Source organism: Bacillus massiliigorillae (genome assembly GCF_000380245.2).
GTDB classification, from domain to species: Bacteria; Bacillota; Bacilli; order Bacillales; family DSM-1321; genus Bacillus_AD; species Bacillus_AD massiliigorillae.
In genome coordinates this window covers 274984-376871 of sequence record NZ_HG428741.1, presented here as the reverse complement: position 1 = coordinate 376871, position 101888 = coordinate 274984, and the positions used below count along the sequence as shown (strand labels likewise).

Here is a 101888-nt window from a genome sequence, read left to right as displayed (position 1 = left end):
GTTGCGGCATTAAAGGTGCTTTTTTCCCTCCTTTACCTTCACTTGCTTGAATTTGATCACACCCACAATCCTCTTCTTCTAACATCATATTAGGCTGATTATACATCATAAATTGCCCATGTTGTACATTCTCTCCTTGCGACATCATCATTGGAGAATGATGGTGGTGGTGGTGATGACTCGATGATTCATAATGATGGCTCGACGATTCTTGATGATGTAACCCACCCATGCCAAAATGCGAAGATGATTCTATGTGATGATGCAATCCATGAGCTGATACTTCAGGTACCGGTGACACATAACCTTGATATGCAGGAGCATTATATACTGGGTGCATAGGCATTGATTGATGAGCTACAGGCATAAATTGTTGATGCATATGTGAATGAGATTCGTACAAACTACTTTCTTCTCCACATAATGGCTGAAGCATCTGACCATATATAGGCTCACAGAATTGGTGATACATCGGAAACATAGGAGGACAAAATCCCGTTCCCGGCATTAGTGGTGTTATAGCAACACATTGTGCTTGCTCAACTGGCTTTTGCTGCTGTGGCAGCGGCATCGGTTTTGCTTTTGGTTGTGGCTTTGGTTTCGGCTGTAGAACAACTGGTTTCGGTTTCTGTTTCGGTTGAGGTTTTGGTTGTTCAACGGGCTTTTGTACATTCATATTAGCCATATTAACCATATAATAATTATTAATATCGATTTCTGGTATGACTGGTTGTGGCACAACTGGAACTGGCTTCGGTTTCTTCTTTACAACTGGTGCTTGAGGCATTGGCATTGGTTTTGGCTTAGGTACCTCTTTTACTATTGGTTTTGTTACATTTGGTTTGGGTGCTTCTTTCACAATAGGCTTTGTCACATTTGGCTGTGGTGCTTCTTTTGCTATTGGTTTTGTTACATTTGGTTTGGGTGCTTCTTTTGCTATTGGTTTTGTAATATTTGGTTTGGGTGCTTCTTTTACTATTGGTTTTGTTACATTTGGCAGCGGCGCTTCTTTTACTATTGGTTTTGTTACATTTGGCTGTGGTGCTTCTTTTACAATCGGTTTTGTTACATTCGGCTGCGGTGCTTCATTCGCAGCTGGCTTTGTTACATTAGGTAGAGGTGCTTCTTTAATAATTGGTTTTAAAATTCCTGATTTGACCGTTTCTTTTTTAGAGTGGACATTTATTTTCGTGTTTGAATGAGAAGCAGGATTTTTGGTAGTGTCTACACCTGGAATTTTTATTTTCATACCTGGCATGATCATGTCAGGATTGCTAAGCTGGGAATTTAACTTTTTCAGCTCTTCGAATGGCACGCCGTACTTTTTTGCCAACTTCCAGAGTGTGTCTCCTTTTTGGACAATGTGTATCTTCACGCTGTTTCCCTCCTATGCAAATGTCCTTATATACTATGAAAAAATAGGCAATGTGCTAATGTTTTTCAAGAAAACTTATGCAGGGCAGAATCTAAATATGAATATAAGAAGCGAGAAAGCAAATATCCTATAACCTAACCAAAAACAAAAAAGCAGTCCGAAAAAGAAGTGTAAATCCCTTTTCAAACTGCCTCATCCATTTAAACTCACATAATTTGTTCTTTTGAAGTTACTTTTCTTTTACTTGCAATAATTTTTTTAGCAACAATATATATGATAATAATTGCTACAATCATACCCGCAATTGGAAAAGCATACTTATCGAAAATCTCGCCGGCTTGATTCCAGTTCTCACCAAGCTTGTACCCTAAATATAAATAAAAATATGTAATAGGATACATCGCAATAAATGTATATAAACTAAATTTTACAAGACTCATTTTTGTCATCCCACAAGGAATAGAAATGGCTGTTCGAACGACTGGTAAAAATCTTGCAAAAAAAGCCACACTAGGACCATACTTTTCAAAGAAACGATCCGAAGCTTTAATTTGTTTTTCATTGATTAGAAAAAACTTTCCGTATTTCTCTACAAGTGGTCTGCCGCCATATCGGCCTAAAGCATACAAAGTGATTGGACCAATCGTGCCTCCCAGCGTACCAGCTAGTGCTAATAAGTGAATATTAAATTCTCCTTGCGACACCCAGTAACCAGCCATCGGTAAAACTATTTCAGCAGGAACGAATTCAAAACATAAAGCTAGTAATACTCCAAAATAAGAAAACTGCTGGAAAAACTCTATAAACATCAAAATATAATCTGACATATTTCCACCCCTAAATGTTCTACAGTTCCTTATTATAGTTATTATTCGAAAAAATTAAAACCGTTTAGCCAGTTTTAATCAAATCTTAACAATTGAAACGAAAAACCGGCACCGGTCTTTTTTGATTTAGAATTTACTTCTTGTTTGATCCTCTAATCAAAAAGGAGACACACGGCAGGCATAAGACGAGCCATTCTTGAAAACCCTCCTTTGGTTTTCAAAATGGATTGGCTTATGGCCGAGTGCGGCAGGTGTAAGGTTAGACATTGAAAAACCGGCACCGGTCTTTTTAGATTGGCTTCATATTACCCTTCACAGTAAAACTCATTATGGTACAAGCTTTTCTAAACGATCAGTCAATTTTTTCTGCCAATCTCCTGCTAATTCAAGGACTTCTAATATTTGTTTTATCCCTTCAACATTCTTCGTTTCATGAAAATAAACTTCATTTGTATATAGAACCGATATTTGGTTAGGATGCTTCTCTAATAATGTAATTTTTGAATCATGTCTTACACTACCTTCTTCTAATACTCGACATAAATAACCTGTGTAACCTGTCTCCACAATTCTTTTCAAAAGCAAAGGCAAACCTAATCGCTTAGTTATCGTGCTACATGGTACTCTTGCTTGCGTTATTTGGATAACTGCATCCCCAAGGCGATAAATATCACCTATACAAACTTGACCTTCTTGCATATTTGAAACTGTAATATTTTCTCCGAAAGCGGAAAGAGGTAATACTTGATTAAACTCTTGTTCCCAAAGTCCATAATGCTCATACGGATAAACACATACTGCTCGATCAGGACCACCATGATAACGTAAATCGGCCACACCATCACCAATGAATCCGTCCTTCGTTAAAAAAGCTTCCTCAACATTCTCTTTACAAATAGCTGTCGTCATTTCTTTCTCATTATCGTATTTCATTGTTTTCGGTAAACCAATTGAGAAATTTTTCAGTTCAATGATAGGACTATTATCCATATTTTCCCACTCACTCTCATTCTATATATTTTAGTTATACAATAGATAAGCTCTTTTGTTATTCAATTTTCACGAACTTTTAGTCATTTGCAAATAAACTTTCACTTTTCCAAAATTCATAACCAACGTCAACAAATAAAAAGAGCTATGCCAAAGTGATGTATACTTCACTTTTGACACGCTCTTTTTATCCTAAAGATTAAGTGATAATAAAACTACTGAGGTTTTACTTTAAGATCTTTCTAACATTCTATTAATAGCAAGAACAGCCTGTTTCGAAATTTCTTCATCGACGGTAATTACATTGACAGGTGCTCCTTCTAAAATGCTCTCTAAGCTCCATAGTAAATGTTTTGCATCAATACGATTCATCGTTAAACAAGGACACATATACGGATTTAAAGAAATGATTTCTTTATCAGGATGTTGATCAATTAATCGCTTCACTAAATTCATTTCTGTACCTATTGCCCATTTCGAACCAGGCTCTGCTTGTTGAATCATATCAATAATATACTTCGTACTTCCATTATAATCAGATTGTTCAACTACTTCATGTGTACATTCAGGATGAACGAGAATATTCATTCCATGGTGCTGCTCTCTTACTTGCTTGATATTTTCCACTGTGAAATTCTCATGTACGGAGCAATGACCTTTCCACAAAATCATTTTACAATCCGTTAAATCTCCATCATAAATTAATTCATTCTTAATTGGATCCCACACAGCCATCTGATCAAGTGGGATACCTAATTCAAAAGCTGTATTTCTACCTAAATGCTGGTCTGGTAAAAATAAAATTCTTTCTTTTTGCTCAAAAGCCCACTTTAACATACTATGAGCATTTGAAGATGTAACCGTTGCACCTCCATTACGACCTACAAAAGCTTTAATTTCAGCAGTTGAATTTACATAGGTTAATGGAATAATACTATCTCCAAATTGTTGCTGTAATGCTTCCCAAGCATGATCTGTTTGCTGAATATTTGCCATATCCGCCATCGAGCAACCAGCTCTCATATCTGGTAAAAGTACTTTTTGATGACTTTGCGTTAATATATCTGCCGTCTCTGCCATAAAGTGTACCCCACAAAACACTATAAACGAAGCTTCTTTTTGTTGTGCTGAGACTTGTGCTAGCTGAAGGGAGTCACCAGTTGAATCGCAATGTTGAATAACTTCCTCACGCTGATAATGATGTCCAGGTATAAATAACTCTTTTCCTAATTGAGCCTTAACTTGGCGAATTCGCTCATGAATCTCTTCATCTGACATATTATTATATTTCTCGGGTAATAATTGTTTTACTACTATTGTTTCAAGCAAACTCATCACACATTCTCCTTAACAGTGAAATACAATACTTTCGCACTAATATCAAGCGCCTTCACAGAATGCGTTAAGCACCCTAACGATATATAATTCACTCCAGTATCCCGGTAAGTATGTAAATTTTCTAGCGTAATCCCACCAGAAGCTTCAGTTATAATCGATGAGGGCACTAGTTTAACAAGTTCTCGCACCTGTTCAGGCGTGCAATTATCAAACATAATTACATCAGCTCCAGCTTCTACCGCTTCTATTACTTGTTCTTTCGTAGACGTTTCCACTTCTACCTTCATCATATGCCCTGTCTTTGCTTTCGCTAACTGAACAGCCTTTGTGATGCTCCCTAAGAAATCAATATGATTATCCTTAATCATTACACCATCGTATAAGCCATAGCGATGATTGCTCACTCCACCACAATGTACGGCATACTTCTCTAACATGCGTAAACCTGGTGTTGTTTTACGAGTATCACAAGGTTGAGTAACTGTTCCTTCTAAAATCCGTGCAGCTCTTTGCGCTTCAGTTGCAATTGCACTCATACGTTGAACAAGATTTAAAATCACTCGCTCTCCCATTAGTAACGCTGCAATATTTCCTTTTATATCTGCCAGCTTTTCTCCTTCAGTAATTACATCACCATCATGAACATACATAGTAATTTCAACGCTTTCGTCTACCATTTTAAATCCAGTTTCAATAACATCCTGCCCACAGAAAATACCGTTTTGTTTAGCAATGAACATGAATTGCCCCTTCTCAACACCTGTAAACAACGATGATGAAGTAACATCTCTTTCCCCAATATCTTCTATAAAAAAAGCCTGTAGCATTTCTTTAAGCTTTAACTTGTTCATATACGACACTCCCTTCAACATGAGATTGAGTAATTATGATTGATGCATTTTGCCAAGATGCACTTTCATTACAACAATCATTCCGATTATGTGCACCTCTACTCTCTTTTCGAAGTCGCGCACTATTTGCAATACTTATAGCTGTTAATACCATAAATGCCTTTGTCACTTCTTCTTTCGATAAGGACTGAAAGCTTTCTTCTAATAGAGTAGATAAAGAAAACTGTTGTAGCCAGTGTGATAGTGTACGTAAACCTTCATCATTCCTTACAATCCCTGCATATAAAAACATATTTTGTTGCAATTCTTGAATAGTCGGTAATAACGGTCGCTTACATTCATCCTTGTATGCTTCCATATTGATTTGTATATTTTGTAACGGACAATGTTGCAGCATCATCCCAAGCTCTCGACCAAACACTAATCCTTCAAGTAAGGAATTACTAGCTAATCGGTTGGCTCCATGAACTCCTGTACACGCTACCTCACCAACTGCGTATAAACCATTTACATTAGTTCTTCCTTGTTCATCTGTTTCAATGCCACCCATAATAAAATGACTTGCCGGTGCTACAGGTATTTTTCCTTGTCTCCAATCTAAGTCATAACGCTCACATAATGCTGTAATAGCTGGAAATCGTTTATTAAAGTTTTTAATCATACTCGTATCTAAGAAGATTTGTTGCCCTTTCTTCATATGAGAAAAAATCGTTTGCGCTACAATATGACGAGGTGCTAAATCTTGTAATCTATGTATACCTTCCATAATTGGAATGCCATCTTGATTTCTTAATATCGCACCTTCACCTCGAACAGCTTCGGAAACTAATCCTCGTACTTTTCCATTAATATATAATCCTGTTGGATGAAATTGATTAAACTCCATATCTTTTAATCTGGCACCTACTTTTAGTGCAAGTGCAAATCCATCACCAGTTGCATTTTGACTATTCGTACTGTAAGGGTAAAGCATTCCACAGCCTCCAGAAGCAATGACAGTATGCGTTGCATAATACTTTTGAAGAGCATTGTTCCCATCTCTTGTCACAGCCCCAATACACGTACCATCTTTCGCAATTAATAAATCTACAACCATCTCATTCTCTTTTACTACAATACTTGTATGCTGAATTTGATTCAATAGAAATTCGGCTAATTCTTTTCCTGTTGAATCTCCTTTACAATGTAAAATTCTTCGTTCACTATGTGCACCTTCCAAACCATAAACTAGTTGATTGTATTCATTACAATCAAATTTCATCCCTTGCGATAACAGCGTATTAACAGCAGTAATACCCGACGTTACTAAATGAGTCACAGCTTCTCGATTATTATGATATTCGCCCGCTTCCATCGTATCTTGAACATGACTTTCCACATGATCGTTTGGAGCATGCGCTGCCGCTACTCCTCCTTGAGCTAAATAAGTATTACTCGTTCTTACATTTGTCTTCGTTACCATCATTACTTTTTTCGTTTGACTAGCATATAAAGCTGTTTGAAGTGCAGCAATACCACTGCCTATAATCAACACATCACACTTAAATGAACTCATCGTTACCCTCCTGTTTTACAGGTGTCTTGACACATATATTTACATACCCCTTCGATATTAGCAAGCTTTTTGTATATAAAAATTAGAAAAGGGCTGTGTAAAAAGTATTTATCAATCACTTTTTTACACAGCCCTCTAACCCTTTAAAAGTTATCCTTCTAGATGCGTCGTATGTTGCTGCTTATTCATTCTTCTACGAAATAATAAGAGCCATAGTGCATTAAATAATAATAAACAGCAAGATATAATAAAAACATATGGTATACCCAATTTACTCGCTATTAGACCACCAGCTAACGGGCCGGCGACATTACCGATATACTGAGCCGTTTGATTATAACCAAATATTTTCCCAGTTAATGATTGAGGTACAATCTTTTTCAAATACGTATTAATAGCAGGAATTAATCCTCCTAAACCAAAACCTAATAAAAAGCGTAACACTATTAACTGCCATACACTTCCGACAAAAGCATGCATAGCTAACATAATAGCAACCGCAATTAAACTAAACTGCAATACCTTTTGTGGTCCTAATTGATCACTTAACTTACCTAAATAAGGAGCCGCAATCATATTAGAAATGCCAGAAACAGCCGTTACAATACCTGCCAAAAATGCTATAAAACTTGTTTTTCCTGCTATGTCTGAGACGTATAACGTAAGAATCGGCTGAATAGACATAAGAGCTGCTTGCAATACAAAAGTTAGTACAAAAATTCGTAATGCAATCTTCCAGAAAAACGGATTCTTCTCTAAATCAGCAGCTTTTGCTTTTTCCTTCGTTTTTGCAAGGTCTTTCTTTTCTTCCTTAATAAAAAGAACAATGATAAAAGTTAAAACTAAAAAAATACCCGTTACCCAAAATACTTGGCGGAAACCAATAAAATCCGCCAATAATCCACCAAAAACAGGACCAATGAGTGTTCCTGCCACGCCCCCAGTTGATAAAATACCAAGTGCTCTTCCACTCATATTAGAAGGCGTTTGTGTAGCAACTAAAATAATAGCAGCTGCCAAAAATCCCGAAACGATTCCCATCAAAAAGCGGAGCGCAACCAATTGAAATACGTTTTGCACAAAGCCCATTAGCGTTACAACAACCGCCATACCAAGACTAGCACGAATCAACATTGGCTTAACACCATGTTTATCCGCAAGCTTACCCCAAATAGGTGAGAAAATAGCCGCTGTAATAAACGTGCTACAAAACGCAAGGCTAGACCAAATTTCAATTTCCTCATAACCGTGTAATCCAAGCTGCTTAATGAATAGTGGTAAAAAAGGAATGACCAAATTCATACCAGCTACCGTAAAAAAAGAGCCTATCCAACAAATATATAAATTTCTTTTCCAAGTAATCAAAATAAGGCCTTCTTTCTATCATAAAGAAAACATATATATATATTATATTAATATATTTATAGACTTGACTCAAAAAATTCGTTTTATATTGTCTGATTAAGGTAGGTAATCTTAAATAGCTATAAATGAAATGTTTCATCCAATTACGTTAGTTTCCAATATGTTTTTGGTCCATTACTCCTTATGATAGCTCCCCGAGGAACCTGCACCATAATGAGAATAAACATTAATACATCAACAGATGCCCCAATGGCATTTAATAAAATAATAAACTTCAGTATTGGTGTTAAAACTCCCAATAAACCTAGAAAAATAGGCAGTAAAATAGACAAAATAATAAAAGGAGCGACTGAAATCAATAAAAACCTCGCTTTAGAAAGTTCCTCTTCTGTATGTACAAATCCACCAAAAAAAGTAATACCAATCACGGTTTTATTTGATTTCAAAAAGTTAGGAACTAACATTAAATGAATACCTTCATGAACAATCACTAATCCTATAATCCAAACAAGATCAATCAGTCGTATTGTTATTTGAACATTTCCGTCACTGATACCAAAGTCAGCCATTGAGATGATTGAAAATAGTTTGATTACGCCAAGCACTAGCAAGAGATTGAATATCATTAACGGTATGGAAGCAAACATAGCCTTTACAGGACTATTTGGCTCCTTAACCATTTTCCAGCCATGACCTATTAATACATTATGTACAACTTTATTGTCTTTCGGTAATTTATTTACTAATCTAATCCGAATCCCTCCTCCCTAATATATTTATTATATACAAAAAAACTGAAGCTAAAAACAGCTCACACTGCCTTTTACCTCAGTCTTTTCAAGTTGATATTACTTTACAAAATGACTATTTAATTCTTTAAATGCTGCTCTTGAGCGTTCTAATACATCTACATCAACACTAAATGACATTCTGAAGTATCCTGGGCACCCAAAGCCTGTACCTGGAACAACTAAAATATTATAGTTTTCAGCAGCAAACCTACAGAATTCCACATCATCAGCTATTGGGCTTTTTGGGAATACGAAGAAGCCACCCTGTGGTGTAATAAAATCAAATTTAGCTTCTTTTAGTACATCTACTACAAGATTTCTACGCTGTTTGTATTCTTGTTGCTCTGTCACTAAATCTTCCGTCATCGCTAATACACGTTGCATAAATGCTGGTGCATTTACAAAACCTAGTGTTCTATTAGAAAATACTAGTGCTGCCATCAAGACATCATGACCTTCAATGGCATCATCTATCGCAATATAACCTATTCTCTCTCCGGCAATTCCCAAGTCCTTACTAAATGAACTTGCATAAATCACACGATGATATGCATCAAATGGACTATCATTCTCAACACCATCGTAAGTTAATTGTGTATATGGTGCATCATATACAAGATAAATACTAGAACCATATTGTTGCTCTTTATTCTTTAATAGCTTACCTAATGCTCGAATAGATTCGTTAGATAGAATAGTACCTGTTGGATTATGTGGTGTATTAACAATGATAGCTTTTGTTTTTTCAGTAACCTTACTAGCTAATTCTTCAATATTAATTTGAAAATTTTCATCTAAATTGCAGAATACAGGTTTGCCTTGTACATTCTCGATATAATATTTATATTCAACAAAGTACGGAACTAACACAATTACTTCTTCACCTGGATTCACAATACTATTTAAAGCTACATTTAATGCTCCACCGGCACCAACCGTCATTATAATAGAGTTTGCTGAAAAGCTCTTATTATAAAGTGAATGTAAAAACTGTGCTACTTTTTCACGAGCTTCTACTAAACCTTGATTAGATATGTAGCCATGCAGATTAGCCTCTGTACTTTGTGCCAATACTTTTATGTTTTCTCTAAATTCTGTTGGTGGTTCAACAATTGGATTTCCTAAAGAGAAGTCATATACTTTATCATCACCATGAATTTTACGTAATTGATTTCCTTTTTCGAATAAGTCTCGAATCCATGAACCTTGCCCTAAATTAGCTTCTATTGTTTTTGAAATTAGACTCAATTTACATTTTCCTCTCATTAAACAATATTTTCATAAAGACTAATAATGCTTATGTTTTTTCATTTCTCTATAAATTATCAAACTAAATTACCGAATAGTCAAACATCTTCCGTTATAGCTTCTAATTTACTTACAAGATTCATTGCTTCAAAGTCATATAGCTAGAATTTTTACTTTTTAATACTTCTGTTAATGAGGCAGCACCTAAATGTTGCTTTGCTAAAACCTCTAAATCCTCTGAATGTAATAACTCATGATTTGGCAAATTCGTTAAGTATGTAACTAAACCACCATTTTCTAATTTCTCAGTTTCATTCCATGGAAAAGTAATCACCTTATCTTCACTGAAATAATCAACATAATGCTCCCCATAATAGTTACACCAAAACACGCCTGGTAATCTAGTTTCCAATGTTCCAGGAATATGCTGTCTTTCAGCCGGAACTTCATGAGAAATGTATCCGTATATACCATCTACTAATAAAATGGTATCTTTAAAAACCGTCATAATAACCTCTCTATATTGGAGAAAAGTCTCTACCGGAAAGAAAAAAGTCACATAATTCAAATTTATATTCTTAGAGCTTTTCATCCAATCAACGATAAATAAGAAATGTGGATCATTTACTTTCCCAAGTATACCGCCTGCAGTACCAACCATATGATCTATTTCAACATTTTCATAGGTTTCATCTTCTTCTGTCCACATTTTCAAAAAATCATGCTGTGAGTAATTTTTTGTAAGTGGCTCAACCGTTCCAATCTTTTCAGGTGTCAGTCCAGCTTTCGTTAATAAACTACTAAACTTTAATGCTATATCCTCATTCTGTATAGGGTTCAATGTAATGATTTTAGCAATCATTGTCATTTACATATTTCCTCCTTCTCCTATCCATTACCTATATCTTTCATTATTATAGGATTCATTAGTAAGCGGTGGAGAATGAACGTCCTCCACCGCTCAAAGTTTTACTGTATATTACTAGAACGTATCAAATTATATAAAAGCAAATCAAGAGATTTGCAAAAACTTTTGTTTCACAATTGAAAAATCTTTAAATAATTGCTCGTCATCTACGATTAGTTTCTCTAATTTAATTTTTTCTACCATGAGATGTAAAGCTTTCTCATATTGCATAAATAAATAGTGCCTAATCTCTTCAGCAGATTTATCAAGCCACTTATTCTTTGGCATTCCGATTCTAATTGTGACAAACCTTTGATTAACATTTAATAATAAATTTTCACAGCCTTCAAATCCCCAATTTAAACGCTTGCCATCAATCCGTCCTTCAGGAGCAAACTCATCAAGCTGTGGTGAATAACATTTATCACAAATCGTATTTAATAATGTACTTAATGCAATGATATGAGGATCAACAGCATTAGCCGAATGTACATCACCAAATTTTATACTGAATGTAAAATATGTGCGCTTTTTCATCCTACTGCCTCCTCTAATACCTTGATTATTTATAGTTTTTGAATTCATAATAACATAATATATTACATCTATATATTAATAATTGTGATAATTCACATTTTTTTATAACTATGGGGATTTTATGAACTTACTATATATTTTGTTTGTAATTATGAAATTTATTCCTACCTACCTGTCTTGACACCTGTCATCATTGTTTCATAAACTACATATTAAGAAAAGCCAACACTAGACTGAGCACATGCTAAATAGAAAGTTATTTCTCTTCAAATGTAAGAGAACATATACAAGGGAGTTACTAAATATGAAATATTTTGACCATGCAGCAACTACACCAATGTGTAATGAAGCCATTGAAGCTTATTCAGAAGCTGCCAAGCTATGCTTCGGAAATGAAAGTAGCCTTCATGATGAAGGTAATAAAGCAAAGCAATTACTAGAAGCTTCTAGAAAAATTATTGCCTCAAGCCTTGATGAAGCTGATGAGTCTGTAATCTTCACAAGCGGTGGGACAGAAAGTAATCAACTAAGTATTCAAACCTTATTAAAGAATACATCTCCAACTAAAAAACATATTATTTGTTCTTCCTTAGAACATCATTCCATCCACCAAAGTATGCTGCAATTACATGAACTAGGCTATGAAATTGAATTTATGAAACATCATTCTAATGGAATTGTTAATCTAGAAATACTTCAAAAACAAATAAAAGAAACGACTGCAATAATCATTTTACAGCATGTTAATTCTGAAATAGGAATCATTCAGCCTATTGCATCTGTTCATCAGCTTATAAAGGACACAGATATACTACTACATGTCGATTGTGTTCAATCGTATGGCAAACTAAATTGTAAAAGCATTAGTAAATATGCAGATAGTCTAGCTATTTCAAGTCATAAAGTATATGGACCTAAAGGTGTCGGGGCTATTGTTTTCCCCCATATTCATACTTTACATCCTCATCATTCAGCTATTACGCATGAAAAAGGCTATCGATCCGGCACAGTTAATGTTCCTGGTATTTATTCATTTGCGATGGCTGTAAATCAAGTAAAGCAAGATTATCATATCCAAAATATGCGAAACATCATACTGGAAAACCTTCATTTAACTGAGATACCATTTGCTTGTATTGAAGGAACTAATGAACAACAATTACCTCATATCATTTGTTTAGTATTCCCGAAAGTACAGGGTCAATATGTTATGATGGAGTTAAATAAACTAGGCTATTGTGTTTCCTCGGGAAGTGCTTGCCAATCTGGAACAAAAGAACCTTCTAAAGCACTTTTGGCACTTGGTAAAGATAGCGACGAAGCAAAAAGCTCCATTCGAATCTCATTAGGAGCACACAACACTGAAGAACAATGTCATAGTCTAGCTCACGACCTATCACAAATTATAACTATGCTTTAAATGCAATCATAAGGAGAATCAAGATGAAAAATGAAAAAAAGCTACTTGGCGAAGAACGCCGCAACGAGTTGCTTAAAATATTAAAAACAAGTTCTTCTCCAATTACAGGAAGTGAATTAGCGAAAATAGCTAATGTTAGCCGACAAGTTATTGTAGGAGATATTACCCTTTTAAAAGCCAAAAATGAGCCTATTATTGCAACAAGCCAAGGATATATATACTTTCAACAAGATCAACTTGAAAAGCTTTGTGAGCGTACTGTAGCGTGTTTTCATGCGCCAGAGGATACAGAAAGAGAATTATTATTACTTGTTGATACAGGCGTTACAGTGAAAGATGTAAAAGTAGAGCATCCTGTTTACGGGGATTTAGCCTCTTCCATTATGGTAAGTAATCGACGTGAAGTGACTCATTTCTTGCAAAAAATTCAAGAAACAAAGGCAACACTTCTTTCACAGCTGACAAATGGTATTCACTTACATACCTTAGTAGCAACATCGGAACAAATACTAGACGAAGCCGAAGCCGCCTTACAACAAGCTGGATTCTTAGTAACAGAAAATGAATGAATAAATAAGAAAAGCTATACAAAAAAGCTGTACGAAAAAGAGCTCATCATAACTCCCTTTCGCACAGCTTTTTTTATTTTGTATGACTTGTTTGCAATCCTTCGACCGTAAAGCTTTTATAACTTCCAAGCATCGACACTTTACAACCTAATGCTTCAAGCTCTTGAATTGTACCTGGTATTAACACTTCATCCATTGCCATTTCAATATCAACAATAAAAAAATATTTACCCAATGAGATTTTCATTGGACGAGATTCAATTTTAGATAAATCTAAATTTCTCCAAGAAAATGCTGATAACACTTGATGAAGAGCCCCTGGATGATTGTCTGGAAGTTCAATCATTAAAGTCGTTTTTTGACCATTTTCCTTCGCATCTTGAACAGATAATTCAATTTTTTGTTTAGATACCACAATAAATCTCGTTGTATTATGCTTATAGTCATGTACATTATGCTTTACAATAGTTAATCCGTATTCTTCAGCTGCTAGTTCACTAGCAATAGCAGCGACTTTCAACTCGGGATTATTCTTCACATATTCCGCAGCTCCTGCTGTAGAAGCAACACTTTCATACGGTACTGTTTTTAATTCTTTATGAAGAAACTTATGACATTGAGCAATTGCATGAGAATGAGAATACACCTTTTCAACCGATTCCCAATCAACACTATTATCAGGATGCATCATAAAGTGCTGTTGAATCGGTGTATTAATTTCACCTTGTATCGGTAAATTTGCTTCATGTATTAAATAATCCAATGTAATATTAACCGAACCTTCTAATGCATTTTCAATTGGAACAATAGCAACATCTGCCTCATCTTCCATAACAGCATCTAAACATTGTGGTATCGAAATTAATGGCTCTATGTCAGCATTCGGAAATGCTTTTAACGTAGCATAATGTGTAAATGTCGCTTTCGGTCCTAAACATACAACTTTCATTTTTGATAAACCTCCCATTTGCGAAAAAACTATATTGCTTTATGTTAGGGTATTTTTTGAATTTTTACAATCTTTTAATTTCAATAAACCAAAAAACAGTAAGAGAATTGCACTACACATTCACTTACTGTTTTTTATCTAACAATTACTATGCACCTGAACCTAATACTTCTACTTTATCGACAAATTCTAGTTGTTTTAAGTTCGAAAGTAAGCCATCAATGGTTGTTTTCATTGAACTTACATTTAATGATAACGTAACATTTGCTCTTCCTTGAATTGGAATCGTTTGATGAATGGTTAACACGTTACAGCCAGCATCTGCGACAATTCCTAATAGGTTAGAGAGTGTCCCTGAACGATCTTCCAGATGAAAAAACAACGTAATGATTTTTTCCTTAACAACTGTATGAAAAGGAAAGACTGTATCACGGTATTTATAGAAGGCACTTCTACTTAAGTCCACCTTTTGTACAGCATCAAAAACTGACTCAGCTTTCCCACGTTGAATCAGTTCTTTTGCTTCCAACGTTTTTTGCATCGCTTCAGGTAAGACATCTTCTCGAACTAAAAAAAATTTATAATCGCTTTTTTTCAAAGTATTCACCCCAAAAGATTACTCAACAAATTCAAATTCGAATTCACAAATTTTAACCGTATCGCCATCTTTTGCACCACGTTTTCTTAATTCATCATCTACGCCATATGAACGAAGCTGTCTAGCGAAACGAGCAATTGATGCATCACGATTAAAGTCTGTCATAACGAATAGTCTTTCAATCTTATCTCCAGATACAACGAAACGACCATCTGGCTCACGAGTAATTTCAAATTCCAATTCGTCTTTCTCGAACTTGTACAGAACTCGGTGTACACCAGCTTCTTCTTCTTCGTGATCTAGTGGGAATTCTGGTGTTTCTTCTAATTTATCTGCAACAGCATATAATAATTCACGTATACCTTCTTTTGTGAAAGAAGAAATCGGGAAGATTTGTACATCCTCGCCTACTTTTTCTTTGAAAGCTTGTAAATTATCTTCGGAATCTGGCATATCCATTTTGTTCGCTGCAACAATTTGTGGTCTTTCTGTTAAACGTAAGTTATATTCTTTTAACTCATTATTAATGGTTACATAATCTTCATACGGATCTCTACCTTCAAGTCCAGACATATCAATTACATGCACAATAACGCGAGTTCTTTCAATATGACGAAGGAATTGATGCCCAAGACCAACACCTTCAGAAGCACCTTCAATCAGCCCTGGAAGATCAGCCATTACAAAGCTTCGACTATCTTCCGTTGCTACTACACCTAAGTTAGGTGTTATTGTAGTAAAGTGATACTCAGCAATCTTTGGTCTAGCCGCTGAAACAACAGATAATAATGTCGATTTACCTACACTTGGAAAACCAACTAAACCTACATCAGCTAATAATTTCAATTCAAGTACAACAGTACGCTCTTGACCTGGTTCTCCATTTTCAGCGATCTCTGGAGCTGGATTAGATGGTGTTGCGAAACGATTATTTCCACGTCCACCACGTCCTCCTTTTGCGATGACTGCTGTTTGACCATGTTCTATTAAATCAGCAACCACTTCATTTGTTTGCTCATCACGAACAACTGTACCAGGTGGCACTTTAACAACTAAATCCGCAGCATTCTTACCATGCATGCTTTTCGACATACCATGTTCCCCACGGCTTGCTTTAAAGTGCTTTTTAAAGCGAAAATCAACTAGTGTACGAAGACCTTCTTCTACTTGGAATACGACGTTTGCACCTTTACCACCGTCTCCACCAGCTGGTCCACCATTTGGAACATACTTTTCACGACGGAATGCTACCATACCATTACCACCGTCTCCGCCTCTGACAAATATCTTAACTTGATCGACGAACATTCAATCACTTCCTTATATAGTAAATATCTTTAGTTGTCATCTATGTAGCCGTTATAGTGTTTGTAACTCCCATTCCACAACAAACACTAGCTCTTCATCTGTAAATGAATTAACACACATTGTAGCTAATGATGGACACTCTTTTAAAAAAACATCTAAAATACGATTATCCTTTATCTTTCCCACTAAATCAAAGGTAAATCGTAGGCTATTCACACTTTCATCTATTACAATTTTCAGTTCATTTTCTCCAAAAGGATCTAATGTTACATTTAATGTATCCATAAATGCACTTATCCACTTAGAGACGACTTGATCAGGCTTGTGACAGCTATTATTAACTTGAAGCACTTCATACTCAAGAGAAAAAACAAAATCTCTCCAATTGCATGTCATTAGACACTCTGCTGTTTTAGGCATTTGCATATTCGCTAGCTGTGCTTCATTTTTTGCTTCTACGATCACATTGTTAATAATTGCTTTAACGTAATCTAAATTGTTTAGTTCAATATTTCCTTTAATTAACTGCATCTTATTTAACCAATCGTGCCGTGAATAATTTAATAGCTCAATAATTCCCCATTGTTTATCCATATATAAAAAGTCTCCCAATTTGAAATCACTTTTTTCGTGAGATAAAACATACTCCCTGTATTTTTTGCCCGTATATGCTTAGTATAGCAGAAAAGAAATAATTATTAATGAGTAATATAAAAGAGGATTATTTGTAGAAGTTAAAGATGATGAATATAACACTTATTAATCTTTCCCATTCATGATTGATTCCTGTTGTAACTTGCTATAACAACCCTATCATGCCATGCTAGGTCCTTTATACTCTGCAATCTATATAATAGACCACTATATCTATCAACACAAGCCTTATAAAACAAGAAAACTCTAACCAGACAAGGTTAGAGTTTTCTATAAAAGCAATTAAGCTTCTTGTGCAACTGGATATACGCTTACTTTTTTGCGGTCACGACCGAAACGCTCGAAACGAACTTGTCCGTCTACCTTAGCAAATAAAGTATCATCTCCGCCACGGCCTACGTTTTCACCTGGGTAAATCTTTGTACCGCGTTGACGGTAAAGGATTGAACCACCAGATACGAATTCGCCATCTGCAGCTTTAGCGCCTAAACGTTTAGACTGAGAATCACGACCATTCTTTGTAGAACCTACTCCCTTTTTGGAAGCGAAGAACTGAAGATCTAATCTTAACATATGTTCCACCTCCTACTTATTGAGGTTAATTTTTATATATTTACCATAATCTCGTTCGATTGTTTGTAAAGACACAAGCATTCCTTGTAATAGAAGTTGGACCTTCTCTGACTCTTCTGCTGAAATATCAACAGGAATCGCACAGTGAAGATAACCACCTTTACCTTTCGCATCAATAACAGGTTTAACATTTGTTAAACTCATTATACTATTAACAGCTCCAAACGAAACTGCTGATGCTCCGGCACAAACAATATCAGAACCGTGTTTTGCAAAATTAGCATGACCACTCATAGTGAAAGATGAAATCTTATCACCATTGTAATCAAGTTTCACAGTAATCATAGGTCTATAACCTTACGCGTTGATTGCTTCAATAACAACTTTAGTGTATGGTTGACGGTGACCTTGTTTCTTATGATAGTTTTTCTTCGCTTTGTATTTGAAAACAGTGATTTTCTTTTGACGGCCTTGCTTCTCTACTTTACCAGTAACAGTTGCGCCTTCAACTAGTGGGCTACCCACTTTCACATTTTCTCCACCTACGAATAAAACTTTGTCAAAAGTAACAGCTTCGCCTTCAGCAGCGTTTAGTTTTTCAACATATACTACATCGCCTGCAGCTACCTTGATTTGTTTACCACCAGTTTCGATAATTGCGTACATACTTGCACCTCCTCATAATTTGTAAGACTCGCCTAAAACAGGTGATTTACTATAATAGTAAATACTTAAACCTGAATCGTGCGGTTGTAGCTACGGTGCGCTACAAACATAACAAAAGAATATTATCATGAAATTCACTATGATGTCAACTTGTTTTACAGATATACTACTCTAAGTCTCATTTAATTAGAATAGTACGTTTTAATATAGAAATGAGGCTTATCGTTTTCGATAACGGAAAACTCAATTTTTAGCCCCACATCCTGTTCAAGCTTGTCCTTATATATACTATTCTCTCCTAAGAACCACTGAAGAACATCTTTCGTCAATTCAATGACAACACTTGTATAATCACTATTCCGATGCTGAAGTAATTCTCTCTCCATCCTAAAAGCAGCCGCTTGAGCACTTTCTACTCGACCAGTACCACCACAAGAAGGACAAATTTCTGTAGAATAGTTCAAAAGTGAAGGTGATGTAACTTTTCGCGTTAACTGTAGAATACCTAATTCTGTAAATCCAATGATTTGGATCGTTGTCTCATCCTGTTTCATGCTACGCTTAACAATTTGAATGATTTGCTCTTTATTACTCTTCATATTAATGAAATCAATTAAAATCATTCCGCTAAGATTACGAAGCTTAATTTGCCTCATTGCTTCCTTAGCTGCAATCATATTCGTTTTCCCAACCGTATTTTCTTTATTTTGTTTACCTGTAAACTTTCCCGTATTCACATCAATAGTCGTCATCGCTTCCCCTTCTTCAATGACTAAAAAGCTTCCATTATCAAGCCAGACAACACGTTTCTTTAATCGCTCGATTTGATGTTCAACATCCCAGGCTACGAAAATATTCTCTTTTTCACGAAAAAGTACATATTCCCAACTAGACTGCGGTTGCATTTGAAGTTGCTGAAAAACAGAAAAATCATCAACATAAACCGTTCCACTACTGTTTTTCATTTCTGTTGCAATTGCTTCTAAAAGTCGGTCCTGTTGTTTCAAAAGAGCTGGAGCCTTCACATTTGACATTTTCTTCACCAATTGTTGATACGATTCACGACAATTCTGCAATTCTTGTACAAAAGAAGCTTCATCTCTTTCACTCATTTCTGTTCGAATGAGCATACCTTCATCTTCTATTCGATACTCTTCCCCTAGTTGTTTCCAACGCTCTCTAATAGGATGTGGTAATTTTTTCGAAACAGCTATGTATTTTTGATGAGGCATATACACCATACTAGATGTTGCTATTTCAACAAAACCAGTTACTCTCGCACCTTTATGCTCCGTTTCATCTCTTATAACTTGAACAAGTATTTTCTCTCCTTGTTTAACTAGCTGAGAAATGGGAGTTTCCTTACCTTTAGAAGCGACAGCCAATATATCATCTTTATGAAGAAACCCTTTTTTCTCACGACCAAAATGAACAAATGCAGCATCCATTCCAGGCATAATTTTATCTACTCTCGCAACATAAACATTACCAACTAAACTTTCCTCATACTTGTTCATCAAATGAATATGTTGAAGCTGCTCTTTTTCCAAAACAGCGATTCGTTGTTCACGTGAAAGACAATTCACTAATATCGTTTTCATAAAAAAATCCTTTCTCATAGAAAAAACAGCACCGGCTCTTTTCCATTTATGAAGAAAGGATAACATATTTAATATTGATATAATAGGTCACCAATTTTGATTGCTGTTAGCTTATCTGTAAAATAAGCATGTAAAATTTCATTCTCATCCAGTGAACCTCTTTCCTTACCATCTTTCGTTACTATGATTGGATGCTTATAGCCTCTTTGAAATAATTGCAATACATGATTTACTTGTTCATTCTCATCCACAGTAATAGGCTTTAACTTCAGCAAATCTTGATTTTTCCCATAATGTCGTTCAAGCAAAAAGCGCATAAAAACATATTGCCTTTGACGCCATTCGATTGAAATAGAAAACAGAATGAACGCAAGAATGATAACTATATTTAAACTGAACTGTCCGAATGCAATAAAAGCAAGCAACAAAATGATTGATGCTCCCACTGAAACTTGTAAAGCTAATCGATGACTTTGTATGAATGAATAACGTAAAGACAATAATAAAAACAATAACTTACCGCCATCTAATGGCCAAACAGGTAGTAAGTTAAACAAACAAATAGTGCTATTAATATACGTAAATGTCACAAACGTTTCATGCTCAATAACTCCAATCAAAAGTAAAACATATGAAAGTAAAAACATCCATAAGTGCTGCAAAGGACCGAATATCGTTACATGGAGATCTTCCATTAATGTTCGATTTCCGTACTCGTCCGTCTCAAGCACCCCACCAAAAGGCAAAATTTTAATTGATTTTATTCTCCACTTATAATAGACAGCAGCACATGCATGACCCATTTCATGTACAAACACCACGGTAAGCAGCATCAGTAACGCTTGAAAATGAGCAGTAATTACAGCTATACCAACAACAAGCCAAGTAGTTGGATGAACAGTAACTTTGTTTATCAATTTAAAATACTTATTCAAATGAAATCACCTGATTCGGATCAACAAATGCATCTTTCTTCTTAAATGCAAAGAACATCCTGCCTTTAGATGCATCATGACTTGATGATACCATGCCAAGTTTTTCACCCTTACTAACACTGTCCATATAACTAACGCTAATACTTTCAAGCTCCCCATACCATGATTCACTTCCATCACTATGTTGAACTACAACTGTATTACCCGTATTTTCTTTCATACCAACAAAAGTAACTACACCATTTTGAATAGCTCCCACCTTCAAATTCAATGCCGTCTCTAGTAGGACACCTTCACCATTTTCCTTAAAGTTTTGCACAATTTGTCCGTTCACAGGTTCGCTATATTGTGACGACACCGTTTCAACATTTTTACTTTCTTTACCTTGGTCAGATGGTAAAAAAGCAATTGGTTTTCCAAAAGTATCTTCATACCAATCTGTCACAGCAGCAAATTGCATTTCTTTTTCAAAAGTGGATGCAACGAAATCTTTTGCGACTTGAAGCTTCTCCGATGGATACTTATACAAAGCAGCAATAGAAAAAAACAACAAAGCTGATACTAATACTTTCAACAAAAATAGATCTTTTCGAAATAAAGGATGATTTCCTTCATCACCACTATCATATGTCGTAACATTAGATGAGTAAGACCGCTCACGTTCATATGAGGAAAGACGATTCTGATTTTCTTGCATTTTCTTTCGCTTTCTAATTCGGTTTCTTATAGCTCTCCTTCTATCATACATCACCCAATCGTACCCCTTTACAACAAAAATGATACTAACACTATATGATGAACTAGGACAAACTATGCTAACTATGACTTGAATTAGCGCAAAATGAATTTCAATAAAAATCCACATGGATATTTTTCTCATTAAACAAATAAGTGGTGAGGATTACACTCCCCACCACTCAAATTTCCACTCTATTACGTATTAATTTACTTCCATTTGCGTTCATTTTCGATACGCTCAGTAAAACCATCTCTATCAAGCTTTTCTAGAAAAGGAATCATATATTTTCTAGACAATCCCAATATTTCTTTCGCTTCACCAACAGAGAACGTTGATTCTGTACCTTCTTGTAACTTATGTAGAGCCTTTTGAAAGTTTTCTAAATAGAAAAATCTTCGGTCATCTAAAGGAGAAATCAAGTTTTCTTCTATTAAAAATTGAATAATATCCTTAAACAAACGGTCTGGAACACCTTGCCCTTGGAGATAAGTATAAATATCATTTACTTCTAACTGATCATTTTTTATATCTTTAATCACATTATTCACACGGGTTTCCCATTCTTTCGGTATAGAAGGCTGAAATGTCAACGTAAAAACATAAATCCCTTTTCGATTCCACAATTCATTCATACCATCATCCAAACAATATTCAATTAATGTTTTAGGAAACTGCGAAGTTAATTTTTGAAGTAATTCCGCTTTTGGAATTCCTTTTCTCATAGAGAAATTCTTTTCATACTGTAACAAATGATCATATATTTCTTCTTTAATATCTTCAACAGTTCTTTGATGAACAAACATAGTTGGTACAAATTCAATGATGGCATTCGTTTCTAAAGCAAGCTGTTTTATATCTTCTTGGCGTAATTCTGTTAGTTTTTGAATGTCAGCTAAAGATAAACACGGATTTTGTTTTAATGTATGTAAAAACCGCTCCTTTTCTGTGCCTTCTTTTTTATGACTCAACTGTTGGATTGTATCAGTTCCAAAACGATATTTTTTACCGTTCGGATCAATTACCCAACCACCACCAATTGTTTCTGATGGAGTTGGCCTTCTTAATATCAATACATCTCCACGTTTCGTTACAACTTTTTCCTCTAGACGTAACTGACATAATATTTCTTCTGATTCTTCTTTTATTTCATTACGATCAAAGAAAACAACACGCCCTCTTACTTCTGATGTCCCAATATAACAAACAATCGGCATTCTTTGCTTCACCACATACTCCAAATCCTTGACCATGCGGATGGACACATCAATAACATCCGTCACAGAAAAAGCAAAGTCCGAAACCAATACATCTCCACGTTTTACCTCATCCTTAGACACATTCATCAAATTGATAGCTGTTCTCTGTCCAGCAAAAGCTTGTTTTGCTTCTTGATGATGAACCTGAATTTGTCGTGCTTTTGTTTCTTTTTCTTCCGGTAAAATCCATAGCGTTTGCCCTTCTTCTATTGAGCCTTCATTTACGGTTCCTCGAACTACCGTTCCCTGACCTTTAATAGTAAACACGGAATCAACAGGTAATCGGAAGTACCCTTTATAATCGCGTGGAGGAATTTTTTTCACCGCTTCAATCATTGCTTCTTTTAATTCCTGAATCCCTTCACCAGTTAAACTATCTACCATAAAAATAGGACTATCTTTAAAGATTGTTGCTTCTAATTCTTCTTTTATTTCTTCTTTAGCCAGTTCTAATAAATCTTCATCTACTAAATTGATTTTAGTAATGACAACCATACCGCCTTGAATGCCTAAAAAATCTAATATTTCAAGATGCTCTTTTGTTTGTGGCATAACACCTTCATCTGCCGCCACAATTAATAATGCGAAATCAATGCCAGAGACACCAGCAATCATACGTTTAATAAAGCGTTCATGTCCTGGAACATCAATAATGGATATTTGTAATGATTCATTCTGAATAAGAGGTGCAAAGCCCAATTCAATTGTAATTGCACGCTCCTTTTCTTCTTTTAAAATATCTGTGTCAACATTCGTTAAAGCCTTTGTTAGACTTGTTTTTCCATGGTCAATATGACCCGCCAATCCAATAGTAAAGTGTTTTTTCATTTTCTCTCATCTTTCTATAACAATTTTCCTTAAACCGAAAGAAAGAGAAAAACAAATTTCATATCAAGAAATTGTTTTTCTCTTTCTTTGGCGTTCGTATTTTTCTTAATTGAAAATCATCAGATTAATCGATATATAACATTTTAAATCCACTATATCAAAAGAAGGATTTAAAAATAAAGTCAAAATAATGGCGGGATCGTGTGGGAATCGAACCCACCAGAGACGACACGCGCCTCTCAAACAGTTTTGAAGACCGAGGAGCGCACCAGCTACCCATCCAACCCCAAATATCAATGCATTGCTAATTTTGTGATTCTATTAAATTATACAAAATTTAATTTTATTTCACAATAATTTTCAAGACATTGTAACAAATAGTATCTGGCTGACAAATCATATAATACAATACATATTTTCCAAACAAAGATATTTCCGACACAAATTTGTTGAATTATATAAAAATAGTAATAAAAAGAGAATAAATTCAATATTAGTAATAGTTTAAGCAATACTTTCAGCTAACAAAACCAAACTCAAACTAACTAAACCCAACTAAAACAAATTGACGAATACGTCTTCCTCCGTTTTAATAATATTGTGCGCATTCAAAACTATATTAATATAGTGAAGAGGTTTAATTATGAATCATGATTTTTATACAGCTGAAGAAGTAGCAATTTTATTAAAATTATCGAAATACACCATTTATGAAATGGTAAAACGAGGCGAGTTGCCTGCCGTTAAAGTAGGAAGAAAAGTCCGTATTAATAAAACGGATATAGATCGATTATTAGAAGGAGATTCACCTAAAAAGCAAGAATCCACTTCATTACTATCAAATGAACAACCGATTAGGTTTATCGGTAGTCATGACTTACTAGTTGAATTAGCTTTAAATACGTATAACAGCAATAGCCAAGCTCCTCATTGTATCCCTGCTTATGTCGGCAGCATGGAAGGCTTATTGTGCTTGTATTATGACCGAGCTGACTTCGTTGGTTGTCATATTTTTGATGAAGAAACGACTACATATAATATTGAAATTGTAAAAAGACTTTTTCCTGGTGAAGACATGGTACTTTTTCATTTTGCCAAAAGAAATATAGGATGGATTGTTCCTAAAGGAAACCCTAAACAATTAAGTAATTGGCAGGATTTAAAGAGGCCACAACTTACTTTTGTTAATCGACAAAAAGGTTCAGGTACTCGACTTTTACTTGATTGTTTTAGAAAAAGACTTAATTTATCAAAAACATGTATTAAAGGTTATAGCAGTGAAGAACTGACACATTATGGCGCTGCTTCTGTTGTGGCTAGAGGGGATGCTGACTTCGCATTAGGTTCAGAAAGTGCAGCACTTGCACTTGGTCTTGACTTTATCCAACTTCAGCAAGAGCAATATGATTTCATCATGAAACGTTCATTCTACGATAGTCTGCAATGGCAAGAGATTCAAAGCATTATTCAATCCACTAACATCAAAAAGTTAGATGGATATGATACAACACAACTAGGAACTATTCAGGAGGTTTAATTTAGATGAAAATAAGAAATAAAAGTCTTTTCTTTTATTTGATGATTATGGTATTATCTGCTGCCTTATTAGTAGCAGGTTGTTCAAATACGAAGGATGATAAATCAAAAGAAGATAATAAGCAAACTGCCGAAAAAGCATCAGGTGATTTAATTTTGGCTACAACTACAAGCACACAAGATAGTGGATTATTAGATGAATTAATACCAATGTTCGAGGAACAAACGGATGTCAGAGTTAAAACAATTGCTGTTGGTTCTGGTCGAGCATTAGAAATGGCTAAATCAGGAGAAGCTGATGCATTACTTGTACACGCTCCTGCTGATGAAGAAAAACTTGTGGAAAGTAAAGACGTCACTAACCGAAAATTAGTTATGCATAATGACTTTATCATAGTTGGACCAAAAGAAGATCCAGCAGGTATTAAAGGCTTACCTGTCCAAGAAGCATTAAAGAAAATCTATGAATCTAAAAACATTTTCGTCTCACGTGGTGATGATTCAGGTACACACAAAAAAGAACTAGCTCTTTGGAAAGAGATTAACATTGAGCCAAGTGGTCAATATTACCAAGAAACAGGCTCTGGAATGGGAGATACTTTAAAGGTTGCCTTTGAAAAAGGTGGATACACTTTAGCGGATCGCGGAACATATCTTGCATTAAAAAATGATGTTAAGCTAGAAATCCTTGTACAAGGTGATGATAGCTTATTAAACATTTATCACGCTATGCAAGTTAACCCTGAGAAATCAGATAAAATCAACAGTGCGGCAGCTAAAGCATTTGTTGAATTCATGGTAAATAAAGACACGCAAAAAACAATTAAAGAATTCGGTGTAGATAAATACGGCGAGCCACTTTTCTTCCCGGATGCGAAATAAGTAGATAAGGCTGACTTTTGTCAGTCTTTATTATTGATTTTGAGCGTAAACGGTATTCGGAGGGATTAAGATGGATAGTATCATAAACGGAATAGTAGAAGCCTTCCGAATGATTGTAACTGGAGATCCAGAAATATTTGCTATTGTTTGGTTAACATTAAAGGTTTCAGGTACAGCTACATTCATTAGTTTACTCATCGGAGTTCCTTTAGGAGTTGGATTAGCTCATGTTCATTTTCCAGGAAAAAAACTTTTGATGAGTATTATTAATACAGCGATGGGCTTTCCACCTGTTGTCATTGGATTATGGGTATTTTTACTTCTCAGCCGAAACGGCCCACTAGGCTTTATGAATTTGCTTTATACCCCTACTGCAATTCTAATAGCTCAAGCTGTAATCGCAACACCCATTGTCATCGGACTTACATGTGCAGCAATCATGCAGGTTGATGATGCTTTAAAATTACAAATAAAAGCATTAGGCGCAACGAAATGGCAAAGCCTATTCCTGATTATTAGAGAAGCGCGATTTTCTATATTAGCTGCTTGTATTGCTGGATTTGGAGCGGTTGTTTCAGAGGTTGGAGCATCCATGATGGTTGGCGGTAATATTAAAGGGTATTCTCGTGTACTCACAACAGCAACTGTAATGGAAGTGAATAAGGGGAATAGTGATGTTGCCTTAGGTATATCTGTTATTTTATTATTGCTAGCATTCGCAGTAACGGTTGGCTTAACGTATTTACAACAAAAAGAACGAAAAGGATGAGAACAGATGATTACCTTAAATAACATTACAGTTAATAAAAGAGGCAAAAAAATCTTATCTGTCAATCATCTAACTGTTGTAAAAGGTGAAGTGACAGGTTTAATCGGTCCAAATGGTGCCGGAAAGAGTACATTATTAAAAACAATGGCTTTATTAGAAAATCAAGTGGAAGGCGAACTAAAATTAAAAGGTGACGTTATGTCTGTTGTAAAACCTTCACTTGAAAATAGACGTCTATTTTCCTTCGTATTTCAACAGCCATTAATGCTCGATACGAATGTCTTTAATAATGTAGCTTCAGGACTAAAAATTAGGGGAATAGATAAACAAGAAATAAAGCGAAGAGTAGAACAATGGTTAGAAAAACTTAGTATTAGTCATTTACACAACCGACACGCGCGTTCATTATCTGGTGGAGAAGCTCAACGAGTTGCTTTAGCAAGAGCACTTGTAACAGAGCCTGAAATTTTATTTTTAGACGAGCCTTTCTCTGCGCTTGATTTACCTACAAAACGTAGGATTATGAGCGACTTGAAGGCAATACTAGCACAAACACATATCACTACTATTTTTATTAGTCATGATTATCAAGAAATTACATATTTGTGCGAGCAAGCAATTGTCTTATATAATGGTGAAATGATTGGAAAATACAAGTTAGTAGATTTGCCGCTTTCTCATTTTACCAAGCCTTTACAGACTTTTATTACAGAGTGGAAAACCCCATTGTTAGAGCATTATTACGGATAACAAAAACCCCGATATATTGTATGTAATCGGGGTTTTATTGTGTATATCAGCTTTATGAAAAATAGATTGGAGATGGATGACGCACAACTTCATATCCACCCATATTTTCAATTTCTCGAATGAAAGCCTCACTCTGTATAATCTTAATAAGGTTTTCCCCTTGTTTGCTCTCAAAGAAGTCTTTTTTCATTAATAAATCATAGCTTTCATCAGTTACAGGGATAAAATCTACCCCCATAGCCTTAGCCGCTGAATAAATACCAAGACCAACTGCATTTTGATCCATTTTCACTTCTGCTGCAACACTTAAATGCGTAAAATACTCACGATTATAGCCTGAAATATCGTTTGTCTCTAGCCCCGCTTCTTGTAATAACAAATCAAATAAAATTCTAGTACCTGCACTTTTTTGACGATTTACAAACATCGCCTTCTGTGTAGCAATATCGGATACAGAAGTAATTTGTAATGGATTGCCCTTCGGAACAATCCAGCCCTGCTTTCTTTTTAAAAACGGATAAAGAACAACATTTTCACCTTGCAATATTTTTTTCACATAGGATGTATTATATGTTTTATTTTCAGAATCTAGTAAGTGAATACCCGCAACATGAGCTTCCCCTTTTTTGATAGCTAACATTCCTGCCATACTTCCTGTATGAGTAGAAACAATTTTGGATGTTAGAGACTGCTGCTGTAAGAAGGTCGACAAATAATCAATACTTAAATCATGGCTTCCATTAAAAATATAAGCGGACTGTATACTGCTTATAGGCTTTAATAACTCTACTTCCACTAAGTCTCCTTGCTCATATCCTAATATCGATGGAGGTATAATGAGTAGTGCATCTGCTTTTACAAGAGACATCGTGACACCTGCAGCTCTCGTTAAAGGCGTAGCTACATACGTCCCATCAATATAGCCAATATTCATCCGTATGAAATCTTCCGCTCCCATTGTAGATACAATACGACGACCTAATTTAACAGTAAGTTTCTCTCTTTCTGGTGGAACAATCCCTAAACACTGACAAATAAGGGGGCGTATAAGCCACTCTAATGAAAGATAAGCGGAAACAGGGTATCCTGGTATACCAACGACAATTTTTTCATTTACTTTTGCAATAATAACCGGCTTACCCGGTCTGGTGGCAATACCATGCGTATACACTTCACCTAATTCTTCTAAAATATGAACCGTATAATCTTTAGAGCCAGCAGATGAACCAGCATTAATAACAACAAAGTCAGAAGTAGCAGTAGCTTGTACTATAGCTTCTTTTAATTGTTCCGGATCATCTGGGACGATATCATGTAAATTGGGTAGTCCTCCCCATTCGGTAATATAACTCGCAAAAACCGTTCCATTATACTCAATTAAGTGTCCAGTACCTGCCTGTTCGCCTGGTAGTACTAATTCATTTCCTGTTGGAATAATGGATACTATTGGTTTATCAATAACTGGAACCTGATCTATTCTCGCCGCAATTAGAGCTCCTATATCAACAGGACGTATTATATGTCCTCTAGGCAATATCATTTCCTCTTGAACAATATCCTCTCCAATAGGTCGAATATGCTGCCAAGGTGTAGCAGGTTCAATGATTTCAATTGTCTCTTGATCTAACTCTTCAACATGCTCAATCATAATTACAGCATTGTATGGAGAAATAACTGGACCACCTGTATCTACGTACTTAAAATCTGTATTCAGCTTCATTTGCAGCGGTTGGTGTTCATGTGCTGTAAAAGTATTTTCAGCGACAACAGCAATTCCATCCATCGCAGATGCATGATAATGGGGCATCGATGCTTTTGCAAAGATTGGCTCTGCTGTAACTCTCCCTAATGCTTCTTCAGGTTTGAGATATTCTACTCTTTTCTCATACTGGAAAGCTTGTAGCATCTCATCTACCGCCTGTTGTCGTGGCTTATCTTCTAAATATACTTTTCGATAAAAATTATGTTTTCCCATACATTCACACCTAATTTAATTTAATAACTTTTACTACTTCTCCCTTATCAATTCCTTCTTTAGCTGAAGGAATTTCTAATAGTCCATCACTTGCTACCATTGTAAAAAGCAAACCAGATTTACCATGAACAGGTTCCGCGTACATTTGCCCGCTTTCTTCAGTCAACTTTACACGAATATAATCTGTTCTTCCTGTTACAGAAGGTAAACGTTTTGTTGAGATTGCACTCATATAATCCAATCGCTGTTCCTTTTTCTCACCTGTTAGCTTTGTTAAAATCTTACGACCAAACAACATATAAATAACCATGGCTGAGGCAGGGTGACCTGGAAGCCCTATAATTGCTTTATCATTAGCACATGACAGAATAGTAGGTTTCCCCGGCTTTACTGCTACTCCATGAACAAATACGCCTGGTTTACCTAAAGAATCAATGACTGATACAGAATAATCTTTTGTTCCAACAGAACTACCACCAGATAAAACTAGACAATCTACTTTTTGTAATAGCTCCTCTGATTTTTTTTTCAGCTCTGATTCATCATCTGGTACAATACCACCATATACAAATTCATAACCCCACTGTTCAGTCATAGTACCAATAGTTAGTGCATTACTATCTCGAATTTCACCTGTTGAAATAGCTTCCCTATTAAAGGACACAATTTCATCTCCAGTAGATAGATAGCCTACTATTGGTCGACGAAAGACGGGAACTTCTTCTATCCCTTGAGAAGCTAGAGCTCCTATTTCTTGCGGACGAAGCTTTGTCTGTTTCTTAACAAGTATTTCTCCTTCTTTCAAGTCTTCCCCAGGAAAAACGACATGTTCATTTGGGACAGCCTGACGGTATATGTTTAATAACTCATTCATCTGTTCACAATGTTCAATCATAACCATCGTATCGCTACCATTCGGGAGCATTCCGCCAGTTGGGACATAAACCGCTTCCCCTTTTTGTAGCGTGTACGTTACTTCCTCACCCATTCTCACTTCGCCTTTCACGGACAAAAAGGCTGGCATACTTTCTGAAGCTCCAAAAGTATCCTCTGCTTTAACAGCATATCCATCTACAGATGAGCGTCGAAAACTCGGAACATTTTCACGAACAATCACATCCTGCGCTACTACTCTTCCACTTGCATTCCATAACGAAATTTTTTCTACATCTTTTATATTTGGAATATAAGATTCTATTAAGCCTATTGTTTCCTCAACTGTTTTCACTTGAAAAAACTTCACATAACTCACACCTTTAAAATAAAGTGAAACTTTACTCGGTGGGAGGCATTCATCCCCCACCGAGCATGAGTTGAACCAATCGGGTTCTTACAGGCGCTTGATCTCCCACTTAAACGCCTTGCATTCGCTTCCGTTTTGAATTGAGAGTCTTAGCGCCTGTTTGAACGGGATAAATGCCTTTATTCAATCTAGAATATTATATAGTAAGCTCTTCTTCACCTAATACATAGCCTTCTTCTTGAGCAATATAATCTAGATGAATAGTCGTTAAATCAAGAATTTCAGGTGTTAACTTTTCAAGCATAACTCGGGTATCAATGACTTTCGTGTAATTTTTACAGCAATCACAAGCAATAATTTGCTCTCTCTCTTGTCCTTCCGGCTTCATAATAATAATTTGTTCATGGTCATCATTGTCACAATAAGCACAACTAATTTTTTTCTGTTTCCAAGAATAATAACAGCGTGGACATACAAGTTCTTTACCACCATTTTTTCCGACGATTGCTAAGCGAGGTGGTTCACCACAAGCTGGACAACACCCTTTTACTTGGCTTTTTGAGAGCTCTTCTTGAAGTTGATTTACAGCTTGTCTAATATACACTCGTGACGTACTCTCAGCTAAAAAGACTGGTAACCACTTTTCAACTTCGCTTTCCTCAGCAAAGTGCTCAAAATAAAATTCATTCATCATAATAGCTGCTTCAAACCATTTTCTACAGTTTTCTTCTGTCAATTTTTCTTTAATGATTGATAACTGTGGTTTAAGAGCGGGTCTTTGATTCTCTAAATATTCCATTGTCTCAAGCAAACACTGTTTATATGACTGAATATCGCCTTGAAACTCTACTTCCGGTAATAAAGGCGCGTTTACTGGATATTTTTTATCAACTAATTGGACATTAATTTGCTCCATCCATTTTTCTTGCATAGTCACAAGATCTTTCTGTATTTGTAGATAATCATGTGAACTTGCTTGATCTACTGTCATCCAAAACCCTCTTTTCAAAGTGAATATCTTGTTTATCAGAAAAGCGTAAGCGCCCGATTAGCTCCGTATAGACTGGAGCCCTTCGACCGAGATAAAGGAAACACGAAGAGCTGGTAAGCGATTCGATGTTGACTTATCAGAGGAAGAATGGTGAAGTCCACTTGGAGCTGGGCGATGAAGCTAGACACCACGCAAATTTATAAACATACATAACTTATAGCAAAAGGAAAGAACGACAAAATGCTGTTCTTCCCTTCTGTTCTTATGCTTCTTTCTTATTCTTCTTTTCCTCTTCCATTACTTCATCATACCAGCGACCATGGTGAGCTTTCGCATACTTAATATCTACATCACCCTTCGTAATACCTCGCATGGAAGGTCTTGAATTAGGGTGACCTATAGACAAGTAAACATGCCCTACAACAACCGCTGTTGCTAAACCTAAGCCAATATTATGCATTGGATATGCCCACATTACCACACCGTGTGGGAAGAATTGTGGGAACCACATCACAAGGCCAGATCCCATTATTAGAATCGTCATTAAAATTTGTAGTAATGAATTGACCTTTTCACCTGCATTGTAAAAATCTTGCTTTGGCACATTCGCATGCTTCCCAAAAAATTCTTTAGGAAACTCTAAGAAAAATTGAAAATCATGCTTTTTCCAAGTGAAAATTTGTTTAATCCAATAAATAAAGCTCTTCGGATCTGTTAATAGTACGAATATGGTCGGGATGAAAAACACAACAGCACATACTCTATGGAATAATCGTGCTCCAGCTGGCCCTCCAAAAAGCGGATAGAGCCAATCAAAAAATTCCGTATACATCGGTAAAGCAGAAATATAGAGACCAAAGAAGGCAATTGCATTCATCCAATGAGCAATAATAACCGATTTGCTAAAGCGTTTGACATATTTTCCATCACTGCTAATCTTGCTCATGGTCATGCCCTCCTTCATGCTCTGAACCTTTACGATTAAAGAATTTATTCGATACCATCGCACCTACTACTGCCATCGTAGTTACACCTAGCATTGCTTTGCCCAGTGGCTGTGCATAATCCTTCCAAACAATTTGCGAAAGTGGTACTTGTGGATCTTCAGGTAAACCATAAACGCTCGGCTTATCTGCTAATAAATATACCGTACCCGTTCCATCAATACCTTGAGGATTATAAATATTCGCATTTGGAAAACGATTCTTCACTTTCGTTAAACGTACTTGTGCTTCTTTCAATATTTGATTTCTATCGCCATAAACAAGACAGTCTGTATGACAAGCTGTTACACATGCCGGCTGTAATCCTTGCTCTAGTCGATCTGTACAAAGTGTACATTTTTGCGCTTTACGATACTCTTTACCGTTTTTATCTTTATATGTGGCTAGTTTCACAACATCGAATGTACAGTTTTGTACACAATATCCGCAACCTACACATTTTTCAGGATCAATGACAACTGAACCAAACTTTGAATGACTAATCGCTGACTCTGGACATGCCTTTTCACAAGCAGCTTGTCCACAATGAAGACAAGACATGTGACGGAATAACCAATTTAAACTGCCATCCTTTTGCTCTTGCTCCAAAAATGTAATAACATTCCACGTATTCGCTGTTAACTCTTCATGAGATTGATAACTTCCATGAAATGCTTCATTTTCAGCAGGAAGGTCGTTCCAGTTTTTACACGCTACCATACATGCTCGACAACCATCGCATTTCGTGACATCTATAAATTTCACATATTCCATCCTTATGCCCTCCTAATATCGCACAGGAATGCTTTAAATTCAGGAATGCTGCAGTTAGCATCACCAATATGCGGCGTTAATGTATTTGCAGTAGCACCAGTAACAATTCCTTTATAACCAAAACACCAAGGCATACCAATTTGATGAACTTTTTCACCATCAACTTGATGCGGCTTGAATCGTTTTGTTACAAGTGCATATGCTTCGATTTCTCCACGAGCAGAAGTGACGATAATGCGGTCTTTATTGTTAATGCCCTTCTCCTTCGCTAAATCTTCACCAACTTCTATGAACATATGACTTACTAACTCTGAAAGCCATGCTTGGTTACGTGTCATAGCACCAGATTGCCAGTGCTCAGACATACGATAAGTCGTTGCAACGATAGGATACTTCTTCTTACTTCCCTTCGTATCGAATCCTTTTGCAGGTATTTGTACAGCTGGATTTAACTGAACACGAGAGAACAAGTTCTTTGTCGGACTTTCATATGGTTCATAATGCTCAGGGAAAGGTCCTTCAGCCATAGCAGCATATAAAGCCCCTTTACCATCAGCATTCATGATAAAAGGATCTAGTCCACCTTCCGCTGTAGGTGCTTTATCCTTAGCAAAGTCAGGTACATCATTACCTACCCATTCTTTCTTAGCAGCATCCCAATAAATAACTACTTTATCCTCTGACCAAGGCTTTCCATTCACATCACATGAAGCACGATTATATAGGATACGTCTATTCATCGGCCATGCAAATGACCAATTCAAGAAATTACCCATACCTTCATCGGTGTTATCACGACGTTTTGAAAGATTCTCGTTTTCTGGATAGAATCCACAGTAAATCCAGTTACCACTACATGTAGACCCATCATCCTGTAGCTTACCAAAGGCAGGAACCTGCTGCTTTGTTTTCGTATCATAGCCATTGATTTCTCGGCTAATTAAATCAATATCCGGATGATCTGTTTCTCCATAATCCCACGTCATCGCTTTCATTGGCATATCAGCTGGATTTACACTAGCTTCATATAGTCCTTTTACACGTCGTGCTAGCATATGGATTATTTCTAAATCAGCTTTTGACTCATGCTTTGGTTCAATTGCTTGCCAACGATATTGCATCCAGCGTCCACTATTTGAAACAGTTCCTTCTTTCTCAAACGAACCACATGCTGGTAAGAAGAATACTTCCGTATCAATAGATGAAGGATCACTGCCTGCTTTCTTTTGCCAGAATGCAGATGTTTCTGTTTCCCATAAATCTACTGCTACCATCCATTTTAACTTCTTAAGTGCACCCTTCTCCTTATTCGTAGAAGGACCACCTACAACAGGGTTAGATCCGAACAATAATAAACCTTCAATCTCGCCCTTTGACATATTTTCAAAGATTTTCATATGTGAATAATCTTTCTTCGGTGTTAACTTCGGCATATAGTGATAGCCAAATTCATTACTTGCTGTTGCTTGGTCACCGTAATATGCTTTCAGTAAACTTACATAGAACTTTGGCTTATTTGTATAGAAACCAGATTTAGGTGTAATTCTCTCTAAAAATGTATTAAGTTTTGCATCAGTTGGTGCACAAGTTGGCGTTTCCATATATCCTGTAACATTGTGGTATAGTAAGCCAAAATCCGTAGAACCTTGTACATTCGATTCTCCACGTAATGCATTTACTCCACCACCAGGAACGCCTATATTACCTAACAATAATTGAACAATCGCGTAAATACGGACATTTTGCGAGCCAACTGTATGTTGAGTTGCACCCATGGCATAAAGAATCGTTCCGCTCTTTCCTGCCTTACCTGTAGCTGCAAAATTCTCAATAATTTCTAAGTACTTCTCTTTAGGTGTTCCTGTCATTTTGACAACTGTATCGATGTCATAACGATCATAATGCTTCTTCATTACTTGAAAAACACATCGTGGATCCTGTAAAGTCGGATCTTTCATAACATTACCGTCTTTATCTTTCTTGTAGACCCATTTTGTTTTGTCATAGTTTCTTGCAGCTTCATCATAATGATTGAATATACCATCTTCAAAAGAATAATCATCCGCTACAATAGTGGAAGCATTTGTATATGCTTTCACATATTCTTCATGGTAAAGCTTATTATCAATAATATATTTAATTAGTCCACCCATGAAGGCGATATCTGTTCCTGAACGAAGCTGAGCATACACATCCGCTTGAGAAGAAGAACGTGTAAAACGTGGATCAACCGAAAGAATCTTTCCACCATTTTCTCTTGCTTTTAAAATCCATCTAAAACTAATTGGATGATTTTCTGCTGGATTCGCACCCATAATTAAAATGCAATCCGAATGCTGAAGATCAGTCCAATGATTTGTCATTGCTCCACGACCAAATGAAGGTGCCAGACCGGCAACCGTTGACGAGTGTCATATCCTCGCCTGGTGTTCGATATAGGTCAAGCCCATACCAGCACGCATAAACTTAGATAATAAATACGTTTCTTCATTGTCTAATGCTGCGCCACCTAAACATGCAATCGCTTCTGTTTTATTAACAGTCATACCATTTTCATTTGTAATAAATGTACGATCACGTGTTTCTTTCATTTTTTCTGCAATTTTATTTAATGTCCAATTCCAATCTTTTTCTTCCCACTTATCACTTCCAGGGGCACGGTACATCGGCTTTTTCACACGTCGATCAGACGTATACACCTGCCTTACCGTAGTTCCCTTACTGCATAGTGTCCCTTGATTAATTGGATGATCTGGATCTCCTTCTGTATACACGACATCTTTTTCATTCGAATATACTAAAATTCCACATCCAACTGCACAATACGGACAAATCGTTGGTGTTGGCTTAAGCTTAGCAATTTTCAATTGCTTAGCGCTTGCTTGTGCCTTCATATCGTCAAACCCAAGTTCAACTACAGCTAATGTAGCAGCCATTGCACCAGAAAGCTTCAAGAATTGCCTTCTTGTAACGTTCATTTTATTTTCCTCCTTCACACAAAAATATATAAGAGGCATTCGAAAAGTGAATTTTAATTACTCTCCGAACATCCTTTTACGCTTGTTTAGTCTCGCTAATTTAACAATCTTAATTTCTATTTCTTATTACTAATAACATCATTCGTCACTCTTCCAAACGATGTGTATGGTATCGACATTTTCCCTCTTACATATCCAATCAATTCAATTTGCAAGAACTTTGCTAATTGAACAGCTTGTTTCGTAGCCGCTGTTCTTGATAAAGCTACAGGGAATCCGAATTTTGCCACTTTTGATAACATTTCATAAGAAATACGACCAGTTGTCATTATGACTAGCTCTTCACTATTTAATCCATTACGCAAACAATGTCCTATAATTTTATCAACTGCATTATGTCTACCAATATCTTCTCGCACCGTAATCTGGCCATTACGTTCGACTATACAAGCAGCATGCATCCCACCCGTTTGTAAATAAAGTGGTGTTAGCTTAGAAAATTCTACTCTCTTCTGCATTAAATAACTCAATTGATAATGGACATTTGCATCGATTGGTTGAAAGCTTTTTACATCTGTCATAGAGAAAAAGGTAACACCTCTTCCACACCCAGCTGTATAATGTTTCTTTTTCTGAAAAAAAGCTTCGATTTGTATAGGCGTAGAAAGTTCAACGCGAATAATACCTTGCTCTTCTTCAACATGAATACTCTTAATATCTGATAAATGAGTAATAATTCCTTCTGAATATAAATAGCCATATACCCAATCTTCTAAATCCAACTTTGTGAGCTGAAAAATAGCAATTTCATATCCATTGACTATTAATGAAATAGGATATTCCTCAGGACAGCCCTTGTTCAGTTTTCTCACTCCCACCATTCGTTTAATCATTCTTACAGTAATAACAAACAAAACCACTATTACTTCACTTTATTTTTTTAAATCAATAAAACTTCATAAATAAATTGAACATAGTAGTTTATTGAGATAATATCTATTCCATCTTAATTGAATAGTATATTAAAATAGTTAAGAAAATCCGATTCTTTTATGACAATTTTATATTTTTCATGTTTTTTAAAAGGATGCATTTTTCAATAAATCAGTATCTGTGATTTTTTTTTCGATATGCTAAAATAGATGAACAAACACTAAAAAAACAATGTTCATAAATTAGCTTATGGAGCGTGGTTTCTTCGATGAATACAACACTAAAAAACATCCCTGCCATACACGCCTTAAAAATGCAGCCGATGTTCCAACAACATCTACACACTTTTGCAATCAATGAGAAGGATGCAACTCAACATCTTCGTAAAACACTAGATAGCGTTAGAGAAAAAATAATAAAAAATGCATGGGATGGTCCAAATCCAGGTTCAGAACAATTTATTGAAATAATTTTTAAGCTTTGGAGCGAACAATTACATACAAACTTAAAGCCAAAGTTAAAACGAGTAATCAATGCCACAGGAACGGTCTTACATACGAATTTAGGGAGAGCCAAATTGAGCCCTCGCGCCATTAAACAAATCGTAGAAATTTCAGCTTATAATAGTAACTTAGAATTTGATTTAGAAAAAGGAGAACGAGGAAAACGAACGACCTTTGTAGAGGAAAAGCTAAAGGAAATAACGGGAGCTGAAGCAGCATATGTAGTAAATAATAATGCAGCGGCTGTCTTTTTAATTTTAAAAGCTTTCGGAAAAGAAAAAGAAGTCATTATTTCTAGAGGACAACTTATAGAAATCGGAGGATCTTTTCGCATTTCTTCTATTATGGAAGAAAGCGGGGCAATCTTAAGGGAAGTCGGCACAACGAATAAAACTCATTTATTCGATTATGAAAAAGCAATTACTGATGAAACAGCTATTTTAATGAAAGTTCACACCTCTAACTTTAAGACAATTGGATTCACGAAAAGCGTTTCAACGGAAGAGTTAGTTCAATTAAAAAGGCAAAATGAACAAATCATCTTTTATGAAGATTTAGGAAGCGGGGCTTTTTACCCTTTTACTAAACACGGAATTGGTGATGAAGAACTTGTAAAAGATATTATCGATAAAGGAGTAGACTTAGTTTCATTTAGCGGAGATAAACTATTAGGTGGACCCCAAGTTGGTATTATTGTTGGGAAAAAGAAATACATTGACGTCTTAAAAACTCATCAATTGGCTCGTGTATTACGTGTAGACAAACTTAATTTAGCCGCTTTAGAAGCTACAATGCTAGATTATCTAACCGAACCGGAGCAAATACCAACAATTAAAAATATCACTATCACAATAGATGAATTAGAAGAAAAAGCCAAAACACTTATGGGAAAATTACTGAATCTTCACCTTCCTTTTGATATTTCAATCCAAGAAGATCTAAGTACGATTGGCGGTGGAACAATGCCAGGTGTTACTCTTCCAACAATGGTTCTTTCATTAAAGCCACATTATGCATCCGCTCAAGATTGGAAAGAAAAATTACAAAAACAGCCTATACCAATTATTGCACGCATACATCAAGATGCTTTAATTTTCGATGTACGTACAATTGATGAAGAAGAGTTTCCTATTTTGGTTGATGTTTTTGGTAAACTTTGTCCATAATAAGCACAATATCCATTTAAATAAGAAAAACCGTCACCGGTCTTTTTTGATTGATGTTTATGCTCCTTAATTTACTCCCAGTCAAAAAAGAGCTATGCGGGAGAAATAAGACGAGCTGTTCTTGAAAACCCGCACTTGGTTTTCAAAACAGGTTGGCATATTTCCGAGCATAGCAGGTGTAAGGTTAGACCTCCCGCAAACTTATATACTTTCTTATCTTTTAAAAAAGCACAAAGGGGCGTTCGAAAAGAGATAGAAAATCACTTTTCGAACGCCCCTTTATAATTAAGAACGTACACCGAACATTTTCTTAAATTTAGCAAACATACCTGTTGGCTGTTGCGTATTTAAATTCATCAATGGGATTTTATCCCCTAGTATTCTACGAGCAATATTACGAAAAGCAAGTGATGCTGGATTATTTGGATCCATTGTTATTGGCACACCATTGTGTGATGATTTAATAATCATATCATCATCCACAACAACACCTAATAATTCAATATACAATCTATCGATAACTTCTTCAATACTCATCATATCTTGGTTTTCAACCAAATGAGTACGTATACGATTAACGATAAGCATTGTAGATTGAATATGCTCTTCTTTTTCCAATAACCCAATTACGCGATCTGCATCACGTACAGACGCTCTTTCCGGCGTTGTAACCACGATAGCTCTATCTGCACCTGCAACTGCATTTCGAAATCCTCTTTCAATACCAGCAGGACAATCAATAATAACATAATCATACTCTTGCTTTAACTCCGCTACCAATGCTTTCATTTGTTCAGGAGTAATATCATTTTTATCACTTGTTTGCGCTGCAGGTAATAAATAAAGTAGTTTATCGAAACGTTTATCAACTACAAGTGCTTGGCGTATTTTACATCTTTCTTCAACAACATCAACAATATCATAGACAATACGATTTTCCATTCCCATGATAACGTCTAAATTACGTAAACCAATATCTGTATCAACTAAACAAACCTTCTTACCAGAAAGAGCTAGTGCGGTTCCTATATTAGCAGAAGAAGTTGTTTTCCCAACTCCTCCTTTACCAGATGTAATGACGATAGCTTCCCCCACAATTATAGCCCCCCTTCTAATCTAGTTAAATTAGGCCTTATTTTTTTAATTTAGCAATTCGATCAAATATAATTTCTTTATGATCATTTAAGTATGCACTATGTAAATTCAACGGATCCTCTGAAACCGAAATAGCCGTTGTCGTTTTCACATCAGATATACTAATCTGTGCTGAATCCATTTGGCTAGCCGCAATAACCGCTTTATGATCTCCGTTACACCCTGCGTGAACACTACCTTTTAATGTTCCTATAATAAAAACATTTCCTGCAGCCTTCACTACTCCACCAGGGTTAACATCTCCAATTAATAATAAGTCCCCAGGTACTTCAAGAATTTGTCCAGAACGAACAATTCCAACACTTGATTTAATTTCACTAACATTAAGTAATTCGTTCATTTCATTTAAAGAAATAACATTCGATAAAATTCGATCAACAACTAATTTATTGTTATTTTGAATAAGCTCAATGATTTTATCTTCTTCAGATTTTGAAAATTTACGATTACCAGTATGAACTTTTACTCGAATAATCGGATCGTCTTTTTGCAATTGATAAGAAACCGATAATTTCTCTTCTAACTCACGTAATATATCATAAAAGGAACTAGAATCATCGAGATGGAGCGTAAGTCCATCCTTAGTACCTTTAATCATAACATTTTGTAAATTTTTACTATTAATCACGCTCTACCACCTCAACAATCCTATATTCTATACATTCATTACTATTCCCTGCAAACTATTAAAAGAAATTTTCTGTTAATGTCTATTTCTGAAATGTAGTTCATTGCTTTCTTCCGTTGCATACTTAACAATAAATTTACGAACAGGATATGCTACTAAGATAACAATTATGGCATTTAGTCCAAGCGTTGGTAATAATCGTACTAAAGCGAATTCTTGAAATGACATGTTTGCAAATCCAAGAATAAAATTGAAACCATAAACAATGATTTCTAACATAGCTACCGCTACAACCGACATAACGGACACCATAAAAATATTATTATGCAGTATCTTCATTAATTTAGAAATCAAATACGTAATAATAGGGAGAACGAATAAGTAAATTCCCAATACTTCTGTGTATACAATATCGAAAACAAATCCAGTAACTGCACTATATATAACCGCAGCACGATAATTTCCGAATACCGTAAAGAACACAAAGAAAATCATTAATAATCGCGGAACTAAAATAAGATGACCATGATAGAACTCACCAATAAAAATGTTTACAAATAAACTTTCAAAGAGGAAGATACATACGATAAATAGAGGAATGAATAGCTTTCTCACAAGCCACCCTCCTCATTTTCCGCATCCTTCAAACCAGCCGTTACTTTCTTTTTATCCAATTTAGGATCAACGACCATAACATGAGAAATATCATAAAAATCTGCAAAAGGCTTAACATAAGCTGTTTGAGTTAATCCATTTTGATCAATTTCAACTTTCTCAACTTCACCAATAGGTAAACCTTTTGGGAATACACCGCCAAGTCCTGATGTAACTACTTGAGTGTTTTTAGCAACCTTTTCTTTCGATCCTTCTTTTGTTAACTTCAATTCCATTAACAACATGCCTTTTTCTTGATTGTATCCTTTTACAATACCATAAATAGGTTTACCATCTTTTCCAAGAATCGACGCAGAGATTCTATTTTTCGGATCTGTCGTACTTAATATTTGGACTGTTGAAGAGAATTGGTTTGTCGATTTCACTTTACCAATCAGTCCTTTAGCAGTCATGACAGCCATATTCTTTTCCACTCCATGCAACTTCCCTTTGTTAATGACTACAATCTCTTGCCATCTATCAGGATTTCGACCAATAACAGTCGCTTGAATAGGTGTGAAAGCACTTAAATCATCTGTCTTCTTATTAATAGCTCGAAGCTCAGTATTTTCTTTTTCTAGATCTTGAACTTTACTTTTTAATGTTGCGTATTCATCTAAGCGAGCTTTTAGTTTTTCATTTTCTTCATATGTGTTTTGAAGATCACGTAAGTCTTCAAATACACCCGTCACAAACTGTGTCGGCGTATGAAAAATTTGTTGGAAGAAACCAGCTGTATCTTTTACAAACTGCTCAGGCCAACTAACGTTTTCTTTATCTCTTAATGAAAAACCAATCAATGCCACTAAAATAATGATACTTATTAATAAAACGATAAGTTTTTTGTTTAGAAAAAACTGTGGCATGACTTCACCTCTAATTAGTAATCAAATTCATATCATTTTGTATCATAAGAACTTTTTGACAAAAACACATAAAATCTCTCCACATTCTACAGTATACCGCAGAATGTGAAGAGGTATCAGTAATTATTTATTACAATTTTGCACGATTTTTAAATTCATGGATATGGTCTAATGCTTTACCAGTACCAAGTGCTACACAATCAAGTGGGTTTTCAGCGATTAATACAGGCATTTTCGTTTCATCAGAAATTACTTTGTCTAAATTGCGCAGTAAACCACCGCCTCCTGTTAAGACGATACCACGATCCATAATATCAGCTGCTAATTCAGGTGGTGTTTTTTCTAATGTCCCTTTTACCGAATCTACAATTGCATAAACCGTATCATGTAGTGCTTCACAAATTTCTTGTGCTGTAATTTCAATTGTTTTTGGAAGCCCTGTTAATAAATCACGACCACGGATTTCCATGTTTTCAATACCTTCTGAATCGCCAGCAGCACCGATTTCAACTTTGATTGCTTCAGCTGTACGCTCACCAATCATTAAGTTATATGTTTTACGGATATAAGTCACGATTGACTCGTCCATTTCGTCACCAGCAACGCGAATAGATTGACTAGTAACAATACCTCCTAATGAGATGATTGCTACTTCAGTTGTACCTCCACCGATATCAACAACCATACTACCAGTAGGTTCCCAAACAGGTAAATCTGCCCCAATTGCCGCTGCAAATGGCTCTTCAATTGTATAAGCATCACGAGCACCAGCTTGTCTTGTAGCATCAATTACCGCACGCTTCTCAACAGCTGTAATACCTGAAGGCACACATACCATAACATATGGATTACGTGCAAAAACGCCTTTCTTCTGCGCTTGATTCATATAATATTTCATCATTGTAGCTGTTGTTTCATAATCAGCAATAACTCCGTCTTTCATAGGACGAGTTGCTACGATATTCCCCGGTGTACGTCCAATCATATTACGTGCATCGTTACCAACCGCTACGATTGATTTTGTATTTGTATTTAACGCGACAACAGATGGTTCGCGCACCACAATTCCTTTTCCTTTAACGTAAACAAGTGTATTTGCTGTTCCTAAATCTATTCCAAGATCTCTAGTTCCAAACATGAATGTATCTCCCTTTCTAACTTCAATTCAAAACAAGTTAAAGCTATCACAAGTATTAGTATAAACCACTGTAATTTTTATATTATTTTCAATCATTTTATTAAAAAATCATAAATAATATTATATAACATAGGCAATTTTTATGATAGTGTCATAAATATCCTTTTTCTTTTAAACTAACATATTTCTTTTCTCCAATAATAAGATGATCTAAAACGTCAATTCCTATCATTTTACCACACTCTATTAATCTCTTAGTTACTTCAATATCTTCCCGACTAGGAGTAGGGTCTCCAGATGGATGATTATGAATACAGATAATAGAAGCAGCTGAACGACGAAACGCTTCCTTAAAGACTTCACGAGGATGAACAATAGACGCATTCAAACTACCTATAAAGATGGTCTGCTTGTGTAGTACTTGATTTTTCGTATTTAAGTATAAACAAACAAAGTGCTCTTGGGAAAGAAAACGCATATCATCCATACAAAAATTTGCACAATCCTCAGGAGAACGTATGACATATCGATCTGCATAACAAAGGTTGGTAATTCTTCTACCTATTTCTATTGCTGCTAACAGTTGAATCGCTTTTGCTTCACCAATACCTTTAATACTCATCATTTCTTCGATTGATGCATCTTTTAACAGCCTCAATCCATCAAAATGAGAGAGTAATCGTTCTGCAAGTTGTAGTACAGATTCATTTTTCGTTCCTGTACGCAGCAATAAAGCTATCAATTCTTGATTCGACAAGCTATGAGAGCCCACACGGAGAAACCTTTCTCTAGGACGCTCACTACTTGGAAAATCCTTAATCATCATGGATTCGCTCAAATCGATTTTCTTCCTTTCTTAATAGATACTTTTAAGAAAGCCTTCGATTCTAAAATATTTTAGCGAAAAAATGATAGTTCTCGAGCCAAACGAGAGATAGGCAAACCTACAACACTATAGTAATCACCATGTATTTCTTTTACAAATAAAGCTGCTTTTCCTTGAATACCATATGAACCTGCTTTATCCATCGGCTCACCGCTATCAATATAAGCCTCAATATCTTGGTCACTTAGCTCCCAAAATGTTACTTCCGTTTTCTCATAGAAAACTTTATTTACATCTTCAGAAATTATGCTAACACCTGTATAAACAGTGTGAGTGTGATTAGAAAGCTGAGACAACACATGAAAAGCATCCGCTTTATCAGCTGGTTTTCCAAGTATGTTACCGTTATGCACAACTATTGTATCACATCCAATGATGATAGAGTTTGGATGTGTTTCAATAGCCGCCTGTGCTTTTTTCAACGCTAACTGTTGAACAGCTTCTTCTGGAGCGGTGTTTGGAGAAATCGTCTCATCAATATCTGAGGAAAATGTTTTGAAGGGAATTTCTAATAATGATAGAAGTTCATGTCTTCGAGGCGATGCTGAAGCTAATATAAGATTTTTCAATGAAGTTCACCTTACCTTATTTTAAAATTAATGTATAAAGAGAGATACAAAATAATCGTAACAGACTTACAAATAATACTCAATAAACCATTCAAAAGTTCACCATGAATGTCGAAATTTCCAACAAACTTTAATACCCCAGTTCAATAATTTTTAAACACACACGTAAAACCTTCTCCGGTTTTTTTGATTGATGTTAATGTTGCTTGTTTTCAAACATAAAAAAACTCTCAAGATAAAAATTAATCCAGAGAGCCACATATTTATTAGTTACTTGAACATTTCCCAGAAAATATTTCTTTTTAAAAATATAATAATTTATTGTACCAAGGCATTATACAATGTAATGAATTGTAATAGATTCTTCTGTACAGATAAGCTCGTTTCAACTGCATCCTTACTATTTAATAAATCTTTTATAGCCGAATTGAGCGGAACAATCAACGCCAATACATTAGCACTACCATTTTTCAATGATTGTATTTTCTGCAAATCGGCTTGTAGTTTTTGCACATCGTTTTTTGTAGAAGATAACATTAAATTTGTACCTGCACTCGTAAGTTCTTTGTATAGTGCTATTGATGCACGAAGAATATTTGCATCATCTTCTGAAACATTTTTCTTACTAGCCGTACCGACACCAAATTCCTTCCAATAAGTATCAATACCTTTTTCCTTATATAAACCTGAAACAGCTTTCGCACGATCAAGAGAATCACTAACAAAAAGCAATATATAAAATTTATTTTGCTGAGTTAAAATAGCAGCAGGTAGCTTACGATCCTCCAACATATCTCTTTGCTTCTCTGCAGCTTCACGACTGCTATATACACCACCTTGTACAGCTTGGATAGTAATAGAAGGCATTTCTACCTTTGTCACTTGTGGATTACGCACTGGCTCTTCTTGCTTTTTTTCAGCTACTACCGGCGGCGCCTCAACTTTTTTTGTCGTTTCACTAGCCGTAATGGTTTTTAAGGCCACATACATAAATCCAAGTCCAATTACTACTCCGAAAACAATAGCAATAAAATATTTTGTATATTCATTTTTATTAGACTTTTTTTGTTTCGTATTTGAATACGTAATAACGGGGGTTGTGATTTGTGATTTCTGTTCGAGAGGAGTAGAAGTAGGTAGCACCCAATCAAAATCCTCTTCCTTTGGCTGATTAGCTGCCGCTACTTCATCTTTCGATAAATCCGGTTCTTCTTGTCGTATCTCTTCGCTCTCCATTGAACCAGCAACAATTTCTTCAGCAATTATTTCTTCATTTTTTTCATTCTCCGTGACCTTTTCATTTCCATTTAGTTTAATTGTAATTGTATTATTCCGGTCGAGCTTGTCCAATACAAACTACCTCCTCTCGACTTTAGCTCCATCCTAACATAGAAGAAAAAAAAATAACAAGACTTTTGTCGTCTTGTTATCAATAGCTTTCATCAATTTTCGGTAGCATTCGAGGAAGTTTATTCAATAGTAGTTGATGGACTCGTACTGAATGGGTTTGTCTTCTCGCTAGGCTTTGATGCTTCCATTTGTGGTAAATCCTTTTGTAAATCTTCTAGAATTGGCGCATAATACGCTGTTATCACAACAGAATAATCCAAAGGCTTCCTTGTTTGTTCAATTGAAATTAACTCCTCTTCGCCAGTAAAGGTTAATGTATTCACTTTCATTATGCGTTTCATACTCTCAATTGACGATAAGAACATTTGTAATTCAGCATAGGTTGGAGATTGTACACTTAACGTCATTGTGACCGTCTTTAATCCTGATAATACAGCCTCAGTATCTACTTTCTTTTCTTCTTCCGTTCCTTTATCATTTTCATCCGCTTCTTCTTGAAGATTGAAATTATTATAGTCCTTTGAATTTAGGTTCTTTTCTTCTTTAGTCTCATCCGAAGCTTCTTCTTCTACTATACTTATATTTTTTATCATACTATTTGAAACCACTTCTGCTTTTTGTAAATCTAAGACTAGCTGCTGTACAAGTGGCTTAACTGGTAATTTTTTTTGTAGTTCTACCGTTGTTCCAAGATTTATTTCTTTAGAGGTAGGACTGTTTATTCCTTGAATCGTCTGCAAGTATTCTTCTTCATTTTGCAACTCTGCTCTTTTGTTTTCCGTCTGCACCTTCATAGGATCGATTTTCCAATAATACAATCCTACAAAGCAACCTCCGATTACTAAAACTAATAAAATGGATATATATACATTTTTTTTCGTCAATTTACTCAGCCTCCTTCTTCGAAGAAGTCTGGGCTTCTTTTGCGATTTGAAGAGCTTTCGCCTTATTAATCGTTAATTCGTAAATTCCTAAATATCGTGGAATATAGGCATCACTATTTCCTTCAACGGTTGTTAATGCTTTATTTTGTTCTTGAGTATCTACTTTTTCCTTATTCTTCTCTTCCTCTTCATATGGATTCGTTGTTGTAGCAAGAGAAGTAAGTTTTGCTTCTGTAATCCAACTAGAGGCACTTAAAGAATTTAAATAATCGGCAGCTTCTTTTGACGTATCAAATTGAACAGAAAGTTGAATCGTCCCTTCCGTTACATAATTGAAATTCATAAAATAGCCTCGTTCAGGTAATAAACCTATAATATGTACTAAAAGAGGAACTGTTTTAACACGATCCAATTCACTCCATTCAATATAGCTTTTCAGCTGTTGAGCAGAATCATTTCTCGTAGCTGCATCATTTTGACTTTGTACAATTCCTGCAATTTGTTTCGTTGTCATGATTTGTTCATCTAGCTGTGCTGATTCCTTCTTATAACTATCGTATGTAAAGTAAAAGAAAACACTTAAAGCTAATATAAGTATTATTACTACAGCACTTATACTGATTAGCTTATAATTTCTCGGCTCTTTTTTCGGAAGTAAATTGATTTCAACTAACATTTATTTTCCCCCTCTAAGAGCGAGACCTATCGGTAAACAATACGACGATACTTCCAAGTCTTGCTGATCTACAGAAATTTTTTCTTCATGAATTACGCCAACGTCCAAGTTATATCTCTTTCGAATACAGTCGACAATTCTATGTAATAATGGATGATCGCCACTAATCATAATTTTCGAAACTTCTTGATTTCCTTGATTCATATTGAATTTATAGAAACTTAATATACGATCAATTTCAATAAATGCATCCTCTAGCATATCAATATAAATATCTTCCTCTCTCGTAAATAACCACGTCGGCTCACCTTTTCTATTAGTTGCCCTTTCCCATAATTCTTGTTCTATTGGGATCATAATATTTCGCATAAACTGTGGTTTGTGATGAAGAAAAATACTAGCATCGACATCAAATAATGAAAAATATAAGCTTAATAGAGGCATATTAGCATTTACATTTTCAATTGCGTTATACAATCTGTACATAGCAAGAGGTGCTAAATCTGCTACAACCGGTTTCAATTTACACTCTTCTAGAAGTTGCTTATATTGCATAACCAAATCTTCAGGCGCCGCAAATAAGAGAATTTCCTTTTCCTCTCCAACTTCCCCTAGCACAAAAAAATCAAAATATGGCGCTTCAAAAGGTAAATGAATACTCGTTCCCAATTGCAAATAGATGTAGCCTTCGATTTCATTCTCAGCTACATCTTTTGGAATACGTATTTTTCTCATGAAAACAGACTTATCAGGAAGCAAGAATCGAACTTCACGCTTTGATATCTTCCAATCTTCAATACATTGAAGCAAAATCATTTTCAACGTCTCAAAATCAACAATCTTCCCATTCTTAACAATGCCAAGTGGTAATAAATATTCACCGCCTCTATGAAGCGTAGGATTTTTCCCAGGTCTGACATCCGCAAAACGAATTACATAATCTTTTATTTCCAAATTAACAATTTTACTATTTCTACTAAACAGAGATAATGCCATGAAGATGACTCCTAACGTATGTATTACTATAACAATACCCCAAAATACCAATTTACAATTCTTTCACCAAAGAAGTACGCAGTTAAAGTTGCTAAAGCGATATATGGACCAAAAGGAATTGGTTGCTTTTTCTTCGCAACACCAATAACTATAAATAGAGAACCTAATAAAGCTCCATATAAGGCGGAAAAAAACAAAGTCAAAATAATAAGCTTTACTCCTAGTATTAATCCTAGTACAGCAAAAAGCTTAATATCTCCACCGCCCATACCGCCATTGCTAATGAGGGCAATAAGTAAGAGGATTCCAAAACCAACCAATGCACCTAATAACGAATCAATGATATGTAATCCACCAGGATAAATATGTAGAATTAAAAACAATGCAGCAAAAAATAGTAATACTTTATCTGGGATAATCATATACGCTAAATCAGATACAGTGATAATAACTAATAACGAGATGAGGGAATAAGCAATTAGTAGCTCGTTACTCCATCCAATAATTAATGGTGTAATCGCAAACAAAAATCCTGTCACGAATTCCATGATGGGATAGATAGGAGAAATCGGAGCTTTGCAGCTCCGACATTTCCCACCTTGTATGATATATGATACGACAGGTATTAATTCCTTACTTGTAAGCATATGCTTACAGTTCGGACACGACGACCTTGGTCGTACAATCGATTGTTTGAGAGGAACCCTTAATCCAACTACATTAAAAAACGAGCCAAATACTAAGCCAACAACGGCTAGGTATAGAATGATTAATAGTTCCATAGGTTCTCCTTTTAGCTAATTATTATGGAGTTGTAGTTTTAGTGACAGCATCACGTTTTAAATCCTTAATCTCAACAGGATCTCCATTATCTTTTTGTACTCCACGTGTTTTGTTTACTAATTTTACACTAATAACCTTACCATCTTTAATCGTTACATAAGATCCCGACTTAGGGCTAGCTAGTGATCCTGCTAAATACCCACCGTCTTTATCTGGATCTTCCGCATTCTCAATATAGTTTCCTTCTTCTAGATATTTCAAAGATAATACTTTATCACCTGTCGCTAACTCAGGCTCGGTTGCAATAGCCAATCTCGCAGAACTTACCATTTGATGAGCATTCGCTACATGAGCATCCTTCTTCGTATTATCAATTAAACCACCAATACTAGGTATAGCAATTAACGCTAGAATCGCTAGGATTACGACTACAGCTAATAATTCAATTAGCGTCATACCTTTTTGTGAGCGCATAATGCTTTTTAATTTCTTCATGCTGTTTCTCCCCTTCTAATTGTTAGTATAAAAGCACTACTATTACTCTATTATTATACTCTGTTTTTTTGGTTTTTTATGAATTTTCAGTGAAACTAATTCGAATATTCTCTGTTGTTTTTCAATTGATTGGTACTTTAAATGTATATACTGCATCCCTATTCAAAGCATCTATTCGAATAGCTCCCATATGCCCATAACTTAATGATGGATCTGGTGTATGAATACCTCGATTTTTATTAATTAATCTAATATATTTAACCACACCATTTTCAATGATTAGATAACTAATATAACTTGGCTCCTCCGTTAGAACACCCGGTATATCGGTATCCTCACGTAAATATCCATCGCCATCAGGATCTTCTACCTCTTCTAAATACCCATAGTATTCTAAATACTTCAGTGTAATAATTTTTGTACCTGTCGCCAATTCTGGTTCAGAAGCAATCGCCATTCTACCACTAGTAATCATTTGATACGCATTTGCTACATGAGCATCTTTCTTCGAGTTATCAATTAACCCACCAATACTTACTATAGCAATCAAAGCGAGAATTCCTAATATAACAATCACTGCTAATAATTCAATTAAAGTAAACCCACGCCTACACCGTAAAAATCGGATCAGTTTACTCATTATGTTTATTCCTCTCTTGTTGAAATTAGTAGCATTTCAAACTTGTTATAATAATAGTTTCTTAATATGTACCCACTTGGTTAAAGATTTGAAACATCGGAATGAGTATACTCGCAACAATGGTACCTACAATTACCGCTAATAATAAAATCATAATAGGCTCTATTAATGTTTTAATTTGATCGGTGCTATATTCGACCTCTTTCTCATAGAAATCAGCTACTTTCGTTAACATACTATCCAACGAACCTGTTTCTTCACCTATAACAATCATTTGTGTGACAAGCGGAGGAAAAGCCCAGTGACTAACCATTGGTCCTGTTATGGACTGTCCCTTTTCTAACGAATTTCTAGATTTCTTAATAACTCCGGCAATTACTTCATTTCCGACAACTTCTTCAACAATTGCCATTGCCTGTAACACAGGAACTGAACTGGAGAATAATGAACTAAATGTTCGAGTAAACTTCGCTAACGACGCCTTTTGAAGCATTTTTCCGATAACAGGAATCTTTAATAAAAAATAATCAAAATAATATTTTGTTGCTTTGTTCTTTTTTAAGGTGATAATTAAGGCGATTATCGCAAAAATAAACAGCACTATCACATACCAAGCATTTTGCATGAAGTCACTGGCCTTCAGCACAAATTTCGTAATTGTAGGAAGTTCACCACCAAATTCTGCAAATAAATCAACAAATGTAGGTACGATCGCTATTAATAAGAAAATTAAAACAACAATAGCCATAATTCCCACAATGACAGGATAAGTTAATGCAGCTGTAATTTTCTTTTGCATATCATGTTGTTTTTCGTATTGAACCGCCAAACGGTCTAATGTATCATCAAGATTCCCTCCAGCTTCACCAGCTCGTACCATATTAATAAATATCGGTGTGAAAATCTTCTTATGTTTACTACATGCGAGAGAAAGCGGATTCCCTTCTTTCAGCTCCTGTTCAATATCTAACAAAGCATTACGCAAATGCTTATTTTCTGTCTGTTGCCCCAATATTCTCGTAGCATCAACCATTGTTACCCCAGCTTTTAAAAGCGTTGAGAATTGACGCAGAAAAATAACAAAGTGTTTCAGCTTTACTTTTCTTCCAAAACTTAAATCCTTTGTGAACAACGTTTCAGGAATTTCTTCGATGAATTGAACTTTAATTCCTGTCTGGCTTAATTTTACTACCGCTTCTCTTTTGGAACTTGCAGATATTTGTCCTGCTTTTTTTCCTTTAAGATCTCGCCCTTTATATGAGAACTTCGCCATTTATTCCACCTTTTTCCCTAAATAAGGTAATGCTATTTCTTTTGAAATAATGCCCGCATTCATTAGCTCCGTAATGCTGCTATCTATAGTGTGCATTCCTTGAGCTCTTGATGTTTGCATTACACTAATGATTTGATGAACCTTTTCATTCCGGATTAAATTTGCAATGGCCGAATTATTCATCATAATTTCTGTAGCTGCTTTACGCCCCGTTTGATCAATTCGTGGAAATAAGCGCTGTGAAACAATACTTACTAATACCGATGCTAATTGTATTCTTATTTGTTGCTGTTGAGATGGAGGAAACACATCAATAATACGGTCAATCGTAGCAGGTGCACTAGATGTGTGCAATGTAGCAAGGACTAAATGACCTGTTTCAGCAGCGGTAATAGCTGTTCGTACTGTTTCTAAATCTCTCATTTCCCCAACAAGGATTATATCTGGATCTTGACGCAATGAAGCTCTTAATCCATTAGCAAAATTATTCGTATCATATCCTACCTCACGCTGATCAATGATACATGTATTATGTTTATGTAAATATTCAATCGGATCTTCTAGCGTAATAATATGCTTGCTCATTGTATTGTTCATATATTGAATCATAGCCGCTAGTGTTGTTGATTTCCCGCTACCTGTAGGACCCGTCACAAGTACAAGCCCTTGAGGCTTACTAGCGATACTCTTTAATATTGCTGGTAATTCCAACTCCTCAATAGTAGGTATTTTTGTCGGAACGATACGCACAGATAGCGCTATACAGCCTCTTTGATGATAAATATTCACACGATATCGCGACACACCCGGAAGCGCATAAGAAAAGTCCAGCTCACCTTTTTCTTTAAATACATTTTCCATACCCTTTGGCATAATATGCATTGCCATTGCCTCTGTATCTTGTGGTGATAGCACTTCTTTTCCGTATTTTTTTAAATCACCATTAATCCTTACAATAGGTGGAACACCTACCGTCATATGAATATCTGAAGCTTTTAATTCAAAAGCAGCTCTTAATAAATAATCCACATTATGTTGCATACTATATCCCCCTAATCTAGTATGGCAGCCCTCAGTATTTCTTCTGTCGTTGTTAATCCTTGTTTTACCTTTAATAATCCATCATCAATCAGAAAGATTGTCTTATTTTTGATTGCGAGTTCTCTTAACTTCGTGAAAGATTCACCATTAATAATGACTCGGCGCATTTCTTCGTTTATGACAAGAATTTCATGAATAGCCATCCGACCTTTATAACCTGTCATATTACATGAGGAACACCCTTTCCCTCTTTTGACCTTCTCTATTTTCATGCCTCTCTTGGCAAAAATCTCATGTTCTCTTTTCATTGGCTCATGTTCTTCTGCACAATCTCGACATACCTTCCGCACTAAACGTTGAGCGACAATCCCAGATAATGAGGAGGCGATTAGAAATGGTTCTACTCCCATATCAATTAACCTTGTAACTGCACTTAAAGAATCATTCGTATGAATCGTACTTAACACTAAATGACCTGTTAATGATGCTCGAATAGCAATTTCAACCGTTTCTTTATCACGAATTTCCCCAACCATAATAATATTAGGGTCCTGACGTAAAATAGATCGCAGCCCTGTCGCGAAGGTCATACCAACTGTAGGGTTAACCTGAATCTGATTAACACCTTCCATTTGATACTCAACCGGATCTTCAACTGTGATAATATTCACTTCGTCACTATTCAGCTTGTTTAAAGCTGAATATAAAGTAGTTGATTTACCAGACCCAGTTGGACCTGTAATAAGTACAATACCTGTCGGCTGCTCTATTAAACTTTGAAAACGCTGTAAATTTATTTTGTTCAATCCTAATTTATGAATATTTGTTAAAGTCGAACTTAAATCTAAAATACGCAATACAATCTTCTCACCATAAATCATAGGTAAAGTTGAAACACGCAAATCGACAGGATAAAGCTCAAATACTTGTTTAATTCGTCCATCCTGCGGCACTCGATGCTCTGTTATATCTAAATTTGCCAAAATTTTAATTCTTGCTGTTAGCAAGCTTTGTAAATGCTTTGGAAACACTCTTTCCACTCGCAAAATTCCATCCACGCGATAACGAACGACCACTTTATTTTCATGAGGGTCAATATGAATATCACTTGCTTTCTGAGCAACAGCATTCGCTATTAATTGATTAACCAAACGAACTAAAGGAGCATCTTGCTCAGTAACTATTTCTTCAACTATCTGCTCTTCTCCAGTATTCTCACCAAGAAGCTCCTGCAAACCTTCATCTTCGTCATAATATTTATTAATCGATTGAATGATTTCATCTTTCGAGGCGATTGCTCTTTCAATTTCAAAGCCAGTAGACATTCGTAAATCATCAATCGCATAGAAATCCAACGGGTCCGACATCGCCACTAATAATTTGTCATGATCTTTTTTTAATGGAATTAATACATTCCTCTTCGCTACTTCCTTTGGCACTAAATGAAATAGTTTCGTATCAAAAGGATAGCTGTATAAGCTAACAAGCGGAATGCCCAGTTGCAATTCTAAAACTTCAATTAATTGATGTTCGGTAATAAGCCCTTTTTGAAGTAGAACGTCACCAAGTTTTTGTTTTGGTGATTTTTCCTTCAATGCCGATTCTAATTGTTCAGGAGTGATCATACCTGCTTCAACAAGTATATCTCCTAACCTTTTCTTCGTTGGTGCCATATTGTTTCACCACTTTTCCGTGAAATATCTTAACTATTTTTGAGTATTTTAGTTATCTTTATTAGGCTGTTTATCTTTATTCTCATCTGTTTGATCTTGATTTGGTTTTTCTTGTTTATCATCATTCTTATTATCTGTATTTTGATTTTCTTTATCTTTCTCATCTGTATCTTTTGATTTCTCGCCTTCTTGTCCTTTATCCTCTGTAACTGGTTCTTCTTCTTTCGTTACAGGTGGCACAAGTAAACTATGAACTTCGATTTTTGGGATAGGAGCATAGAAATCCTCGGATACTAACTCTTTATGAATACGTAAACCCGATTCATCGTATGTTTCCCGATAGATTTGTATAAGTTGCCCTCTTTTGCCTTCTTCCTTTATAACGATTTGCCCTGTAGTTAACTTAGGATTGAACTGGATAATCGTCTTTGGTGCAAAAGATTGTTCTTTTTCTTCTTTAATTTGATATTTATACAAGAATGAGTTCCCTCTTAAAACTGCTGATAAACTATTTCCTTTATAAGTAAACTCCAAAGTGTAAGGTGTATTATTTTCATTCAATACGACTAAATCCTTATTACTCTTTGTAGAAACCTTTGCTTCATAACCTAACCGAGCATAATAAGGGAGTTGTTCACTTATACTTCTTTCTACTATTGTGAAATTTGTCGGTAAAATAGCATTGTAGATGGCTGTCGCAATCATACTTAATGTTTCATCTGTGTATGAATTATGACCACTATCTGCTAAATAATCCTGCAGAGAAAATACTGCTTTCTCCTTTAATTCAATAGTTGGTAATTTCGTAACAAAATCCGATAACTCTTTATTTACCTTCAGACTAGTAACTGTCGCTTTAGATATGGCAACAGTATCATCAATTCCATTCGTTCTATACTGTTCTAAACTATATGTATATTGACCTACTTCAAGCGACTCCGCATGAGCAAGTAAATCAGTTTTCAGCTTATTCATATTAATATTATCTGTATCAATACTTAGTGAAGTACTTAACAGATGCTCTCGTAAACTATCTTCTGATATTGTTACAACTGCCTTATTTTCCTTTCCAGATTGTATGTCTCGTAATGTTGTATGCGAATCGAATTCGAATATTTGATTTGGAACTGCATAGGATTTCTCTTTATATGTAAAAGTAACACTTACATTCTTTTGCCAGCTCTCAATTGATTTGACAATAATATTTTCTACTTGTTTTTTCGACTTCCCAGCAATGTTAGTGCCTACCACTTCTGTTCCTTTTGCATATAATGACTCTTTACCCGAGTATTGTTCATATGCTTTCGTACCGAAATATGTAAAACAGAATATATACGCCGTTGAAAATAGTAGCGTTAAAAATAATTTTAAAAAATTAGAGACTTTCAACTGCAACGCCCCTTCTTATACCTTGTTATGTACTATTAATAGAAAATGTTAACTAAGCCTTATTTAATAAAATTTATCGGTATCTTTAATTCAGGATAAATATTATTTATTCTGAAGATTTTTTTCGTGACTATCCTCAGAAAATACAATCGGTTCAATCTCCGCAAATGTATTTTCCTCTTGTTTTGATTGCTCACTTAGAAGCTCTTCGAGAGGAGAAACCACTTGTTCTTCAACTTCCTTCTCTCTTTTTCTTTCTTCTTTCAGTACAAATTGATCTAAATCATCTTGACTAGTATCACTCTGTACAGCATCATCTGATAAATGAATAAAATCATTTTTAAAGGATGAATCTTGGCTAGCTGAAGCAAAAACAGTTGAATGAGTATTTGGTGTTTCAAAATTATTTGTATCAGAGAATGATTCTATATAATCTCGATTTTCAATATAATTTTCTTCTTCACTTTTAAAACTTTCAATTGATTTATTTATATAACTTTTTTCTATAACATCATTGCTTGAATAAATGCTTTTTTCCCACTGCTGAACCAAAATAAAAGAAACTACCGCTAATAAACAAATAACAATTATTGCTATAATCCATAAATTCATATAATACATCCCATAGATTGAAAACACTGAAAAAAGTAAAGAAATTCCACTAACAATCAACTTCCATACATTCGACAATTCCAATTGAAACACAAATAAAAACGCAACTAAAATACCTGTTGCCAACAAAAATAGTATAATAGTCTCCACTCTGATCACCTCTTTTCTAATATACATAAATTAGAATTATTACTTTATTCATACATTACCAATAAATTATCATACAAAAGTATTGTATAATAAATTTATACAATTTGAAAGAAGTGGTCAAAGTGAAATATTGTCATAATATAAAAAATTGCAAAGGTTTCACTCTTTTAGAAGTTTTAATATCACTCGGTATTTTAAGTATTATTCTGCTCACATTAATGAGTTTTTTCTCACAATCATTTCAATATACAAAAAATAACGAAAGCAAAACAGTAGGCATCAATGTCGCTAGAAACGTATTAAATTACATGGAATCACAAGATTTCGCTAAAATCCGAGAGCAATTTCCTGCTTCAGCTTCACCTGTCACCCTTACTAAGGATCATTTTCCAAATGATTTTGAACTAGAAGGCTATAATGAAAATATATTTGAAATGAAAGTAAACAATGTTATATACTCTGCAACTGTTGTACTTTCAAACCACGATGAAACAGAGTTACAAGACTATTTAATTCCTGTAACCGTCATTATCCATTGGGGAGATAATTACGAAACATCACTTAAAGGGGTGATTAAAAAGTGAAAAAGCATATTACTTCACAAAAAGGGGTCACCTTAATTGAACTATTAGTAACCGTCGCCATCTCATCTATTGTATTAACCGTTATATACTCTGTCTTCGCAACAGGCTTAACACTTTTTCAAAAGATTCAATTAGAAGGGCAAATGCGTGATGATGCCGATTACATAGCAACGATGATTTTAAATGAAATGTATCAAAACTCTCCTAAGCTAGTAAAAGCCTACTCCGATGGAGATAAACATGGTATTGAACTGGTTAGAGCAGGTGAGAAAACCGTAAATAATTATCTTGTAGAGGATAATCCAGAGGCAGACACTGCCATACATATCTACTTTCAAAAGCAAAAATTATTCATTCAAAGACAAGGAGAAGAACCGATTGAAATCGAAACCCCTTCCGCTCTCATTGCCGATAAATCCTCAATAACAGTAGGGAAAATCGGCAACTGGAATAATGAGAAAACAGAATGTACCTCTGGAACAATTGAACTCAAACTTGTCATTCATTCAACGGAAGGTATTAAAGGATCCATGTTAAAGAAAGACGATTTAGTACTTGAGAGTTCATTCGGCTTTTAAAAGGGAGGTATTCTTCATATGAAAAATGAAAAAGGCTCAGCACTATTGACGGTCATGCTGATGATTCTCATCTTTACTATACTCGGCGTTACACTTTTATCTATTAGCATTAGTGGTGCAAAAAGAACAGAAATTCGAAAATCAGAAGTAGAAGATAATACCGTTGCATTAACTAACTTAAAAGAAGGCGTGGCACGGATTGAAAATTTTGTAGCTTTAAATAAAAACTTATCATCGATTTCTATCAATGAATATAATGTTCTCATTACAAATTTTTTAGATTCCGTAAATGACAAAAATTTGAGTTATGACATTAGCAATATTTCATCTAGTGATGAATTCAAAGATAAAATTGGTACTAGTCAAACAAGAGTATTGCAAGTTAAGAGCGGTTCCTATTCTCAAAATGTTTTTATTACCGCAATGCCTAGCTTTTTAAAATATGCTCTTGGTTCACGAGAAACTTTGACACTTAATGGCTCTATCGCCATTGATGGCGATATATACGCGAAAGATCAGCTCAATATTAGTAATTATGCGAATTACATATATAAAAGTAAGAAGTTTAGTCAAAAGACAGAATTACCTTTATTTATAAATCTAAAAAAAGACGATAAAGATAGAGGTATTCCTAAAATTGGGAAAATCTCTTTAGAAACTAATAAAGCCAACTATTGTGCGAATGAAACATCTTGTTACAATACAGATGATTTAAATATGGAAATAAATAATTGGCAACCAATAACTAATTTTCAAGAGGTATTCAGTGCTGGTACTCCAGTAAGTTTCGTAGATCCCATTCAATATGTGGATGTGAATTTGTACGAAACATTTATAGATAAATTAGGAGTGAACGGATTTATAAAAGGGGATTTTGATAGTGTAACTAATAGAGAAATGATGCAAGCAAAAATGACAGAAGCCTCTTCAAACGTCATAGGTTTAAAAAATATCACTTCTTTCAAAGATATACATGATGATAAGAGTAAGGCAGAAACCTACTATTATGAAGGCGAGGATGCCTATATAGATACAAATGATTTATCTTTAAGTCAAAATGATTGGCTCATTATTAATGGCAATGCTATCTTTGAAAACAGTGGTAATGACAAAATGAATGTGAACGCCAATATTTTAATTACTGGAAATGTAACAATCAAAGGTGAAGTATCCTTTCAATCTGTCATGTATTCTTTAGGTGAAAGTACCATTTTAAATAACGTCAATATAACAAATAGTGACTCAAAAAATGATTCTACATTTATCTTACTAACAGATGGCAAATTAGAGATAGCTCGAATTAATAAATTTAGCGACTGGAGTAAAGATACAAATATCATAAATGGATTTATATACACTACAAAAAGTGCAGAAGTCTACGGAGTTGGCTCCTTAATTAATGTAAACGGAGGAATCTTCTCTAATAATGATTTAACAGTTAATGGTTTTAGAGGAGATGCGCAAGCTGGAGAAAGCGAGCTACAACTTACTGTAAAAGATTCAAATGACTTACTGGCTTCCCGGTTAAAAGTTAAAAATGATAAAAAATTATTTCTTGACCAGCTAGATGCTTTACCCAAGGTTGATCAACTTGAAGTCATACCTGATCGGATTGAGAAAGTGAAGTAATCATCTAAACGTCTTATTACTTACAAAAAAGTAGCCGCAAAAGAAAGTCACTTCTCTACGGCTACTTTTTTTATTTAAGTATATTCATAATTTCTGTGTTATTATTTTTCACTGCATAATCATAAGGTAACAAATTTTCCTTACTACCTATTGTTTTATTAGCTCCATGTTGTATTAAATAACGCACAGTTTGAACATCACCATATGTAGACGATAAGCTGAGCGGCGTTCTTCCATCATTATTTGTCTTGTCTATGATTTCTGGATAGACTTTCAAAATCCAATCGTACATTTGATATCTACTACTTTCCACAGCATCATGAAGCAATGTATCACCATCACGATCTACATTTTTAACTAGAGAATGATTAGTATCATATATCACTTTAGCGGTAGCAAGACTTCCTCTACCAACAGCCTTTTGTAAAGGATTTTCTTTATTTTTATTTAATATACTACTGTCTGCACCGTGCTTCAATAAGAGCTTGCAAATGTCTACATCACTTTTACTAGCAGCAATATGTAAAGCTGTATCGCCATCTTCATCTTTTTCATTTATTTTCGATTTGCTCGTTTCAATTACTTTTTCAAAATACTTTACTCGTTCCTTTTGTTCTTTATTAATCCCTTTACTTAAATGCTCATAATCTAGTAAAGACTGACTTGCAGCAATAAAGAGTGGTGCAGAAGTACTCCCTCCAGCTTCTAATAACATGATTGCAATCGTATAACCTTGAGCATCTAAAGCTGTATCTAATGGCGTTTTATTCTCTATTTCCATATGTAAAAGTTCTTTATTTTTCTTGATTAATTGTGTAACTTCTTTTTCATTATTATCTTGAATCAATGTAAACAGTTCTTGCAATTGCTGTTCTTTTTCTTCTTTTGTTGGCTTGTTTAATATAGAAAACATCACGATAACGGTGACGATTAACAATCCTATTATCCCATACCAGTACTGCTTCTTCATGATGTTACTCCTTTCAATTTTTCATTTTAAAAGAAAGTGCTGACTTAGCAAACTCTAGCTAAGTCAGCAAATCAACATTAATATTTATCTGTACCATCATTAGGTTCAGGATTTTCCTTGTCTACAACTGTTACGAAGACAGAAATAGGTGGTAATTTCACTCCTTCTTCTGTTGTAGCTACTAGCTTCATCGGAACTTTCCCTAAGCGTAATCCTGTTACTATACCCAAATCTTTATCTACAGTTGCATAATATTGATCCTCTTCTTCAATAAAAAATTCTACGCTTTTTAAATTAGTAGCATCCGCAGGTACTTTTTGATATTGAGCTTGCTCTGTTTTCCCTTTCACAACAGTTATATCGGAACTTGTTATTCCAATTAGCGGAGAACCAATATGCACGATGATTGTCTCTACTTTTGTACTCTTAGGCGATGTCACTTGTATCTTTGCCGTTCCTGTACTAATCCCTTCTATTTTTCCAGGTTCTAGTATTCTCACAATACTACTATCAAGCGATTCCCATTTTAGATTTTTATTAGTAACATTGTTTGGTACAAATGTTACTGTAAAGTTCGTAAAAATCTTATTCTTTGTCAAATATATCTCTTTAGGAGTAACTGTGAAATCCTCAAGGAGGATTTCCTCTACTGTGACATTAGCTCTTTTCGTCACCTTTTCCCCTTTATCATTTATTCCAGATACAATTAATTGAGTAAAACCAGGGCTTTTTCCTGTAATCGTAAAGTCTTGTTTCGTAATTGTAGCTAAATTCGGATTTTCCAGTTGTAACTCTAAACTATTTTTAGCATCTTCCGGTTTTACAGTTAGCAGTATCTCTTTCGTTTCTCCAACCTTTAGAACTATATCTTCAGCATCTATTGTAAAATCGTAAAGAGGAATACGAACAGTAACTAAAGCTGTTTTGACTTTTATATTATTAAATATATCTGTCACTTTAACCGTTACAGTAGTCGTCCCTTCTTTTATAGCATTGGCTACTCCTGTATCTGGATTTATCTTCAATATTGTACCACCACTTGCTTCCGACCATTCTACTTTTGAAACCTTTGCATTCTCAGGAATATATTTTAAATCAGGTTTAAAAGCATATTCTTCTCCTCGATTCAATACGAAGCTATCTGGAAATTCTAAATCTAATAATGGATATTCGGCAACAATTGTTATTTGGTTAAATTTCGCCTCTGTTTCAATATCTGGCTTGTTAATATCTTTATAAGTAATTTTTGCATTGTCTAATACATATTGTTCATTTTTCATTGGTTTAACATTTATTGTGAAAGTAACTGGTTCAGCTACAAATTTGTTACCTTGACGTTTATACACAATATCTTTCAATGTATCTATTATTGTATATCCTTTATCTATACTTCCTTGCTTATCCTCACGTAAAACATCTAATCCAGCAGGGAATTTTTCTGAAAATGTAACATTACTTAATATAAGTTCATCGCCTTCAATTTTCCCATTATCATCAGAGATATCTTTTGGTTTAATAAGATAGTTTATCGGTACTTCCTCTTCAACCATAACAGGATTAGCTTTGCCTAAAGTTCTACTAACTTCTAGACTCGCATCTATTTCAAAAATATTTACCGAAAATATTTTCTGACTAATAGCTCCATGTTCATCCTCAGCTTCTATCTTTATAGTCACTTTTCCACTTTTAGACATATCATGAGGAATTGACTGAACAATAGCAGAGCCATTAGGTACATCGTTATTGTTATATTTCAATTGGTCATTCACATACACTCTCGTTTTTAATATTTTATCGTTTAAGTTATAGTCCTCAAGATAATAGGATAATTCAATATTTTGATTTAAAGGAATATAATCATTCTCTTCAGGTGACTTCAATGTAATAATTGGCGCTTGGTTAGAACCAAGAAATGCTCTATACATTGTATTCACGAATAACTGTTGTTCATCTTCTGGAAAACCGCTATTTGTATGACCAGTACCTGAATAAGTAATATTCCCTTTGGAATACGTATAAAAGTGATTATAACTATCGTTTACATCCCTACCACTACCAATAATGTTATACCATGGAATGATTGTTGGATCTTCCAAATCTAGTGTGTAATATTGATTATGAGTTTCCGATATTTTAATTGAATCACTTAAATGATATGGATATTCTGTCATCAGACCATCATTCACAATCTTCGCTTGAGTTGTTTTTAATGGTGCTTGAAAACCTAGATTCGTTTCTGGTTGTTTTTGTCCAGTAGAATCCATAAAATTTGTAATCCAAACATTATTATCGTTACTGTTTTTGCGATAAATTGTATCGTGTGTAAACATTATACTTTTGCGAGCTTTAGCAAAACGTTTTAAAGAATCCACCGAATTTTGTTGTAAGATTGATAATTCATTATACATATCTCCAAAACCAAAAATCACCATATCATAATCCCGCTCAATGTTCGCATAATATTGTTTATTGAAGTCATCCATACTAATAGATTTAATCGCTATACTATACTCATTATCCTTATTTAAAGTAACATCTTTCAAATTACCGTTATTTAAATCACTTTTATTGCTTCCTTTTGGCATTACTTGTAGTACATTAACTTTTACTGTTTCACCCTTAAACTTCACACGTCCTACCTGATAATCTTTTAAATTTGTTACATTATCAACTATTTCAAACTTCCAATTTCGAATTCCAGAATATCCATTGGGAAGTTTATAAGTAAGCTGCCCATTGGACGAATTAATCTTTTGTTGTACAACAATTTCGCTACTATCATATTGATCATTAAAATCTGTATCGATATATAATCTTGCAGATAAATCTCTTTTTGTTACATCTATAGGATAATCAACTGTAAATTGGAAAGTTAATGAATCATCTGTCATTAACCAATCAGTTTGTGACGGCAATACATTTAGATGCATTAGTGGTCTTTTTACTCTTTCATTATTTAAAATAAAGTTTGATATTTTTTTATTTAAGTCATTGTTATTAACATTACTATAGAATAAAACATTTGATTTCAAATTTGAAATATAAGCATTAAATTTGTTGTTCAAATTAGTACCTGTTTTAATACTATCTTGATGTAATATAACTAGCTGCCCTTTATTAATAAAATCCTTTATAATTTCATCTGCTCTTAGGTTTGTAATATCATTCATAACGCTAGTAGTTTTATGCGCTGCTTCTCTACCTTGACTTAAATTAACTCCATTAGACGTATAAGTACCTTTTACAATCGCAATCGCATCGTATTTCCCATCAAGTTCATCACGCTGAGCCACAAACTTTTTCATTGGCATAGTTGTAACCTTAAAATTCACACCCGAAACTTTTATGTTTCCATCTAACTGTGAAGTACTGTCTGAAGTAGGAACAATTTCCAGTATTTCAAAATCGGACGATGCCGCTTCTACTTTTTTCACTTTATCAATATATGGAAAAAACAATTGACATACTAAAATAGCTATTCCTAATAAAGATATAATCCTTATTCTTTGTTTATAAGTCTTAATCATTTATGCCACCTCCATAACTAATTAACCATACCCTTTCCTACTACTATTATAACAATATTGCAATAATTTTCTTTTGTTCAATTGTTAACAATTGAACAAAAGAAAACACCCTCTATTTTGAAAACAGAGGGTGTTTTTACCATTATTCACTCTTCATAAACAGCCACTTTATTCCTACCAGCTTTCTTCGCACTATTATACATCGCTCGATCCGCATATCGAACAAGCGAAAGTGCATCTTCCACTTCCTCTTTCGCCTCTGCAACTCCGATACTGACAGTTACCATAATTTCTTTTTCTGTATGTGTATGTGTATCAAGGTCTTGATGAATATGAAATGGTTTAGAAGCTATATCCTGCCTAATATCTTCAGCAATTATTAGTGCTTGTTCTAAAGGAATATCCGAAAGTAGAATAACGAACTCCTCTCCACCATATCTGGCAACAACGTCTTGATTATTCACTCTCTGTTGTATCCGACTTGTTACTTGGCGAAGAATTTCATTTCCACTTTCATGACCATATGTATCATTAATATTCTTAAAGAAATCTAAATCTAATATGATTAAAGATAAACTTTTTATTTTTTTATTCCTAAATTGATTATATTCAGCTGTTAAAAGCTCTTCAAAATAGCCATAATTGTATACACCAGTAAGACTACAATATTGGCTTTTTCTTTTCGTTTCTTCATAATGAACAGCATTTACTAACGCTATCGCATAATAAGAACAAAGAATACTTAAAATCATCTCTTGATATTTTTCAAAAAATCTTCTCTTTTTTGAAGCAAGAATCAATACCCCTACTATTTTCGAAGAGGTTTGAATTGGGATAGCTAATATACTTTCAATATCTTTTACTTCTGTTTCCTCCATCAACAAAGACTGCCATTCTCTTCTTTGTCGAAATAGCAAGGGTTTATTTTGACGAATGACTACTTCTGCAATACTCTTAAATGCCGGTTTGAACAAAATCTCTTCTATCTGTCGCTGACTCAAATCAATTTTACTAATAGAATCCTTTTCACTTTTATAAACATATGTATAATCTGCAACAAAGAGCTCTCTAACTTTTTCTATAAATATTCTTTGTACTTGTTGAACTTGTAGTCCTTCTGTTAGCTGATGTCCTATTTCATTCACTTTTTGCAAACACTGATTCATTCGTAAAGAGGCATGATACATTCTTAAAATAATAGCGGAGCTCACTAAAGGAATACAAACTAATAATAAAGCAAACATATTAATTTCTTTAAAAAGTACATACAGTACAATCCCCATTGGGAAAACACTTAATGAAGTAATACTTTCCCACAAGAAATCTTTACCTATAAAACTGACTCTTTTTCCATAAATAAAGAACCTTATCACACCTAATAAAATTTCATTAAGAACAAAGAAACTTACTGCGTAACCAACGAGAGGAATAATTTTATGTACTGTTATTTCAAGAGTATAATTATGCGTTCCTCCTAATTTATAAAATATCAATCCACTAATTAGAGATAAGAAAAAAAACATTAAAGAATTCAAAGGATAACGAATCATTTCTTCTTTACTAAGACGAAGTTTTAACAATAATACAAAAATCGAAATTTGAGTTAAAACAATCTCTATAAATAGACCATAAATTAAAAATACCGCAAAAGAAACTGCTTGTAAGAGAAACACCGGCGTTTCATTCACAATAATAGGAAATAACGAAACAACAATCATTAACAGCAAAAAAAATAAAATATCCGTGTCAAATAATGATTGTAAAGGAGTGAAGTTCTGGTAAACAAGCCATAATCCGAAAGGAAATATGGCTAACCATAATATAAATACGATAATATTTCTTCTTCGCACCTTCACTTCACTCCTTGCCTTTAACAATGATGCATGTTACTCATTTTAAGATAATAATTCTGTTTGATTTTTCTCTAAAAAATACGGTCTTACATAATACAAGAAATACAGAGAGCCTGTTACAACTAGTAATGTATTCTCATCCATCATTTGAATTCCCTTATCAATAGCTTCTTCCCATGACTCGAAATAACTGGATGGTGTATGCTTACAAGATAACACTAACTTCTCCGCTTCTAACGCACGATCCATAGTAAACTGGGTGCAAATAATATGATGAGCTACTTGTTCAAGCATTCCCATCATAGATGATACATCTTTATCTGCTAAAGCAGCCGTTACAAATATAATTTTTTTGTGACTATATCGCTCTTGTAATGTCTCAATTAAAGCTCTAATTCCTGCTTCATTATGTGAGCCATCAACAATAATATGCGGCTTAGTACTTACTGTTTCTAAACGACCTTTCCATTTAGATTGCATTAAGCCACCCTGAATATGCTCATCTTTCAGTTGGAAACCACATTTTTCATTTAATAATATTGCCGCTGTGATTGCTAATGATGCATTTTGAATTTGATGTTTACCTAACATAGGAATCATCCATTTTTCAAAAGTGTGATTTTGAAAAGAATAAGAAAACTCTTCGCCACCATCCGTAGACAAAAGATGCTCTAAGTGAATATGGTTGTCCAACTCGTATAATACACAATGTTTTTCTTGAGCCTTATTCTGAATAACAGTCAATGCTTCTTCATCGGTGACTCCTGTAATGACATAAGAGTTTTCTTTTATAATTCCTGCTTTTTCAAATGCTATACCACTAATACTATCTCCTAATATATTAGTATGGTCTTTCGAAATACTTGTAATAATGGAAATTAATGAAGTAATGACGTTAGTTGAGTCAAGTCGACCTCCAAGCCCTGTTTCCATTAAAACTAAATCCGGCTTTTGCTCTTCAAAATACATAAGTGCAATAATTGTTAAGATTTCAAACTGGGTTGGAAAAATATCTTTCTTTTCAAGACTTTCTATATACCCCATTACTCGATTAAATAATCTTAAAAAATCCTGTTCAGAAATACGTTCATCATTAATCATGATTCTTTCTGTTACACTTTCAATGTGGGGAGAAGTAAATGTTGCTACACGATACCCACCAGCCGCTAAAATATTCTTTAAATAATGAAGAGTCGATCCCTTTCCATTCGTTCCAGCCAAGTGAACAAATTTTAATTGCTGATGCTTAACATCTAACCCTTTTAACATTTCTTCCATTCTTTCTAAACCGAAATTCATCCCAAAGCGTTGTTCCCGCTTAGCAAGATAATCATATAAATCATCTATTTTTTGCAGCATAATCTTTCCCCTTTTTTAGAAACATATATTGTATTTAATGAAAAAGTAAGGTTTATTCATCTTACTACTATAACATTTTATACCTTTTAACATTGTCTCACTATCTTTAGAGAGACATGCAATTACCATAACAAATTCAATAGGAAAAAGCATTCAATTGAGCTGCCAAGGCAGACTATTGAATGCTTTTTTTCCTTCTTAAATGTTTTGTAATTCTTGAATACGACGAATTACTGCATCACGTTTTTCACTGTAATCTTTTTCTTTCGCACGTTCTTCTTCAATTACCTTCTCAGGTGCTTTCTTAACAAAGCCTTCATTACTTAATTTCTTTTGAACACGTTCTACTTCTTTATTCAACTTATCAAGCTCTTTCTCAAGACGTTTCACTTCTTCTTCTACATTAATTAAACCAAGAAGAGGAAGAACTACTTCAACACCTGTCACAACAGCTGTCATTGCTTGACTTGGCTCTTCTACATCTGTACCGATTGTTAATACTTCAGGATTACAGAAACGTTCGATGTAGCCACTGTTATCTTTCAGACTTTGAGCAATTGTTTCGTCTTTTGCTTTTAAAATTAAGTTGATTTTTTTGCTTAGTGGTGTATTTACTTCCGCACGGATATTACGTACAGAGCGAATGATTTCCACCAATAGCTTCATATCTTCAGCCGCTTTTGTATTAGTTAAGTCTTCGTTCACTGTTGGCCAAGCTGCAGTTACAATTGTTTCCCCTTTGTGAGGTAGGTTTTGCCAAATTTCTTCAGTGATGAATGGCATGAATGGATGTAACAATCTCATTGTGTTATCCAATACGTAAGCTAAGATTGAACGAGTTGTTTTCTTCGCTTCTTCATCTTCACCGTATAGTGGAAGTTTCGCCATTTCGATGTACCAGTCACAGAAATCATCCCAGATGAAGTTATAAAGCACACGACCTACTTCACCGAATTCATATTTATCTGCTAAACGAGTCACTGTCTCAATTGTTTCGTTTAAGCGAGTAAGAATCCATTTGTCTGCTACTGATTTTTTACCAGTTAAATCGATTTCATCATATGTCATGCCGTCCATGTTCATTAATGCGAAACGAGAAGCATTCCAAATCTTGTTAGCGAAGTTCCAGATGCTTTCTACTTTCTCAATAGAGAAACGTAAATCTTGACCTGGTGAGCTTCCTGTTGATAAGAAGTAACGTAATGAGTCACAACCGTATTTGTCGATAACATCCATTGGATCAACACCGTTACCAAGTGATTTACTCATTTTACGACCTTCGCTATCACGAACAAGACCATGAATTAATACATCTTCGAATGGACGAGTTCCTGTAAACTCAATTCCTTGGAAAATCATACGTGATACCCAGAAGAAAATGATATCGTATCCAGTTACAAGTGCAGCTGTTGGATAATAACGTTTGAAATCTGCTGTATCTGTATCAGGCCAGCCCATTGTAGAGAAAGGCCATAATGCAGAAGAGAACCAAGTATCAAGAACATCATTATCTTGCGTCCAATTCTCAGCATCTTCTGGTGCTTCTGTACCTACATATACTTCACCTGTTTCATTGTGGTACCAAGCTGGAATACGGTGTCCCCACCATAATTGACGAGAAATACACCAGTCGCGGATATTTTCCATCCAACGTAAATAAGTTTTCTCGAAACGCTCTGGTACGAAGTTTACTTTCTCTTCTTCTTTTTGTTGAAGAGCGATTGCTTCGTCAGCAAGTGGTTGCATTTTAACGAACCATTGAGTAGAAAGATATGGTTCAACTACTGCTCCACTACGCTCAGAGTGACCCACAGAATGCATATGCTCTTCAATTTTGAAAAGAACATCTAGCTCTTGAAGATCTTTAATGATTTGCTTACGGCATTCGAAGCGATCCATACCTTCGTATTTACCAGCTTTCGCATTCATTGTTCCATCTTCATTCATAACAAGAATACGTTCTAAGTTATGACGGTTACCTACTTCAAAGTCGTTAGGGTCATGTGCAGGAGTCATCTTAACTACACCAGTACCAAATTCCATATCTACATAATCATCAGCAACGATTGGAATCTCGCGACCTACGATTGGAAGGATAACTGTTTTACCAATTAAATGCTTATAGCGCTCATCTTCTGGGTGAACAGCCACACCTGAGTCACCTAGCATTGTTTCTGGACGAGTTGTCGCAATTTCAATGTGACCAGAACCATCAGCCAATGGGTACTTCATGTGATAGAATGCACCTTGAACATCTTTGTAAATTACTTCGATATCAGAAAGAGCTGTTTTCGTAGAAGGATCCCAGTTGATGATATATTCCCCACGATAGATTAAGCCTTTCTTATATAAAGAAACGAATACTTCGTTTACTGCTTTTGATAAACCTTCATCAAGTGTGAAACGTTCACGAGAATAATCTAGGCCAAGACCCATTTTCGCCCATTGCTCACGAATGTGACCAGCGTATTCTTCTTTCCAACTCCACGTTTCTTCAACAAACTTCTCACGACCAAGGTCATAGCGACTAACACCATCATTACGAAGCTTTTCTTCAACCTTTGCCTGAGTAGCAATACCTGCATGGTCCATACCCGGTAACCAAAGTACGTCGTATCCTTGCATTCTTTTCATACGAGTTAAAATATCTTGCAGGGTTGTATCCCAAGCATGACCTAAGTGAAGTTTACCTGTAACGTTTGGTGGTGGAATTACGATTGTATATGGTGCTTTTGTTTCATCGCTTTCTGCTTTAAAGAAGCCACCCTTTACCCACCAGTCATAACGACCTTTTTCAATCGTTTGTGGATCATACTTCGTCGGCATTGATGTTTGATTGTTTTCCATTATGTCTTCCTCCTGATCATTCATTTTTAGAAAAACACGACTTATCTCCCACAATGGCGAAAGTCGATGTTTTTCTTATACTTTAATCCTTAAAAAAGTAAAACTTTATTAAAGTAAAACATAAAAAAACTCTCTTCCTTAAAAAAGGACGAAGAGAGTTGATTCGCGGTACCACCTTTATTCCAATTAATCTATGTACACTTAATTGGCGCTTAAAAATTATAACGGCTCTACACCGGCTTTTACTACTACTATTTCATAAAAGCAGCTCCTGGGCTACTTCAGTTTGCTCTTACTTAAAAAGCCTCTCAGCAACTGGCTTTTCTCTCTTAAAGCAGATTTCAAACGTACTACTCCCAATCATAGCAATTTCTATTATTTTATTATTTACTATAGTACAGAAAAAAGTGTTCTTTCGTCAATCATTCTTGACCTATTTCTATATTTTATACAACTCACAGCTTACATGTTACCCTTTCACATTTTTTTCATATGCTACATACAATAACCTATATAATTCAAATGCCCATATATAGGAGAGTCGGAAATATGAAAAGAAGATATAGCCCGTATAACATGCCTCCTTGGTTAAGAAATATTCGCAACGTGTGCAACCAATTTATCATTCCCATTTGTATTTTCCAAGCCATCCGTACTTTTTTCTTTCCTACCACATTCGATGTATTATTATTAGTTCTTCTTGTATGTGCCGCGGTGAGTATGCGTTATAATGTGTTCTAATAATGAAAGAGGCGTCTGAAAAGCGATTTTCAATCACTTTCAAGATGCCTCTTTTCAATTCATAACTTTATTTATATATTTAATTATTAATTGCGATACAGTTTCAGCCATTTGCTTTCGCTTTATATAAAGCCCGATCCGCTTCTTCAAATACTTTTTCAAAAGACATATCATTAAAAGAGATACTGTCTATATCCAAGATGAGTATTAGTAAAAAGACCCACTACAATATTAGAAAATTCAATAGCAATAAGAATTAAAAGTATTGGTATCATCCGTCTAAGATTTACCTTAATCACTTTTTCTTCCATTAAAATTATAAAGAAAATTCTAAACAAAAGCAAAAAACACCTGAAAAGTTTTCAGGTGCAGGGCATTAGTATATTAATTCCCTTGTTCTGCCGCTTGCTTAGCCGCTCTCTTCTGTCCTTCTATTTCTTCAATTTTCATAACAAAGTATTCAATATTTTTTAACTGCCAATAACTTTTTTGTAATTCCTTCACATATTTCAGTTCTGTTTTGGCATCATCATTCTTCCGAGAGTGATACGCTTCAATCGTTTGAATAAAACTCAATGGATAAGCGATGTAACTAGTAAAGAGCATAATTTCTTCTTCCTGCAAGGCAAAATACTTATTATAATGATATAGCCATTCCACACATTCATCACACCGAATCGGGAACGTATTACAATATCTCACAAAAAAGGGTAGCAAATCAAAATGCTGAGGTAATGGCTTTGAATTTTCAAAGTTAATGAAATAGCCTGCACCTCGTTCATTCAGTAAGAAGTGTTTTATACTCACTTTCCCATGAACTACAACAGTCCTGACTTTCTCATCATCTTTTGTTTTCTCGTACCATTCCTCCAGTTTACGAACAGAAAAAGAAAGAGCCTGTGTCACATCATAATAAAAAGAGCAAAACATCAACTCAAAAGGAGACATATACCATTTTTTTTCACATTGACCGATGTATTCTTCTAAAAATTGCTGCTGTTTCTTCCACATATCCTTTGTTTTCTCAAAATGACTTTCACGCTCTTCTTTTTCTATGGGAAGGCCTTTTACTGTAAGCGTGTGTATTCGAGCTAACTCACGAAACATTTGTTTATGTTTCTCATTACGCTCACCGCTTTCATCATTCGCAAGCCACGGCATTAGGTAATACAGCCTATTATTGTATAAAACTCCATACCGACCGTCACTAGTTGTATAAATAGGCACAACACGGTTGTATCCTCTTTGATACAACCGTTGTACATGCCTAATGAAATCCATACTATGTTCCGGAGCAATGCTTTTTAAAGCGTACACTCCTTGATTAGTATATACTTTATGAATACGCCCGAATGTTTCCGAATATTGGACTTGAAGCATATAATGCTTACTTACATCCTCAACCTCTCTTGATATATTTTCGCTTCTCTCCACCTGTATTCACTCACTTTCGCAGGCGTCATTTCTTATTTATGAATGGCCTTTTGAGGAATATATAATACTTTCCCACCTTCCACTTCACTTTCATCTTCTAAATGATTGTATGCAATAATCTCTTGTTTACTAATATCATAACGACTCGCTAAATCTGATAAACTTTCACCACTTTGAACTATACAAACTTTTAACCGAGTTTGTGTTTTGGTTTCTTTCTTTGCAAAGAAATCTGTTAAACTAACTGATAGCTTGCCTGTTTCAGCCTTTTGAGTTGTTACTTCCTGATCTTCCACTTTATAAATAGGGCGTTTATTAATATTCGTTTGAATGCTTTCTTCAACACGCCGTTTATTTGCTTGCTCTACTTGCAAAGATTCCTGCTCATTCCTTACTATTGAATTTAATACTTCTTCTTTAATTGAGCTCTCTTCATAATGTTGCTCTTCCCTTGAGGAATCATTTCTTACACTCGCCTCCACTTCTTCTAGACCGATATTTACCGTTTGATACGAACTTTCCTCCATCAAATCATTTTTAATTGTTGTAATATCATCAGGTTGATTAACCTCTTCTTCTCTTGCGTTAACTACTGGTTGTTTTGGATAGCTTGGAATTTCTGGAGGTGTAAAAATTGGCATTGGAATAGTAAAACTAGATTGAAAATGTAAAGGTTTATTTTCTAACGTTGTATTTTGAGCTCTCAATTGAACATCTTGGTATTGTGACGATTCTTCTTTCGGAATGGCATAAGCAGAAGCTTCAAATGATTCAAGTGATTTTTCCGCTTGTAATGAAACAGATTCCAGTTCAACATAACTTTCAGCTTCTTCATTTCTTTCCAAATCTTCAGTCACAGCTTCGGCTTCGTCATAACTCTCGTGTTGTAAAGATTCCGATTCCCGATTACTATAAAGATTTGTGTAAAAAGAATCATTTTCTACATTACTCTCTTCATCTAGTGTTTGAGATTCGTCATCATTGTACCGCCCAAGTGGAATAGACAAAGATTCATTATTCTCATCGTTTTCTAATTCGCTATTTCTTTCAATTGATGCAATTGATTCATTATCCACATAGCTTTCCGACTGCTTCATTTGAGATTCCACTTCACTATATCTTTCATATTCATCAGTCAACGATTCGTTATTCATATTACTTTCTGGCTGTAGCATTGATTCTGCCTCACTATATCGTTGATAATGGAATGATTCATTATTCATATTACTCTCTGGCTGCATCATCGATTCTGCTTCACTATATTGTTGAAAATGGAATGATTCATTATTCACATTACTCTCTGGCTGCATCATCGATTCTGTCTCACTATATCGTTGATAATGTAGCGATTCATTATTCATATTACTCTCTGGCTGCATCATCGATTCTGTCTCACTATATCGTTGATAATGTAGCGATTCATTATTCATATTACTCTCTGGCTGCATCATCGATTCTATTTCACTATACTGTCCATACTGATTCATTATTCCATCTTCAATAGTACTTTCTGCTTGTCTTTGGATTGATTCCTGCTCATAGTAACTTTCCTCTTGCAAAGTTAAGGATTCTTCATATTTTTCTGGAGCCTGAACATAGCTACTCTCACTTTGAATATACGTAACCGATTCCTCAAGTGGATATTCATAATACTCTTCACGTTCATCACTAGGCACATACTCATCTGATGTATATTGCAACTGGTCTCCATCATAAATACCCGTAATAATTAACTCGGCCATAAGTTTAATGCAGCTGTTCTCAGGCATATTATAATCAAAAGAAGAAATATCCACTTCTATGGCACTACGATCAACCACTCGATTTGTTGGGATACTTATATCAACAGGAAAAGTATGATGAAATAAAAAAATCCCATTATCTTCTCGACGTATTACATTTTGAATATATCTTTGATGCATTAATTGATTATAATTATTTTCGCTTTCCCATTCTTGATTATCATTAACCCCTTGATACTCCCCAGTTACTAAGAGTGATCCTTCAATAACTACATATTGATTTCTTTCCGTAACAGAAACTTTCGGCTCTATAGAAAGGGAAAATAATTCACTAACTTCCTGCCCCTTACGAAACCAAATTGATTCTTCTAAAGAAAATCGTAAACACGATTGATCTTGATTCGTCAAAACACGCTCCTCCTCTCAATCACTAAAAAGACTGCATCTATCATTAGTAAACCTATGAGGCGAAAGGTTTTTTTAGTACAGAAAGATAAGAAAAACCGACACCGGTATGTTTATGCTTCTTGTACTACTCCAAATCCAAAAAAGAGCTATGCGACAGCAATAAGACAAGATGTTCTTGAAAACCCGCTTTTGGTTTTCAAAACAGATTGACTTATTTCCGAGCATAGCAGGTGTATGGTTAGACATCGAAAAACCGATACTAGTCTTTTCAGTTGTTGCGTATACTTCTTGTTTCACTTCCAATAAAATTGAATTTTTATTAAGTATAATTTTGAACGGTAAAAAACGTAAAAAGGCGCCTGAAAAATGATTTTCAGACGCCCCCTTCAATTAACCTACATCATCAGCAATTTTCCCACCTGAGAACTGACTATTATAAAGATCCGCATAGAATCCGCCTTGATTCAATAGTTCTTGATGATTACCTTGCTCAATAACAGTTCCTTGATTCATAACAAGAATCAAATCTGCATCTTTAATGGTAGATAGTCGGTGAGCAATAACGAAGCTTGTTCTACCTTCCATTAAGTTATTCATTGCTTTCTGAATGTAAATTTCTGTTCTTGTATCTACACTACTTGTCGCTTCATCCAAAATTAAAATAGCTGGATTTGCTAAAATCGCACGAGCAATTGTTAACAACTGCTTCTGACCTTGAGAGATATTTGTTGCATCCTCATTTAATACCGTATCATATCCTTCCGGTAAAGTACGGATGAAATGATCAGCATGAGCCGCTCGAGCCGCTTGGAAAATCTCATCATCTGTTGCATTTTCACGTCCATAGGCAATATTGTCTTTAATACTACCATTAAATAGCCATGTATCTTGTAAAACCATACCGAATAGCTTTCGTAAATCGCTACGCTTCATTTCTGTAATATCTACACCATCAATTCGAATTGTTCCACTATTGATTTCATAGAAGCGCATTAGAAGATTGATTAGTGTTGTTTTTCCTGCTCCAGTTGGACCAACAATTGCAATAGTTTGACCAGGTTTCACATCAATATTCATATCTTCAATTAATGTAACCCCTTCTTTATATCCAAATGATACGTGCTCGAATGCCACTTGACCTTTTGGATAAGTGATTACCTTAGTATCTTTTACTTCAGGTACTTGCTCTTCTTCATCCAATAATTCGAATACGCGCTCGGCAGATGCGATAGTCGATTGAATAATGTTAGCGATATTTGCTGTTTGCATAAGTGGTTGTGAAAATTGACGAGCGTATTGGATAAAAGCTTGAATATCCCCAACAGCAATCGTTTTATGCGTAACTAAAATACCACCGATTACACTTATTAATACATAACCAACATTATTGACAAATGACATTAGTGGCATGATAATACCGGAAATAAATTGAGCTTTCCAGCCTGATTCATACAACTTCTCATTGATTTCTTCAAACTCTTGTAAAGCTTTCTTCTCATGCCCAAAAGCTTTAACTACTTCATGACCTGTATATAATTCTTCTACATGACCACTCAAATGCCCAAGTGATCTTTGTTGACCAATGAAATGACCTTGAGATCGTTTCGCAATCATCGCAGCAATTACCGCGCTTAGTGGAAGTGTTAATAATAATATCAATGTCATGATTGGACTTATCGTTAACATCATGATAATAACACCAATAATTGTTACAACCGATGTAATAACTTGCGTTAAACTTTGCTGTAAGGTTGTGCTAATATTATCCACATCATTAACAACTCTACTTAATGTTTCACCATGGGTTGTTCCATCAAAATATTTAAGTGGAAGTCGCGAAATCTTCTCTTCGGCTTCTTGACGTAGTTTATAAACCGTTTTCTGTGCCACACCAGCCATAACAAATTGCTGAATGAAGCTAAACAAAGAACTTAATAAATACAATCCAGCTAATAAGAACAAGATATTCGCAATATAACCAAAATCAATTCCTGCTCCAGGAATACCAGCATATTTCTGTGATATACCTTCAAATATTTTAGTAGTAGCTTTACCCAAAATCTTCGGACCTAAAATCGTGAAAATTGTACTAAGAATAGCCGTGATAAATACTGTTAATAAGCGAAATTTATGAGGTTTTAAATATCGTAATAATCGTTTTAAAGTTCCTTTGAAATCTTTCGCTTTATTTACCGGAGCACCCATTCCACCTCGTGGACCGAATCCACCAGGACCTTTATGTTGTTTTCTTTGACTCATGCGATCTCCTCCTCAGAAAGTTGAGAAGAAACAATTTCACGGTATACGTCACAGCTATCCATTAATTCATGATGTGTTCCCATTCCCGCTACGTTTCCTTCATCCAACACAATGATTCGATCAGCATCCATAACCGTTGTTACACGCTGTGCAACAAGTAATACAGTTGAATCTGTAATCTCCGGTTTCAATGCCGCGCGCAACTTCGCATCTGTTTTAAAATCAAGAGCAGAGAAGCTATCATCGAAAATATAAATTTCTGGTTTACGAACAAGTGCACGTGCAATAGAAAGACGTTGCTTTTGTCCTCCTGATACATTCGTTCCACCTTGAGCAATTTCAGATTGATAACCATCCTTCATATTCGCAATAAACTCTTCTGCTTGCGCAATTTTAGCTGCGTGCTCAATTTCTTCTTGTGTTGCATCTTCTTTACCAAAAGCAATATTTTCAGCAACCGTACCTGTAAAGAGCACCGCCTTTTGAGGTACCATACCGATTTTTTCTCGTAAATCAGCCAGTCGCATATTACGGACATCGATACCATCCACTAATATGCTTCCCGAATCAACTTCATAGAAACGAGGTATCATCTTAATGAGCGTTGATTTCCCTGAACCTGTTCCACCAATAATAGCCGTTACTTCACCTGGTCCTGCTGAAAATGAAATATTACATAGCGCAGGATGTTCAGCTCCTGGATAGCTAAACGTCACATCATTAAATTCTACAAAACCTTTTCGTTCCGTGGATGCTTCTTGATGCTCTGTTTCTTTAATAATAGGTTTCATTTCCAATACTTCATTAATACGTGTAGCAGATGCCGATGCTCTTGGAATTAAGACAAACATCATTGATAACATAACCATCGAGAACATTATTTGCATCGCATATTGTAAAAAAGCCATTAAATCTCCTACTTGCATATGACCATTATCGATGCGAAGTGCACCAAACCAAATAATTGCAATAGAAGTGAAGTTCATAATTAGCATCATGGCCGGCATTAAAGTCGCAATAATTTTATTTACTTTAATAGAAGTCTCTGTTAAATCCATGTTGGCAATATTAAATCTTTTCTTCTCATAATTAATACGATTGAATGAGCGAATGACTCTTACACCTGTTAAATTTTCACGTAATACACGATTCACTGCATCTAATTTAACTTGGACAAGTTTAAAGAGCGGAACGCCTTTCCAAATAACTAATCCGATTACTAAGAAAAGAGCTGGTACAGCAATCCAAAGCACACCTGCAAGCTCCGGATCTTTTCTATGCGCCATAATGATTCCACCAATCGCCATAAGCGGTGCGGTTACCATCATACGAAGAATCATATTTAATACCATCTGCACTTGCGTAATATCATTAGTAGTTCTTGTAATTAAGGATGCGGTCCCAACTTGATCAAATTCTTGTAGAGAAAATTCTTGCACATGAGAAAATACATGATGACGAAGATCTTTCCCATATGACATCGATACTTTCGCTGATAAATAACTAGCCACTACAGAACATATTGTTCCTAATGCGGCAACTAACAGCATAAAGCCACCGACTTTCCAAATATAAGGAATGTCATTTTTAATTACACCAACATCAATTATGTCAGCCATTAATGTCGGCATATATAAATCTGTAAGCGCCTGTATAAAAAGCAAGCCTAGTATAAAAACAATCGGCATGCTATAAGGCTTAATATAAGTCAACAGTTTGCGCATAACACATCAGCTCCCTGAATTATTCTTCTCATTATAAAATGTATAAACATTTGATAGCAATCTTACTAATTCTTTACTATCCTCTGTACCTAGATATTCAGAAAGGTCACTAAACACCTGTACGAAATGCTTTCTTGCATCTTGAGCAATTAATTTTCCCTCACTAGTTAACTTTACTAGCACCACTCTTCGATCACGTTCATCCATTCTACGTTCTATAAGTCCATCTTTTTCAAGCTTATTTAACAATTGTGTAATAGAAGGAGTGCTAACGCGAAGTCGCTTACTTATTCCAGAAACTTTCATTTCATTTAATGGAGGCTCTGCTTCATCACTTATACAAAGCAAAACTCTAACCTCACTCGGGTTATTCCCTTGTTTAGATTTATGCTGCCAATGCATCCTCTTAATTTTCAAGAAAGCCTCAATCAACTCTCTCGTTATTTCATTTGAAGGCGCACTCACTTTAAACACCTCTCCTTTATTTAATATCCTTAATTATTAAGTAACCTAATTATTTGTAAGGCCAATTATATTCCTCTCATAGTCATAGGTCAACCAACATCCAGGTAGAAAAAATATCCACTTTACAATCTTTATTAATTATATTTATATAATTAAATCCACACAAAAAAAGCTAACACCTTTTATAGTGTTAGCTTTTTCTTATTTGCTCTAAATTATTTCAATGTAGAAAATGCTTTTTCTGCTGCAGCAATTGTTTTCGCAATATCTTCATCGCTATGCGCAGTTGATAAGAATAATCCTTCAAATTGAGATGCAGGTAAGAAAATACCTTCATTAGCCATTTCACGATAATATGCCGCGAAGAAGTCTAAATCAGAGCTCTTTGCTGTCTCATAATTAATAACCTTCTCATTCGTAAAGAAGAAACCTATCATAGAACCTGCACGATTAAATGTTAATGGAACATTGTATGTGGCAGCTGCTTTCGTGAAGCCTTCCTCTAAAAGATCGCCTTTACGTTTAAATTCCACATAATCTTCAGGTGTTAAATTCTTCAATGTAATTAACCCTGCCGTCATTGCTAATGGATTACCAGAAAGCGTACCTGCCTGATAAATTGGACCACTTGGAGCAATATTTTTCATAATCTCTTCTTTACCACCGAAAGCACCTACTGGTAAACCACCACCAACTACTTTACCGAACGTAGTTAAATCTGGTTCAACGTCATAAAAGCCACTTCCACAATGATAATCCACACGGAAGCCTGTCATAACTTCATCAAAGATTAATAATGCACCATATTGTTTTGTCACATCACGCAATCCTCGTAAAAATCCTGGAAGTGTTGGTACAACACCCATATTTCCAGCTACCGGTTCTACAATAATAGCAGCAATATCTTCACCATGTTGTTCAAATGCATAACGGATTGCTTCAAGATCATTATAAGGAACTGTAATTGTATTCATAGCAGTACCTTCTGGAACACCAGGGCTATCAGGTAAACCTAATGTCGCTACCCCAGAACCCGCTTTAATTAAAAGCGAATCACCATGGCCATGGTAACAACCTTCAAATTTAATAATTTTATTTCGACCTGTATAACCACGAGCTAAACGTAGCGCACTCATTGTCGCTTCTGTTCCAGATGAAACCATACGAATCATTTCAACTGAAGGTACACGCTTCATAATTTCTTTCGCTAATTCATTTTCAATCAATGTAGGAGTTCCAAAGCTTGTCCCAGTTTCAGCAACTTTCTTAATTCCTTCAACTACTTCTGGATGAGTATGTCCAAGAATTAAAGGTCCCCAAGAAAGTACATAGTCTATATATTCATTGCCATCAATATCGTAAAGCTTAGAACCGTGACCACGTTCCATAAAGATTGGATCCATATTAACCGATTTAAAAGCTCGAACAGGACTGTTTACACCGCCTGGCATTAAATGAACTGCTTCTTTATAAGCAGCTTGTGACTTAGTATAATCGCGCATAATTATAGTCTCCTTTAGTAAAAGCTTTGAAAAGTCTTTCATTCATTAGTATCAAATGTACTCTATCTATTTCTCATCTAACCAACGAGCTACATCTTTAGCGAAATACGTAATAATTAAATCTGAACCTGCTCGTTTCATTCCTAATAGTGTTTCTAGGACAATGCTCTTCTCATCAATCCAACCATTGATAGCTGCAGCCTTAATCATGCTGTACTCACCGCTCACATTATAAGCTACGATTGGAAGGTTCACATTGTTTTTCACGTCTCTAATAATATCCATATATGCTAAAGCTGGTTTAACAATTAAGAAATCTGCGCCTTCGAGCAAATCAGATTCTGCCTCACGTAAGGCTTCCATACGATTTGCTGAATCCATTTGATACGTTTTTCGATCGCCAAATTGTGGTGCACCATTAGCAGCATCACGGAATGGACCATAATATGCCGATGCATATTTAACCGCATAAGACATAATTGGAATATGTGTGTATCCAGCTTCATCTAATCCTGCACGGATAGCCGCAACAAATCCATCCATCATATTTGATGGAGCAATAATATCAGCACCAGCTTCTGCTTGACTAATTGATGTCTTCACCAAAACCTCTAGCGATTCATCGTTCAAGATTTGATCACCTTCTACGATTCCGCAATGTCCGTGATCTGTATACTCACATAGACATGTATCAGCAACTACTAATACTTCTGGATACTTCTCTTTAATCATTCGTGTTGCTTGTTGAATAAGGCCATTATGAGAAAATGCTCCTGTTCCACATGCATCTTTTTCATGCTGATATGGAACACCAAACAGAATCAATGCTCTTATACCTAAATTAATAGATTCTTCTACTTCACCAAGTAGATTATCTAAAGATAATTGATAGATGCCTGGCATCGATTCAATTTCATTACGAACATTGTCACCAGCAGCAATAAAAATAGGGTAGATTAAATCTTCTTTACGTAAATACGTTTCTCTTACTAACGCACGCATTCCTTCACTTTGACGTAAGCGTCTATGGCGTGTAAATTGAATTTCTGTCATCACATTTCCCTGCCTTTTTTATATGTAAAATACTTTTTTATCCTACCAGATTAAATAAATTTCTACTTTATTTCCCCGAGAAATACGCTAGTATACTTTCCATCAAACCTTCCATCGTATATTTCTCAGCACTAATATCCACTTGTAGACCGTATTGTTCCGCAGTCTTCTTCGCAATTGGTCCAATACAGGCAATCTGACTATTCTCAATTTGATCAATTAAATTATATTGATTGACGATACCCATAAAATGATGAACTGTCGAGGAGCTAGTAAAACTAATAATATCACACTTATTAGTTTTTAAAGCTTCTCGCAACTCATTTTCACTTTCTTCCGGCATGACTGTTTCATATAAAATAATTTCATCACAAGTAAAACCTTGTTCTCGAAGTTGATTAGCAATAACCGTTCTCGCTAAATTTCCTTTTACAACTAATACTTTTGCACCCTTCTTCAAAACAGGAATAAATTCATTCGTAAAACACTCTGCAACAAACTTTGTAGGCACAAATTGTGGTTCATAACCATATTTTCGTAAAGCTACCATTGTCTTCTCACCAATAACGGCGATTTTATTCTTCAATGAACGATTGAACTGTTGGAAGAAAAACTTCACTCCATTTTTACTAGTAAACACAACCCAATCGTATCGTTCAATTGAATCTAGTTTCTTTTGTATCTCATCTGTCACTACACAAGCCTGGAAGCCAATTAAAGGAATAGTGATAGCATTCCCGCCATAGCTCGTAATGGCTTCAGCAAATTGCTTACTATCACGTTCCTCTCTTGTAATTAACACCGTTTTTCCTTGAAGTAACAAATCTGTTTCCATGAAATTTACAACTCCACTTTTACGTCATCAATTAACTTTTGCGCACCTCTAGCTTGTAGAGCTTTAGCCGCTTCATTTCCTACTGCTTCAGCATCTACACCACTTACTTTTTCTTGTAAAATAATCTTCCCATCAGGTGAAGCTACTAAAGCTGTTAGAGATACTTCTTCTTTCTCATTCATTGTTGCGAAACCTGCGATTGGAACTTGACAGCCACCTTCCATCGCATGTAAAAATGCTCTTTCAGCAGTTACTGTTTTCGTCGTAGACGGACAAGCGAATTGAGCTAAGCCTTCCAATAGTTCGGCATCATCACTACGACATTCAATAGATAAAGCCCCTTGTCCTACTGCAGGCAAACAAAGCTCCGGCTCTAAATATTGTGTTACCACATCAGAACTCCAGCCTAATCTTGAAAGACCCGCTGCTGCTAGAATAATAGCATCATAATCTTCATCTTTTAGCTTTTGTACACGTGTATCAATGTTTCCACGAATCCATTTAATTTCTAAGTCTGGTCGTTTAGCTAATATTTGTGCACTTCTTCTTAAGCTACTTGTTCCAACAACAGAACCAGGTTTTAGTTCTTCTAAAGTTAGACCTTCTTTTGAAATCAATACATCACGATGATCTTCTCTCTCTGGAATGCAACCGATTGTAAGATCTTCAGGTAGAATAGCTGGCATATCTTTCATACTATGTACAGCTATATCAATCTCTTTAGAGAGCAAAGCTTGTTCAATTTCCTTTACAAACAAACCTTTCCCACCTACTTTTGATAGAGTTACATCAAGAATTCGATCACCTTTCGTAACAATCTCTTTCACTTCAAATTCAAAAGGTAAATTCAACCCTTTCAACTGATCAATAACCCAATTCGTTTGTGTAAGTGCCAATTTACTTCTTCTAGATCCAACAATAATTTTTCGCATAATAGCCTCCTACGTATTCCAATAGTGAAAACCTGATAAACTACCAAATAAAAAGAAATTAATAAGTACAATCAAAAAGGAAGCAATATTCCAATAGGCTAGTTGCCTGCCATAAACTTGTTTTCTTACTCTTACATAAATATACAAACTATAGCATAGTAGCATAACGAGAGAACCGATTACTTTCGTATCAAACCAACTAAGCTCTGGCAATTTCATATTAGCCCATTGAATGCCGAGCACTAAGCCAAAAAATAATATCGGTACACCAATAACATTTAATAGATAAGACCATTGTTCAAGCTTCGCAAGATCGCCTAATCGGATTAGCCTTTTTCCCCATTTCTTACGTTTCAACAAATCATACTGTATTAAGTATAGAATCGATAATACGAATGATAGAGTAAATGCACCATAAGCAAGAATAGCCATTGTAATATGAATCAGTAGCAGTTCTGACATTAATTGTTGTGCAAGCACCCTCGATTCAAATTGTACTGGAGCAAATGTATGAACGGCCATCAAAATAAAACCGAGTACATTCGTAAAAAAAACAATGAAATCCGTTTTAAGAAACTTATTAATACAAAGCGATAAGGTAATTAGTACCCATACATAAAAATACAAACCTTCAAAAAGCGTTAATACTGGGAAGCGACCTGTTTGTTGCATGTACAGAAATAAAAAAATTGTTTGTAAAAACCAAACAATCGCAAGCAACCAGAAAGCAAACTTATTTGCTTTCTGGTTATTATGAAGAAAATCAACAAAATATAAAAGTACACTTAACGCATATAAGACAACTGTCATTTCATGAAGTCTTGTCATTGAAATGTCAAGCATATAAATATCCCCACTTACGCTTCAACTACGATAGCTTTTAGCTCTTTTATTTTAGAAGAACGAACCTTGTTTTGTTTAGCTGTTTGCGTTTCTACTAAGTGTTCAATATTAAATGTTTGCACAAATCCTTTAAGTGCGTCTTCACGATTTTTTTGTCCGGCTAATTCTTTTGCATATAGTACCGGATCTTTTAACATTTGATTGATAATACTTTTTGTATGCTTACTAATAATTTTTCTCTCACGATCCGATAATTGAGGTAATTTTCTTTCTAAGCTTTCCATCGTTTCTGCTTGAATAGAAAGTGCCTTTTCTCGCAATGCTGAAATAACCGGAACGACACCAAGCATATTTAACCAATTGTTAAATTCAACAATCTCTGCTTCCACCATCATCAAGATAGCTTCTGCTGCTATTTTACGCTCTTGTAAATTCGCTTCGACAATACCTTCTAAATCATCTATATCATATAAGAATACGCTTTCCATTTCAGATAAAGCAGGATCTAAATCCCTTGGCACTGCAATATCAACCATGAAAATAGGGCGACCTTTACGCATTTGATTAACATATGACATTGAATCTTTTGTAATGACGTATTCTTTAGACCCTGTGGAAGAAATGACAATATCCGCTTCCACTAATGCACATTGTAGTTCGCGAAGCTCCTTTGCTTTACCATCAAATTTCTTAGCTAAAACAAGTGCTTTTTCATGTGTACGATTAATAACAGATACTTTTTTAGCACCTGCACTATATAAATTTTGAATAGCGAGTTCACCCATCTTACCCGCACCGATAACTAGAACATTTTTATTATGCAAGTTACCGAAAATCTTCTTAGCCAATTCTACTGCTGCATAGCTTACAGAAACAGCATTCGTATTAATTTCCGTCTCAGAATGTGCTCTTTTTGCTAAAGTTACTGCCTGTTTAAATAATTGATTAAATACGGTACCAATCGTTTCCTCTTGTTGAGCTAACGCAAAGCTTGAGCGTACTTGACCAAGAATTTGTGTTTCGCCTAGAATCATTGAATTTAAGCCACAGCTAACTTGGAATAAATGATCCACAGCTTGATCTGCCGAATAGATGAATAAATATGGAGAAAAGTCTTCTGCAGGTAAATCAAACCATTGAGATAAAAATTCTTTAATATAATACCGACCTGTATGAATTTGATCCACAACAGCATATATTTCTGTACGATTACATGTTGAAATAATTATATTTTCTAATATGCTTTTCTTCTTTTGTAATGCAATCATTGCATCTGCAAGTTCGGCCTCATTGAATGATAAGCGCTCTCGAATCTCAACAGGGGCAGTCTTATAATTTAATCCAACTGCTAGTATATGCATCCTTTTGTTCGCACCCCCACGAAAAAAATTACATAGTTATTTAAACTATATTATAACACGTTAATTATTCAAACAGTTCCAAAAATTTGAACATATCTTGACATGCTATGCTACTATGGAATATATAATGATAATATTTTAACTTATTATATAATAATTATTACTAAGTAATAACGTAACAAAATCGACATGTATCTTCAAGTACTTTGATTTGAAAGAAGGTTTGGTAATGATATGAATTCACGGAATCTATTTGCAGCAACCACTTTAATTCTTTTTGGTATTTATTTTTTTCTTAATCAATCAAGCATTGAAGTATTCCCAACCTTTTATACTTGGCCGACATTATTATGTATTGTAGGAATTGCATTCTTAGTACAGTCATATAAAGCAAACAACAGCGAAGCCATTCTTCCTGGTGTTATACTCTTTGGCTTTGGATTGCATTTTCATATTACACACTACTTTTCTGTATGGCCTAATGAAATCGGTGTTTTTATCCTTATTATCTCATTAGGCTTTTTACTTCAATCTCGAAAATCCAAAACAAGCTCTATTCCAGGCATCTTAATGCTTATAATATCCATTTTACTGCTATTTAACGAGAAAGCCTCAAGCCTTTTAGGAACACTAGGAACCGGTATAGATTCAGTTCTTTCCTTCTGGCCTTTTTTACTGGTCGGAATCGGTATTGCCTTATTAATAAAGAAAAAATAGTTATGTGAAAAAGGGCTGTCCGAAAAGTAGTTAAAAATTACTTTTCGGACAGCCCCTTTTTCACTTTAAAATCAATATATCGGTGACGGCTTTTCTTATTATTTCATTCGTGCCGCAAGAGCATTCCAAGCCACATCTTTACCTTGACCTGTTTCAGATGAGAAAAGAATAATCTCGTCGCCTTTTTCTAAATCTAACGTTTCCTTTGTAATCTTCAAATGTTTCTGCCATTTACCTTTCGGAATTTTATCCGCTTTCGTGGCAATCACGATTACTGGAATCTCATGATGCTTAAAGAAATCATACATCATTACATCATCTTTCGTTGGCGGATGGCGTAAATCTACAATTAATAATGCTGCTTTCAGTTGTTCTCTTGAAGTTAAATATGTTTCAATCATTTTACCCCAAGCAGCTCTCTCTGACTTAGAAACTTTTGCATATCCATATCCAGGTACATCTACAAAGTGAAATTCTTCATTTATGATAAAGAAATTTAATGTTTGTGTTTTTCCTGGTTTAGAAGATGTTCTTGCCAAACTTTTGCGATTAAGCATTTTATTTATGAATGAAGACTTACCTACATTCGAGCGCCCTGCTAATGCAAACTCTGGCAAATCCCCTTCAGGATATTGCTCTTTTCTCACAGCGCTTATAACAATCTCTGCGCTTGTAATTTTCATTTATTTACCTCCTACTAATGCTAGCTCTAGCACTTCATCGATGCTTGACACAGGATGAAAGCTTAATTCTTTACGAATGCTTTCTGGAATATCATCTATGTCTTTTTCGTTCTCTTTAGGAAGGATAATCGTCGTTAATCCTGCTCTATGAGCACTTAATGTTTTCTCTTTCAGTCCACCAATCGGTAAAACACGACCTCTTAACGTTATTTCTCCAGTCATACCTACTTCCTTACGAATTGGTTTTCCTGTAAGAGCTGAAACAATGGCAGTTGCCATGGTAATTCCTGCTGAAGGACCATCCTTCGGCACTGCACCTTCAGGAACATGAATATGAATATCGTACTTCTCATAGAAGTTCTCATCAATTCCTAACTCAGCCGCTTTTGAACGAACACATGTTAAAGCTGCTTGTGCAGATTCCTTCATCACATCACCAAGCTTACCAGTTAAAGAAAGTTTACCTTTTCCTGATGATAAAGACACTTCGATTTGCAACGTATCTCCACCTACTGTTGTGTAAGCAAGCCCAGTCGCAACTCCTACTGTATCATTTTTTTCAGCTTGACCATAGTGAAATTGTTTTTTACCTAAAAATTCCTCGATATTCTTATCTGTAATAGTAACTCGTTTCTTATCACCAGAAACGATGATTTTAGCTGTTTTACGACAGACGCTTGCAAGTTGACGCTCTAAGCTACGTACACCTGCTTCACGTGTATAATAACGAACGATACTAAGAATAGCATCTTCCTTGATTTGTAGCTGTGTCTTTTTCAAGCCATGATTTTCAATTTGCTTTGACAACAAATGCTCTTTCGCAATATGCATTTTTTCAAGCTCCGTATAACCTGCAATCGTAATAATCTCCATACGATCACGTAACGGACCTGGAATTGTTGCTAAATTATTCGCAGTAGCGATAAACATAACATTCGATAAATCATATGTTTCTTCAATATAATGGTCACTAAATGTATGATTTTGTTCTGGGTCTAACACTTCAAGCATAGCTGATGAAGGATCCCCTCTAAAATCATTCGACATTTTATCTATTTCATCTAATAGGAACACTGGGTTAATAGTTCCAGCTTTTTTCATCCCTTGAATGATACGTCCTGGCATTGCGCCAACATACGTTCTACGATGACCACGAATCTCAGATTCATCACGAACACCACCAAGTGATACACGTACAAAATTTCTATTTAAAGAAGAAGCAATTGATTTAGCAAGACTTGTTTTACCAACACCGGGAGGGCCTGCTAAGCATAAAATAGGACCTTTTAGTGATTTCGTTAGCTGTTGAACCGCTAAATATTCCAACACACGCTCCTTCACTTTTTCAAGACCATAATGCTCTTCATTAAGAATGCGTTCAGCTTTTTTAAGATTATGGTCATCTTTTGTTGCATTTGACCAAGGAAGTGCAATTAACCAATCAATATATGTGCGGATAACTGAGCTTTCAGCTGAACTGGATGGAATCTTCTCATATCGATCTAATTCCTTCAATGCTGTCTTTTCTACATTTTCCGGCATACCAGCTTCTTTAATTTTCTCAGTTAGTACACTTACCTCACCGGTTTTTCCTTCTTTATCTCCTAATTCCTTCTGAATCGCCTTCATTTGTTCACGTAAGTAGTATTCTTTTTGCGTTCTTTCCATAGAACGCTTCACACGCTCACCAATCTTCTTTTCTAATTGAAGAATTTCACGTTCATTATTAATGAAATCAATAACTTTCGTTAAGCGATTTTTTACATCAATTGCTTCTAATACTTCTTGTTTGTCCTTCACTTGCAATGGCAAATGTGATGTTACAATATCTGCTAACCGACCTGGTTCTTCAATATCAGCTGTCGCCGAATACGTTTCAGTCGCATTCTTTTTAGACATTTTTATGTATTGCTTAAATGAAGATAACAGTGTTCTCATTAATGCTTGATGCTCAGCATCTTTTTCAACTGAGTCTGGGAAAGTACGCAATGAAACAGCTGCATATGTATCATGATCAATATAAGAAACAATTTCCGCTCTTTCTAATCCTTCGACTAAGACACGAATTGTTCCGTTCGGAAGCTTTAACATTTGTTTAACTTTTGTCAATGTACCGATATTATAGATATCATCCTCATCTGGATCTTGTATAGAAGTATCTACTTGTGTTGTCAAAAAGATTTGATGATCTTCTACCATCGCTTTCTCTAAAGCTTGAATGGATTTTTCTCGTCCTACATCTAAATGTAAAACCATTGTTGGGTATACAATTAGTCCTCTTAATGGAAGGAGGGGAACGATGATTTCATTATTGTTAGTCATACCTAACACCTCCAAATAAAGTGCATTACTCCATGCATTTCTATAGATGTATACAGTCTTTTAACAATTCTAACTTAAATAGTGACAAGTGTCTATTAGTTTACTGCTAAGCGGAAAAACGCATAAAAACACAAACTTTACTTAATAGGAAAACACTACTCTATAATTTGTTTTACCCTAAAAACAACAAGATAATTACGCAAAAAGACCGATTCTAAAAAAAGAATCAGCCATCTTTTTCCTCCAGGATAAAATGTACTAAGATTATCGATTTCTATAGTAAATTTTCTCTCGGTAAGATATTTAACTCTGGTAAATGTTCATTTGCTTTTAAGTCTTTTTTCAATGCATATTCAAGCACTTCTTTAAAATGTGTCACAGGTATAATCTCAATATCACGGAAATCTTTCAACATATTTTGCATATTTTCTTTTGGAATAATGACTGTTTTGGCTCCTGCTTGCAAGGCTGCCTTCACTTTCGGGTAAATTCCTCCAATTGGTTTCACCCCACCATGAATACTAATCTCTCCTGTCATTGCAACCGTCTTTTGTACAGGAATCTTGTAAATAGCAGAATAAATCCCCGTAGCCATCGCAATACCTGCCGATGGTCCATCAATCGGTATTCCTCCTGGAAAATTCACATGAATATCAAATGAATCAGCAGGTACTCCCATCGAACGTAACACCGTGACTACATTTTCAATCGAACCGCGAGCCATACTTTTTCTACGAATAGATTTGCCACTTCCACCAATGCTCTCTTCTTCTACAATACCTGTTATAGTAATGGTTCCTTTTTCTTTTGTTGGAATAACCGTGACTTCTATTTCAAGTAGCGCTCCACTATTAGGACCGTATACAGCCAAACCATTAATTAACCCAATTTTTGATTGAGGGCCAATTTTCTTATCCATACGAGGACTTAGTTGACTACTTTGGACAATCCATTCAATCTCTTCGTCTTTCAATGTATCTCTGTTATCTGTAATAGCTAGCCCTGCTGCAATTTGAACCATATTTACAGCTTCTCTTCCATTCCTAGCATATTTAGCTAGAAAGTTAAGGCCTGCGTCACTAGCTTTCAAACCAATCTTATTTGCAGCATTACTCGCAACTGCTATGACTTCCTCAGGCTCTAGCTCTCGGAAAAACACTTCCATACAACGAGAACGTATAGCTGGAGGAATTTCATTAGGTGTTCTTGTAGTTGCACCAATTAATCGAAAATCCGCTGGTAATCCATTTTGGAAAATGTCATGAATATGTGCTGGGATTTGCTGATTTTCTTCAGAGTAATAAGCGCTTTCAAAAAACACTTTACGATCCTCTAACACCTTTAATAACTTATTCATTTGTATTGGATGTAATTCACCAATTTCATCAATGAAAAGCACACCACCATGAGCATTAGAAACAGCGCCTTGTTTCGGTTGTGGAATCCCTGCCTGTCCCATCGCCCCTGCTCCTTGATATATCGGATCATGAACGGAACCAATTAACGGGTCTGCAATTCCTCTTTCATCAAACCGAGCAGTTGTAGCATCTAGCTCAACAAAGACCGACGATGCACCAAATGGAGATTTCTCCACTTTTTTCGCTTCTTCCAATACTAGTCTTGCTGCAGCTGTTTTCCCAACTCCAGGAGGCCCATAAATAATAACATGTTGTGGATTAGGGCCACAAAGTGCAGCTTTTAATGATTTAATACCATCTTCTTGACCAATAATTTCTTTAAAGCTTGCTGGTCTAACCTTTTCAGCAAGTGGCTCAGATAATCGAATGGATCTCATCTTTTTTAAATGCTCCATCTCTTTCCTTGATTCTCGATCAATGGTTACCTTGTGCGCTCTCTGTCCTTTCAAAAGATTCAAGAAGTACATTCCAATCACAACTCCGAAAAAAAGCTGTACGATAATGATAATAGTTGTCCAACTCATTGCCTTCCCTCCTGAAAAGAATACCTAGTTTGTCAAGTGCATAATAAAAGGCTATGTAATCTATAAGTCATATACACTGTAGAATCATACCTAAAAACACTTCGCTTATTTACGCTTTACTACAAAACGTTCAATCTATAGAGCATATATTCAGCTATTTCTTATATAGCCTAGTATCACCTTTTCTTGTAAAAATTAACCGTATAAAAAAGAAAAAAAGGTTGTACCGAAAGTTACTTACAACTCTCAGTACAACCTTTTGATTGTATTATCAATATATACCTGCTATTATGCAGATGTTTTCGTTCCTTCGCCAATGACAATAGTGCCATCCTTCAAGATTAACTTAGGTGATTTATTGTCTACCACCGTATCTTTCGTAATAATACATTTTTGAATATCATCACGAGAAGGTAAGTCGAACATTAAATCAAGCATAATGCCTTCGATAATAGAACGTAGTCCACGAGCTCCTGTTTTTCTTTCAATTGCTTTCTTCGCAATTTCAACAAGTGCTTCATCTTCAAAATCCAATTCTACATCATCTAGTTCAAGCATTTTTTGATATTGTTTAACTAAAGCGTTTTTCGGCTTCGTTAAAATTTCAACAAGTGCTGCTTCATCTAATTGTTCTAAGTTCGCAATTACCGGAAGACGACCTACAAACTCTGGAATTAAACCGAAGCGTAATAAATCTTCTGGAAGAAGCTTAGATAATAAGTCTTTTTCAGCTACATCGCTCTTCTTATTATCAGCACCAAATCCAATTACCTTTTGTCCTAAACGACGTTTAATAATTGGTTCGATTCCATCAAATGCCCCACCACAAATAAATAAAATATTTGTAGTATCGATTTGAATGAACTCTTGGTGTGGATGCTTACGCCCACCTTGAGGCGGAACGCTTGCTACTGTGCCTTCAAGAATTTTTAACAACGCCTGTTGCACACCTTCACCTGATACATCACGAGTAATAGATGGGTTTTCAGATTTACGAGCTACTTTATCGATTTCATCAATGTAAATAATACCTTTTTCAGCTTTTTCCACATCATAATCAGCTGCTTGAATTAGCTTTAATAAGATATTCTCTACATCTTCCCCAACATAACCAGCCTCTGTTAATGAAGTTGCATCGGCAATAGCAAATGGAACATTCAAAAGTCTCGCTAATGTTTGAGCAAGTAATGTCTTACCGCTACCTGTTGGTCCAATTAACGCAATATTACTCTTTGCTAGCTCTACTTCGTCAATCTTACTATTAGAGTTAATTCGTTTATAATGATTATATACAGCTACAGCCAATGATTTCTTCGCTTGACTTTGTCCAATTACATATTCATCTAAAATCTCTCTAATTTCATGCGGCTTCGGAACATCTTTAAATTCAACTTCTTCTTCTGTTCCTAATTCCTCTTCAACGATCTCCGTGCACAATTCGATGCACTCGTCGCAAATATAAACGCCAGGCCCTGCAACAAGCTTACGAACTTGTTCCTGCGTTTTTCCACAGAAAGAACACTTCAGATGCCCTTTCTCGTCATTAAATTTAAACATGTGCTTCACCCCTTTAAAATAATGGAATAGTCGTGTAAAAACGATATTGCCTTAAGGATTACAGAAAAACTATATGTACTAATACTTAGCTCTATATGTTTTGCATTGTATCATTTTATCCAATAAATAAAAAAATAAAATGCTTTTCCATATAGAAAATAAAAAAGAACTACTTTATGTATGTATATTTCCCTGATAACGTTAAAACAAACTTAAACTCCCTAAAAGTTTAGACAGATATTAGCGGTATTAAAAATAATCTACACTTATTATAATAAAAAATCAATAAAGAAACATTCAAATTCATAATATTTCTCTTTACTAATCAAAGTATTCTAGAAATTGTAAAAGCATACTTTAAATTATACAAAACAAGGCACGAAAAAATCGCGCCTTGTTAATATGTTTTATTTAATAAAATTAAGCTTGCTTGCTGTTTTCAACAAGGAAGTCAACTGCTTTACGTACTGCTAAGTCAGCTTGAAGGCCTTCTAAGCTTCCTAAAGCTTTCTTGATGTTTTCAACATCCATGTTGTACATTTCAGCCATTTTAGCGATTTCAGCATTTACATCTTCTTCAGATACTTCGATGTTTTCTGCTTTAACGATTGCTTCAAGAACAAGATTCATACGAACGCGTTTTTCAGCTTCTTCTTTCATTTGTCCTTTAAGAGCAGCTTCGTCTTGACCTGAGAATTGGAAGTAAAGCTCTAAGTTCATACCTTGCATTGATAAGCGTTGTTCGAACTCTTGAACCATACGATCAACTTCAGTTTCAACCATAACTTCAGGAACATCGATTTCAGCGTTAGCTGAAGCTTGTTCTAATACTGAATCACGAACAGTGTTTTCAGCTTCAACTTTTTTGCTTTCTTCTAAGTTCTTTTGAGTTTTTTCTTTTAATGCAGCAAGTGTTTCTACTTCTTCATCTGCATCTTTAGCAAACTCATCATCTAACTCAGGAAGTTGCTTTGTTTTGATTTCGTGAAGTTTGATTTTAAATACTGCAGGCTTACCAGCAAGCTCAGCTGCATGGTACTCAGCAGGGAAAGAAACTTCGATATCTTTTTCTTGACCAGCTTCAAGACCTACAACTTGCTCTTCGAATCCTGGGATGAAAGAGTTAGAACCTAATTCTAATGAATAGTTCTCAGCTTTTCCACCTTCGAAAGCTTCGCCATCAACGAATCCTTCAAAATCGATTACAACAGTATCACCATTTTCAGCTTTACCTTCTTCTTTAACAACTAATTCAGCAAAACGTTGTTGCATTTTAGCTAATTCGTTGTTTACATCTTCTTCAGTTACTTCAACGCTTACAGCTTCAACTTCTAAGCCTTTGTACTCGCCTAATTTAACTTCAGGCTTAACAGTTACAGTAGCTTTGAATACTAAAGTTTCACCTTTAGCCATGTTTTCAACATCGATTTCTGGGCGATCTACAGGATCGATTCCAGCTTCAACAACAGCGTTTGCATAAGCTTCAGGAAGAATGAAATCTAATGCATCTTGATATAATGATTCTACGCCAAAACGTTGTTCGAACATTTGACGAGGCATTTTTCCTTTACGGAAACCTGGTACATTAATTTGTTTTACTACCTTTTTGAATGCAGCGTCTAAACCTTCGCTTACTTTATCTGCTGCTACTTCAACAGTAAGAACCCCACGGTTCCCTTCTAACTTTTCCCATTTTGCAGACATGTGTTTCCCTCCAGAGCATCTATTAAATTAATTGTTTTACTACAATTTTGTTTGAGATATCCTTGTTTAATCACATAAAATACTCTCAATTTTACTATTTTGTAACATTGTAAATTGTGGTAACTGACTCTTCACAACCATTACATTATATCACAGCTTACCTGTGTTTCAACACCATAAGCTTAAATATTATAAAGAAGAAATTTCTTCTATATGTTGAATAACCGCTAGCGCATCTTTCAATTTTACTATTTCACCATTATATAGTTCCATAATTTCCGTTTCACTAGAGGTAATACCTTGATATTGTTCAGCTAAAATATGAAAAGCAGCTGCCCAGCTCTCAAAATCACCTTCAGGCTCCATCGGGTATAAAAGAAATTGACTTCGTTCCAGTAACTGCTGTACTAATTGTAACATCGAAGGATTTTGATGTTCTAGAACGTTTTCTAAATGCTTCTCCGTTTCAACATAGAACGGACGACTATGTACATCTTCTAATAAACCAGGAACAACTGGTTTACATTTTGAGAATTTATTTACGATACATTCCTCTAAAACTTCCTGTTCCTTCAAAATTAGCAATAACATCGTTTTCAAAAAAGGATGCCCTTCTTCAGATTGCAAGTAGTTATTAATCTCACCTAAATATTTCCTAGCATTATCATCTTTTAGCTTTGATATAATCATTAACTGCTCTTGATTAGATTTAGTGAGTAAATCAAGATGTCCTTCAGCAATTTCTTCTTCGAAATTATTATCAGGTTGTTCACTAATCATTCGATGGCTGAATTCTAACATCTTTTCAAATTGTTCTTCCTTATCAAACGGAACCTGATTTTCATCTAAAAGCATGCTAATAGTCGATGCCATTTCTTCATACTCATTAAGTTCAAGCAAAATCATAACATACATTTCCATCAATTTAAAATAATCGCCAATTCCCTTTTGAAGCAACTGATGACAATACACTTTAGCATCTCGATATTTACCTAACTCCACTAATGCTACCACTAATCCAAATTGGGCATTCGAATCATTTTCATCTATTTCTACAGCTTGGTACAAAAGCTCAGCTGCTTCTCGAAAATCTTTATTTACTATAGCATCCATACCCTTTTCTACTAATCTGCTCGCTAATCCCGGAAAAGGAATAATTTTAGCAGTCTTATTTTCATCCTTCATCCTACACTCCGCCTTGAATCTTCATGTTTTTCCCAAGTGTAACACGTTCTAACCATGAAACCAAATTTATTAGAAAAGCGGAAGCGCCCGTTTAGCTCCGTATGGACTGGAGCCCTCTTCCTTTCGATAAAGAAAAAACCGAAATGTGGAGAGCGCCCGTTTATCGGTGACAAGCATAAGACAAGCTGGCTAGAAGGTCACTTTTAACCTTCTGGACTGAGTGACTTATGACCTCGAGCCGATGGCGTTCGGAATTAGACAGCACGAAGAGACGATAGTTGATTCAATGTTGACTTATCGTAGGGAGAATGGTGAAGTCCACTAGGAGCTGGGCGCTGTAGCTAGACAATAAAAAAACCGTCACCGGTCCTTTTTGTTTTAGAATTTGCTTCTTGTTTTAGCTCCAATCAAAAAGGAGACACACGGCAGGCTTAAGACGAGCTGTTCTTGAAAACCTGCTTTAGATTTTCAAAACAGATTGGCTTACGACCAAGTGTGTCAGGTGTAAGGTTAGATATACGAAAGCAAAAACGAAAAAGGTTGTTTAAAAAGTAATCTACTATCACTTTTCAAACAACCCTTTATTATAAATCGATTAAATTGTTACCCCATCCACTTGTTTCTCATATTCCTTAATCTTCTCATCATATTGCAGTGTAATCGAAATTTCATCCCATCCATTAACAAGCATCTCTTTCCAATATGGATGAATTTCGAAAGAAGCTTCAAAGCCTTGGTTATCACTTACCTTTTGATTTGGAAGATCAACCTCAAGTACATAATCATCAGCATTCTCAGCTTTCGTCATTAACAATTCAAGTTCACTTGCTGTTAATTTAATTGGCAGCATACCATTTTTTAGACAGTTTTGATGAAAAATATCTGCAAAAGAAGATGAAATAACCACTTTATATCCATAATCATATAATGACCATGGCGCATGCTCACGAGAAGAGCCACAACCAAAATTATCTCCAGCTACTAGAATACTAGCACCTTGTGCTTTCGGTTGATTTAATTCAAAGTCCTTATTCTCAGATCCATCTTCATTAAAACGCCAGTTGTAAAATAAAAATTGTCCAAACCCAGTTCTTTCAATACGTTTCAAGAATTGTTTTGGGATAATTTGGTCAGTATCTACATTAACACGATTGATAACAGCTACTTTTCCATTATAAACAGTAATTGGCTCCATTTTTACACCTCCAAGAACATATATTGTTACGCTAGTTGATCTGCTGGTAAATTACGAACATCGACAAACTTACCATAGATTGCTGCCGCTGCTGCCATTGCCGGACTAACAAGATGAGTTCTTGCTCCTTGCCCTTGGCGACCTTCAAAGTTTCGATTAGATGTAGATGCACAGTGTTCACCTGAAGGTACAACATCAGGGTTCATACTTAAGCACATACTACATCCCGATTCACGCCATTCAAAGCCTGCATCTTCAAAAACTTGAGCTAATCCTTCAGCTTCAGCTTGCTTTTTAACACTTTGAGAACCAGGAACAATCATTGCTCTAACTGAGTCCTTTACATGTCTTCCTTTGACAACTTCTGCCGCAGCACGTAAATCTTCAATTCGAGAATTTGTACAAGAACCAATGAATACATGTTGAACATCGATATCTGTAATTGCCATTCCTTCTTGTAAACCCATATAAGATAACGCTCTATCTAATTCATCTTTTTTAGATTCTGTTTGTTGATCAGCAAGTAATGGTACGTTTTCTGTTACTGCACTACACATACCAGGGTTTGTTCCCCAACTAACCATCGGTGAAATATCTTTTCCTTCTATTGTAATAACAGAATCATATGTAGCATCTTCATCACTCGCTAACGCTTGCCACTTAGCAACATATGCATTAAATTCCTCTGCTTTAGGTGCATACTTTCTACCACGTAAATAAGAGAAAGTCGTTTCATCTGGACTTACAAGACCTGCTCTTGCTCCACCCTCGATAGACATATTACACACAGTCATTCTTTCTTCCATAGACATATTGCGAATGACATCTCCACAATATTCAATAACATGGCCTGTACCGAAATTTACACCAAATTTAGCAATTACATAAAGAATAACGTCCTTAGCTGTTACACCAGCGCCAAGTTCACCTGTAATTTCTAACTTTAATGTTTTCGGTGTTGTTTGCCATAGAGTTTGAGTTGCTAATACATGTTCTACCTCGCTCGTACCAATACCAAATGCAAGAGCACCAAACGCCCCGTGTGTAGATGTGTGGCTATCACCACAAACAATGGTCATACCTGGTTTTGTAATACCAAGCTCAGGTCCAATAACGTGAACAATACCTTGCTCTGGACTATCTAAGTCTGCTAATTGAATCCCAAACTCTTTTGTATTTGTCTCTAACGCTTGTAATTGGTTCTTCGCAACCTCATCGTGAATGACATATTTATTTACTGTAGGTACATTATGATCCATAGTCGCAAACGTTTTATCTGGACGTCTTACTTTACGCCCTTTTACACGAATTCCTTCAAACGCTTGCGGAGACGTTACCTCATGAATATAGTGCATGTCAATATATAGTAAGTCAGGTTTGTTGCTCTCTCTGCTTACGATATGATTTTCCCAAATTTTCTCTATAATAGACTTGCCCATAATTCCCCTCCTCATCTTATTTGAAATAAAAGACACGCGCTCATATTCACGTCGTGTCTTTTATACATTATTTATAAGCTGACATAATATTTGAAATGGCTTCACGGTCAAGAATTGAAGCTTTTACCTCTGCTACCATTTCGTCTGTTGTAAGCACTTTAGAGCCTGTAGCCGAAATATCCTTTGTACGATAACCCAGGTCTAAAACATTATTAACAGCATGTTCAATAGCTTGCGCTTCTTCCTCTAAACCGAAAGAAAGACGAAGCATAGAAGCTGCAGATAATATTGTTGCTAACGGGTTAGCAATATTTTGCCCTGCGATATCAGGAGCTGAACCATGAATTGGCTCATATAGATTTAAACCTGTATAGGATAAACTAGCAGATGGAAGCATTCCTAAAGATCCTGTAAGAACAGATGCTTCATCACTTAAGATATCCCCAAACATATTCTCTGTTACAACAACGTCAAATCTTCTTGGGTTTGTAATAAGTTGCATCGCTGCATTATCAACTAGTACATGTTCTACTTCTACTTCAGGGAAATCCTGAGCTACTTCTTCAACTACTTCTCTCCAAAGCTTACTTGTTTCTAATACATTTGCTTTGTCGACTGAAGAAACTTTTTTTCGTCGATTATTAGCAAGCTCAAAAGCTAATCTAATAATCTTTGTCATTTCTTCACGAGTATAGAATAATGTATCCACTGCCGCTTCCTTACCGTCACGAGTTTGTCTTTCACTAGGTTTTCCGAAATAAAGTCCACCTGTTAACTCACGAACGATTAATAAATCTACACCTTCAATATTCTCTGGTTTTAAAGGTGATGCTTCAGCAAGACTTTTAAAAAACGTTATCGGTCTTAAATTTGCATACAAATTTAATTCTTTACGAATTTTTAAGAGTCCTACTTCAGGACGTAAATGAGAAGGATTTTTATCCCATTTAGGACCACCAACTGAGCCTAATAGAATTGCATCGCTTTTTCTACATTTCTCCAATGTTTCATCAGGAAGTGGAGAACCAGTTTCATCAATAGCTGTTCCGCCAATTAGACCATATTCAAACTGAAAAGAATGCCCGTATCTTTCAGCAATCGCTTCGAGAACTTCAATAGCTCCCTTCGTAACTTCCTTTCCAATTCCGTCACCTGGCAAAACGGTAATTACTTTATCCATACGAGACAGCTCCTCTTGTCTGAATGAGTATATTAAATCGATAGTTTCTTGTTATCAATTTACACATCTTGTACTAAGCCTCGTCGTCAGGTGAAGTGGCTGGATAACCAGCCTCCTATCACACTAACGCCTAGACGCTTAAGTTATTTGGCGATTCCTAACTTCATAGAATGATAAAAATCCAATTCTGATAGCAGTTCATCGCACAACTTTGTGTCAAAAAATTATTTTTTCGCAGCTGCTACAACTTCTTTTTGCTTTTGAGGTTGTACGAAAGGCATCATTTTACGAAGCTCACGACCAACTACTTCGATCGGATGTTCATTTTCTCTTCTATTAATAGAATTGAATTCTGGACGGTTAGCTTGGTTTTCAAGAATCCAACCTTTAGCGAAACGACCTTCTTGAATATCAGTTAAAACGTTTTTCATTTCAGCTTTTACTGAATCAGTGATGATACGTGGTCCTGCTACGAAATCTCCCCACTGAGCTGTATCAGAGATTGAATATCTCATGTTTTCTAATCCACCTTCATACATAAGGTCAACGATTAGTTTTAATTCATGTAAACATTCGAAGTAAGCAAGTTCTGGTTTGTAACCAGCTTCTGTTAATGTTTCGAAACCAGCTTTTACAAGAGCACTTAATCCACCGCAAAGTACTGCTTGCTCACCGAATAGATCTGTTTCAGTTTCTTCTCTGAATGTAGTTTCAAGAGCACCTGCACGAAGTGCACCGATACCGTATGCATAAGCTAATGCAAGCTCTCTTGTGTTACCTGTTACGTCTTGATAGATAGCGAATAAAGCTGGTACACCTGCTCCTTGCTCATATGTTCTACGTACAAGATGTCCTGGACCTTTTGGTGCAACTAGTAGAACGTCTACATCTGCAGGAGCAACGATTTGAGTGAAATGAATGTTGAAACCATGAGCAAACATTAGTGCTTTACCAGCAGTAAGACCTGGTTTGATTTCTTCGTTATATACTTTTGGTTGCATTTCATCTGGTAATAAGATTTGAATTACATCAGCTTGTTCAACTGCTTCTTTAACTGAATATACTTCAAAACCATCTGCTACTGCTTTATCCCAAGATCCACCTTTACGAAGACCGATGATTACTTTATATCCGCTGTCACGTAAGTTTTGCGCATGTGCGTGTCCTTGTGAACCGTAACCTACGATTGCGATTGTTTTTCCTTGTAAATACGCTGGATTTGCATCATTGTTATAGTACATTTGAGTCGTCATTATTTGTTATCTCCCTTTAATTTACATTTTTTATTTTTATTTTTTATATAACATCGCTATTTAAGCGATGAATTACACGATTGAAAAATTCGAAGGTAATGCTGATGTCTTTTGCGTACCTCTTGGGAATGCTGTAGTTCCTGTACGCGCTAATTCTTTAATACCGTATGGTCTTACTAGCTCTACAAAAGCCTCGACTTTATCAGATTCACCTGTAATTTGGAATACAACACTATCTTTACTTACATCTATTACAGAAGCTCTAAATGGCTCTACTAGCGCGTAGATTTCGCTACGATTTTGCGGCGTAACTACCACTTTCACTAGAGCTAATTCTCTAGAAACAATTGACTGATTGGATAGTTCAGTTACTTTAATGACATCAATTTGCTTATTCAATTGTTTTGTCATTTGTTCTAAGACTCTCTCATCATCCACATTTACTACAACTGTCATTCGAGAAATGTCTTCTTGTTCAGAATGACCTACTGTAATGCTCTCAATATTATAATTTCGTTTAGAAAATAGATTAGTGATTCTATTTAGTACACCTGGTCGATTCATAACTGTTAGTGTGATGATTCCTCTCATCCTTCATATCCCTCCATCTCATGAAGACCTTTACCTGGAGCAACCATTGGATAAACATTTTCCATTGCTTCTACTCTCATATCAATTAACACTGGTTCAGGTGTATTTAACGCTTCACGTAATGCAGCTTCAGCTTCTTCACTCGTACTAGCTTGGAAGCCTTTAATACCATAAGCATCAGCTAATTTCACGAATGATGGCTGACTTGTTAACAAGCTATGAGAATATCTTTCGTTATGGAATAATTCCTGCC

General features: G+C 35.3%; 88 protein-coding genes, 1 tRNA gene and 2 other annotated features (1 of these 91 running past the window's edge). Of the genes, 12 read left to right on the top strand and 77 right to left on the bottom strand.

Translation table 11 applies throughout. The features are described from left to right. The 11 genes from safA to TX86_RS01650 all read right to left on the bottom strand — a co-directional run. The coding region (safA, locus tag TX86_RS27110) for a SafA/ExsA family spore coat assembly protein (protein ID WP_230203554.1) at window positions 1-1375 on the bottom strand (1375 nt) is incomplete at its 3' end. Between the two features lie 206 nt (window positions 1376-1581). Further along, the gene (locus TX86_RS01695; RefSeq protein ID WP_042345643.1) at window positions 1582-2202 is read right to left on the bottom strand and encodes a DedA family protein; all 621 of its coding nucleotides are present in this window, start codon (window positions 2200-2202) and stop codon (window positions 1582-1584) included. 327 nt (window positions 2203-2529) lie between these two features. Beyond that, window positions 2530-3192: an MOSC domain-containing protein gene (locus TX86_RS01690; RefSeq protein WP_042345641.1), complete on the bottom strand. Its 663-nt coding sequence runs from the start codon at window positions 3190-3192 to the stop codon at window positions 2530-2532. A gap of 231 nt (window positions 3193-3423) precedes the next feature. Then, window positions 3424-4527, bottom strand: coding sequence for a quinolinate synthase NadA (nadA, locus tag TX86_RS01685; RefSeq protein ID WP_042345639.1), 1104 nt, complete (start codon window positions 4525-4527; stop codon window positions 3424-3426). After that, window positions 4527-5381 carry a carboxylating nicotinate-nucleotide diphosphorylase gene (gene nadC / locus TX86_RS01680; protein WP_042345636.1) on the bottom strand — a complete coding sequence of 285 codons (855 nt, stop codon included), beginning with the start codon at window positions 5379-5381 and terminating at the stop codon, window positions 4527-4529. Before nadC ends, nadA begins: the two co-directional genes overlap by 1 nt. After that, window positions 5362-6936, bottom strand: a complete 1575-nt coding sequence (nadB, locus tag TX86_RS01675) for an L-aspartate oxidase (protein WP_042345635.1) — start codon at window positions 6934-6936, stop codon at window positions 5362-5364. The genes nadC and nadB overlap by 20 nt, the downstream gene beginning before the upstream one ends. A gap of 150 nt (window positions 6937-7086) precedes the next feature. Further along, complete coding sequence (locus TX86_RS01670) at window positions 7087-8301, bottom strand: MFS transporter (RefSeq protein ID WP_042345633.1); 1215 nt, start codon at window positions 8299-8301, stop codon at window positions 7087-7089. Between the two features lie 143 nt (window positions 8302-8444). Beyond that, the gene (locus TX86_RS01665) at window positions 8445-8981 is read right to left on the bottom strand and encodes a DUF3267 domain-containing protein (RefSeq protein ID WP_081707527.1); all 537 of its coding nucleotides are present in this window, start codon (window positions 8979-8981) and stop codon (window positions 8445-8447) included. 168 nt (window positions 8982-9149) lie between these two features. Then, window positions 9150-10358 carry a pyridoxal phosphate-dependent aminotransferase gene (locus tag TX86_RS01660; protein WP_042345627.1) on the bottom strand — a complete coding sequence of 403 codons (1209 nt, stop codon included), beginning with the start codon at window positions 10356-10358 and terminating at the stop codon, window positions 9150-9152. A 121-nt stretch (window positions 10359-10479) separates the two neighbouring features. Next, window positions 10480-11208 carry a hypothetical protein gene (locus TX86_RS01655; protein ID WP_042345625.1) on the bottom strand — a complete coding sequence of 243 codons (729 nt, stop codon included), beginning with the start codon at window positions 11206-11208 and terminating at the stop codon, window positions 10480-10482. Between the two features lie 144 nt (window positions 11209-11352). Beyond that, window positions 11353-11784 carry a hypothetical protein gene (locus TX86_RS01650; RefSeq protein ID WP_042345623.1) on the bottom strand — a complete coding sequence of 144 codons (432 nt, stop codon included), beginning with the start codon at window positions 11782-11784 and terminating at the stop codon, window positions 11353-11355. Window positions 11785-12088: 304 nt separating this feature from the next. Between TX86_RS01650 and TX86_RS01645 the strand changes: the two genes are divergently transcribed. Both TX86_RS01645 and TX86_RS01640 read left to right on the top strand, forming a co-directional pair. Further along, window positions 12089-13204 (top strand): IscS subfamily cysteine desulfurase, encoded by a 1116-nt coding sequence (locus TX86_RS01645; RefSeq protein WP_042345621.1) that lies wholly within the window; start codon window positions 12089-12091, stop codon window positions 13202-13204. Window positions 13205-13227: 23 nt separating this feature from the next. Beyond that, on the top strand, window positions 13228-13773 hold the full coding sequence (locus tag TX86_RS01640) for a transcription repressor NadR (RefSeq protein WP_042345619.1): 546 nt from the start codon (window positions 13228-13230) through the stop codon (window positions 13771-13773). A 73-nt stretch (window positions 13774-13846) separates the two neighbouring features. Here the strand turns inward: TX86_RS01640 and pheA are convergent, their stop codons facing one another. From pheA to TX86_RS26540, 12 genes are all read right to left on the bottom strand, one after another. After that, entirely contained in the window at window positions 13847-14722 is an 876-nt protein-coding gene (gene pheA, locus TX86_RS01635; protein ID WP_042345616.1) for a prephenate dehydratase, read from the bottom strand. A gap of 148 nt (window positions 14723-14870) precedes the next feature. Then, on the bottom strand, window positions 14871-15320 hold the full coding sequence (gene thrR, locus TX86_RS01630) for a transcriptional regulator ThrR (protein WP_042345615.1): 450 nt from the start codon (window positions 15318-15320) through the stop codon (window positions 14871-14873). An 18-nt stretch (window positions 15321-15338) separates the two neighbouring features. Then, window positions 15339-16628 carry a GTPase ObgE gene (gene obgE / locus TX86_RS01625; RefSeq protein WP_042345614.1) on the bottom strand — a complete coding sequence of 430 codons (1290 nt, stop codon included), beginning with the start codon at window positions 16626-16628 and terminating at the stop codon, window positions 15339-15341. A gap of 51 nt (window positions 16629-16679) precedes the next feature. Then, window positions 16680-17222, bottom strand: a complete 543-nt coding sequence (locus TX86_RS01620; protein ID WP_042345613.1) for a Spo0B C-terminal domain-containing protein — start codon at window positions 17220-17222, stop codon at window positions 16680-16682. Between the two features lie 342 nt (window positions 17223-17564). Continuing rightward, entirely contained in the window at window positions 17565-17855 is a 291-nt protein-coding gene (gene rpmA, locus TX86_RS01615; RefSeq protein WP_042345612.1) for a 50S ribosomal protein L27, read from the bottom strand. 12 nt (window positions 17856-17867) lie between these two features. Continuing rightward, on the bottom strand, window positions 17868-18200 hold the full coding sequence (locus TX86_RS01610) for a ribosomal-processing cysteine protease Prp (protein ID WP_042345610.1): 333 nt from the start codon (window positions 18198-18200) through the stop codon (window positions 17868-17870). A gap of 12 nt (window positions 18201-18212) precedes the next feature. Continuing rightward, window positions 18213-18521, bottom strand: coding sequence for a 50S ribosomal protein L21 (gene rplU, locus TX86_RS01605; RefSeq protein ID WP_042345609.1), 309 nt, complete (start codon window positions 18519-18521; stop codon window positions 18213-18215). A gap of 14 nt (window positions 18522-18535) precedes the next feature. After that, window positions 18536-18617, bottom strand: a sequence feature (ribosomal protein L21 leader region). A gap of 86 nt (window positions 18618-18703) precedes the next feature. After that, entirely contained in the window at window positions 18704-20122 is a 1419-nt protein-coding gene (locus TX86_RS01600; RefSeq protein WP_052343701.1) for an Rne/Rng family ribonuclease, read from the bottom strand. Between the two features lie 68 nt (window positions 20123-20190). Continuing rightward, window positions 20191-21057, bottom strand: a complete 867-nt coding sequence (locus TX86_RS01595; RefSeq protein WP_042345608.1) for a site-2 protease family protein — start codon at window positions 21055-21057, stop codon at window positions 20191-20193. Further along, window positions 21050-21805: a M23 family metallopeptidase gene (locus TX86_RS01590; RefSeq protein ID WP_042350040.1), complete on the bottom strand. Its 756-nt coding sequence runs from the start codon at window positions 21803-21805 to the stop codon at window positions 21050-21052. The genes TX86_RS01595 and TX86_RS01590 overlap by 8 nt, the downstream gene beginning before the upstream one ends. A 197-nt stretch (window positions 21806-22002) precedes the next feature. After that, the gene (selB, locus tag TX86_RS01585; protein WP_042345607.1) at window positions 22003-23880 is read right to left on the bottom strand and encodes a selenocysteine-specific translation elongation factor; all 1878 of its coding nucleotides are present in this window, start codon (window positions 23878-23880) and stop codon (window positions 22003-22005) included. 191 nt (window positions 23881-24071) lie between these two features. Then, a tRNA-Sec gene (locus TX86_RS26540) sits at window positions 24072-24168 on the bottom strand. Window positions 24169-24523: 355 nt separating this feature from the next. On the opposite strand from TX86_RS26540, the gene TX86_RS01580 reads away from it, so the two are divergent. The 4 genes from TX86_RS01580 to TX86_RS01565 all read left to right on the top strand — a co-directional run bounded on the left by TX86_RS01580 (window position 24524) and on the right by TX86_RS01565 (window position 27817). Beyond that, window positions 24524-25417: a substrate-binding domain-containing protein gene (locus tag TX86_RS01580; RefSeq protein WP_042345606.1), complete on the top strand. Its 894-nt coding sequence runs from the start codon at window positions 24524-24526 to the stop codon at window positions 25415-25417. A gap of 5 nt (window positions 25418-25422) precedes the next feature. After that, window positions 25423-26298, top strand: coding sequence for an ABC transporter substrate-binding protein (locus tag TX86_RS01575; protein ID WP_042345605.1), 876 nt, complete (start codon window positions 25423-25425; stop codon window positions 26296-26298). A gap of 70 nt (window positions 26299-26368) precedes the next feature. After that, the gene (locus TX86_RS01570; RefSeq protein WP_042345604.1) at window positions 26369-27067 is read left to right on the top strand and encodes an ABC transporter permease; all 699 of its coding nucleotides are present in this window, start codon (window positions 26369-26371) and stop codon (window positions 27065-27067) included. A 6-nt stretch (window positions 27068-27073) separates the two neighbouring features. Beyond that, complete coding sequence (locus TX86_RS01565) at window positions 27074-27817, top strand: ABC transporter ATP-binding protein (RefSeq protein ID WP_042345603.1); 744 nt, start codon at window positions 27074-27076, stop codon at window positions 27815-27817. Window positions 27818-27869: 52 nt separating this feature from the next. On the opposite strand, the gene TX86_RS01560 is transcribed toward TX86_RS01565, so the two are convergent. The 7 genes from TX86_RS01560 to fdhD form a co-directional block, all read right to left on the bottom strand. Further along, window positions 27870-29792 carry a molybdopterin biosynthesis protein gene (locus TX86_RS01560; RefSeq protein ID WP_042345602.1) on the bottom strand — a complete coding sequence of 641 codons (1923 nt, stop codon included), beginning with the start codon at window positions 29790-29792 and terminating at the stop codon, window positions 27870-27872. Between the two features lie 10 nt (window positions 29793-29802). After that, on the bottom strand, window positions 29803-31035 hold the full coding sequence (locus tag TX86_RS01555; RefSeq protein ID WP_042345601.1) for a molybdopterin molybdotransferase MoeA: 1233 nt from the start codon (window positions 31033-31035) through the stop codon (window positions 29803-29805). Window positions 31036-31231: 196 nt separating this feature from the next. Then, window positions 31232-32026 (bottom strand): formate dehydrogenase accessory protein FdhE, encoded by a 795-nt coding sequence (locus tag TX86_RS01550; protein WP_042345600.1) that lies wholly within the window; start codon window positions 32024-32026, stop codon window positions 31232-31234. A 262-nt stretch (window positions 32027-32288) separates the two neighbouring features. Continuing rightward, window positions 32289-32972 (bottom strand): formate dehydrogenase subunit gamma, encoded by a 684-nt coding sequence (locus TX86_RS01545; RefSeq protein WP_052343504.1) that lies wholly within the window; start codon window positions 32970-32972, stop codon window positions 32289-32291. Further along, on the bottom strand, window positions 32959-33783 hold the full coding sequence (locus TX86_RS01540) for a 4Fe-4S dicluster domain-containing protein (RefSeq protein WP_042345598.1): 825 nt from the start codon (window positions 33781-33783) through the stop codon (window positions 32959-32961). Before TX86_RS01540 ends, TX86_RS01545 begins: the two co-directional genes overlap by 14 nt. Window positions 33784-33785: 2 nt before the next feature. Then, on the bottom strand, window positions 33786-36761 hold the full coding sequence (gene fdnG / locus TX86_RS01535; RefSeq protein ID WP_154663029.1) for a formate dehydrogenase-N subunit alpha: 2976 nt from the start codon (window positions 36759-36761) through the stop codon (window positions 33786-33788). Window positions 36762-36877: 116 nt separating this feature from the next. Beyond that, a complete protein-coding gene (gene fdhD / locus TX86_RS01525; protein ID WP_336469842.1) occupies window positions 36878-37681 on the bottom strand; it encodes a formate dehydrogenase accessory sulfurtransferase FdhD in 804 nt (267 codons plus the stop codon). A 281-nt stretch (window positions 37682-37962) separates the two neighbouring features. On the opposite strand from fdhD, the gene selA reads away from it, so the two are divergent. After that, entirely contained in the window at window positions 37963-39363 is a 1401-nt protein-coding gene (gene selA, locus TX86_RS01520; RefSeq protein WP_042345594.1) for an L-seryl-tRNA(Sec) selenium transferase, read from the top strand. A 285-nt stretch (window positions 39364-39648) separates the two neighbouring features. Here the strand turns inward: selA and minD are convergent, their stop codons facing one another. From minD to TX86_RS01425, 19 genes are all read right to left on the bottom strand, one after another. Next, window positions 39649-40458 carry a septum site-determining protein MinD gene (gene minD, locus TX86_RS01515; protein ID WP_042345593.1) on the bottom strand — a complete coding sequence of 270 codons (810 nt, stop codon included), beginning with the start codon at window positions 40456-40458 and terminating at the stop codon, window positions 39649-39651. A 37-nt stretch (window positions 40459-40495) separates the two neighbouring features. Beyond that, window positions 40496-41146 carry a septum site-determining protein MinC gene (locus TX86_RS01510; protein ID WP_230203553.1) on the bottom strand — a complete coding sequence of 217 codons (651 nt, stop codon included), beginning with the start codon at window positions 41144-41146 and terminating at the stop codon, window positions 40496-40498. A gap of 75 nt (window positions 41147-41221) precedes the next feature. Continuing rightward, on the bottom strand, window positions 41222-41761 hold the full coding sequence (mreD, locus tag TX86_RS01505; RefSeq protein WP_042345592.1) for a rod shape-determining protein MreD: 540 nt from the start codon (window positions 41759-41761) through the stop codon (window positions 41222-41224). Next, entirely contained in the window at window positions 41758-42666 is a 909-nt protein-coding gene (gene mreC, locus TX86_RS01500; RefSeq protein WP_042345591.1) for a rod shape-determining protein MreC, read from the bottom strand. Before mreC ends, mreD begins: the two co-directional genes overlap by 4 nt. A 130-nt stretch (window positions 42667-42796) precedes the next feature. Beyond that, a complete protein-coding gene (locus tag TX86_RS01495; RefSeq protein WP_042345590.1) occupies window positions 42797-43804 on the bottom strand; it encodes a rod shape-determining protein in 1008 nt (335 codons plus the stop codon). Between the two features lie 151 nt (window positions 43805-43955). Next, window positions 43956-44630: a RadC family protein gene (radC, locus tag TX86_RS01490; RefSeq protein ID WP_042350035.1), complete on the bottom strand. Its 675-nt coding sequence runs from the start codon at window positions 44628-44630 to the stop codon at window positions 43956-43958. Window positions 44631-44701: 71 nt separating this feature from the next. Then, the gene (locus TX86_RS01485; protein ID WP_042345589.1) at window positions 44702-45259 is read right to left on the bottom strand and encodes a Maf family protein; all 558 of its coding nucleotides are present in this window, start codon (window positions 45257-45259) and stop codon (window positions 44702-44704) included. Window positions 45260-45577: 318 nt separating this feature from the next. After that, window positions 45578-46609: a hypothetical protein gene (locus tag TX86_RS01480; RefSeq protein ID WP_042345588.1), complete on the bottom strand. Its 1032-nt coding sequence runs from the start codon at window positions 46607-46609 to the stop codon at window positions 45578-45580. Between the two features lie 119 nt (window positions 46610-46728). Next, window positions 46729-47493, bottom strand: coding sequence for a hypothetical protein (locus tag TX86_RS01475; protein WP_042345587.1), 765 nt, complete (start codon window positions 47491-47493; stop codon window positions 46729-46731). Window position 47494: 1 nt separating this feature from the next. Continuing rightward, window positions 47495-48169: a PilN domain-containing protein gene (locus TX86_RS01470; RefSeq protein ID WP_052343503.1), complete on the bottom strand. Its 675-nt coding sequence runs from the start codon at window positions 48167-48169 to the stop codon at window positions 47495-47497. Beyond that, window positions 48170-49165, bottom strand: a complete 996-nt coding sequence (gene pilM / locus TX86_RS01465; protein ID WP_042345586.1) for a type IV pilus biogenesis protein PilM — start codon at window positions 49163-49165, stop codon at window positions 48170-48172. 26 nt (window positions 49166-49191) lie between these two features. Beyond that, window positions 49192-49947: a prepilin peptidase gene (locus TX86_RS01460; RefSeq protein WP_042345585.1), complete on the bottom strand. Its 756-nt coding sequence runs from the start codon at window positions 49945-49947 to the stop codon at window positions 49192-49194. A 22-nt stretch (window positions 49948-49969) separates the two neighbouring features. Further along, window positions 49970-50443 (bottom strand): prepilin-type N-terminal cleavage/methylation domain-containing protein, encoded by a 474-nt coding sequence (locus tag TX86_RS01455; RefSeq protein ID WP_042345584.1) that lies wholly within the window; start codon window positions 50441-50443, stop codon window positions 49970-49972. A gap of 121 nt (window positions 50444-50564) precedes the next feature. Next, window positions 50565-51083 (bottom strand): type II secretion system protein, encoded by a 519-nt coding sequence (locus TX86_RS01450; protein WP_042345583.1) that lies wholly within the window; start codon window positions 51081-51083, stop codon window positions 50565-50567. A 61-nt stretch (window positions 51084-51144) separates the two neighbouring features. Then, window positions 51145-52356: a type II secretion system F family protein gene (locus TX86_RS01445; protein WP_042345582.1), complete on the bottom strand. Its 1212-nt coding sequence runs from the start codon at window positions 52354-52356 to the stop codon at window positions 51145-51147. Then, a complete protein-coding gene (locus TX86_RS01440) occupies window positions 52357-53397 on the bottom strand; it encodes a type IV pilus twitching motility protein PilT (RefSeq protein ID WP_042345581.1) in 1041 nt (346 codons plus the stop codon). A gap of 11 nt (window positions 53398-53408) precedes the next feature. Continuing rightward, window positions 53409-55070, bottom strand: coding sequence for a GspE/PulE family protein (locus TX86_RS01435; RefSeq protein ID WP_042345579.1), 1662 nt, complete (start codon window positions 55068-55070; stop codon window positions 53409-53411). A gap of 48 nt (window positions 55071-55118) precedes the next feature. Beyond that, entirely contained in the window at window positions 55119-56459 is a 1341-nt protein-coding gene (locus TX86_RS01430) for a VanW family protein (RefSeq protein WP_042345578.1), read from the bottom strand. A 102-nt stretch (window positions 56460-56561) separates the two neighbouring features. Next, entirely contained in the window at window positions 56562-57221 is a 660-nt protein-coding gene (locus tag TX86_RS01425) for a hypothetical protein (RefSeq protein WP_042345577.1), read from the bottom strand. A gap of 122 nt (window positions 57222-57343) precedes the next feature. Between TX86_RS01425 and TX86_RS25600 the strand changes: the two genes are divergently transcribed. The 3 genes from TX86_RS25600 to TX86_RS01410 are packed head-to-tail and all read left to right on the top strand — an operon-like array spanning window position 57344 to window position 60012. Further along, the gene (locus TX86_RS25600; protein WP_052343502.1) at window positions 57344-57805 is read left to right on the top strand and encodes a type IV pilus modification PilV family protein; all 462 of its coding nucleotides are present in this window, start codon (window positions 57344-57346) and stop codon (window positions 57803-57805) included. After that, a complete protein-coding gene (locus tag TX86_RS25595; protein ID WP_052343501.1) occupies window positions 57802-58383 on the top strand; it encodes a PilW family protein in 582 nt (193 codons plus the stop codon). The genes TX86_RS25600 and TX86_RS25595 overlap by 4 nt, the downstream gene beginning before the upstream one ends. Before the next feature lie 18 nt (window positions 58384-58401). Then, the gene (locus tag TX86_RS01410; RefSeq protein WP_042345575.1) at window positions 58402-60012 is read left to right on the top strand and encodes a hypothetical protein; all 1611 of its coding nucleotides are present in this window, start codon (window positions 58402-58404) and stop codon (window positions 60010-60012) included. Window positions 60013-60082: 70 nt separating this feature from the next. Here TX86_RS01410 and TX86_RS01405 read toward each other — a convergent pair whose 3' ends face one another. From TX86_RS01405 to TX86_RS01385, 5 genes are all read right to left on the bottom strand, one after another. Then, on the bottom strand, window positions 60083-60982 hold the full coding sequence (locus TX86_RS01405; protein WP_042345573.1) for an ankyrin repeat domain-containing protein: 900 nt from the start codon (window positions 60980-60982) through the stop codon (window positions 60083-60085). A 77-nt stretch (window positions 60983-61059) separates the two neighbouring features. Then, window positions 61060-64509: an Ig-like domain-containing protein gene (locus tag TX86_RS01400; protein WP_052343500.1), complete on the bottom strand. Its 3450-nt coding sequence runs from the start codon at window positions 64507-64509 to the stop codon at window positions 61060-61062. 146 nt (window positions 64510-64655) lie between these two features. After that, entirely contained in the window at window positions 64656-66359 is a 1704-nt protein-coding gene (locus TX86_RS01395; RefSeq protein ID WP_052343499.1) for a sensor domain-containing diguanylate cyclase, read from the bottom strand. Window positions 66360-66404: 45 nt separating this feature from the next. Then, the gene (locus TX86_RS01390; RefSeq protein ID WP_042345570.1) at window positions 66405-67721 is read right to left on the bottom strand and encodes a bifunctional folylpolyglutamate synthase/dihydrofolate synthase; all 1317 of its coding nucleotides are present in this window, start codon (window positions 67719-67721) and stop codon (window positions 66405-66407) included. A 198-nt stretch (window positions 67722-67919) separates the two neighbouring features. Next, complete coding sequence (locus TX86_RS01385; protein WP_042345568.1) at window positions 67920-70568, bottom strand: valine--tRNA ligase; 2649 nt, start codon at window positions 70566-70568, stop codon at window positions 67920-67922. 141 nt (window positions 70569-70709) lie between these two features. Further along, window positions 70710-70941: a binding site (T-box leader), on the bottom strand. A 176-nt stretch (window positions 70942-71117) separates the two neighbouring features. Here TX86_RS01385 and TX86_RS27895 point away from each other — a divergent pair. After that, entirely contained in the window at window positions 71118-71309 is a 192-nt protein-coding gene (locus tag TX86_RS27895; RefSeq protein ID WP_081707521.1) for a YszA family small membrane protein, read from the top strand. 384 nt (window positions 71310-71693) lie between these two features. Here TX86_RS27895 and ysxE read toward each other — a convergent pair whose 3' ends face one another. The 11 genes from ysxE to hemA form a co-directional block, all read right to left on the bottom strand. After that, window positions 71694-72743 (bottom strand): spore coat protein YsxE, encoded by a 1050-nt coding sequence (ysxE, locus tag TX86_RS01380; protein ID WP_081707520.1) that lies wholly within the window; start codon window positions 72741-72743, stop codon window positions 71694-71696. Between the two features lie 32 nt (window positions 72744-72775). Beyond that, complete coding sequence (locus tag TX86_RS01375; RefSeq protein WP_042345566.1) at window positions 72776-74893, bottom strand: LysM peptidoglycan-binding domain-containing protein; 2118 nt, start codon at window positions 74891-74893, stop codon at window positions 72776-72778. A 390-nt stretch (window positions 74894-75283) separates the two neighbouring features. Further along, complete coding sequence (locus TX86_RS01370) at window positions 75284-77152, bottom strand: ABC transporter ATP-binding protein (protein WP_042345565.1); 1869 nt, start codon at window positions 77150-77152, stop codon at window positions 75284-75286. After that, complete coding sequence (locus TX86_RS01365) at window positions 77149-78876, bottom strand: ABC transporter ATP-binding protein (protein ID WP_042345563.1); 1728 nt, start codon at window positions 78874-78876, stop codon at window positions 77149-77151. Before TX86_RS01365 ends, TX86_RS01370 begins: the two co-directional genes overlap by 4 nt. A 6-nt stretch (window positions 78877-78882) precedes the next feature. Beyond that, window positions 78883-79341 (bottom strand): MarR family winged helix-turn-helix transcriptional regulator, encoded by a 459-nt coding sequence (locus TX86_RS01360; protein WP_052343498.1) that lies wholly within the window; start codon window positions 79339-79341, stop codon window positions 78883-78885. Between the two features lie 215 nt (window positions 79342-79556). Further along, window positions 79557-80843 (bottom strand): glutamate-1-semialdehyde 2,1-aminomutase, encoded by a 1287-nt coding sequence (gene hemL / locus TX86_RS01355; protein ID WP_042345561.1) that lies wholly within the window; start codon window positions 80841-80843, stop codon window positions 79557-79559. A gap of 66 nt (window positions 80844-80909) precedes the next feature. Continuing rightward, the gene (gene hemB / locus TX86_RS01350; protein ID WP_042345559.1) at window positions 80910-81896 is read right to left on the bottom strand and encodes a porphobilinogen synthase; all 987 of its coding nucleotides are present in this window, start codon (window positions 81894-81896) and stop codon (window positions 80910-80912) included. A gap of 67 nt (window positions 81897-81963) precedes the next feature. Beyond that, on the bottom strand, window positions 81964-82731 hold the full coding sequence (locus tag TX86_RS01345) for a uroporphyrinogen-III synthase (protein WP_042345557.1): 768 nt from the start codon (window positions 82729-82731) through the stop codon (window positions 81964-81966). 5 nt (window positions 82732-82736) lie between these two features. Beyond that, window positions 82737-83663, bottom strand: a complete 927-nt coding sequence (hemC, locus tag TX86_RS01340; RefSeq protein WP_042345555.1) for a hydroxymethylbilane synthase — start codon at window positions 83661-83663, stop codon at window positions 82737-82739. Between the two features lie 9 nt (window positions 83664-83672). Beyond that, the gene (locus TX86_RS01335) at window positions 83673-84506 is read right to left on the bottom strand and encodes a cytochrome C assembly family protein (RefSeq protein ID WP_042345552.1); all 834 of its coding nucleotides are present in this window, start codon (window positions 84504-84506) and stop codon (window positions 83673-83675) included. Window positions 84507-84520: 14 nt separating this feature from the next. Further along, window positions 84521-85867 carry a glutamyl-tRNA reductase gene (gene hemA, locus TX86_RS01330; RefSeq protein ID WP_042345550.1) on the bottom strand — a complete coding sequence of 449 codons (1347 nt, stop codon included), beginning with the start codon at window positions 85865-85867 and terminating at the stop codon, window positions 84521-84523. A gap of 234 nt (window positions 85868-86101) precedes the next feature. On the opposite strand from hemA, the gene TX86_RS01325 reads away from it, so the two are divergent. Further along, a complete protein-coding gene (locus TX86_RS01325; protein ID WP_042345548.1) occupies window positions 86102-86584 on the top strand; it encodes a LiaF transmembrane domain-containing protein in 483 nt (160 codons plus the stop codon). 98 nt (window positions 86585-86682) lie between these two features. On the opposite strand, the gene yihA is transcribed toward TX86_RS01325, so the two are convergent. The 12 genes from yihA to ilvB all read right to left on the bottom strand — a co-directional run. Beyond that, the gene (yihA, locus tag TX86_RS01320) at window positions 86683-87267 is read right to left on the bottom strand and encodes a ribosome biogenesis GTP-binding protein YihA/YsxC (RefSeq protein WP_042345547.1); all 585 of its coding nucleotides are present in this window, start codon (window positions 87265-87267) and stop codon (window positions 86683-86685) included. Continuing rightward, window positions 87268-89589: an endopeptidase La gene (lon, locus tag TX86_RS01315; protein ID WP_042345544.1), complete on the bottom strand. Its 2322-nt coding sequence runs from the start codon at window positions 89587-89589 to the stop codon at window positions 87268-87270. It abuts the gene before it with no gap. A 274-nt stretch (window positions 89590-89863) separates the two neighbouring features. Further along, window positions 89864-91531: an ATP-dependent protease LonB gene (lonB, locus tag TX86_RS01310; protein WP_042345542.1), complete on the bottom strand. Its 1668-nt coding sequence runs from the start codon at window positions 91529-91531 to the stop codon at window positions 89864-89866. Between the two features lie 288 nt (window positions 91532-91819). Beyond that, on the bottom strand, window positions 91820-93088 hold the full coding sequence (gene clpX, locus TX86_RS01305; RefSeq protein WP_042345541.1) for an ATP-dependent protease ATP-binding subunit ClpX: 1269 nt from the start codon (window positions 93086-93088) through the stop codon (window positions 91820-91822). 420 nt (window positions 93089-93508) lie between these two features. Then, window positions 93509-94792, bottom strand: a complete 1284-nt coding sequence (gene tig, locus TX86_RS01300; RefSeq protein ID WP_042345539.1) for a trigger factor — start codon at window positions 94790-94792, stop codon at window positions 93509-93511. 189 nt (window positions 94793-94981) lie between these two features. After that, window positions 94982-95977 carry a tetratricopeptide repeat protein gene (locus tag TX86_RS01295; RefSeq protein WP_052343497.1) on the bottom strand — a complete coding sequence of 332 codons (996 nt, stop codon included), beginning with the start codon at window positions 95975-95977 and terminating at the stop codon, window positions 94982-94984. Window positions 95978-96572: 595 nt separating this feature from the next. Further along, window positions 96573-97172, bottom strand: coding sequence for a 3-isopropylmalate dehydratase small subunit (gene leuD, locus TX86_RS01290; RefSeq protein WP_042345537.1), 600 nt, complete (start codon window positions 97170-97172; stop codon window positions 96573-96575). Between the two features lie 26 nt (window positions 97173-97198). Next, the gene (gene leuC, locus TX86_RS01285; RefSeq protein WP_042345535.1) at window positions 97199-98611 is read right to left on the bottom strand and encodes a 3-isopropylmalate dehydratase large subunit; all 1413 of its coding nucleotides are present in this window, start codon (window positions 98609-98611) and stop codon (window positions 97199-97201) included. Window positions 98612-98678: 67 nt separating this feature from the next. After that, window positions 98679-99791 (bottom strand): 3-isopropylmalate dehydrogenase, encoded by a 1113-nt coding sequence (gene leuB, locus TX86_RS01280; protein WP_042345534.1) that lies wholly within the window; start codon window positions 99789-99791, stop codon window positions 98679-98681. A gap of 224 nt (window positions 99792-100015) precedes the next feature. After that, window positions 100016-101044, bottom strand: a complete 1029-nt coding sequence (gene ilvC / locus TX86_RS01275) for a ketol-acid reductoisomerase (protein ID WP_042345532.1) — start codon at window positions 101042-101044, stop codon at window positions 100016-100018. Between the two features lie 72 nt (window positions 101045-101116). Next, entirely contained in the window at window positions 101117-101635 is a 519-nt protein-coding gene (gene ilvN / locus TX86_RS01270; protein ID WP_042345531.1) for an acetolactate synthase small subunit, read from the bottom strand. After that, on the bottom strand, window positions 101632-101888 hold the 3' end of the coding sequence (gene ilvB / locus TX86_RS01265; RefSeq protein WP_042345529.1) for an acetolactate synthase large subunit. 1465 nt of this gene lie beyond the right edge of the window; the window shows 257 of its 1722 coding nt (coding positions 1466-1722); the start codon falls outside the window, past its right edge; it ends in the stop codon at window positions 101632-101634. Before ilvB ends, ilvN begins: the two co-directional genes overlap by 4 nt.

Bases quoted from the DNA above. Each gene is read 5' to 3' on its own strand.
- nadA (WP_042345639.1), bottom strand. From the start codon at position 4,527: ATGAGTTTGCTTGAAACAATAGTAGTAAAACAATTATTACCCGAGAAA.
- TX86_RS01335 (WP_042345552.1), bottom strand. From the start codon at position 84,506: ATGCTTGACATTTCAATGACAAGACTTCATGAAATGACAGTTGTCTTA.
- TX86_RS01590 (WP_042350040.1), bottom strand. From the start codon at position 21,805: ATGTATGATAGAAGGAGAGCTATAAGAAACCGAATTAGAAAGCGAAAG.
- hemC (WP_042345555.1), bottom strand. From the start codon at position 83,663: ATGCGAAAAATTATTGTTGGATCTAGAAGAAGTAAATTGGCACTTACA.
- TX86_RS01610 (WP_042345610.1), bottom strand. From the start codon at position 18,200: ATGATTACTGTGAAACTTGATTACAATGGTGATAAGATTTCATCTTTC.
- TX86_RS01325 (WP_042345548.1), top strand. From the start codon at position 86,102: ATGAATTCACGGAATCTATTTGCAGCAACCACTTTAATTCTTTTTGGT.
- clpX (WP_042345541.1), bottom strand. From the start codon at position 93,088: ATGTTTAAATTTAATGACGAGAAAGGGCATCTGAAGTGTTCTTTCTGT.
- mreC (WP_042345591.1), bottom strand. From the start codon at position 42,666: ATGCCACAGTTTTTTCTAAACAAAAAACTTATCGTTTTATTAATAAGT.
- yihA (WP_042345547.1), bottom strand. From the start codon at position 87,267: ATGAAAATTACAAGCGCAGAGATTGTTATAAGCGCTGTGAGAAAAGAG.
- selB (WP_042345607.1), bottom strand. From the start codon at position 23,880: ATGAAAAAACACTTTACTATTGGATTGGCGGGTCATATTGACCATGGA.
- TX86_RS01570 (WP_042345604.1), top strand. From the start codon at position 26,369: ATGGATAGTATCATAAACGGAATAGTAGAAGCCTTCCGAATGATTGTA.
- TX86_RS01655 (WP_042345625.1), bottom strand. From the start codon at position 11,208: ATGACAATGATTGCTAAAATCATTACATTGAACCCTATACAGAATGAG.
- hemA (WP_042345550.1), bottom strand. From the start codon at position 85,867: ATGCATATACTAGCAGTTGGATTAAATTATAAGACTGCCCCTGTTGAG.
- TX86_RS01435 (WP_042345579.1), bottom strand. From the start codon at position 55,070: ATGGCACCAACGAAGAAAAGGTTAGGAGATATACTTGTTGAAGCAGGT.
- leuC (WP_042345535.1), bottom strand. From the start codon at position 98,611: ATGGGCAAGTCTATTATAGAGAAAATTTGGGAAAATCATATCGTAAGC.
- TX86_RS01695 (WP_042345643.1), bottom strand. From the start codon at position 2,202: ATGTCAGATTATATTTTGATGTTTATAGAGTTTTTCCAGCAGTTTTCT.
- leuD (WP_042345537.1), bottom strand. From the start codon at position 97,172: ATGGAGCCAATTACTGTTTATAATGGAAAAGTAGCTGTTATCAATCGT.
- TX86_RS01440 (WP_042345581.1), bottom strand. From the start codon at position 53,397: ATGCAACATAATGTGGATTATTTATTAAGAGCTGCTTTTGAATTAAAA.
- rplU (WP_042345609.1), bottom strand. From the start codon at position 18,521: ATGTACGCAATTATCGAAACTGGTGGTAAACAAATCAAGGTAGCTGCA.
- TX86_RS01580 (WP_042345606.1), top strand. From the start codon at position 24,524: ATGAATCATGATTTTTATACAGCTGAAGAAGTAGCAATTTTATTAAAA.
- hemL (WP_042345561.1), bottom strand. From the start codon at position 80,843: ATGCGCGATTATACTAAGTCACAAGCTGCTTATAAAGAAGCAGTTCAT.
- TX86_RS01410 (WP_042345575.1), top strand. From the start codon at position 58,402: ATGAAAAATGAAAAAGGCTCAGCACTATTGACGGTCATGCTGATGATT.
- TX86_RS01495 (WP_042345590.1), bottom strand. From the start codon at position 43,804: ATGTTTGGAACTAGAGATCTTGGAATAGATTTAGGAACAGCAAATACA.
- radC (WP_042350035.1), bottom strand. From the start codon at position 44,630: ATGATGATTAAGGATTTTCCAAGTAGTGAGCGTCCTAGAGAAAGGTTT.
- TX86_RS01560 (WP_042345602.1), bottom strand. From the start codon at position 29,792: ATGGGAAAACATAATTTTTATCGAAAAGTATATTTAGAAGATAAGCCA.
- TX86_RS01540 (WP_042345598.1), bottom strand. From the start codon at position 33,783: ATGGAATATGTGAAATTTATAGATGTCACGAAATGCGATGGTTGTCGA.
- TX86_RS01460 (WP_042345585.1), bottom strand. From the start codon at position 49,947: ATGGAACTATTAATCATTCTATACCTAGCCGTTGTTGGCTTAGTATTT.
- TX86_RS01445 (WP_042345582.1), bottom strand. From the start codon at position 52,356: ATGGCGAAGTTCTCATATAAAGGGCGAGATCTTAAAGGAAAAAAAGCA.
- TX86_RS01450 (WP_042345583.1), bottom strand. From the start codon at position 51,083: ATGAGTAAACTGATCCGATTTTTACGGTGTAGGCGTGGGTTTACTTTA.
- leuB (WP_042345534.1), bottom strand. From the start codon at position 99,791: ATGGATAAAGTAATTACCGTTTTGCCAGGTGACGGAATTGGAAAGGAA.
- TX86_RS01390 (WP_042345570.1), bottom strand. From the start codon at position 67,721: ATGCTGCAAAAAATAGATGATTTATATGATTATCTTGCTAAGCGGGAA.
- TX86_RS01620 (WP_042345613.1), bottom strand. From the start codon at position 17,222: ATGGATAAACAATGGGGAATTATTGAGCTATTAAATTATTCACGGCAC.
- pilM (WP_042345586.1), bottom strand. From the start codon at position 49,165: ATGGCATTATCTCTGTTTAGTAGAAATAGTAAAATTGTTAATTTGGAA.
- TX86_RS01665 (WP_081707527.1), bottom strand. From the start codon at position 8,981: ATGGTTAAGGAGCCAAATAGTCCTGTAAAGGCTATGTTTGCTTCCATA.
- TX86_RS01565 (WP_042345603.1), top strand. From the start codon at position 27,074: ATGATTACCTTAAATAACATTACAGTTAATAAAAGAGGCAAAAAAATC.
- TX86_RS01365 (WP_042345563.1), bottom strand. From the start codon at position 78,876: ATGCGCAAACTGTTGACTTATATTAAGCCTTATAGCATGCCGATTGTT.
- lon (WP_042345544.1), bottom strand. From the start codon at position 89,589: ATGACTAACAATAATGAAATCATCGTTCCCCTCCTTCCATTAAGAGGA.
- TX86_RS01345 (WP_042345557.1), bottom strand. From the start codon at position 82,731: ATGGAAACAGATTTGTTACTTCAAGGAAAAACGGTGTTAATTACAAGA.
- TX86_RS01470 (WP_052343503.1), bottom strand. From the start codon at position 48,169: ATGTTAGTTGAAATCAATTTACTTCCGAAAAAAGAGCCGAGAAATTAT.
- TX86_RS01385 (WP_042345568.1), bottom strand. From the start codon at position 70,568: ATGGAAAACAATCAAACATCAATGCCGACGAAGTATGATCCACAAACG.
- TX86_RS01295 (WP_052343497.1), bottom strand. From the start codon at position 95,977: ATGAAGGATGAAAATAAGACTGCTAAAATTATTCCTTTTCCGGGATTA.
- TX86_RS01640 (WP_042345619.1), top strand. From the start codon at position 13,228: ATGAAAAATGAAAAAAAGCTACTTGGCGAAGAACGCCGCAACGAGTTG.
- ilvN (WP_042345531.1), bottom strand. From the start codon at position 101,635: ATGAGAGGAATCATCACACTAACAGTTATGAATCGACCAGGTGTACTA.
- TX86_RS01405 (WP_042345573.1), bottom strand. From the start codon at position 60,982: ATGAAGAAGCAGTACTGGTATGGGATAATAGGATTGTTAATCGTCACC.
- ilvC (WP_042345532.1), bottom strand. From the start codon at position 101,044: ATGACGACTCAAATGTACTATAACAATGATGCAAATCCAGCGTATTTA.
- pheA (WP_042345616.1), bottom strand. From the start codon at position 14,722: ATGAAAGTTGTATGTTTAGGACCGAAAGCGACATTTACACATTATGCT.
- TX86_RS01690 (WP_042345641.1), bottom strand. From the start codon at position 3,192: ATGGATAATAGTCCTATCATTGAACTGAAAAATTTCTCAATTGGTTTA.
- TX86_RS27895 (WP_081707521.1), top strand. From the start codon at position 71,118: ATGAAAAGAAGATATAGCCCGTATAACATGCCTCCTTGGTTAAGAAAT.
- TX86_RS01575 (WP_042345605.1), top strand. From the start codon at position 25,423: ATGAAAATAAGAAATAAAAGTCTTTTCTTTTATTTGATGATTATGGTA.
- tig (WP_042345539.1), bottom strand. From the start codon at position 94,792: ATGTCTGCAAAATGGGAAAAGTTAGAAGGGAACCGTGGGGTTCTTACT.
- nadB (WP_042345635.1), bottom strand. From the start codon at position 6,936: ATGAGTTCATTTAAGTGTGATGTGTTGATTATAGGCAGTGGTATTGCT.
- TX86_RS01660 (WP_042345627.1), bottom strand. From the start codon at position 10,358: ATGAGAGGAAAATGTAAATTGAGTCTAATTTCAAAAACAATAGAAGCT.
- rpmA (WP_042345612.1), bottom strand. From the start codon at position 17,855: ATGTTAAGATTAGATCTTCAGTTCTTCGCTTCCAAAAAGGGAGTAGGT.
- nadC (WP_042345636.1), bottom strand. From the start codon at position 5,381: ATGAACAAGTTAAAGCTTAAAGAAATGCTACAGGCTTTTTTTATAGAA.
- lonB (WP_042345542.1), bottom strand. From the start codon at position 91,531: ATGAGTTGGACAACTATTATCATTATCGTACAGCTTTTTTTCGGAGTT.
- TX86_RS01645 (WP_042345621.1), top strand. From the start codon at position 12,089: ATGAAATATTTTGACCATGCAGCAACTACACCAATGTGTAATGAAGCC.
- hemB (WP_042345559.1), bottom strand. From the start codon at position 81,896: ATGACAGAAATTCAATTTACACGCCATAGACGCTTACGTCAAAGTGAA.
- TX86_RS01370 (WP_042345565.1), bottom strand. From the start codon at position 77,152: ATGAGTCAAAGAAAACAACATAAAGGTCCTGGTGGATTCGGTCCACGA.
- selA (WP_042345594.1), top strand. From the start codon at position 37,963: ATGAATACAACACTAAAAAACATCCCTGCCATACACGCCTTAAAAATG.
- TX86_RS01400 (WP_052343500.1), bottom strand. From the start codon at position 64,509: ATGATTAAGACTTATAAACAAAGAATAAGGATTATATCTTTATTAGGA.
- TX86_RS01455 (WP_042345584.1), bottom strand. From the start codon at position 50,443: ATGAAGAAATTAAAAAGCATTATGCGCTCACAAAAAGGTATGACGCTA.
- TX86_RS01650 (WP_042345623.1), bottom strand. From the start codon at position 11,784: ATGAAAAAGCGCACATATTTTACATTCAGTATAAAATTTGGTGATGTA.
- TX86_RS01600 (WP_052343701.1), bottom strand. From the start codon at position 20,122: ATGAAAACGATATTAGTGAATTGTCTTTCACGTGAACAACGAATCGCT.
- obgE (WP_042345614.1), bottom strand. From the start codon at position 16,628: ATGTTCGTCGATCAAGTTAAGATATTTGTCAGAGGCGGAGACGGTGGT.
- TX86_RS01545 (WP_052343504.1), bottom strand. From the start codon at position 32,972: ATGAGCAAGATTAGCAGTGATGGAAAATATGTCAAACGCTTTAGCAAA.
- TX86_RS01550 (WP_042345600.1), bottom strand. From the start codon at position 32,026: ATGACAGTAGATCAAGCAAGTTCACATGATTATCTACAAATACAGAAA.